The organism is Sandaracinus amylolyticus (assembly GCF_000737325.1).
GTDB classification, from domain to species: Bacteria; Myxococcota_A; Polyangia; order Polyangiales; family Sandaracinaceae; genus Sandaracinus; species Sandaracinus amylolyticus.
The window spans coordinates 2761791-2875027 of the sequence record NZ_CP011125.1 but is presented as its reverse complement, the minus strand read 5'-3'; the positions used below and the strand labels follow the sequence as shown (position 1 = coordinate 2875027).

The window sequence follows — 113237 nt, the reverse complement described above, 5'->3', positions numbered from 1 at the left end:
GCCCGCGAGCACCGATGCGACGATCGCCGCTCCTGCGTACGCCCTCATGCCCAGGGAGCGTACACGGAGCGGCCAGCGGGCTCGCGCGGGTCAGCTCGTCGCGGCCTTCGACTCGCTGCCGCCCGAGCTCGACGACCCCGAGCTCGACGAGCCCCCGGAGTCACCGCCGCTCGATCCCCCACCGGACTCGCCGCTGGACTTCTTCGCGGCGGGCTTGTGGTAGAGGTCCTTGTACCAGCCCTCGCCCTTGAGCATGAAGTTGCCGCCCGAGATCAGGCGCTTCGCCTTCTCCGCGCCGCACTTCGGGCAGACCTTCACCGGGTTCTCGGAGATGCGCTGCTCCATCTCCCAACCGGCGCCACACGCCTCACAGCTGTACTCGTACGTCGGCATGATCCGGCGCGAGGGTAAAGCGCGACGACCGAAAGGCAAGCCCGCGCTCGCCGTCATTCCTGGCAGTCGGCGCCCTCACGTCGCCACGAGGCGCGGCTTCGCGCGACAGACCGCGCCCATCGCCGCGCCCAGCACGCCCCACTGCAGCATCGTGAGGACGAGCAGCACCAACCCCGCCACCGGGAGCCCGACCCAGAGCAGCGCGGCGGGGGCACCGGCCTCCGCCGCAGCGGTCGCGCCGAGCGCCATCGCGAGGACGCCCGCGCCCGCGACGCGCGTGACGAACGCCCACACGGCGAGCACCACGATCAGATGGATCGGCGCGCCGATCACCAGCTTGATCGCGCCGAGCACGTCGAAGTACGCGAGCCGCGAGTGGCGCGTCGCCATGAGCGTCAGCCCGATCGGCACGTGCACCGCGAGCAGCAGGTTCGCGACGACGAGCTGCATCGGGAGCTCGCCCGCGGCGAGCGCGGTCGGATCGGAGCTCGCGCCCGAGAGCAGCAAGCCGACGTTCGGCACGACGAACGCGACGATCACCACGGCGCCGTCGAACACGCGCGCGTAGAGGTCGTCACCGTCGAAGTCGGGCGGCGGATCGGGCCCTTCCTCGCGACCCAGCACGGCCCACAAGCACGCGCGGAACCACGAGAAGAGGTGCCCGATCCAGAACGCGCTGCCCGCGAGCATCCCGAGCACCGACACGCTCAGCCCGGTGTAGCTGCGCATCAGCAAGAGCCCCGTGCCCGCGGTCGCGAGGAGCACGAACCCGATCGCGAGCAACACGGTGCGCAACAGCCAGCGCAGCGCGCCGCCGCGCAGCGGCGTCAGGAGCGTGCGCGGGAGCGACGCGAAGAACGTGACGAGCGACTCGCCCTCGGGCTCCTCGGTCGCGGCCGGCGCGACCGGAGGAGGCGACGAGGCCGGCGGCGCGCTGCGGCGAGGTGCGGGCGCCGCGGGAGGAAGGTCCAGGTCGAGCTCGGGAAGGGGCAGCAAGGGCGCTTCGAGCGCGGCAGGCTCGCTCGGGCTCGCTGACGAGCCCGGCGCCGGCGGCCACGACGACACCGCCGGGGGCGTCGAGGGCGGCGGGTACGGTGAAGGTCGTGACGCAGGCTGGAGCCCGCGATGGCTCGACGGATGACGGCTCGCCGGCTGTAGCCCGTGCGGGCTCGGGTACGAGCCGCGTCGCAGCGGTCGCTTCAGGAGGCGCACGCGCCATCCGGCGCGGCGAAGCGGCGCGAGGAGCTCCTCCGCGGAGCGCTCGTCGACGTCTTCGAGCACCTTCGCCGGCAGCACGTCGAGCGCGCGCTTCGCGCCGCGCGGATCGAGCCCCAGCACCACCCCGGCGGCGTGCACCGCCTGCTCGCGATCGACCCCCTCGTCGATCGCCTGGAGGATCACGTCGTACCGATCCAACACGGCCCCCTCGTCGCGCCGCGCCCTGGCGCTCCGTGCGCGAGCGTGATGCCCGCCGCGATGGGCCGCCATCGGAATCACCGACGCCCGCTGCGCAAACGCGAAGAGCCGCCCGGCACCACCGAGCGGCTCTCTTCGTTCGTCGGGCGATCCCGCGGCTCAGCCCTTCGCCATCTCCTCGCGCTTCTTGAGCTCTTCGAGCGCGGCCTCGAGCTCGGCCATCTCGGCCTCGTCCATCGGCGCTTCCTCCGCCTCGACACGCGCCGGCACCGCCGCCTCGCGCGCCGGCATCAGCCCCATCTCGCGCTTCAGCTCCTCGAGGTCCGCGTCCGCGCCCGCCGTCTGCTCGAGCCGCGCGAACTTGTTCTTCAGCACGTCGCCCGAGTACTCCTCGTGGAGCTCGCCCGCGGCCTCGGCCTCCGCCTCGGCCTGCTCGATCTTCTGCTCCATCCGCGAGAACGCATCGAAGGCGCTGGTGTCCTGGAGGGACCCCATCGTCTTCTGGATCTCCTGCATCGCCTTCGCGCGGTTGTTGCGCGCGATGAGGACGTCCTTCTTGCGCTTCGCCTCACCGATCTTGTTGTTCAGCGCCTGCAGCGCGGCCTTCACCTGGTTGACCGCGATGTTCTGCTTCTTCCACTGATCCTCGAACGCCTTCGCGATTTGCTCGTGCTCCTTCTTCCGCTGGAGCGCTTCCTTCGCGAGGGCGTCGTCACCCGCGCGCACCGCGAGCATCGCCTTTTTGTGCCACTCGTCCGAGACGGCTTTCTCGCTCTGCCATTGGCGGTGCAGTCGCTTCTCGTCGGCGATCGCGATCGCGACCTGCTTCTTCGCCTCGACGAGCTGCGCGTTCATGTCGAGGATGATCTGGTTGAGCATCTTCTCCGGATCTTCCGACTTGGAGATCAGGTCGTTCAGATTGCTCTTGATCAGCGTCGCGAGGCGGCCGAAGAAACCCATCTTCGTGTTGTCTCCCCTCAGGCGTCGGAGTGAGCTCAGCGTCGGGTGAACGAGATCGAGATCAGACGTCGGCGCGGCGATCGTCGTTGCGGCGATACTTCGCGATGCGCTCGTGATGGTTCGCCATCGCGAGGACGAACTCCTCCACGACGCCGGCGAACTCGTTGAAGTCGAGGTTCTCGAGCAGGTGGCTCGCCGTGAGCAACACCATGCCGTCCGATGCGCCGTACGCGCCGTGGACCATCTCGGTCGCGTTGAGACGCAGCAGCTCGAGATAGAAGTCGCCGCACTTCTTCGGATCGATCGCCGCGAGGTCGATGACCTTGAGGCGGAACAGGCAGATGCCGTTCGCCATGCGTACGACGATGTTCTCGCGCGAGCCCGACGCGTCACCGACGAGCCAAGTGTCCTCGGCGAGCTCGCGGTGCGGGTGGTTCGAGCGGAGAAGGTAGGCTTCGATGTCCTCGCGCGTCCTCATCGCCGGCGTTCTCTCCGTGGATGTTCGCTCCTCCCTCGAGAGCGAGCATCGCGGAGAACCGTACCGCCGTTCGCGAGAACGCGCGAGAGCCAACCTTCTTTCCCGACGCGCTCACGCGCGTCGAGATCGCGTCACTCCTCGTCGCCGCCCGGGTTCGCGAGCTTGCGCGTCCAGAGGATCGCGTCCTTGCGCTCCGAGGTGCCCTTCGGACCGCCGCCCGCGATCTGGATCCCGCTCGCGAGCAGGCCCGTCTTGCGGAAGCCCGCCGCGACGTACGCGGTCGCGAGCCCGATGTCGTCGCTCGGCGCGAACCCGAACGCGCTGACGATGCCGCGCTCCTTCAGGTCGTCGCACAGGAAGCGCAGGCCGCCCGTCAGCGCGAGCACGTCGAGGTCGTCCGTCGGCGCGCGCAGCACCTCGACGAGCGAGTGCCCGAAGCAGTCCTGGAACTCCGCCGAGAGCCAGTTCGCGCGGCCCTTCTTCGCCGTCGCCTCGACGAAGTAGCGCGCCGCGTCGCGACCGAACGCGTCGAAGCCCGAGAGCCCCTGGCCCTTGCGCCAGACCTCGTCGCGCGCCTTGAGCGCGTCCTCTTCGTCGCCGATCACCGCGCTCACCATCGGCAGCGTCTCGGGGACCTCGCGCGCGTTCTTCTTGCCCGCGTTGACGGTGCGCTCCGCGAGCTTCTGGCCCTCGTCGCCGACCTCGACCGACGCCGTCTTCTCGCCGATCACGCAGCCCACGAGGTGGCCGTCGCTGCGCTTGTAGAAGCCGGGGATCGTGCCCTCGCGGACGAAGCCGACGCGCGTCCAGCTCGACACCTCGTCCTTCTCGACGAGGAGGATCACCTTCTCGACGCCCTCGCGCCGCGCGACGTTCTGGATGAAGAGGCGCTTCGCCGGCAGCGCGCCCGAGCGGAAGTCGATCACGCGGATGAGCCCGGTGCGCCGGTTCAGGAGGAGGCACAAGAACGCGCTCTCGCTCTTGAAGTGGAGCTCTTCGACGACGGGCTGGTTCTCGGGAGTACGCGCGGCGGCGGCCTTGGCCATGAAGGAAACCTCGCTGGAGCTCAGAGAGCGGCGGTTCGCTAGCGATGCGCCGGGGTGGCAGTCGCCGAAAACCGAGGGAATTCGGGGCCGCAATCCTGGATCTCGGGGCGTGCGACGTCAAATGGACGGCGAAACGGGGTCTGGAGACCCCTGTTTCACGCGCGAATCAGTGCAGGATGCCGTCGTCGTCGTCCTCGTCCTCGTCACGCGCGCGCGCCTTCCGTCGCTCGATGGCGGCGAGCTCGCGGTGCAGCGCGTCGTGGCGCAGCTCGAGGACGCGGCGCCGGCGTCGCGCGAGGAGAAGCGGGAAGAGGGACCACGCCTTCGCGCCGTCGAGCGGAGGGACGGGCACCAGGTTCAGCACGATCAGGAGAAGGTTCGAGACCAGGAGCGCCCGCGCGAGGTCCCCGACGAAGCCGCCGTGGGGCTCGAGCACGCGCACCAGCGCGAACGTCGCGGCGAGGAGCAGCCCCTGCGCGACCACGCCGCCCCACGCGATGATCGCGTGATCCAGCGGAGTGCCCCACCCCGCGGCGTACCGGCACTCGCCGCCCATCCAGTGGAGGTCGATCGAGACCGCGTACAGCCCGCGCTTGCGCACCAGGAATGCATGCCCGAGCTCGTGCGCGAGGAGCAGCACGAAGAACCCGAGCGCGCCGCCGAGCGTGCCGTGACCGAAGAACGCGAGGCCGGGCAAGAGCGACCAGTGCAGTCGCACTGGCGTTGGGAGCTGGCGCGCGGTGACGACGAGGTGCGGCGCGATCCACTGCACGTGCATGGCGCGAGCGTAGCGGGTCAGTGTTTCTTCGTCGCCGGCTTCTTCTTCGCCGGCTTGGGCGGACGGCTCGCCTCGTAACGCGCGATGTAGCCGTCGACCGTGATGCGGCGGACGGTGTCGCGCACCACGTCGAGCGGCAGGTCGGCGAGCGCGCGGAAGCGCAGGCACGACTTGCCCATGTCGAGCTTCTTGCCCGTCGCGCGATACGCCGCCTCGAAGCGCGCGCGCTCGTCCTCGTCGGCGTCTACGCTCATCAGATAGAGCGACATCGTCGTCTTCTGCGACGCGAGCGCGAGCACCGCGAGCGGCTGCCCGTTGTACGTCTCGGGATAGCGCGAGAGCGGGATCGACCACGTGATCATCCCGTGTTGGATGGTCTCGTCGAAGCCCGGCGCGAGGCTCGCGATGATCATCTCGCGCACCGTCGTGATCGCCGCGCGTCGATCGGCGGGGAGCGCAGCGAGGTACTCGGCGACCGTGCTGACCATGCGCGCGAGGCTACGACGGAAACGAAGAGGCCTGCCCACGACGCGCGCGGGCAGGCCTCTTCCGGTCGAGGGAACGCTGGCTCGTCAGGAGCAAGCGGGGATGGGGCCCCGCGCGCAGCGTTCAGGGATGGGGGCCCCGATCCGGCTTCGCCGGTCGGGGGGAAGGGGTCATCCCATGACCCCTTCCGAGAGATCAGCGACGCGCGGGCGCTTCGCGGAGCGCGCGGTCGATCGCCTGCTGGAACGCGGGGAACGGCTGCGCGCCCTGGAGCAGGCGGCCGTTGATGAAGAACGACGGGGTGCCGATCTCCGCGCCCGCGCGACGCACCGCCTCCATGTCCGCCTGCACGGCGGCCTGGTGCGTGTGCTCGTCGAGCGCGCGGCGGAAGCGCGCCATGTCGAGGCCGGGGACCTGCGTCGCGTAGCGCTCGAGATCCTCACGCGAGAGCGCGCGCTGGTTCTCGAACAGCGTGTTGTGGAACTGCCAGAACGCTTCCGAGCCGCGCTGCGCGAACACTTCCATCGCCGCCTCGGCCGCCGGGCCCGCCTGCTGGTGGAAGGGCAGCGGGTAGTTGCGCCAGACGAGGCGCACGCGACCCTCGTACTGCTCCATCACCTGCTCGATCGTCGGACCGACGCGCGAGCAGAAGGGGCACTGGAAGTCGCTGAAGATCTGGATCGTGACCGGCGCGTTCGCCGCACCGCGGGTCGGCGCGTTGCGCGGGACCGCGATGTCGTAGACGCGATCGGCGTCGGGCGCCGCCGCGGCCTCTTCGCCGCCGCCCTCGGGCATCGGCAGCATGACCGGGCTGGTCGCGCCGTTCGCGATCGTCGCCTCGTACACGCCGGCGCGCGGGGTGCCCGCCGACACGCGCTCACGCGCACGCGCGAGCTCGGCGTCGATCACCTGCTGGAACGCCTCGAACGGCTGCGCGCCGCGCAGGTTGCGGCCGTTGATGAAGAACGACGGCGTGCCGCTCGCGCCGAGCTGGCGGGCGAGCGTCTGGTCCGCCTCGATCGTCGCGCGGTGCGTGTGCTCGTCGAGCGCGCGGCGGAAGCGCGCCATGTCGAGGCCGACCTGCTGCGCGTAGCCTTCGAGCTGCTCGCGGCCGAGCGCCTGCTGGTTCTCGAACATCAGGTCGTGGATGCGCCAGAACGCGTCGTTGCCGCGCTGGCGGTACGCCTCGACCGCGGCCTCGGCGGCGGGCATCGCGTTGTCGTGGAAGGGCAGCGGGTTGTGCTTGAACACGAAGCGCACGTCACGCCCGTAGCGCTCCTCGATCTGGTCGAGCGTGGGGCGGACGCGGTTGCAGAACGGGCACTGGAACTCGCTGACGATCACGATCGTGACGAGCGCGTCGTTCGGGCCCTTCGTCGGCGAGTCGCCGACCGGCACGCGGTAGACCGCGTTCGGGTCCGGCTGCGGACGGCGCGGCGGCGCCTTCGCGGCGGCGGCCTCACCCTCGGCCGCGGCGGGCGCGGTGCGCGCGCCACGCATCAGCGCGGCGTAGTAGCCCGCGCGCGGCGTGCCGCCCGAGATCGCGCGGTTCGCGCGCTGGATCTCGTCGCGGATGACGGTCTCGAACTGCTCGTAGGGCTGCGCGCCCATGAGCTGGCGGCCGTTGATGAAGAACGCGGGCGTGCCACGCGCGCCGAGCGAGTTGGCGGCCTGCATGTCCGCCTGGATGCCCGCCTGGTGCGTGTGGTTGTCGAGCGCCGCGCGGAAGCGGGTCATGTCGAGGCCCTGCTGCTGCGCGTACTGCTCGAGGTTCGCGCGCTCGAGGGCGCGCTGGTTCTCGAACAGCGTGTTGTGCATGCGCCAGAAGCCCTCGTCGCCACGCTGCGCGTAGGCCTCCATCGCGGCCTCCGCGGCGGGCATCGCGTTCTGGTGGAACGGCAGCGCGTTGTTGCGCCACACGACGCGCACGTCGTTGCCGAAGGTCTCGATCACGCGGTCGATCGTCGGCTCGACGCGCGAGCAGAACGGGCACTGGAAGTCCGACCACATCACGATCGTGACGAGGGCGTCGTCCGGGCCGCGCTGCGGCGCGTTGTCGGGCGCGAGCGCGCGGAAGCGCTCGACGTCGTCCTGCACGGCCGGGCCCGCGCCCGGCTCACCACCACCGCCGGCGCGATCGCCGGCCGCCATCTCGATCTCCTCGCTGGCGGCGCCGCTCCCGCGGCCGGTGAGGTTGCCGATCATCAGGCCGCCGACGAACGCGATCAGGATCGCGATCACGGCCGACGGCGTGCTGATCGTGCCGGTCGGCTGGACCGGCGGGTTGTTGGTGCTCTTGCTTGCCATGGAAAAAGGGTCCTCTCGTGGCGCACGGCGGCGCGGAGCGAGCCTCCGCACCGGCGAGCGCCGGAACTCGGTGTGTTTCGGATCGAACGATTCGCGAACCGCGCGCGGCGACGACCGCCGCGCGGAGATCGATCCCGGCGCGCGCACGCGCACGTCGGGATCGTCGATGCGACGCGACGAATCGATCAGGCGCGCGGGGGACGATCGAGCCGGAACGCGACGCCGCTCGGGCCGCGCGCGATCGCGCGCGGGAAGCGGACGAGCGTGACGCCTGCGCGCGCGATGCGCGGCGTCGTCAGGATCGTGGCGAGCGGCGCATGGCGGAGCGTCTCGCGGTGCGAGGTCTCTCGCGCGTCGTCGCGCTGACAGCGGGGATCGTCGGCCGACCGGCACCACGCGACCGGCCCGCGCGGCCGCGCCGGCTCGGGCGTCACCTCGGGGTCCGGCGCGGTGCGATCGACGGTCTCGATGGTGTCGTCGGGCGACTCGAGGACGTCCGCGATCTCCACGACCGACGCCGCGGGGAACAGCGTCTCGGGCCCGAGGCACATGCAGTCGTCCGCCGCCGCGCGGCCCCCCGAGAGGGACAGCGTCGCGATCGCGAGCGCGGCGAGGACGTAACGCGGCATGCGTCGGAGCGCGGGAGTCTACCCCTCGAGTGCTCGGTGGCAACCCCGGCCGCCAGCGCTCTAGGGCCCGCCCGTCGTGAGCGGGAGCCCCTGCGGGCCCATCGCGATCCGCATCGCGGCGCGTTGATCGTGCTCCTGCTCGCCGTTAGGCTCGCGCGTCTTTTCGGAGCCCGCCGAGCGAACGAGGCGAGCCCGCTCCGTCGACCAGGGAGACTCGCTGCGATGAGCACGTTCACCGGTACGCTTCCCGCGCTGATCACCCCGTTCCGCGACGGGAAGGTCGACGTCGCGGCGCTGCGCGAGCTCGTCGAGCGCTGCGTCGTGGGAGGCTGCGAGGGGCTCGTCCCGTGCGGCACCACCGGCGAGTCGGTGACGCTCTCCGAGGAAGAGCACGCGCTCGTCGTGCGCACCGTCGTCGAGCAGGCGAAGAAGCGCGTCCCCGTCGTCGCGGGCGCGGGCACCGTCTCCACCTCGCACACGATCCACCTCGCCGAGATCTCGCGCGACGCGGGCGCCGACGGCCTCCTCCTCGTGTGCCCCTACTACAACCGCCCGACCCAGGCGGGCCTCGAGGCGCACTTCCGCGCGGTCGCGAAGGCCGTCCCGCTCCCGACGCTCCTCTACAACATCCCGGTGCGCACCGGCGTCGACCTCGCGCTCGAGACGCTCGAGAAGCTCGCCGACGTGAAGGCGATCGTCGGCATCAAGGAGGCGACCGGGAACGTGCTGCGCAGCCAGCAGATCGTCGCGCGTATGGGCGATCGCTTCGACGTGCTCTCGGGCGACGACGCGCTGACGCTCCCGGTGCTGAGCGTCGGCGGCAAGGGCGTCATCAGCGTCACCGCGAACCTGCTCCCGAAGGAGACCAGCGACGTCGTGCGCCTCTGGAACGCGGGCGACGTCGCGGGCGCGCGCGCGCTGCATCTCCGGCTGAGCGCGGTGCACGAGGCGATGTTCGTCGAGGCGAACCCCGGCCCGGTGAAGGCCGCGATCGCCGACGCCGGGCACATCGCGAAGGAGATGCGCCTGCCGCTCGTGTGGCCCGCCGAGCCCTCGGTCGACAAGGTGCGCGCGGCGCTGCGCGACTTCCGCGGAGCGCGCGCGTGACGTCGCGTGCGCTGCGCGTCGCGATGCACGGCGCGGGCGGGCGCATGGGGCGCGCGATCGTGCGCGCGATCGCCGAGGACGGAAAGCTCGCGCTGGTCGCCGCGATCGATCGCGAGGACGGCGAGGCGATCGGCCAGGACGCGGGCGAGCTCGCGGGCGTGGGCGCGCTCGGGGTGACGGTGTCGGCGGATCGCGCGCTCGCGACGAAGGCCGACGTGGTGATCGACTTCTCCTCGCCGCACGCGACCGCCGCGATGGCGCGCGCCTGCGCCGCGGCGCGCACGCCGATGGTGATCGGCACCACCGGGCTCGACGGCGAGGCGAACGCCGCGATCGGCGCGCTCGCGAAGGAGGCCGCGGTGGTCGTCGCGCCGAACACCGGCATCGGCGTGAACGTGCTCTTCCACCTCGCGGCGGAGGCGGCGCGGCTGCTCGGCCCGGCGTTCGACGCCGAGATCGTCGAGATGCACCACAAGAAGAAGGTCGACGCGCCGAGCGGCACCGCGATCCGGCTCGCCGAGCGGGTCGCGGACGCGAAGGGCCTGGGCCCCGAGTCGTTCGTGCACGGGCGCAGCGGTCAGGTCGGCGCGCGCCCGGAGCGCGAGATCGGCATCGTCGCGCTGCGCGGGGGTGACGTGATCGGCGATCACACGCTGGTGCTCGCGGGGCCCGGCGAGCGCATCGAGCTGACGCACCGCGCCCACGATCGCTCGCTGTTCGCGACGGGCGCGCTGCGCGCGGCGCGGTGGGTCGCGTCGGCGGGGCGCGCCGGGCGGTTCGACATGGGTGACGTGCTCGGGCTGCGGTGACTGCGCGCGAACGGCCGAGCACGCGCAGGTGGCACGTGGACGAGCACGCGGGACGAGCACGTGCACGAGCACGGGCGTCGCTCGGACGGGCCTCGAGGGTCGACGAAACGGGATCCCACGTCGTTCGAGTCACCCGAACGGGTGAGCCGAGCGGGATCGCATGCCGATCGGGCGACCCTCGAGGCTCGGCGGAGCGGGATCCCATGTCGTTCGAGTCACCCGAACGGGTGAGCCGAACGGCACGCGTGCCGTTTGGTCGGGGGTAGCTACCCCCAACCACCGGGATCGATCCCGTTCGTTCGACCCCGAGGGGTGCCCGAGACGGCACGCGTGCCGATCGTTTGGGGGTAGCTACCCCCAATCGACGGGATCGATCCCGTTCGTTCGACCCCTGAGGGGTGCCCGAGGCGGGATCGATGCCGTTCGTTCGACCCTGGAGCGTCGGGCTCACATGTGATCGAGCGTCAGCGTGCAGTCGGGGGGGCACGTGATCGCGAGCGTGCTCGCCGTCGCGTCGTAGGTGCCGGTGCACGCCACCGCCTCCGCGCCCGCCAGCGAGAGCGATGCCGTGACCGCGCCCTCGGCGTCGACGCTCAGCGTGCCCGCGACGGCCGCGTCGGCGACGGTCGCGATCATCCACTCGCAGGCGCTCGCGCCGGCGCGGACGGTGAGCGTCGCGCTCATCGCGACGCCGCAGCCGCCGACCGTCTCGGCGTAGGTGCCGGGGGTGAGCGCGACGCACGCCGGGCCGCTGTCGGGCGTCGACGCGTCGCGCGCGCCGGAGTCGGTCACCGCGGCGTCTCGCGCGCCCGCGTCGCTCGCGCCGGCGTCGGTCTGCGCGCCGATCGCGCGGCAGGTGCGATCGGACGCGCAGCGGTAGCCGAGCTGGCAGTCGGTGTCGATCACGCACTCGGGGCCGTCGTCGCCGCAGGCGGCGAGCGCGAGGACGAGAGCGACTGGGAACAGCGCGCGACGGATCGACATCGCGGCCGAGGTTACTTCATCACGTGGCGGTACACGAAGAGGCCGCTGAGGATCTTCGGCGCGAAGAAGGTGCTCTTCTCCGGCATGACGATGTCGGGGTTCGAGAGGCCCGCGTCGGCGACCGCGACGAGCTCGTCGATCGACACCGGGTGCAGCGCGATCGCGAGGTCGTACTCGCCGCGATCGACGGCCGCCTTCATCTGATCGATCTGCGACTCGGGGTAGTAGTCGAAGTGCTTCGGGTCCTGGATCATCGAGTGCGTCAGGCCGAGCTGCGGGTAGAGCTCGCGCTCGAGGATCGAGCAGTCGAGGCGACCGACGACGTCGGTGGGGATCGACTTCGCGTCGAGCAGGTACGCGCCGTCGCGCGTGTAGAGACAGAACGTGTGCTTCGGCGGCGTGTGCAGCGTGCTCGTGGGGCGAAGCGCGAGCGCGCTCCTGATGTCCGCGAAGCGACGCACGCCGTTGACGACGCGGTCGTAAGCCTGGATGCGCGCTTCCTCGGTGACGTAGACGAGCGCGTGGGTCTGCGGGTTGAGCAGCGCCGCGTGATAGCGGTGGTGGCCGTCGGCGATGTAGAAGGGCTGGGTCGCGAGCGTCTCTTGGATCTCGCGGCCGAGCTCGCTCGCCTGGGTCACGCGCCAGATGCGCGACTCGATGCCGTGCAGGTCGTTGAGCGCCTGGAGGTCGGTCGTGAAGTGGTAGAGCGGCGCGTCGCTCTTGGCCTTCGCGAGGACGGCGCCGATCTTCGCGCGGGTGAGCGCGAAGACGGGACCGAACGTGTGATCGGTGGCGCGCGCGAGAGCGATGCGGCCTTTGACCTTGTCGTCGAAGGTCTTCTCGTGGCGGATGATCTGCTTGGCCGCGTAGGGCGTGACCTCGGCCGCGACGAAGACACCGGTGCGGGATTCGGCACCGAAGCGCTGCTCGTAGACGTAGTAGGCGGGCTCGTCGTCGGCGATCAGCGCGGCCTCGGAGCGGAGGCGCGCGAAGGCCTCGGCGGGGCGCTCGCCGAGCGTGACGTGGTAGAGCGACTGCGAGCGCGCGGCGAGGAGCGCCTCGAGCTCGCTGCCCTTCTTGATGACGTCGTAGGGCGGCGCGGTGACGAGAGCGACCTGCTCGGGCGCGGGGCGCAGACCGGTGAGACCGATGGTGGCGACCATGCGGGCCTCGGTACCAGAGAGGCGCGGCCGCGACAATGAGCCGCGCGTGAGGAACGGCCGTGCACGAGCACGTATGCTGTGCGCGTGCGGCTGGCGGTGATCGGGGACGTGCACCTGCGCTTCGACGCGCGCGACGTGGCGGCGCTCGATGCGGGTGGGTACGACGCGGTGCTCTTCGTCGGGGATCTCGCGGGGTACGCGCAGCGCGGGGGCGTGAAGGTCGCGAAGGTGATCGCGACGCTGCGCACGCCGGCGATCGTCGTGCCGGGGAACCACGACGCGACGAACGCCGCGCAGCTGCTCGCGGAGGTGATGCACAACGAGGCGGCGGCCGCGCTGGTGTCGCGCGGGATGGGGAAGCGGGTCGCGGAGCTGCGCGATGCGCTCGGCGGCGCGACGCTCGGCGGGTACTCGCTGCACGCGGTGCGCGGGGCGGACGGCGAGCGGATCGAGGTGGTGGTCGCGCGGCCTCACTCGTTCGGCGGGCCGCGGCTCTCGTTCCGCGCGTACCTGCGCGAGGCGTTCGGCGTGGAGTCGATCGAGCAGTCGACGGAGCGGCTGTGCGCGGTGATCGATCGGGTCGAGGGCGCGCGTGTGATCGTGCTCGCGCACAACGGGCCGAGCGGGCTCGGGGATCGACGCGATGCGATCTGGGGCGTCGACTTCAAGCCGAGCGAGGGCGATCACGGCGACGTGGATCTGCGCGCGGCGATCGAGCATGCGAGGGCGCGCGGCAAGAAGGTGATCGCGGTGCTCGCGGGGCACATGCACCGGAAGCTGCGCGGCGGGGGCGAGCGCGCGTGGCAGGTGCGCGAAGGCGAGACGCTCTTCGTGAACGCGGCGCGCGTGCCGCGGGTGTGGCGCGAGGGCGAGACGCGGAAGCGGTGCTGGGTCGAGGTGGGGATCGAAGGGGAGCGGGTGGAGGCACGCGAGGTGGTCTCGGGCTGACGGAGCGAGCACGCGCAGGTGGCACGTGGACGAGCACGCGGGACGAGCACGTGCACGAGCACGGGGCTCACGCGGCGAGCAGACGCTCGGATCGCCGACCTCGCTTCCTTCGCTCCGCTCTCTCCTCGGCGGCCCGGTCTTCGTGCGCCCTCGCTCGTTCTTGCTCTCCTCGCGAGGCATCGGGAATGATGGCGCCGTGAGGCGGTCTCTCGATCCGACGCTGCAGCCCGGCGCGACGCTCGACGGACGCTTCCGTCTGATGCGCGAGATCGCGTCGGGCGCGATGGGCGCGGTGTGGGAGGCGATCGACACGACCGGGCGCGCCAGCGATCCGCAGGTCGAGGCGGGCACCGTGGTCGCGCTGAAGGTGCTGCGGCCCGAGCTGCACTCGGAGCCTTCGATCCGCCGGCGCTTCCGGCGCGAGGCGTCGGTGCTGCAGTCGATCTCGCACCCCGCGGTGGTGCGCATCCTCGACCTCGGGACCGATGCGGGCGATCGCTCGTACACGGTGATGGAGCTCTTGAAGGGCGAGACGCTCGAGGCGCGGCTCGCGCGCGACAAGCGGCTCGACGCGCCGACGCTCGCGCCGATGCTCCGCGCGATCGCCGATGGGCTCGGCGCAGTGCACGCGCACGGCGTGATCCACGGGGACCTCAAGCCGTCGAACGTGTTCCTCACCGAGGGCGGCGAGAGCCCGGTGAAGATCGTCGACTTCGGGCTCTCGAAGATCGAGGGGCTCGAGCGGCTCACGCGCACCGGCGAGCTCACGGGGACGCCCGCGTACATGGCGCCCGAGCTGCTGACCGGCGCGAGCGAGCTCGACGCGCGGCTCGATCAGTACGCGCTCGGCGTCGTGCTCTACCAGGCGCTCGCAGGGCGCCTACCGTTCGTGAAGGTGCACCCGGGAGCGCTGATGTTCGAGATCGTGATGGGCCAGGGGACGCCGCTGCGCGAGGCCGCGCCCGACGTGCCCGAGGCGGTGTGCGCGGTGGTCGCGAGGGCGATGGCGCCCAAGCGCGAAGATCGCTTCGCGGACGTGCTCGAGCTCGCGCGCGCGCTCGAGGCGGCGAGCCGATGAGGGCAGCGACGGATCCGAACGCGAAGCTGCGCGGGCGGCTCGAGTCGTTCGTGATCGAGAGCGCGGCGCTGCGCGGGAACGTGCTCGGCGATCCGCATGCGCGCGAGGTGCTCGTGTACCTGCCGCCGTCGTACGACGCGTCGAGCACGCGGCGGTATCCAGTGGTCGTGATCCTCGCGCCGTACGCGGCGACGAACCGATCGATGATCGCGTGGCGCTTGTGGGAGCCGAGCACGTTCGAGCTCTACGAGTCGCTGCTCGCGCGTGGTGAGGCGGACGAGGCGATCCTGGTGTCGCCCGATTGCTGCAATCGGTGGGGAGGGAGCCAGTTCCTCGACTCGCCGGCGAGCGGGCTCTACCAGTCGCACGTCGCGGGCGAGGTGCTGCCCGAGGTCGACGCGCGGTATCGGACGATCGCGGAGAAGGCGGGGCGCGCGGTGGTGGGGCGCAGCTCGGGCGGGTTCGGCGCGCTGCGGCTCGCGCTCGATCGGCCCGAGCTCTTCGCGGCGGTGGGCAGCCACGCGGGCGACGGGCTCTTCGAGGTGAGCATCCGTCCGACGTTCACGAGCATCGCGATCACGATCGATCGCGAGGGCGGCGTCGAGAAGTTCCTCGAGCGCTTCGAGCGCACCGGGCCGAAGGGCGGTGGGGACTTCGACACCATCGCGATGATCGCGACCGCGGCGGCGTACGCGCCGGCACCGGAGTCGCCCTTCCCTCACTGCGAGCTGCCCTTCGACGCGCGCACCGCGCGGCCGATCGACGCGGTGTGGCAGCGCTTCCTCGAGCACGACCCGGTGGTGCGGCTCGAGCGCGACGCGAGCGCGATGCGTGATCTCGCGCTGGTGTTCCTCGACGCCGGGGATCGCGACGAGCACGGGCTGCAGTTCGCGGCGCGCCGGATGGCGGAGCTGCTGCGAGCGCGAGGCGCGAACGTGCGGCACGAGGAGTTCCCGGGCGGGCATCGCGGGACGCACGCGCGGTACGCAGTGTCGCTGCCGGCGCTCGTCGGCGCGCTCGCGAAGGGCTGAGGGTCGATCGCGATCGAGTACGATGCGCGCCGTGGTTCGACGCCATCGCTTCGCGTATGCTCGGCCGCACCGGCGGCGGCACGCGTGAAGGACGACGTGTTGGCTCGTTCGCGGGCTCACCGCCGCGAATGTTTGCTGGTTCGCGGGCTCACCGCCGCGAATGTTTGCTGGTTCGCGGGCTCACCAAGAGACGGCCGAGGCTCGAGCGCATGACCAAGAAGACGGCTTCGAAGAGCTCCCCCAAGCCCGCCGCGCGTGCGCCTCGCACCTCGAGTGGTCAATCGACGGCGCGTCAACCCGCGAAGAGCGCGGCGAGCAAGAGCGCAGCGACGACGAAGCCGAGCGCTGCGAGCAAGAGCGCGGCGACCAAGGCGAGCGCGAAGAAGCCCTCGGCGCGCGCTGCTACCGCGCCGCCGCCGCCGCCGCCCAAGGCTGCGCCGACCGTCGAGGAGAGCACGAGCGCGAGCACGGCCGGAGGGATCTCGTCGACGGGCGGGATCGCAGCGCCGAGCGCGGTCGCAGCGTCCGCTGCAGCGCAGGGCGGGGGTGGCGGCGCGGGTGAGCTCGCGGATCGCATCCTCGAGGCGAGCGACGCGGCGTCGGTGGCGGCGCACGCGGAGCACCTCACGAGCGACAAGCCGACGACCGCGACCGCGGCGGCGCGCATCCTCGACGAGCTGCTCGCGAAGAAGCCCGAGATGCTCGTGCCCACCATCGACAAGCTGGTCGTCGTGATCACGTCGGGGCCGAAGCGCTCGGTGCAGACCGCCGCGGCGGCGCTACCGGTGATGGCGCGGCTCGCGCCGGCGCGCGTGGCGCGTCACCTGCCGACGCTGACCGATCGCTTCGCGGAGGCGTCGGACATCGGCAAGGACGGTCTGGTGTCGACGTTCGCGGCGCTGTGCACGGCATCGGTCGCGTACCAGAAGCGGCTCGAGCCGGTGCTCGAGCTCGCGCTGTCGAGCGCGGATCCCAAGACGCTGCAGCGCTGGACCGAGATCGTGCTGCCGTCGCTCAAGGGCGAGCCGCACGCGCGCGCACGCGCGGTCGTCGAGGATCGCCTGAACCACATCCCGCGCCCGCAGGCGCAGCCGATCGCGACGTTCCTCGGGATCAAGCTGCGCCCCGCCGCGATGCGCTGAGATGACCGACGCGAGCGCGGTCGAGCTCGTCGTGCTCGCGCTGGTCGGGCTCGTCGCGGGCTGGATCAACACGGTCGCGGGCGCGGGCTCGCTGCTGCTGCTCCCGGCGCTGATCTTCACCGGGCTCGACGCGAGCGCGGCGAACGCGACGAACCGGCTCGGGATCCTCGCGACGACGATCGCCGCGGTGGTCGGCTATCGACGCGCCGGGCTCTCGGTCGGGCGCAACGAGCTCGTGCTCACCGGCGCGGCGATGGTGGGCGGCGGGATCGGCTCGTTCATCGCGACGCTGCTCGCGCCGGAGCAGATGCAGATCGCGATCGTGGTCGCGATGGGCGTCATGCTGGTGCTCTCGCTGATCCCGACGAAGAAGAAGCCGGTCGAGGGCGAGGCGCCTCCGGCCGCGGCGAAGCTCCCCGCGCCGACGGCGGGGATGATCGCGGCGTTCGTCGCGATCGGGACCTACGGCGGGTTCCTGCAGGCCGGCGTGGGGATCGTCGCGCTGCTGTACCTCTCGATCGCGCACGGCGTGTCGCTGGTCGCGTCGAACGTCGTGAAGAGCACGGTGACGCTCGCGCTGACGGTGATCGCGATCGCGGTGTTCGCGGCGCGCGGCGAGACCATCGACGTGGTGCGCGGCGGCGTGCTCGCGGTGACCAGCGCGATCGGCGGGCTCGTGGGGGCGCGCGCGACGGTGGCGCTCGGGGATCGCTTCGTGCGCGTCACGGTCGTGATCGCGGTCGTCGCGAGCATGATCAAGCTCGTCCACGACATGATCTGATTCGCGTTGCCCAGCCCGGCACAGCCGCACCGTGAACGGCCGTGCATCTCGCGCAGGGGACGTGGAAAACCATGATTTTGTGCCGCGGCCCACGTTCTGCTACGTGGTCGATCATGCTTCGATCGCGCGCGTCTCTCGTGGCTCTGCTGGCGCTCCTGATCACATCGGCATGCGGTGGCGGCGGGGGCCGCACCGCGACGACCACGACGATCGGCGACGACGACGACGCGCGCACCGGGACGCCCGAGGGGTGGCCGCGCGTGCTCGTGGTCACGCCGGGCTCGGGGCCCGCGCTCTTCCTCGGGCCCGAGGACGACTCGCCGGCGATCGGATACCTGTCGACCGGCACGCGCGTGCGGCTCGACGGTCCGGTGCGCAACGGGCGGGTGCCGGTGACGGTCTCGGGCGGGCTCTCGGCGCGCGGGTGGATGCCGCTCGGGCGCGTGGGCGCGTACACGACGCAGCGCGGGCGCATCGAGGGCACGCCGACGTACGTCGGCATCGGTGATCTCGTCAGCATCGTCGAGAAGACCGAGAACGGGTTCCGCGTGCAGATCGCGCCGTGGCTCGGTCGCGCGGAGAACGATCGGCTCGGGCCGTGGACGGCGGAGCTGCCCGCCGACTGGCTGAGCGACACGCGCCCCGAGGGCGGCGACAGCGGGCTGAACCCCGGCGAGAACCGCATCGTCGCGGCCGGTCAGGAAGTGCCGATCTACGACCGCCCCGACGGGCGCGTGATCGCGTCGCTGCCGATCTCCGACCCGCCGCACGGCGTGGTCGTGCTGCGCGAGCGCGAGGGCTGGGGCGGCGTGCGCGCGGGCGTGGGCCCGTTCGTCGTGGGCTACATCCAGACCGCGCAGCTGCAGCCCGCCGAGGGGCCGCCGAGCGCGACGTACACCGCGCCCGGTCCGAACGATCAGGGCGTGCCGGCGCGCATCGCGAACGAGGAGGGACGCCTCTATCGCGTGGGGGAGGGCACGCGGATCCGCTTCCTCGATCGCGTGATCGCGCGCCTTCGCGGGCAGGGCTGGGCGCGCGAGCTCGGGCCGATCGACGACGAGCGCGTGGACGTGTACGTCGCGGTCGACGACGCGAGCGCGGTGCGCGGCGTGGTGCGCCGCAGCGATCTCACGCCGCTCGACGGAGCTGCGCCTGCGGAGAGCGGTGCGGACGAGGGTGGCTCGGACGAGCTCGGTGACGAATGAGATGAGGCCGCGGCTCGAGACGAAGCGCCTCGTGCTGCGGCTCGCGGAGCCGCTCGAGGCGCACCTCGTGGTCGACTACCTCGATCGCAACCGCGCGCACCTCGCGCGGTGGGAGCCCGATCCTCCGCCCGGCTTCTACACCGAGGCGTACTGGCGCGAGCGCATCCACCAGCTCCGTCGCGAGGAGGACGAGGGGCGCCTCGTGCGTGTGCACATGTTCGAGCGCGGCGCGCGCGATGCGCGGGTGGTGGGCACGATCGGGCTCTCGAACATCGTCCGCGGCGCGTTCCACAACGCGCACCTCGGGTTCGGTCTCGACGGCGCGCTCGAGGGGCACGGCTACATGCGCGAGGCGCTCGAGGCGATGATCGAGTACGCGTTCGGGCCGCTCGAGCTGCACCGGCTCGAAGCGAACCACCAGCCGCACAACCTGCGAAGCGCAGGCCTCCTGCGACGGCTGGGGTTCGTGCCGACCGGATACGCGCGCGACTACCTGCACATCGACGGCACGTGGCGCGACCACGTGCAGACCGCGCTGATCAACGATCGTTGGAGGAAGAGCTCGCGTTCTTCGTGACCGCCGCGGCCTGACGCTTCGCCGCGCCGCGCGTCATGACGAAGTGCGCGATGCCGGGCGCGTGCTGGCCGAGCGCGGCGCCGAGCTTTCCGTGGCCGGTGAAGACGTGCTCGCGCTTGCGGGCGCGGATGGCGCGCAGCATCTCGCGCGCGGCGCGGTCGGCGGGCCACATCAGGTTCTTCGGGCGCTTGTCGACGCGCGCGGGATCGTGGCGGCCCTGGTTGTCGACCTGCGCGATCTCGCTCTCGACGAAGCCGGGGTGCACGAGCGTGCACGAGACGCCGGTGCCGTCGAGCTCGATCGAGAGCGTCTGGCCGATCGCGCGCAGCGCGTACTTCGACGCGGTGTACGCGGCCATGCGCGGCGTCGGGAGCAGCGCGGAGACGCTTCCGACCAGCGCGATGCGGCCCTGGGTGCGCTCGAGGTGCGGGAGCGCGTGGCGCGCGGTCATCGCGGCACCGATGACGTTCGTGTCGAGCTGACGGCGCCAGTCCTCGGCGCTGAGATCGCGCACCGCGCCCGCCACCGAGAAGCCCGCGTTCGCGATCGCGAGATCGAGCCGACCGAGCTCGCGCACGATGCTCGACGACGCGATCACGACGTCGCTCTCTTCCGTCACGTCGCACGGCACCGCGAGCGCGCGACCGCCGGCCGCTTCGACCTCGCGCGCGACCTCCTCGAGCCGTTGCTGCCGCCGGCCCGAGACCGCGACGATCGCGCCTTGCCTGCCGAGCTCGATCGCGAGGGCGCGCCCGATGCCGCTGCCCGCGCCCGTGATCCACGCGACCTGATCCTGCCAGTGCTTCGTCATGCGCCGCCTCGTGTGGTTGGCGCTCACTACCACGATCTCCGGCGCCGCCGAAGCGGCGCTCACTCCGCGAAGATGCGCGCGACCGGCACGATGGTGATGCGCTCGCGCGGGACGCCGATGCGCAGCTCCTGCACCACGCGATCCTGCTCGAGCACCTCGGGCGGCACGGTGCGACCCGGGTACTCGATGGGCGAAGGCTGCTCGCTCGCGATGCGATCCGCGAGCGCCGACGCATCGGGCGCGACGATCGCGATCTGCAGGCGCGCGGGATCGATGTGCCGGCGGATCACGGCGTTCACCTGCTCCGGCGTGAGCTCGGCCCACGCCGCGCGCAGACGCTCGAGCCACGGACGATCGACGCCGTAGAACGCGTCGTCGATCGCGTACCCGAGGCGGCGGCTCTCGGTCTGCAGGAAGAGCGCGTAGTAGCCGTCGAGGTAGCTGCGGATGCGATCGAGCTCGGCCTGATCGAGCCCGTTCTCCACGAAATTGCGGAGCTCCGCGATCGCGAGGCGCATCCCGAAGTGCGCCTGCTCGGGGCGCAGCGGGCGCAGCCAGATCGAGAAGTACTGCTGGCGTCGCGCGATGTTGGGGAGCGGGAAGACGCCCCACCCTTCTTGCTCGAAGTGCTCGGGATACGCGTAGTCGCCGTAGTTCATGCCGCGGCGCTCGCGGATGGACTGCATCAAGCGGCCGACGAACTGGCGGTGCTGGCCCAGCCACGCGACCGCGAGCACGAGCGCGGGATAGTCCTCGTCGTCGCGCTCGACGTCGATCGGCATGCCCATCGAGACCGCGACCGAGCTCGCCTGCGGCTTGTCGACGATCCAGATGCGCGACTCGCTCGCGCGCGGCTCGGGCAGCGCGCTGCGACCGACGCACGCTTCGCTCGTGAGCTGACCGACGTCGCGCGCCAGACGCGCCGCGAAGCCGTCGGGGTATCCACCCGCGACGCCGATCGTCGCGCGACCGCCGCAGAGCACGCGCGCGCGCTGCGCGCGCACGTCGTCGAGCGTGAGGCGGCCGAGCGCGCGCTCGGTGCCGAGCTCGGGGTGCCCGAAGGGATGGCCCTCGTAGAGCATCGCCTGCAGCGTCTCCTTGCCGAGCGCCTCGTCGTCGTTGCCGCGCAGCTCGAGCGTGAGCGCGGAGAGCATCTGCTGCTTCACGCGCTCGAAGTCCTCCGCGCTCATCTGCGGGCGCAGGAGCACGTCGCGGAAGATCTCGTAGAACGCGTCGAGGTGATCGCGGTGCACGCGACCGACGAACACGGTCTGCTCGCGATCGACCTGCGCGCCGAGCTGCGCGGCCATCGGGTAGAGCGCGTCGACGATCTGCGCGTAGCTGCGATCGCCCGCGCCGCCCTCGCTCATCAGCGTCGCGGCGAGCGCGGTCACGCCCTCGCGGCCCGTCGGATCGGCGCCCGAGCCGGCCTCGAACACCACGCGCACCGTGACGATCGGGGACTCGCTGCGCTGCTCCAGCAGCACCGGCGCGTCGCGCAGCGGCTCGGTCGGGAGCTCGGCGACTGTCACGCCCTCGGCCGTCTCGGGCTCGGGCATCGGCGGATATTCCGGCGCCGGGCCGGCGCTGCCGCCGCATCCCGCGAGCGCGGCGATGCACAGCATCGAGATCGTCCTCTTCACTGCGCACCTCCTTCACGCGCCACGATCGCCGCGGGCGAGAGCGTCGCGACGTAGCGGCGCTCCGGCACCAGGTACGTGCGCGCGACGCGCGCGACGTCCTCGGGCGTCACGTGCTCGAGCGCGCGCAGGTAGTCGTCGATCGCCTCGATGCGCCCGCCGACCGCGAGCATGCCCGCAATGAAATTCGCGACCGAGCTCGGCGTCTCGAGGCCCATCGCGAGCGCGTAACGCAGATGCTGCTGGACCGCGCGCACGCGCTCCGCGGGGATCTCGCCCGCCGCGATGCGCGTCATCTCGGCCTGCATCGCGTCGATGATCGGATCGAACGACTGCCCCGGCGTGAGCGACGCCGTCACCACGAAGAGCCCGGGATCCCGCGTGTGCTCGCCCGCCCACGACGCGAGCTCGAGCACGCTCTGGTCCTGCACGACGAGCCGCTGGTAGAGCGGCGACGACTCGTCGAACGCGAGGTCGTGCACGATCTGTAGCGCCGCGGTCTCGCGGAGCGAGGCGTCGCGGCGACGTGCATCCGTCGACTCGAACGCGGGGATGCGCCAGCCCACGAACATGCGCGGCGGCGTCGCGCCGGCCCACGGCAGATCACGACGCGCGCCCTGCGTCGGCTCGGGCTCGGTCGGGATGCGCGGGCGATCACGACGTCCGCGCCACACGCCGTACTGCTCGCGGATCTTCGCCATCAGCGCCGCGCGATCACCGAAGTCGCCGACGATGATCAGCGTCGTGTTGTCGGGGGTGTAGTAGCGCCGGAAGAACTGCCGCGCGTACTCGTAGCGCGTCGGCATCGCCTCGATGTCGCGCAGGTACCCGATCGTCGTGTGCCCGTACGTGTGGCGCGTGAACGCCATCTCGCTGAGTGACTCCCAGAGCGGCTGCGAGGGATTGCTCGACCAGACCTGGTACTCGCCGCGCACCGCGCCCGCCTCGGTGCGGAACACGTTCTCGTCGTACGAGAGGCGCTGGAAGCGATCGGCCTCGAGCTCGATCACCGTGGGCAGCGCGCGCGTGGGCGCGGTGATCGTGTAGCAGGTGTAGTCCTGCGAGGTGAACGCGTTGTTGTCCGCGCCGAAGCCCTGCAGCGTGCGCTCGTACTCGTGCTGCGAGTGACGCTCGGTGCCGCGGAACATCATGTGCTCGAAGAAGTGCGCGAAGCCGCTGTGACCTTCTTCGACCTCGTCGCGCGAGCCGACGCGCACCATCGAGAAGTACGCGACGATCCCCGGGCTCGGCCACTGCACCGTGACGACGCTGAGGCCGTTCGGAAGGCGCTCGACCTCCGGGCGATTCGGGAAGATCGCGTCGCTCGGTCGTGGCGCTTCCGAGGGTGGCGGCGAGCGCCGCGCTGCACGCTCGGGAGAAGCCGGGCGCTCCTGGGCCGCCGCGATCACCGTCGTCAGGGCGATCGCGATCAGCGCGAAGAGAGACATGCGTGCTCGCGTCATCGGTTCACTCGCTCGTGGTGAGGAGGCTCGGGAGGTAATCGGCGGGCGCGGCGAAGCCGAGCAGGTGCAGCACGGTCGCCGCGACGTTCGCGAGGCCGGCGTTCTTCATCGTCTCGTCGAAGCGCAGCTCCGGCGCGCTCGGCGCGTAGAGACAGCACGGCACCGGGTTGAGCGTGTGGCTCGTCTTCGCCTTCGGGCGGCCGTGCTCGTCGCGCTGGATCGCGCCCGTCTTCTTGTCGCGCTCGTACATCTCGTCGGCGTTGCCGTGATCCGCGGTGATCAGCAGCGCGCCCTGCAGCTCCTTGATGACCGGGAGCAATCGACCGATCTGCAGATCGACCGACTCGACCGCGACGATCGCGGGCTCGCGCACGCCGGTGTGACCGACCATGTCGCCGTTCGCCCAGTTCAGGCGCGCGTGGCGATGCTTGCCGGTGCGCAGCTGATCGATGAGCTGGTCGGTGATCTCGGCGGCCTTCATCCACGGCCGCTCCTCGAACGGGCGCGTGTCGCTCGGCACCTCGATCCACGTCTCGCCCGCGAGCGCCTCGCTGCGGTTGCCGTTCCAGAAGTACGTCACGTGGCCGAACTTCTGGGTCTCGCTGATCGCGAGCTGCGTGACGCCGTTCGCCGCGAGGTGCTCGGAGAGCGTGCGCTCGATCTCCGGCGGCGGGACGAGGAAGTGCGCGGGCAGCTTCAGGTCGCCGTCGTACTGCATCATCCCGGCGAAGAAGACGTCGGGCTTCGCGCCGCGATCGAATTTCGTGAACGTCGCTTCCTCGAACGCGCGCGAGATCTCGACCGCGCGATCGCCGCGGAAGTTGAAGAGGATCACCGCCGCGCCGTCCTCGATGCGACCCACGGGCTCGCCGTCGTCGCCGACGATCACGAAGCCGGGCAGGTTTTGATCGATCACGCCGGGCGTCTCGGCGCGCAGTGTCTCGACGGCGTCGCCGAGCGAGCGGAAGCCGCGGCCCTCGCCGCGCACGTGGTGCTTCCAGCCGCGCTCGACCATCGGCCAGTCGGCCTCGTAGCGATCCATCGTGACCTTCATGCGGCCACCGCCGGACGCGACGCGATAGTCCTTGCCGCTCGTGCGGATCTCCGCGAGCACCTTCTCGAGCATCTCGACGTACGTGAGCGCGCTCGTCTCGGGCACGTCGCGCCCGTCGAGCAGCGCGTGCACGCGGACGTTCTGCACGCCCTCCTGCGCGGCGCGACGGATCAGCGCGAAGAGATGCTCGATGTGCGAGTGGACGTTGCCGTCGCTCAGCAGACCCAGGAAGTGCAGCGGCTGTCCCGTCTGCTTCACGCGCGCGATCGCGCTGCGCCACGCGTCGCCCTCGAACAGCTTGCCGCTCTCGATCGCGGCGTTGACGAGCTTCGCGCCCTGATCGAACACGCGCCCCGCGCCGAGCGCGTTGTGCCCGACCTCGCTGTTGCCCATGTCGTCGTCGCTCGGCAGCCCGACCGCGGTGCCGTGCGCGCGCAGCAAACGGAACGGGGCCTCGGCGATGAGCCAGTCGAGGCTCGGCGTGCGCGCGAGGTGCACCGCGTCGCCGTCGTCGCGCGCGCCGATGCCGACGCCGTCCATCACGGCGACGACGACCGGGCCCTTCACACCGGGGAAGTGGGGATGACGCGCGAGCTGGAGGGACTTGGGTGCCGGAGACATGGGCGCGAGATCTAGCGCCTCCGTGCGGCGAGCAAAACCGCCGGTCGCGCGAAAAGACGAAGGGCGCAACGAGCCCCCGACGTTCGGTCGGGGCTCGCTGCGCCCTCGCCCAGGATCAGAAGCCGACTTCGAGCCCGAGCGTCAGGTCGATGTTGAACAGGAACTCGGGCACCTGGAACATGAAGTCGGGGTTCACGAAGATCCCGACGTTCCGCGTGAATCGATACCCGATGTTCGTGCCGACGTGGAAGCCGCCGAGGCCCGACTGCCCGTACGGCGCGCTCGGCCCGTTGTTCGGCACCGCGACCTGGATCTGACCCGCGCTGCCGCCGAGGTGCACCGAGACGCTCGGCCCCGAGTCCTGCCCTTCGTCGAACACGCGGAAGTGGACGCGCGCGCCGACGAGCATGAACGACAGCGTGCCGAGCCCGGAGATCGGCTGGAACCGCGCGAACGCCGACACGCCGAGCCAGTCGAGGAAGTAGTAGCCGACCTCGAGGCGCAGCTGCAGGTTCGCGACGAGCCCGGGGTCGCGCACGAACAGGCACGCCTCGTTGCCGAACCCCTGATCGTCGCGCGAGCCGCCGCACACGGTCTCGGTGCCGCCGGTGCCCGCGGCCACGTCGGGGCGCGAGTCGGGCGTCGACGACTCGAACGATCCCGAGACCGGCACGTAGCCGTTGCCGCCCCAGAACCCGGCGTCGTACGAGTAGTTCGCGTCGCCGTAGCTCGGCCAGTTCTCGATCTCCTGGACCGGCCCGCGCGCGAACTCGATGCAGTCCGCGTCGCCCGGCGCGCACGGCACGCGATCCGCGCGCATGCCCTGCTGCACGTACGACATGCCGAGGCCACCGCCGATGCGCGCGAAGAAGCGCGGCGCGCCGCTGCCTCCGCCACCACCACCGCCGCCACCGCCGCCGTCCGAAGGCGCGCAGAGATCGTCCTCGCAATTGCCGCTCGTGCACTGCGAGTCGCTGGTGCACGAGTCACCGAGCGCGCGACCACCGCTGTCGCAGCCCGCCATGCCGGGCGGGCACTCGCTCTCCTGACACTGCGTCGGCGGCGCGCGACCGGGCAGCGCGGGCGCGGGCTGCGAGCGCGACGCGACGATCGGCACCGTGATCGGCGTCGCCTGCGCGCCCGCGAAGCCCACCGGGCTGCCGTCGGTGCCGAACGCGACGACGTAGTACGCGATCTCCGGCTCGAACACGTCGGTGCACGGGATCTCGTAGCCGTAGCCGCCGGCGACGCGCTGCATATCGACGCGCTGGAACTCGCGCATGCCGTGCGCGCGGTAGTAGAGGTAGACGTGCGCGGGGCGCCCCGGGACCTCGATGTAGACGGGCACCGCGGTCTGCGCGAGCTGCTCGGGCACCGGCGCATGCGTGAGGTTGCCGGGCGCGCCTCCGCCGCCTCCGCCACCGCCTTCGCCGCCGCTCGGATCGGGCGGCGGGACCTCGACCTGTCCGCCACCACCACCGCCGCCCGCGCCGGCGCGCTGCCGCGCGAGGGCGAACGTCGTCTGGATGTCCGGCGTGCTCGTGAGCGGATCGAGCTGGACGTTGGGATCCGCCTGCAGCGCCTGCGTGAAGTAGTTGAGGCCCGCGCCGTTGTCGCCGAGCCCGCCGATCGCGACGACGCCGAGGTTCATGTACGTGCGCGCGAGCGGTGCGCCGGTGACGCGCCCCCGCTGCGCGGCCTGGAGCGCCTGGTTGAGCAGCGTGTTCGCCTGCTCGATCTCCAGGTTGTTGTACGCCTCCATCGCCTGCCGGTTCAGGTCGAGGACCTGCTGCAGCGCGCGCTGCGCGTGGGCTGGAGCGCTGATCGCGAAGACGCTCGCGAGCGCGATCGCGAACGCGATCAGGGGTGAAGGAAGACGAAAAGCTCGCTCGTGCTTCATGGCGTGGTCCATCGAGGCGCAGTGATGATCGCGCAGCGGTCGGCCCTACCCCCGACGCGCGCGGGGAGCATACAGGAAAGTCAAGGTGCCGAACGCGGCCGGGCCCCCGCGTCGGTGCGTCGGAATTCGACGCGTCGGTTCGCCGCGCGACCGTCGGGCGTCGCGTTCGTCTCGATGGGCTGGGTCTCGCCGTAGCCGCGCGCCGTGAGCCGCTCCGCCGCGATTCCCGCGCGGATCAGGTACTCGCGGACCGAGTCCGCGCGCTGCTGCGAGAGCCGCAGGTTGTGCGCGTCGCGACCGCGCGAGTCGGTGTGGCCCTGCACCTCGACGGTGATGTCAGGGAAGTCACGGAGCACCTGCGCGACCGTGTCGAGCAGCGGGAACGAGACCGAGCGGATCACCGCGCGGTTGGTCTCGAAGAAGACCTGCTGGTGGATGACGATGCCTTCGCTCGTGACCTCGACGTCCTGGTAGACGCGCGGACAGCCCTGCTCGGCCTCGATGCCGGGCTCGTTGGGGCAGCGGTCGGTCGCGTCGGGGAAGCGATCGGCGTCGTTGTCGAGATCGGGGCAGCCGTCGGCGTCTTCGAAGCCGTCGTGATCCTCGGGCTCGGTGCGGCAGCGATCGGCGTCGTCGAGGATGCCGTCGAGATCGTCGTCGGGCTCGGGGCAGCCGTCGTCGTCGAGCGTGCCATCGCGATCCTCGGCCTCGAACGGGCAGAGATCGTTCGTGTCGGTGATCGTGTCGCCGTCGGTGTCCTGATCCTCGGGGCAGCCGTCGGCGTCCTCGACGCCGTCGCGATCCTCGGGGTCGTCGGGACACTGATCGTCGGGGTCGAGGATGCCGTCGCCGTCGCGATCGCCGGGCGCGGGCGGCGGCGCTTCTTCCTCGTGCGGCAGGCAGCGCTCGGGCGGGCTCATCCGCAGCGCGGCGCGCGCGTTCGGCTCGGCGAGCGCGAAGTGCTCCTGCGCGCGACCGAGGTTGCCCTGATCGAGCTCGACCTCGGCGAACTCGAGGTGCGCCTGCGCGGTCGCGAGCTCGCGCGGAGCGCAGTTGCGCGCGCCCCGTTGCTCGGCTTGATCGGTGATGTCGCGCGCGCCGCGGATGCGGCCGCGCAGCGCGGCGGTCGCCTGACACGCGGTGAGCGCGGGCAGCGCGACGACGAGCACGAGCGAGGCGAGACGACGCGAGCGGATCACCGAGACGCTTCCTCTCGCGACGCGCGCATGCGGCGCGACGTCTCCTGCTGTGCGAGCTCGCCCATCTCGCGGGCTCGCTCCGCGAACCGGATCGCGTCCTGGTAGTTGCCCTCGTTCGCCTCTTCCGCGGCCTTCTCGAGGTACTCGTGCGCGGTCCAGTACTCGTACGGCGCGTGCTCGGGCGCGCCCGATTGCTCGGCCTGATGCACGGCCGACGACGCCGGCAGGATCTGGAACGTGTAGAGCGACGGCCCGCACGCAGGCAGCAGCGCGCACGCGAGCGCGACGACGAGTGTGCCGGATGCGCGTGGAACGAGTGCGCGTGGACGATCGTCGACTGTGCGCGGCGCGGAAGCAGTCAAAGCGGCAGAACCCCCGAATCCCAGGAGAATTCGGCGCGACGCTACCAAGCGCGGCGACGACGCGTCAACAGCGCCGCGAACGAGACGCGTCAGCCCTGACGGCGCGCGCCGAGCCAGACGCGCGCGAGGAGGAACGCGAGACCGATCGCGACGATCGAGCACATCGCGATCGTGCCGAGGAAGAGCGGCCCCTCGGTGAACGGCACGAGCCCGAAGCTGCCGCGGTACTGCGCGTAGCTGCCGACGACCGCGAGGCGATCGCTCGCGGCGAGCGCGGCGCCGATCCCGAAGAGCAGCGAGAGGCCGATCGTCACGCCCGCGATCGTCTCGCGCTGGGTGCGGACCAGGCCGGCGCCGAGCGCGAACCCGCCCGCGGCGAGCAGCCCCTCGAGCACGAAGCCGACGAGCGCGACCGCGGACGGGATGCGCTGCACGTCGAGCACGTAGAGGAGGAACCAGTCGCCGTGGAACGCGTAGAAGTACGCCGACGCGGGGACCAGCACGAGGAAGTCGAAGATCAGGAACGCCAGCGAGCTGCGCGTGAGCAGCGCGGGGCGAGGACTGATCTTGAGCTCCGTGCGTCCCGCCAGCGCGGCCGCGATCCCGGTCGCGAACGCGAGGAACAGCACCGTCGGCAGCGGCACGCGCCGAGAGTACGGAGAACCCGTCGGAGGGTCAAAGACGAACGTGAGGGGGCTCGGTGGGGAGAGAACGACCGTGCACGAGCACGTGGCACGTGTACGAGTCACGACGTGGTGAGGAGAGTCGCGACCCCCGCGCTCCGCGTCGAGTGCCTCCGCGGAGATCGCGCCTCATCCGCCGCCACGCCGCGTCGTTCGACGTGCACGTGCACGTGTCACGTGCTCGTGCACGGCTGTTCCACCGCTCTCAGATAGGCAACGCCCTCGCCGATCGATACGAAGGGAGCTCACAGCCCCGACAGATCGACCGGGTCCTCGCCCACCGCGCTCACGTGGCGCGACGCCTCGGTCAGCACGTCGATGTCCGCCGCGATGTCCAGCTCGCGACCGCTGATGCTCCCGTGGCATCCGCCGCACAGCTCGTTGAAGCGCGCGCGCGGGATCGACTGGCGGATGCGCTCGCCCGGATAGAACTGCATGTGCTCGCGCTGGTGCATCTCGCCGGTGAAGATCGCGTCCTCGCCGAACACCAGGGGCGCGCCGTCGCGCGACGTCACGCGCAGCTCGATCGACGCACCGCCGCGCACGCGGAAATTCGCCGAGCCGTCCGGCGCGAGATCGACGTGACCGAGCTCGCGCATCGAGCGGTAGAACATGCCGAAGTCGTCGCTGACGACCTCGCCCATGACGTCGCCGAACGCGTCGGCTCCGTCGGGCGGCGCGAGCGCCTCGAGCACGTCGAAGCCGCCGATCTCGCCGGGGATCGGGCGTGACGTCCGACGGTTCGCGAAGAGCAGCGTCGCGAGCATCGGGAAGTCCATCACCGTGATCTCGGCGTCGGTCGCGCCGGGCACGATGCCGGTCGCGCCGTTCACCTCGTCGAGCCGCGAGTGGAAGATCTCGCGCGCCAGGCGCGAGTACACCGCGACCGCCTCGACGTCCGCCGCGCCGGCGCGCCCACCGATCGCGCGCACCGCGCCCGAGTCGGGATCGAGCTCGCAGAGCTCGAAGTCGAAGCCGCCCGCGCGCAGGTCGGTCGCGTCGAGATCACACGACACGAGCACGCGCCCGCTCGGCAGCGGCGCCGGCGAGCGGTACGCGCCGCTTCCACCGTCGAACGCGCCCGGCGCGGGGAAGCGCATCGAGTGGATGTACGCGCGATCGTTCCCGTCGCGGTCGTCCTGATCGGGACCGATCGAGCGGTTCACGATCACGATCGTGCCCGCGCCGTCTGCCGCGTCGATCGGCGCCGCGACCATCGCGAGGTTGCGATCGAGCAGCTCGACGATCTCCGTCGCGCTGCGGAACCCGACGCTCTCGCGCTGCGCGAAGAGCGGGTGGTAGTCGCCGCCGTCGAGGTTCTGGCGTCGCCCCGCGAACTGGTGGAACTCGACCTCGCGCTTCTCGGTCGAGAAGACGAGACGACCGTCGGTCATCAGCGCGGGCTGCAGCTCCTGGTTCAGCAAGAACGTGAGCTGACGGACCGCGCCGCCCCCGTCGACGATGTAGAGGTTCGCGTTGGGTCGCATCGTCGCGGGCGCGCGCGTCGGTCCGGTGCGGCCCGTCGCGCTCGGATCGAGGTTGCCTCGCGTCGACGCGAAGATCAGCCGACCGTCGGCCGCGAACGCGGGATCGAAGTCGTGCACGAGGATCCCGTTCGCCGTCTCGACGCTCGCCGCGACGCCCGGGATCAGCTCGCATCCGCTGCCGTCGACGTTCACCCACCACAGGCGCAGCGGCGTGCTCGCGCTCGTGCGCACCGCGAACGCCACGCGCGTTCCGTCCCACGTCACCGCGGGCCCGCGCACGTCGGCGCTCGCGACCGTGATCCCGCTGCACGAGCCGAGCAGCGATCGCTCCGCGCCGAGCGACACCGCGCCGTCGGCCGCGAACGTCGCGTCGGCCGCCACGAGATCCGCGCCCGGCCGGTACGTGTCGAAGTCGTCGACGCGCCCCACGTCGGTCGGCCGCGAGACCCACACCACCGCGCTCGCGCCGTCGGGCACGATCTCGCCGCGCGTGATGCCGCCCTCGCGCTCGAGCTCCCACCACCGCGCCATCACGCAGTACGCGGGGATCTCGTTCAGATCACCGGCGTCCGCGTCGACGCCCGCGCAGTCGCTCGGGTCCGCGGGGTTCGGCGCGGCTCCGTCGCGACCGAAGTCCTCGAAGAGCGATCCGCCGCGATGGAAGAGGCCCGACGCGCCCGACACCTGCTCCTCGGGGAACAGGTTCTTCGCGACGATGCGGCTCTCGTTCGGCGTGCTCGCCTCGGGCGCGAGCATCTCGCGCGCCATGCGGTAGTTGCGCACCGTCGCGAGCCGACCGAAGTGCCCGCCCGCGCCGCCGCGCAGCCGCAGGTCGTGGAACATCGAGGGCGAGTGGCAATTGAGGAACATGCAGCCCTTGCGCACGAGCACCGGCTGCACGCGGTTCGCGAAGAAGCGGAAGCCCGCCTCGTCGGCGTCCTCGGGGATCCACGGCTGGAGCAGCGCGGGCTGTCGCGTCGCGACCTCCTCGGCCCACGCGCGCAGCGCCTCGTAGCGCGGATCTTCGACCGACCCGAAGACGTTGCCGCCCTCGTGGAACGTGCCGCCGCGCAGCGTCGAGAGCGGACGCCGCAAGAGCTCCGACGTCGACACCGGCGTCGTCACGAACTGGAGCGCGACCCAGTAGTTCCAGCGCAGCTCTTCGTCGTCCTCGCCGCACGAGAGATAGAGATCCGCGACCGTCGTGCCGTGGCAGCTCGAGCCGGCGCACGCCTCGCGCAGCACCGGCTGCACCTCGTCGCGGAAGCGAGCGAACAGCGCGGGATCGACGTCCGCTGCCGCGCGGTCGTAGCCGACCATCTCTCCGGCGCCGTGGCGGCACGGGCCGATGCTCTCGCGGAGCGTCTCGTCGGGCACGCCGCTGCGCTGATGGCCCGACGACGTCCACTGCTGCAGCAGCGCGAAGCCGGTCGTGCCGAGATCGACGGTCGAGCCGCCCGCGTGACGGATGTCGGTCTCGACGCGCACGAAGCGCTCGTCGGGGCGCGCGGGGTCCGGCGGATCGAACGTCTCGACCGAGACCTGCACCGGGTCGCCCGGCTTCATCAGCAGCAGCGGCAGCGGGTACGGCCCGTACGCCGCGAAGAGATCGTCGCGCCGCATCGCCGCGTCGTACGACGTGAGATCGAGGCTGCCCGCGCTGAGGCCCTCGGGCGTGCCGAGGTGGCAGCCGGTGTTCTGTCGCACGCAGCTCGTCGACAAGAGCGGCTGGACGCGCTCGTCGTAGTACGAGCTCTCGGGCAGATCCGGCGGGCCACAGCCGATCGTCGACACGAGCGCCAGGGCGACGACGCACACGGCTGCGTTCTTCGTCCTCATCGAACCTCTCTTGGCTTCGTCGATCTCGCCCGGAGCACGAAGGGCCCGCAGCGCGTCGCGCGGCGAGCCCTTCGTTCGTCGTCTTGCGCTCTCGCGCACGCTCCGAGCCTACACGATCAGCGCATGCGGATGGCGACTTCGATCGCGTCGAGCACCCGCGTCGAGCGCTCGGTGCCCTGCGCCTCGCGCAGCGCCGCGCGCGCGTCCGCGGTGCCGATGCGACCGAGCGCCCATGCCGCCGACTGACGCACCATCTCGTCGGTGTCGCCGCTCACCATCGCGGCGAGCGCGGGCACCGCGGCCTCGACGTCCATCGTGCCGATCACGAGCGCCGCGCGACGACGGATCGATCCTTCCTCGCTCGCGAGCAGCGGCAGCAGCGCCTCGTGGTCGCGGAAGAAGTTCACGTGCAGCACCACGCGCAGCGCCGCGTCCTGCACCTCGACGTTCGCGTCCGCGAGGGCCTGCGAGAGGAACGGCAGCGACGCGGACGAGTTGATGCGCGCGAGGCCACGCACCGCCGCGACGCGCACCCGCACGTCCGCGTCGTTCGTCAGCGCGCGACCGAGGTGCGCGACGCCGTGCGGATCCATGAACTCGCCGATCGCGTCCGCCGCCACCGCGCGGCGCGCGGGATCGGGATCGCTCTCGAGCACCGCGCGCGTCTCCGCCATGATCGCGCCGAACCCGAACGGGCGACGGCGCAGCCACCACGCGGCCATCTCGCGCACCCGCGCGTCCTCGCGCGGATCGAGCATGCGCTGCTCGAGCAGCGGCACGCACTCGTGGCACTCGACGCGCTCGCCGTACTCGAGCAGCGTCTGCAGCGCGACCGGCGAGCTCCTGCGCGCGACGTCGATCGCGTTCATGAGCTGCTCGCGCGTCGGCGCCTGGGTGTGCGGGCTGATCTCGCCCTCACGCGAGTACGGCCTGAAGTCCGGCGAGCCGGTCGCCTGCGCCGAGGCGCTCGCGACGGGGCCCACCAGCATCGCGGCGAGGACGAAGAGCTTGATGATCGTCTTCATGATGTGCCTCTTCTTCCTGCTTCGAGCTCAGTACTCGGTGCCCGCCCAGCTGCCCGCGCCGTCCACGTTCCAGCGCGAGTAGTACTGACCGCCGAGGTCCGCCGCGCGGATCAGCACGAGGCGATCCTCGCGCGACACCGTCACGCCCTGGTCCTCCGGGTGCAGCGGGTGCGCGTCGTCGTTCCACGCGCGCGCGCCGGCCTCGTCCACCGCGTTCATCACCTCGACGAGGCGGCTGCCGCGCGCGTCGCCGGGGACGATCCACTCGGGCGCGACCATGCCCGTCGCCACCGAGTCGCCCATCATCGCGCTCGGGTAGAGCAGCGACACGTACGACGCCGGATAGGTCACGACCTCGCGCTCGTAGTACGTGCTGATCGGGCGGCTCGACAGATCGAGATACGGGATCTCGAACGTCATCATCTCGCCCTCCATCGTCGTGACGTTCACCGTGTACGTCTGACCGGCGAAGGGATCGCTCGCGCCGCCGTCGTGGCAGCCGACGCAGTTGCGATCGAGCACGTCCTGCACGTTCTGCACGCTCGCCGCGCCCGCCCAGGGCAGCTCGACGCGATCGGGGATCGGGCGGAACGTCGACGTATCCGGGCCGACCGACTGCGCGACCGTCGTCGCGCCCATGCGCGGGATGACCTCACCGGCGCGCGAGCTGTGGCAGCCACCGCACTGGCGCGACTCGCCGGGCATCGCCTGGATCCACAGCATCTGGTTGCGGATCGCCAGGCCGAAGCGATCGATCGGCTGCAGGTGGTACGGCAGGTACGCGGGCACCTGGGCGCTCCAGCTGCCGTCCTCGTAGACCGGCGTCTCACCGAGGATCGCCGCGCCCTCGTGCATCGTCAGGCCGAACTGACCGACCGCGCCGATCTCCGAGCTGAAGCCCTCGATGATGCGCACGTGCGTCGCCTCGAGCAGCGCGTCGTGGAGCGACACGCCCTCGCCGAACTGCGCGCCGCGCACGGTCTCGCCGAGCGAGGTCTCCGCGACGTCGATCGAGCCGATCACCGCCGGACGCGCGGGCTCGAACGCACCGCTCACCGTCGACGGGATCACGGCCGGCTCTTCGCGCGGCATCACCGGCATCGCGTACACGTCCCAGAGCTCCGGGTCGTCGTACACGAGCGTGCGGCGGCCGCTCTCGACGTCGTAGAGGTAGATGCCGAACTGCGGCGCGGTGCCCGCGAGCTCGTTGCGATCGTTGACGTCGCCGTCCGACCACGACACCAGCACCTGGCCCTCGAAGCCCGCGATCGCGCGCGGGTGGCGGTAACGACCGACACCGCTCGGCGGGCTCTCGCTCTCGGTCGGGACCAGCGGCGTGAGGTTCTCGAACGTCGCCTGCTGCACGTCGATGCGCAGCGGGTCGCGGCCCTCGCGAGCGCGCGCGTCGATGCGGATCACCGCGCCCGACTGGATGGTGCGGCTGCGGCTCGTGCCGATCGCGAGGTACTGACCGGGCGCGATCTCGGTCGCCTGCACCAGCGAGTTGAAGTCCGCGTTGTCCCCCGCGCCGCGGTTGAACTGGCCCGCGATCGCCTCCATGCCGGAGCAGTCGGGGTTCATGCGGAACAGCTTCACGTCGTTGACGGGGCCGAGGTGCTCCCAGCGCGAGAACCCGATCTGCCCCGCGTTCTCGCCGTCGGTGACGAGGAACGGATCCGCGCTGTGCGACAGGTTGTGCGCGCAGAGCCGGCGATCCGCGTCGCCGCCGTCGATCGACACCGTCGCGATCTGCGTGACGGCGCGGCCGTGGTTGTACTCGTCGGCGCGCGTCCCCATCACCGTGTACGGCTCGTTCGTCACGAACGCGATGCGATCGCCGGGCACGAAGATCGGGCGGATGTCGTCCCAGTCGCCGAACGTCAGCTGACGCACCTCGCCGGTGCCGTCCACGTTCGTCACGTACACGTGGTAGTGGTCGTCGTCCGCGTGGCGCATCGAGAAGACCACGCGACGCGCGTCGAACGACAGGTCGAGGCCGTTGACGTCGACGCCCTCGAAGCCCTCGGTCAGGTTGCGCAGCGTGCCGTCGGGCGTCGGAGGCTCGAGCACCATCACCGCGCCGCCCGGCGTGTAGCGCTGGTAGTCGATGACCTGGCCCGAGCCGCTCGCGACGTCGTGCGAGAGGTCGTCGCGCTCGTACGCGCGCTGCACGAAGACCAGGGCTTGGACGCCGGGGAGCGCGCTGTCGCCGCCGCCCCCGCCGCAGCCCGTCAGCGCGACGAGCACGCCGCTGAGCACCATCGCGCTGCAGAGCGTCCCCGCGCGCGACCACCACCCGTTCCGCATGCCCGCCTCCATGTGCCGCCGGTCCTTCTGGGAGCGCCGCCCCGCCCGGGGTCGGCCGTCGTCGGGCGGGGCAATGTGCAACGCTCGATCCACGGCGCCACGCATCGCGTAAGTACCGATGCTCGCTCGTGATCCCGACCTCGACGGAGAGTGGGCGACACGTGGGGCGGCGACCCCGCGGGGGCGGAGGTCGGGGTCGCGAGCCCCCGTGTGGTCTCGCATCACGTCCTGGTGAGGACGACCGGGTTCCCTATACTCGGCGCGATGTTCGACGTCGCCGCGGAGTTCGAGGCCGCGCTGAGCTCGGGGAACTGGCTCGTCGCCCTTCCCCTCATCTACGTGGTCGGCCTCGGCACGGCGCTCACGCCGTGCGTGTACCCGATGATCGCGATCACCGTCTCGGTGTTCGGCGCCCGCCAAGCGAAGACGAAGGTCGAGGGCGCGATGCTCTCGACGTCGTACGTGCTCGGCATGTGCGCGCTGATGACGCCGCTCGGCGTGTTCAGCGCGGTCTCGGGCGGCTTCTTCGGCGAGTGGCTGAACTACCCCGTCGTGCTGATCGGGTTCGCGGTGCTCTTCGTGGCGCTCGCGCTCGCGATGTTTGGCCTCTACGAGCTCAACCTGCCGCCCGCGCTGCAGAACAGGCTCGCGGGTGTCGGCGGCATCGGCATGAAGGGCGCGTTCGCGCTCGGCTTCGCGATGGCGCTGATCGCGACGCCGTGCACCGGTCCCGCGCTGCTCGCGCTGCTCGCGTGGATCGGCAACACCGGAAACGTCGGGATCGGCGCGGGCGCGATGTTCGTCTACGCGCTCGGCCTCGGCACGCTGTTCTGGGTGGTCGGCACCTTCGCGGTGTCGCTCCCGAAGAGCGGCCGGTGGATGGAGATGGTCAAGAGCGTCTTCGGCATCGTGCTCTGCGTGATGGCGCTCTACTGGATCAAGGACCTGATCCCCGGGCTGATGGACGCGTTCGAGCGCTCGTGGCTGGTGCTGGCGATCGCGCTCGGCGTGGCGGCGATCGGGCTGGCGGTGGGCGCGGTGCACCTCGACTTCCACGAGCCGAGCAACGCGGTGCGCGGGCGCAAGGCGCTCGGCATCGTGCTGACGACGGTGGGCTCGTTCGCGACGCTCGCGTGGGTGCTGACGCCGACGCTGAGCGGCACCGGCGGCGAGGGCCTGACGTGGCGCGAGGACTTCCAGGCGGCGGTCGCGGAAGCGCGCGATCAGGGTCGCCCGTACATCGTCGACTTCGGCGCGTCGTGGTGCCAGGCGTGCGGCGAGCTCGAGCGCAACACGTTCACCGATCCGCGCGTCGTCGAGGAGGGCTCGCGCTTCGTCGCGGTGCACGTCGACCTCTCGCCCGGCCAGGACACGCCCGAGAAGCGCGCGCTGCTGCGCCAGTACGCGCAGCGCGGTCTGCCGCTCGTCGTGCTGCACGCGAGCGACGGCCGCGAGGTGCACCGCGTGACGCAGTTCGTCGAGGCCGAGGAGTTCCTGTCGCTGATGCAGCAGGTGCAGTGAGCGGCGCCGCGTTCGCGCCGTATCTCCGACGCGTTCGCATCCGACCGGATCGCGTTCCCGGCTGGGACGCGTTTCCCTTCGACCTCCCCTTCGTGCCAGCGCTCGACCTCGAGCTGCGCGCGCCTGTGACGTTCTTCGTCGGAGAGAACGGCTCGGGCAAGAGCACGCTGCTCGAAGCGATCGCGGCGCTCCTGCGACTGCCGGTGGCGGGGGGCGGTCGCACCGAGCTCGCCGACGAGCACGCGCCCGACGACGGTGCGCTGCTCGCGACCGCGCTCGTCCCTTCGATGACGCGCTCGCCGCGCGATCTCTATTTCTTCCGCGCCGAGCACGTCGCGCACTTCGCCGAGCTGCTCGAAGCGCGCGAGGACGATCCCGACTTCCGGGGCGATCCGTACGCGAGCTACGGCGGCAAGACGCTGCTGCGACGCTCGCACGGCGAGGCGTTCCTCGCGATGCTGACGAGCCGCCTCGGAGGCGGGCTCTACCTGATGGACGAGCCCGAGTCGGCGCTCTCGCCGCAGCGGCAGCTCGCGCTGCTCGCGCGCATGTGGGACCTCGTCGAAGACGGCTCGACGCAGCTCCTGATCGCGACGCACTCGCCGATCCTGATGACGTTCCCCGGCGCGCAGATCGTGAGCTTCGACGGTGGCTCGCTGCGCGACGTCCGGCTCGAGGACACGTCGCACTACGAGATCACGAGCGGCGTGCTCTCGTCGCCCGAACGCTACTGGAAGCACCTCCGCGACCGCTCGTGACGGCCAGATCACCTGCGGCTGCCCGCACGAGCCGCTGCGCGCGACATCCTCGTGCGGGGCTAGCGCGCACGCGACCGGCGGTGAGAGCGTCCGCGCATGGCCACCCGCAAGAAGACCCCTGACGACTCCATCCAGTACGACGCGAAGCTCGGCGAAGGCGCGTTCGCTTCGCTCGCATCAGCCCGGCGCGCGCTTGGCGAGACCGTCGACGTCGCGCCGCGCCTCGACCTCCGCGAGGTCGCGGTGCTCGCCCTCGGCATCGCGCGCCGCATCGCCGAGCCGCCGATGCGCCAGCGCTTCCGCCACGTCGAGAAGGAGCTGCCCGCCGAGCTCGTCGACCGCCTCGGGCCCGCGGCCTGGGCGCTCTGGCACGCGGCGGTGCAGCGCGAGACCAAGGACGCGACCACGCCCGACGCGATGCTGCCCACCGCGCTCGTCGCCGACGCCACCGCGCTGAAGACCACGATGATCCGCGTCGTCACCTACGTGCTCGCCGACGACGAGACCGCGATGCGCGAGCTCGCCGCGATCGTGAGCGGGGTCGGCTACCTCGACCTCGCGAGCGACCTCGGCCGGCTCGCGACCCTCTACGACGCCCACGCCGACGCGCTCGCCGCCGACACGCTGCGCTACCGCGCCGGCGACGTCGACCGCGCCCGCTCGCTCGCGGCGCGCGTCGTCTCGGCGCTCGGCGTTTCGACCGACCACACCTGGGCCGACGCGGTGAACCGCTCGTACGGGGTGCTGGCGACGACCTACGAGCCGATCCGGCTCTTCGGCATCGCGATGTACCGGAACAGCAAGCCCGACGAGCTCTTCCCCTCGCTCTTCAGCGTGCGCGCCGCCCCGCAGCGGCGCGCGCCGAGCGGCGGAGAGCAGCCGAGCGGCTGACACCGACCTTTCTGACGAGTTCGTCTGGCGGAGGGTGTCGACACCGACCTTTCTGACGATTTCGTCTGGCGGAGGGTGTCGACACCGACCTTTCTGACGATTTCGTCTGGCGGAGGGTGTCGACACCGACCTTTCTGACGATTTCGTCTGGCGGAGGGTGTCGACACCGACCTTTCTGACGATTTCGTCTGGCGGAGGGTGCCGACACCGACCTTTCTGACGATTTCGTCTGGCGGCGCGCCCCCAGCTCAGGGTCACCCGGTGCGGACAGAGCGGGCGAGCGCGCGCTGCCCGAGCGCGAGGCCGATCACCCCGAGCACCACGCCGACGATCGCGCCGCCACGCCCATTGCCGGTGCCGACCGCGCCCGTCGAGGTGGCCAGGTGCAGCGCCGCGAGCGCCATCCCGATCACCGCGAGCACGAGCGCGACGATCGCTCCGTCGCGTGCGTGGCCGCGCGCGAGCCGCCCGTGGGCGCGCGCCGTCGCCCACCCGCCGGTGATCACCGACGCGAGCGCGATCAGCGCGGCGACCGTCGCGCCGGCGCGCCCGGAGCCGGTCGCGATCACGCCCGCGGCAGCCTGTGCCGCGGCAGGCGCCGCATGCCACGCGAGGAGCGCGGCGGAGACGAGCGCGGCGCGCACGAGGACCAAAACCCGGCTCGTCGGAGCCGGACGGTGGAGGGTCTGCATGCGCACCGACGTACCGCCCGCAGCGGCGCGCGGATTGGATGGATTTGAACCCCGCGCGTTGCGGCCTCGGGCGAGCGGGCCCAATGGCTCGGTGCGATGCGCGGCGCGCCCAAGCCGTACGAGATCCACACGCCGGTGGGGCCGCTCGCGCCGCTCGTGGAGTACTTCTGGGCGCTCCCCGACGCGCCGTCCTCGGGGCGCGGGAGCATCCTGCCGAGCGGCACGCTCTCGCTCGTCATCCATCTCGACGAGGACGAGCGCCGCATCTACGACGCCGGCTCCGACGTGTGCCGTCGCTTCTCGGGCGCGGTGGTCTCGGGCGCGCACGGTCGCCCGTTCCTCGCCGAAGGGCGCGAGCACACGTCGGCGGTCGGGATCCACTTCCGGCCCGGCGGCGCGTGGCCCTTCTTCGGGGCCGCGCTCGGGGAGCTCGCCGACCGACACGTCGATCTCGACGCGCTGTGGGGCGCGTCGGCGATCGAGCTGCGCGAGCGGCTGTGCGGCGCGAGGACCGTGCGCGATCGGTTCCGCATCCTCGAAGCCGCGCTGGTACAGCGGCTCGAGCGCGCGCGGCCGGGCCACGGCGCGGTCGCGGTGGCGCTCCGCGCGCTCGAGCGCGGCGACGCGAACATCGGCGCGCTCTCCGCGCAGGTCGGCTTGAGCCGGCGCCGACTGATCGAGGTGTTCACCGCGCAGGTCGGCGTCACGCCCAAGAAGTTCGCGCGGCTGCGTCGGTTCCAGCGCGTGCTCGACGCGACGCGACGCGCGCACGCGCCGAGCTGGTCGCGCGTGGCGGTCGCGTCGGGCTACTTCGATCAGGCGCACCTCATCCGGGACTTCGTGGAGTTCTGCGGGCTCTCCCCGAGCGAGTTCGCGCGGGTGCGCGACCTCGACGCCACGAACCATCACGTGCGGCTGCCCGAGTGGGAGAGCCCGCGGAGCGCGCGATCGAGCGTGTGAGCTCGCCGGTCTCAGCCGGCGAGCACGTTGCGGATCGCGTCCGCGAACTTCCCCGGCTCGCCCATGAAGCCGCCGTGATCGCCGGGGAACTCGACGGGCTGCACGCCGAGGCGCTCCGCGAGCGCGACGGACGTTCGGTACGTCAGCAGGTGGCGCGACGTCTCGCCGATGCCGACGACGATGCGCGCCTCCGACGCGCGCAGCGCGGCGACGTCGGGGACGAAGCGCGTCGTGCCGCGCAGCTCGTGCAGGAAGAAGCGCGCGCTGTTGCGGAAGTCCTGCTCGGTCGGCTCGCCGGGCGGGCCCGCGTGCTCCGAGACGTCGAAGCCCGCGTTCTTCATGAACTGCATCCACGCCGCGCCCACGCCGTCGCGCTGGTAGATCGCGATGTTCTCCTCGGTCATCGCGCGCAGCGCCGACGCGTCGGGGAGCAGCTCGATGCTCGGAGGCTCGTGCGCGATCAGCGTGCGCACGCGACCGGGATGGCGCGCGATCAGCGCGAGGCCGGTGACGGCGCCGCCGCTGCTGCCGAACAGGTCCGCGCTCTTCGCGCCGACGGCCTCGATCAGCGCCGCGACGTCGTCGGCGCGCAGCTCGGGCGTCGAGTCCTGCTCGGGATCGTCGAGCGTGCTGCGCGAGATGCCGCGCGGGTCGTGGGTGACGACGGTGTGATCGCGCGCGAGCGCATCGGCGAGCGGCGCGAACGCGGCCGCGTCCATCGGCGCGCCCATGACGAGCAGCAGCGGGCCCTGGCCGCGCACCTCGTAGTGGATGCGGCCGCCGGGCACGGAGAGCGTGTGGGTCGTGGTCATCTGCGGGCGTCCTTTCCTCGAGCGATGGAGGTAGACGCCAGCGCGCGGCGGGACTCATCGGTCGCTCGCACGGTTTTCGCTCGCGCGCTGCGCGATGGCTCGCTTGCACAGCTCGGCACGGCCGCGTGCGATGATGGGCGCGGTGCGCGCCCTGCTCTCCCTCGCGATCCTGCTCGCCGCGTGCAGCGCGCCGCCGGACGGCTCACCCGACGCGGGGCGCGCGACGGGCACGCTGCTGCTCGGCGAGGGCGAGCTCGCGTTCCGCGCGCTCGAGGACGGCGACACGCTGCTCCTCGCGCGCGGCTGTCAGGGAAGCCAGCACGTGTTCGTCACGCTGCGCAGCGAGGACATGGATCCGCGCGGCATGGTCGTGGAGCTCGACCTGCTGCGCGAAGACAGCCGCGAGCGCGTGAGCGGCGAGCTCCGGCTGCGGCTCTCGTTCACGCCCGACGCGAGCGGCACGCACGCGCAGCTCACCGGGCTGACGCTGCAGGTCCCCGATCCCGAGAGCGCCCTCGACGACGAGCTCGTGCTGCGCGGACGCATCGAGGACCGCGACGGCGTCGAAGCGGAGGCCGAGCGGCGCGTGCGGATCGCGTGGGGCACCCAGGTCTGCGCCGAGCCGCCCGGCTGAGGGAGACGCCCGCGCTGCTGCGCGCACGGGCACGATCCTCGACGTCGATCTCGCACGGCGTTACACCGCGCTCGACGTGCCCCTCGACCTGCTGCTCTACATCCCGTGGTTCCGCGCCGAGCCGTGGATGATCCCGACCCCGTGGGGGACGCCGATCGCGATCCATCCGTTCGGCCTGCTCGTCGCGACCGGCGTCGTGCTCGGCGCGTGGGTCGCGCGATGGAAGGCGCAGCGCGACGGGCTGCACCCCGAGACCGTCATGAACCTCGCGGGCTGGGTGCTGATCCCCGGCTTCATCAGCGCGCACGTGTTCGACGATCTCGCGTACCGACCGCAGCTCGTCGCCGAGCAGCCCTGGCACCTGCTGTTCATCTGGGACGGCATCTCGAGCTTCGGCGGGTTCTTCGGCGCGGTCGCGGGCGCGTTCGTGTGGTCGCGTCGTCGCAAGCTGCCGGGCCTCGCGTTCGCGGATCCGATCGCGTTCGCGTTCCCGCTCGGGTGGCTCTTCGGTCGGACCGGCTGCTTCGTGGTGCACGATCACCCGGGTCGCGTGACGACGTTCTTCCTCGGCGTCGCGGACTACGAGGTCGGGTACCCGCCCTATCAGGTGCGCCACGATCTCGGGCTCTACGAGGTGATCTGGAGCGCGCTCGTCGTCGGGCTGTTCTTCTTCCTCGCGCGCAAGCAGAAGCCGCGCGGGATCTACCTCGCGCTGCTCGCGCTGCTCTACGCGCCGGTGCGCTTCTCGCTCGACTTCCTGCGCGCCACCGACTTCGCGATGGCGGACACGCGCTACTTCGGTCTGACGCCGGGGCACTACGCCGCGATCGTGCTCTTGGTGATCGGGACGCTCACGGCGATCTCCGTGGCGCGTCGCCCCTGGCCGGAGATCCCGCGTTGGGCGCGATGGCCCGAGCCCGGGCCGGAGGTCGTCGACGACGCACCTCCGCGCGCGCCCTGAAGAGATCGGGCACACAGCCGGCACTGTGCGTGCTTCGGCTCCGTCGCGGAGGACGAAGCGATGGAAGCGAGAGCGAAGCTCTTCGGGCACCCGATCCACCAGATGCTGATCCCGATCCCGTTCGGGCTGCTCGCGACGGGTGCCGTGCTCGACATCGTCGCGCAGTTCTTCGACGACCGCGCGATCACGGTCGTCTCGTTCTGGAACATCGCGATCGGCGTCGTCACCGGGCTGCTCGCGGCGGTGTTCGGGCTGATGGACTACACGAAGATCCCGCGCGGCACGCGCGCCAAGCGCGTCGGGCTCGTGCACGGCGTCGGCAACGTGATCGTGCTCGGACTGTTCACGGCGGCGCTCTACCTGCGCGCCGACGAGTACCGCTTCGGCGTCGAGGGCCTCCCGCTGTGGCTCGAGATCGGCGGCCTCGCGCTCGCGGGCATCACCGGATGGCTGGGCGGTGAGCTCGTCGATCGGCTCGCGATCGGCGTCGATCCGGACGCGCATCCCGACGCGCCGAGCTCGCTGTTCGGTCGCCGGAGGCACGTCGCGCGCGTTCGCCGCGAGCCGGTCGTGGAGGGCGAGGAAGTGGTGACGCGCCAGTCGGTCCGCACCGACACCCCGCCGTACGGCAGCCCGACGCGCGCCTGACGAGGAGAGAGCAGGAGCCGACCCTCTGAGGAGAGCAGGAGCTCCGCCGAGGAGAGCAGGAGTTTGTGCCTCTGAGGAGAGCAGGAGTTTGTGCCTCTGAGGAGAGCAGGAAGGACAGGAGAGGAGAGAGCGAAGAAATCGACGCGCTTGCCGCGCCGCCCTTCTCTCCACTCGACCTCGACCTGCTTTGCTCTCTCGTCTGTCTCCCGAGAGGCGCATCGAGCGCATCGAGTGACGCTGATCGCGCTGCGACGTGGTCTTCCTAACCCTCCTGCTCTCCTCAAAAACTCTCCCTCGGAGGCGCATCGCGCAACGCGACGTAGTCCCTCCTGCTCTCCTGAGAGGCTCCCTCACTCCTCCTCGGCGAGCGCCCGCGCTTGCAGGTCCATCGCGCGCGGCGCCGCGACCGACGCGAACGTGCCCGCGATCTCCGTCGACGAGAGCGCGTCGTCGCCTCCCCATTGGCGCAGCGCCGCGGCGACCGCGAGGTCGTCGATGCTGAGCATCCCGACCAGACGGTCCTGGTCGTCGAGCACCGGAAGGCGGCGCACGTGGTGGTCACGCATCGCTGCTTCCGCGTGGCGCAGCGACTCGCTGGTGCGGCAGCAGAAGACGACCGGCGTCATCGCGCTCTCGACGCGCAGCGCGTCGAGCCGCTCCTCCTGGATGAACGCCGCGAGACACACGTCGCGGTCGGTCAGCATGCCGACGACGCGGTTTCCATCGATCACGGCGAGCGCGCCGCAGCCATGCCTCCACATCTCGCGCGTCGCGTCGTGCAGGGTGTCGCCCGGCGCGACGGTCCGCACCGGCGTGCTCATCACCTCTTCGACCCGCATCCGCACACCTCCGCGCGGACGCGGCGTGCATCGCGCGGACCATCACCACGCGGCATCACCAGGAGAGGCGCGTGTAACAGAAGAAGCCGAACAGCACGCTCAGCGCGTTCGCGGCGAGCGCCCAGAGCAACGCGCGGCGCACGCCGAAGCACGCGAGGAACGCAGCCTCCACGAGCACCACGAGCCCCTCGGTGATCGCGACCTGGCCCCAGTACGCGCGCACTCCGAGCTCGCCGAGCACGTCGAGCACCACGAACCACACGAGCGGGTGCGTGATCCCGCTGCACGCGAACGCGATCGCGACGCGCTCGCGCAGTGGACGAGGCGCGTCGTGCGCCTGCACGTAGACGCCCATCTCGACGCACTGCGTGAGCGCGAACGCCGCGAGCCAGCGCAGGATCCAGGTCATCGACCCCAGAGCTCGCCGGAGTTGACCCGGATCGCGACGGAATCGTCGTCGCAGGCAAGGCGCGACGACGAGGAATGCTCGAAGCATTTCGAGGAGGAGCAACGCAGCATGCGGCGGCGAGAACGAGCGAGACGGGTCAACGGAGGCGAGCTCTGGGGTCTGTGCGCAGCGCGCGCCCTTCCACGAGCCACCACGACGCGATCGCGAGCTCGAGATAGCCGTGCGAGATCACGCCGCGCAGGTAGCCCTCGCGCGCGCCCGCGAGATCGACGAGCGCCCACAGCGCGACCGCGACCGAGAGCAGCATCGCGAGCGCCACGACGAGCGTGCCCGAGTCCTGACGCCACGCGCGGAGGCTCGCGGCGAAGGTGCGCGGCGTCTCGCGCGCGCGATCCTCCTCGGGCACGAGGCGGATCCAGATCGTGTAGTGGACCGACTGCGCGAACGCGAAGAGCAGCACGAGCCGCGGGCCCCAGGGATCGTCGAGCCCGGGCGCGATCGACGCGAGGTGGTACCAGGCGCCGGTGCCGCCAGGCGTCGCGGCCCAGCCTTCGCTCGCCATCACGATCGCGTCGAGCGCGCCGCTCGCGATCAGCGCGCACCCGAGCGCGAGCGCCGCGAGCGGGATCAGGTGGAGCCACGTCGCGCGGCGACGCCACGCGAGCCACATCGCGAGCGCGACGAAGTTGTGCGCGTGCGCGGCGAAGAGCGCGGCGCCGTACGTGTGGTCCCACGCGAGCGCGAGCAGCAGCGCGCCGATCGACGCGACCGCGAGGCGTCGCGTCCACGCGCCGCGCCCGGCGAGCGCGCCTCCGACGATCGCGGCGAGGCCCCAGCGGACGTCGACCGTCGCGGTGAGCGCGACGAGCGGCAGCGCGACCATGAGCCAGAAGCGCGGCGAGCGATGCAGCCCCGGGCGCGTGACGAGATACCGAACGTCGCTCGCCGCGTGGGGCACGCCGAGCAGCACCGGCCCGAGCGCGAGCATCCACAGCGGCGCGACCGCGGTGAGCGCCAGCGCGAGCGCGATGCCGATCGACGCCGCGAGCGCGACGCGCAGCTCGCGCGAGCGCATCAGCGCCGGCGCGAGCGGACCGAGCGCCCGCAGCCACGCGAGGCGCCCACGATCGAGCAACGCGATCGGCAGCGCGACGAGCGACCCGACCGAATGGGCGGGGGACCTCGTCGTCGCGGTCGCGGCAGGGATCACGGACATCGAGGATCGCACGGCTCGGGGGCTCCTGAGCGTACGGGCGGGAGCCCTCTTCGGACAACGCGTCCTGCCGCTCGGCTTGGGCCGAGGTGCTTGGCGCTACACACATTTCGGCTAAAGTCGCGCGCCACTCGCCCGCTCGCGGACGGATCGCCGCGAGCCCACCTCTCTCGTGAAGGCAGCACCTCTCGCATGAAGCCCGACCCGCGCGCGTTCTGGACGTTCTTCCGGCAGGGTTTCGCGAAGTGGGATCAGACCGCGAGCTTCGTCCCGAGCCAGCGCTTCCTGGTGGACGCGATGGTGAACGGCGCGGAGCCGGAGCGCGCGCGGCGGATCGTCGAGCTCGGGCCGGGTGTCGGCGTGATGACGAAGCCGCTGCTCTCGCGCATGCGCGCCGACGCGGAGCTCTACACGATCGAGATCGATCCGCCGATCCACGAGCAGCTGGTGCGCGCGGTGGTCGATCCGCGGCTGCATCCGATCTGCGGATCGGCGGAGCACATCCGCGATCTGCTCGCGGAGAAGGGCTGCAACGAGAAGGTCGACGCGGTGGTGTCGTCGCTCGGGATGAGCCTGATCCCGCCGGCGGTGCGCGATCGGATCGTCGAGTCGATCATCGACAGCCTCGCGCCGGGCGGGGTGTACGTGCAGTTCGGCTACATCCACACGCGCTATCTCGTGATCAGCACGGAGCGCGGCTTCGTGCCGTTCGACTACCTCGGGTACCTCGAGTCGCGCTTCGAGCGCGTGCAGCGCACGCCGGTGCCGCTGAACTTCCCGCCCGCGTGGGTGTTCGAGAGCCGGAAGCCGCGCTGAGCCTGCCGCCGACCCTCTGAGGCGCGCGGCGCGCGAACGGCTTTTTTTGAGGAAAGCAGGAGGGTTAGGAAGACCACGTCGGTGGTCGCGACTCGGACCCTGCTCTATCGGGCGACTGCGAGCACAGGCGGGATGACGGAGGGCGCAAGCGACGTGGTCCCTCCTTCTCCTCCTGCTCTCCTCAGAAATTCTCCTTCGGGAATTCGCGCACGGTGAGCAGGTGTCTGGCTGCGCCGAGCGCCGTGGTGGGGAGGCGCGCGAAGTAGCGCATCGCGCCCGGGAGCGTGCCGAACGTCTGCTCGATGCGGCGGAAGTGATCGCTCGCGACGACGTTCTCGCGCACCGGCGCGTGCGCCGCGCGCGGGTCGTCGCGGAACGCGCGCACGTACTCGAGCAGGCGCGCGTGGTAGTCGGGCTCCTCGACGATCGCGCCGATCGAGCGCGCCCTCGGGTGCGTGCCGTCGAGCATCGCGCGGACCTGTCGCTCGAGCGCCTCGAGCCCGTCCTCGTGGCTCTCGAGCAGCTGCAGATCGTACGCCGGGTTCGCGTGCACGACCTGCATCAGGTGCCCGATGATAACGTCGCGATCGACGAGGAACCCGGTGGGATCGACCATCGACGCCGGATCGTCGAGCACGCGCAGCACCTGGTGCAGGCCGAACCCGATGCCCCGCCGCGCGTAGTAGTCGCGCGCCGCGGGCTCGATCCAGAAGCGCAGCATGTCGATCGAGCCCACGACCAGCTGGAGGCGCGTCGGCGCGCGCTCGACGTGGCCCAGCGCCACCAGGCGCGACAAGCGCGCGTCGAGCGCGTCGTGATCCGCGAGCGCGCGCAGCGTCCGCGCCAGGCGCGCGATCTTCGTCGCGAGATCGCGCGGCGAGCCCGCCGTGCGACGCAACAGCTCGAGCGCGGGCAGCGCGAGGCGCGGCGTCCCGGGCTGCGTTCCTCCGATCCTCGACATCGCGGCGATCCTGCACGAGCGCGCACGGTTGCGCTCGGGGTCGCGCTTCACTACGACTCCGCCTCATGCGGATGGTCCAGTGCGTGAAGCTCGGGCGCGAGGCAGAGGGGCTCGATCGCCCTCCGTTCCCGAACGAGCTCGGGAAGCGCGTCTACGAGAACGTCTCGAAAGAGGCGTGGAAGCAGTGGATCGCCCACTCGACGATGCTCATCAACGAGTATCGCCTCGAGCTCTCCTCGAAGCAGGCGACCGAGTTCCTGCTCAAGCAGTGCGAGGAGTTCTTCTTCGGCGCCGGCGGAGCGAAGCCCGAGGGCTACGTCCCTCCCTCCGAGAGCGGCGAGAAGAAGTGAGCCCGGCTCACCTTCGCTGATCGGACGACGATGACCGCGGCGCGCGACGAGCACGCCCGACGCCGCGACTCGTTCGCGCGCGAAGCGGGCATCCAGGACGCGATCGGCGTTCGCATCTCGTTCGTGCGCCTCGCGCTCTTCGGCGCGGCGGTGCTCGAGACGGGCATCGGGCTCTCGCGGGGATCGCAGGCGTGGCTGATCGGCGGCGCGCTGACGTTCCTCGCGTTCGGCCTCGCGGTGATCGCGCACGCGGTGGTGATCCGCAAACGCGATCGCGCGCAGACGCGCCAGCACATCCACGAGCGGCACCTGAAGCGCATCGAAGGGCGCACCCAGGGCTTCCCGCACGGCGGTGATCTGCTCGCCGGCGATCATCCGTACGCGTCGGATCTCGACGTGGTCGGGCCGGGCTCGGTCTACGAGCGCATCTCGGTCACACACACGCGGCGGGGCGCGGAGACGCTCGCGTCGTGGCTCGGCGCCCCCGCGGATCGCGAGACCGTGCTCGCGCGACAAGCGGCGGTGCGCGAGCTCGCGAAGGACGTCGACCTGCGCCAGGAGCTCGAGGCCGCGGTGCTCGACACCGGCAACGACTCGCTCGACGCGCGGCCCTTCCTCGAGCTCACGAGCAAGCCGCCCTTCGTGATCGACAAGCCGTGGCTCGTCGCGCTGACGTACGCGATGCCCATCGCGTTCGTCGCGAGCGTGCTGCTCTCGGGCAACGTCCTGCCGCGGCACTCGTGGGTGCTCCCGCTCGCGGCCCAAGCGATCCTGCTGTGGCGCACGCAGCACGAGGTTGGCGTGCGCTACGGGCTGCTCTCGGCGCGGCGCCGGTTCGTGGAGTCGTTCGCGCAGCTGCTCCGCGTCGTCGAGGACGCGAAGTGGGAGGCGCCTCTGCTCCGCGCGCTCCAGGAGAAGCTGCGCATCGAGGGCAAGACTCCGTCGGCGCAGCTGCGCGACCTCGAGCGCTGGACCTCGCTCTTCGATCTGCGCACCCAGGGCATCGCGCACGTCTTCATCGATCTCTTCCTGCTCTGGGATCTGCACTGCCTCGCGGGCGTCGAGCGCTGGATGAAGCGCGCGGGCGGACGCAGCGCGACGTGGTTCGAGGTGCTCGGGGAGATCGAGGCGCTGGCGTCGCTCGCGACGATGCTCTCGCAGGACCCCGGCGTCGTGATGCCCGAGATCGCCGAGGGCGGCGCGCCGCTGATCGCCGAAGGGCTCGGGCACCCGCTGATCCCCGAGGAGCGTCGGGTGCGGAACGACCTGCGCATCGACGGCGCGGGCTGCGCGCTCGTCGTCACCGGCTCGAACATGGCGGGCAAGAGCACGCTGCTGCGCGCGATCGGCGTCGACGTCGCGCTCGCGCTCGCGGGCGGGCCGGTCTGCGCGACGCGCTTCTCGACGCCTCCGGTGCGGCTGCGCGCGAGCATGCGCATCTCGGACTCGGTGCAGTCGGGCGCGAGCTACTTCCAGGCGGAGCTCATCCGCTTGCGCACGGTGATCGCGGAGGCGGACCAGCCGCCGCCTCTCCTCTTCCTGCTCGACGAGCTGCTGCGCGGGACGAACGCGCGGGCGCGTCACCGCGGGGCACGCGCGGTGGTGAAGCACCTGCTCGCGCGCGGCGCGATGGGGCTCGTCGCGACGCACGACGTCGCGCTCTCCGAGCTCGAGCAGGAGATGGGGTGCGTGAAGAACGTGCACTTCACCGACGTGTTCGACGGCGGCGAGATGACGTTCGACTATCGGCTGCGGCCGGGCGTGGTGAAGACGAGCAACGCGCTGCGTCTGCTGCAGCAGGCGGGCATCGAGGTCGAGGCGGACGACGCGCTCACCGACGAGGCCACCGCGCTCCGTTGATCCGCTGCGTCGTCGATCCGCTGTGCGGAACGATGCGCGTGCGTGCGCGCGTGACCACGTCGCGGCATCGCTCGTAGCGCCGCGAATCAGAGACACTTCCGCGCGCGCGCACGCTATCCTCGCCGCTCGATGCGGGCATCCCGCGAGCATCTCGACGGCCTGGCGCGCCTCCATCGGATCGCCGACGCCGAGGAGCGACGTGCGGTGTTCCGACAGTCGATCGCGACGCTCGCGGCGGCTGCGTCGGACCTGCGCCCCGTGCCGCTCGAAGGGCTCGATCCGATCGCGCTGCGCGACGGGACGCGCATGGCGCTCGCGAGCGGTCTGTTCGAGGACCTCGGATGGCTCAAGCCCGCCGCCGCGGCCGGCGCGCTCTACGAGCTCGGCGCGGCGCTGCCCGCGGGCGACGAGAAGCGCGAGCTCGGCCGCCGCGTGCTGCGCGCGCTGCACGAGGGCAACGCGGCGACGTTCACGCTGCTCGCGACGCTGCTCGCGACCGGCTCACGGCGCGGTCTGAGCGGCAGCGCGATCCGTGCGCGCGTCGCGCTCGCGCTCGACATGCCGATCGGCAGCGGCATCCGCGCCGATCCGCTGGCGCTCGCGCTGATCGCGCGGCGCGATCTCGCCGAGGACTGGCTGATCACGCCGTCGACGGGCTCGTTGCCCTCGCGGCGGCTCGCGGCGCGCCTGCTCGAGCGCGCGGCGCGCGAGGCTGCACGGCGCGCGAAGGCCGGTGACGCGGGCGCGCTCGCGATCTTCGATCGGCCCTCGGTGCAGAGCGCGACGCAGCGACTGCTCTCCGATCGCGAGCCGCTCGTGTGGCGCCACGTCGCGACCGCGCGCGGCCTGCTCGCGCAGGCGATCCCGCGCTTCGGCGTCGAGATCGACGACTCGCTGCACGCGTCGCTCACCCCGACCGAGTGGCGCCGCGCAGCGGCCTCACTCGCGTCGACGATGGCGATCGACGCCGAGCGCGCGCGCCGTCGCTGCGCCGATCTCCTGCAGAGCGATCTCGCGCGCCGCGATCCCGGACTCGCGAGCGCGATGATCCTCGGCCTCGCGCGCGCCGCGGAGGCCGAGCCCGACGCGGCCGAAGAGCTCCTCAACCAGCTGGTGCGCGCGGGCGGTCTCGACGCGATCGAAGCGCTGATCGAGATCCGCGCCGAGCGCGTCGGAGGCGAGCTCGGCGAGTGGGCCGCGCGCCTCGCGCTCGCACGCCTGCGCGAGGACGCGATCGCGCGCGACGAGGGTGACGACGGCCGCGCCGCGCTGCTCCGCGCGATCGACTTCGAGCTGCGCAGCCGCGACGAGCGCGACGGCTCGCTCCCGACGCTGCGCGATCAGCTCGACGACGCGAAGGCCGCGTTCGTCGAGGCCGACGCGCGCACGGCGTACGGCAAGGCGTTCGGCGTGCTGCGCAACGTCGAGGGCATCCTGCGCTTGCTCGAGGAGAGCCGCGACGAGGATCGCGACGCGCGCATCGAGTCGTTCCTGCGGCTGCGCGAGCTCGACAGCGCGCTCCTCGAGAGCAGCTCGCTCGCCGATCTCCTGCAGCTCGGCGACAAGGGCGCGGGCGCCGCGCACCGCGTGCTCGACAACGTCTTCGAGCGGCTCACGACGTACCTCGGCTCGCGCGAGAGCGAGCCCGTGCGCGGCGAGGTCGAGCACATCACGCTCCGTCTGCGGCGCATGCGCACGCTGCTGCACGTCGTCGACGCCGACGGTGGTCACCTCGACGAGCGCACCGCGGAGCTGCGCGATCGCCGCCTGCGCACCGGGCGCTTGCTCGTGAAGCGCGCGCGCGAGGACGAGCCCTCGCCGCTACGCCGCATCGTGGGCGCATCGCTGGCACGCGCGTGCGACGCGATCCTGCGCGAGGAGCTCGGCGAGCTCTCCGACGTGCTGATCGCGGCCGCGAGCCACCTGCACAGCGAGCACGACCTCGGGATCGTCGCGGAAGCGACGATGGTGCCCGAGGCCGCCGACGCGTTCCGCGCGTACGCGTCGCTGATCGAGCGCACCGAGCGGAGCGCGCGGGTGACCGAGGCGCGCGCGCTGACGAGCCTCGACGGGCTCAAGGCGCTGATCCGTCACCTGCCGGGCGCGGGCTCGCCGCGCGTCGAAGCGCTGCGCGTCGCGCTGCTCGCATACGCCGAGGCGATCGAGTCGATCTCGGACGCGGGCTCGCTCGCCGAGCTCGCCGGCCTGCTCGAGGGGACGAGCTCCGCGATCGCCGCGCTGGGCGAGGCATCGAGCGCGCTCGCGCGGCTCGTGGTCGGCGCGCGCCGTCGGCTCGGCGAGTCGATGTCGGGCGACGTGCCGAACGTGGGCGCCGCGCTGCGCGCGGTGGACGTCGCCGTGTTGCAGGCGGCGCGCGCGGGCCAGGACGCGAGCGCCGTGGGCGACGCCGAGGAGCCGTTCGATCTCGGCTCGCTCGCCGATGCGATCGCCGCCGGCATCGACACGCTGCGGGTCGACCTCCCGCTGCACCTCGCGGAGGTCGCCGCGAACGTGCTCGCGCGCATCGTCACGCTGCCCGCGTACGCGCAGCGCCGCTCGCGCCCGCCCCGCGCCACGTCGCGCGCCCGCGAGGCCGCGCTGCCGCCGTGGCTCCCGCCGAGCCGCACGATCGGCGGCTTCTACGTCCTGCGCGCGCTCGGCTCGGGCGCGGTGGGCTCGGTGTTCGTCGCGCGCCGCGCCGAGGAGCGCAGCAACGAGACCGCTCCGCGCTTCGCGCTGAAGGTCCCGGAGTACGCGGGCAGCGCGGCCCGCACGCTCTCGGAGGGCGAGTTCCTCCAGCTCTTCCGCGAGGAAGCGGGCGCGCTCCTCGCCGTGCCGCCCCACCCGAACCTCGCGAAGCTCGTCACGTTCGACGCCGGGGCGCGCCCCAAGCCGATCCTCGTGATGGAGCTGGTCGAGGGCCCGACGCTCGAGCGCATCATCGAGACCGGCGCGCTCGACATGGAGCGCGCGCTGCGCGTCATGTGGGGGATCGCGTCGGGCCTCGGCGCGATGCACGAGGTCGGCGTCGGACACTTGGACCTCAAACCATCCAACGTGATCCTCCGGGACCCCGACGGCCCCGGCCCCGAGCTCGAGACCTCGGTGCTCGTCGACTTCGGGCTCGCGGGGCGCAAGCTCCGCCCGGGCTGCGCGACCGCGAGCTACGGCGCGCCCGAGGTCTGGGGCCTCATGCCGAAGGGGCATTCGCCGCGGCCGATGCCGGCCGACGTCTACGCGCTCGGCTGCGTGATGTACGAGATCCTCACCGGCCAGACGCTCTTCACGGGTCCGACGGATCTCTCGATCGTCACCGCGCACCTGCAGCACGACGGCGACCTCCGCGCGCTCGACGCGCTCGTCGAGCTCGAGCACGACCTGCTCCCGCTCGTCGACGCGATCCGCCACGCGCTGCGCCAGGATCCGCGCCAGCGCGCGACGATCGACGACATCTGCCGCGCGATCGAGACGTGCGCGCCGATGCTCTCGCGCATGCGCTGGCCGCTGCCCGCGCCCGCGATCCTCGCGGCGTGATACGAACCGCGGCGTGACCCCCAGGCTGCCGAGCGACGACGCGCGCGAGTGGCTCCTCGACGAGACCGCGACGCTCGTCGCGCGCGCCGGGTGGGAGCGCTTCGTGCTCGCGCCGCTCGTCGAGCCGAACGACACGTTCTTCCCCGACCGCTACGTGCACGCGCCCGAGGGCGTGCGCACCGTCGCGCGGCGGCTCTTGCGACACGCCGGCATCGACGACCTCGACGTGCGCGTGATCGACGTGCGCCCCGCCGAGCGCGGGCACGGCGGGCTGCTGACGCCGCTCACGTCGGTGTCGTTCGTGGAGATCGACACCCACGCGGCGCCGACCGTCGACCTCGAGCTGCACGAGCTCGGCGACGACGTCGACGTCGTGCCCGCCCTCGCGCACGAGATCGCGCGCGTGTTCCGCGCGCATCGACGCATCGATCGCGGCGCCGCGCACCCGTACCGCGGAGGCGCGCCCGAGGAGGAGATCCACGCCGACCACGATGCGGCGCTCGCGAGCGTCGCCGCGCTGTATCTCGGGCTCGGGATCGTCGCGGCGAACGGCGCGCTTCGGTATCGCGCGAGGAGCGAGCAGATCGGTCGCGACGCTCGCACCGAGTGGGTCCACGACCAGCTCGGCGGGCTCGACGTGGTCGACGTGTGCTTCCTGCTCGCGGTACAGCTCGTGGTGCGCGGCGCCGACGAGACGACGATCGATCGCGTGCGCGCGCAGCTCGGCGCGAACCAGTCGTCGGACGTGGTCGCGTGGATCGACGAGCTCGCGGGAGACGCCGACGCGCTCCGCGAGCGGCTCGGGGTTCCTGCGCCGCGCGCGTGGCCCGCGCCGTGGGCTCCCGACGTCGCGCCGTTGCGCGAGACCGACGCCGGGTCCGCGCGGATCGTCCGACCCTCCGAGCTCCAGCGACGCGACGGGCAGCGACGCAACGAAGGACGCCGCACGTTCCGGGTGCGCGAGACGAAAGCGGCCCCGTGGATGGGCCGCGGCGTCGGCATCGGCATCGTCGCGCTCGCCGCGGGGACCGCCGCGACGGGTCACGCGTGGCCGGTGCTGGCGCTGCCGATCGCGGCGCTCGTCGGATGGATCCTCGGCGGACGAGAGCGCGACGACTTCTGCTCCGATCCCGAGTGCGGCGGCCGTCTGCCGGGGGACGCGACGACCTGCGCGAAGTGCGGCGGATCGATCGCGGGAGAGATCGGGAGCGCGAGCGAGCGGCTCGCCGCGGAAGAGGCGCTCGAGGACGCCGAGCTCACTCACGACGACGAGGACGCCGCACCGCACGACGAGCCCTTCGACGACGACGACGACGACGCGCCGCGTGCGCGAGGAGCGAGGCGATGAGCGCGCGCCGCGGCATGCACCTCTTGCGCTGGCTCGGACCGTGGACCGACGGCGCGCAGGTCCCGCACGCGATCGCGCGTCGCGAGCTCACGGTGCGCGACGGTGCGCGCGCGTTCGCCGCCACGGTGTGGCGCCCCGAGGACGAGCCTCCGACGGGCTCGCTGCTGCTCGTGCCGGGGCTGCACTTCCTCGGGCCGCGCGACCCGCGCTTCGATCGCTTCGCGCGCGTGCTCGCGCGCTCGGGGCTCGTCGTGCTCGCGCCGCACCTGCCGGACTTCACGCAGCTCGTCGTCGGTCGCGATCTCGTGCGCGACACCGAGCGCGCGTGGGACGCGTTGCTCGCGCTGCCCGATCGACCTCGCGGCAAGCCCGGCGTGTTCAGCATCTCGTTCGGCTCGATGCCCGCGCTGCGTCTCGCGAGCGCGCGCGGCGACGAGGTGGGCTCGCTCATCGTGTTCGGCGGGTTCGCCGACTTCCGTCGCACGGTCCACTTCGCGCTCGCGGGTGACGGAACGCGCGCGAACGATCCGCTCAACGCGCCCGTCGTGTTCATCAACCTCGTCGAGCACCTGGGCGTCGCGCCCGAGGATCGCGCGCGGCTGTGCGCGGCGTGGCGCCGTCAGTGCGAGCGCACCTGGGGCAAGGACGAGAGCAAGCGCCCCGAGGTCTACCAGGGCGTCGCGCGCGAGCTCGCGCGCGAGCTGCCCGCGCATCTGCGCGAGCTCTTCCTCGTCGGCGCGCGCACCGCGCCGGGCACCGACTCGATCGGGCTCGCCGCGCTCGAGCGATCACGCGGCGCGTTCGACTGGATCGATCCGCGTCCGCACTTGCACGGGCTGCGCTGCGACGTCGAGCTCGTGCACGGCACCGGCGACGACGTGATCCCGCACGACGAGAGCGCGGCGCTGCTCGCCGCGATGCCCTCGCACGTGCGCGCGCGCCGGCACCTCACGGGCCTCTACGGGCACACCGCCAAGGGCAAGGGGATCGGCGAGCTCGCGCGAGAGGCGCGCGCCGCGATCGACGAGGTGCGCTCGCTCGTCCGCATCCTCGGCGCGATCGCCCGCGCTTCCCGCTGAGCACTGCCCAGTCGGACCGCGAACCGGGCGCTCCGGCGCTCTCGTTCGCCATTTACCGGAATCCGCCATTCGTGTACCACTACACGAACACCGTATTTCGCGAGGTGGCGCGTTGTCCGATCGTTCCCGGTTCCTGCTCCCAACCGTTCTGCTCGCGCTCGCCGTGCTCGGCGCGCCTTCCGTCGCCGGTGCGCAGGCGTCGATCCTGCCGTGCGGCGGCACCGAGACCCTCCTCGACCCGCTGTTCTCGGAGCTCGACGACGGCAGCCGCCAGGTCGATCTCGCGCCGGTCTTCACGGCCGCGCGGCCGGTCACGATCGCCGGTAGCTCGTACACGAGCATGTTCGTCAACGTGAACGGCAACGTCACGTTCGGCGGCGCGCTCAGCACGTACACGCCGACCGCGGTGCCCGGCCTCACGCGCCTCACGCTCGCGCCGTTCTTCGCCGACGTCGACCTGCGCGGCCGCAGCGGCGAGGCGAACCCCGGCGACGTGCGCTACTGCGTCGATCCCGCGGCGAACCGCGTGACGGTCACGTGGGCCAACACCGTCCACTACGACGCGGTCAACGCCGCGACGAGCTACGCGCGCGTCAACACGTTCCAGCTCGTGCTCAGCCCGGCCGAGGTCTGCGGCGAGGCGGGCATCATCGTCGAGTTCCGTTACGCGGCGCTCTCGTGGCACGCCGGCACCGCGAGCGGCGCCGCCGCCGACGGCCGCTGCACCGCGGCGACCGTCATGAGCGGCACCTGCCGCCCCGCGGTCGCCGGCATCGACTACGGCGACACGCGCACCGCCGCGCAGCTCCCCGGCTCGCTCACGCTCGCGGTCACCGAGACGCTGCTCACCCAGAGCAACGTCGGCACGCCCGGCGTGTGGCGCATCCGCGCGAACCCGACCGTGATCCCGAGCTGCGGAAACGGCCGCGTCGAGGGCGGCTGCGAGCAGTGCGACGCCTCCGGCGAGAGCGCGACGTGCGACGTCGACTGCACGCTCGCGGCGTGCGGCGACGGCGTGCGCAACGCGGCCGCCGGCGAGGCGTGCGATACGGGTGGCGCGACGCCGACGTGCGACGCCGACTGCACCGCGGTCGCGTGCGGCGACGGCCGGCTCAACACCGCGGCCGGCGAGGGCTGCGACGACGGCAACACCACCGGCGGCGACGGATGCTCGCCGCTGTGTCAGCTCGAGGAGTGCGGCAACTCGGTCGTCGACGCGGGCGAGACCTGCGACGCCGGCGCGACCACCGCGACGTGCGACGACGACTGCACCGCCGTCGTGTGCGGCGACGGTGAGCTCAACACGGTCGCGGGCGAGACCTGCGATCCCGGCACCGAGACCGCGACGTGCGACGCGAACTGCACCGCGGTCGCGTGCGGCGACGGCCACACCAACGCCACCGCTGGCGAGGGGTGCGACGACGGCAACACCACCGCAGGCGACGGTTGCAGCCCGATCTGCGGCGTCGAGGTCTGCGGCAACACGATCGTCGACTTCGGCGAGGACTGCGACAGCGGCGGCATCGACACCGCGACGTGCGACGCCGACTGCAGCGCCGCGACGTGCGGCGACGGCACCCGCAACACGGTGGCGGGCGAAGGCTGCGACGACGGCGACACCGACGCGGGCGACGGCTGCTCGCCCACGTGTCAGCTCGAGGCGTGCGGCAACTCGGTCGTCGACTTCGGTGAGGACTGCGACGACGGCGCGGAGAGCGCGACGTGCGACGCGGACTGCACCGCGGTCGCGTGCGGCGACGGCACGCGCAACGCGACCGCGAGCGAGGCGTGCGACGACGGCAACACGACGGCGGGCGACGGCTGCTCCGACGCGTGCGCGATCGAGGCGTGCGGCAACTCCGTGATCGACGCGGGTGAGCGCTGCGACGACGGCGCGGAGACCGCGACGTGCAACGCCGACTGCACGACGGCGTCGTGCGGCGACGCGATCCTGAACGTCACCGCGGGCGAGACGTGCGACGACGGAGCCGCGACCACGACGTGCGACGCCGACTGCACCGCGGTCGTGTGCGGCGATGGCGCGCTGAATGACGCGGCGAGCGAGGCCTGCGACGACGGCAACACGTCCGACGGCGACGGCTGCTCGGCGACGTGCACCGTCGAGGTCGTGCCGGACGCCGGCACCGAGAGCGACGCGGGCGTGGGCAGCGATGCGAGCATCGGCGCCGACGCAGGCGTGCCCGACGACGCGGCGATGAGCGGTCGTGACGGCGGCAGCGCGCGCGACGGGGGCTCGGAGGGCGGCGCGTCGGGCGGCGGCTGCAGCTGCCGCACCGGTGGCCGCACGTCGAGCACGGGCGCGTTCGCGATGCTGATCGCGCTGGGCTTCGTGCTCGCGCGCCGTCGTCGCTGAGCGAAGCGCAGAGAACGAGAGGGCCCGGCGCGAGACGGGCCCTCTTTTTCGTTCCGTCAGCTCTCGAGCGAGTACGTCAGCGTGATGCGCGCGCCGCTCTCGTCGTGCGCGTACACCACGTCGCCGCGCAGCCCGCGCAGCTGACCGGTCCCGCTCCCCGCGACGACGCACCCGAACGCGCGCTGCGTCCCGCCGTCGTCGATCCCGCCATGCTGCAGCACGAACGTCCCGCGCCGCCCGTCGAGCGTTCCGTCGACCAGCTCCGACGCGAGATACCCCGCGCCGCCCTCGCCGCGCGCGGTGAGCACGTCCGCGACGCTCGTGGCCTCGAGCGGCCCGGAGAACGTCTTGCGCACCACCACGCGCGCCATCTTCGCCCCGCCCTCGCCGGCCTTCGGCTCGTGCGTGACCGTCTCGTCCCACTGCGTGATCGCGAACGTCGCGACGGTCGTCTTCTTCGGCAGCTCCGTCATGCCCGAGAACCTATTCGCGCGGAGCGATCGCGTATCGGATTTTTGCGACACGGAGCGCAGGAGAGAATTTCTGAGGAGAGCAGGAGGCTTAGGAAGGCCACCGTGCTGTACCCGTCGCGTGACGCGATTCGCGCCGAGCGCTCGACCGAGGTGGGCTCGAGCGAACGACGCGCAATGGGTCAAACGCCACCGCACGCATCGCGCTGACGCGCGCTGCGCGCTCCTCACGTCCATCTCACCCAATACCGCGCGCGAGCGCGCACACGCGCGCAGCGCGGTGCTACACGCGAGCGTCCGAGCCGCGGCGAAGCGCGGATCGGTCGCGAGCCTCCCCACCCGAACCAAGCGAGACGGCAGAACCGCGGTACCGGGCGGGGGGTGGTGCCTCCGCCGCCCTCGTGCGACGGGGGCTCGCAGAGGCCGACCACGGACTGATCGAAGCATCGCGGCAGAGCGCAACGCGCGCGCCGCGATGCGACCACCGCGTCCCGACGCTCACGCCCTTCCGCACAGCAGCCCGCGAGCACCCGGGCGGCGGAGGCACCACCCCCCGCCTCACACCGGCGCCTCCTCAGCTCGACTCTCGAAACTCCAGCGAAGCCGAGTTGATGCAGTACCGAAGTCCCGTAGGCGCCGGCCCGTCGTCGAACACGTGGCCCTGGTGCCCGCCGCAGCGCGCGCAGTGCACCTCGGTGCGCACCATCCCGTGCGACGCGTCGCGCTGCTCCTCCACGCGCCCCGGCTCGAGCGGTCGCGTGAAGCTCGGCCATCCCGTTCCCGAGTCGAACTTGTCGCTCGAGCGGAACAGCGGGTTCCCGCACCCCGCGCAGAAGAACGTGCCCGCGCGGTGCTCCTCCCACAGCGCGCCCGTGAACGCCGGCTCGGTGCCCTGGCGCCGCAGCACCTCGTACTGCGCGCGCGTCAGCCTGCGCCTCCACTCCTCGTCGCTCAGCATCAGCCGATCGCCCACCGCGGGCACCGCGCCCACGTACGACACCGGCTGCACCGGCCCCGGCCAATCGCCCTGCGTCGTCTGCGCGATCGACGAGCCCGAGCACGCGAGCCCGATCGGCGTCGCGAGCAGGATCTGGATCATCGTGCGGCGTCTCATACCCACCGATACGGCGCAGGTGCGATCTCAGTTACCGAGCTCAAGTCTCTAGGTTCCTGGAGGATCGAATGTCCAGCCTTCCCGCGCCCTACAACGAGCACGTCGACACGCACGAGCCGGGCTCGCCCGCACGCGCGCGCCTCGCCGAAGCGCTCGCGACGCTCTCGAAGGAGGTCGCCGAGATCCCCGTCGTCGCCGGGCCCGCCGAGCTCCGCACCGGCTCGATCCTCGAGGTCACGATGCCGCACCGCCGGCGCCACGTGATCGCCCGCGCCCACGAGGCCGGCGCGAAGGAGACCCAGGCCGCGATCGACGCCGCGCTCGCCGTCGCGCCCGCGTGGGCCGAGACGCCCTTCGAGGAGCGCGCCGCGATCTTCCTCCGCGCCGCCGATCTCCTCAGCGGCCCGTGGCGCGCGCGCATCAGCGCCGCGTGCATGCTCGGCCAGAGCAAGACCGCGCACCAGTCGGAGATCGACGCCGTCGCCGAGATGGCCGACTTCTTCCGGTGGAACGTCCACTTCTACGCGGAGCTCCAGAAGCACCAGCCGGTCTCGCCGAAGGGCATGTGGAACCGCCTCGAGATGCGCCCGCTCGAGGGCTTCGTCTTCGCGGTCACGCCGTTCAACTTCCTCGCGATCGCCGCGAACCTCCCGTGCGCGCCGATCCTCGGCGGCAACGTGTGCGTGTGGAAGCCCGCGACCTCGAGCCTGCTCGGCTGCTGGCACGTGCTCGAGATGCTGCGCGAGGCGGGCCTGCCCGACGGCGTGCTCACCCTCGTGCCCGGCCACGGCCCGACGCAGAGCGAGGTCGCGCTCGCGAGCCCGCACCTCGCCGCGATCCACTTCACGGGATCGACCGGCACCTTCAAGCACCTGTGGAAGGGCGTCGCCGCGAACCTCGATCGCTACCGCACCTTCCCGCGCCTCGTCGGCGAGACCGGCGGCAAGGACTTCATCGTCGCGCACCCGAGCGCGGATCCGATCGCGGTCGCGACCGCGATCTCGCGCGGCGGCTACGAGTACCAGGGCCAGAAGTGCAGCGCCGCGTCGCGCATCTACGTCCCGCGCTCGCTGTGGCCGACGGTGCGTGATCGCGTCGTGTCCGACCTCGCCTCGATGAAGATGGGCGACGTCGCCGACTTCTCGAACTTCGTCGGCGCGGTGATCGACGATCGCGCGTTCGCGCGCATCCGCGGCTACCAGGAGCTCGCGCGGCAGAGCGCCACGATCCTCGCGGGCGGCGGCGCGAGCGACGCCGAGGGTTGGTTCGTGCAGCCGACGCTGGTGCAGGTGGAGGATCCGAAGCACCGCCTGATGAGCGAGGAGATCTTCGGCCCCGTGGTCACGTGCTTCGTCTACGACGACGCGAAGTGGAGCGACACGCTCGAGCTCGTCGATGGCACGTCGCCCTACGCGCTCACCGGCGCCGTGTTCGCGCGCGACTCGATCGCGCTCGCCGAGGCCGACGTCGCGCTGCGCAACGCCGCGGGGAACTTCTACGTCAACGACAAGCCGACCGGCGCGGTCGTCGGCCAGCAGCCCTTCGGCGGCGCGCGCGCCAGCGGCACGAACGACAAGGCGGGCTCGATGTTCAACCTGGTCCGGTGGATCAGCCCGCGCACCGTGAAGGAGACGTTCGTCCCGCCGACCGACTGGCGGTACCCGTTCCTCTCCGATCGCCCCTGAGCCCACGCGACCGAGCACGCCGCTCACGCTCACGTGGACGTGGTCGTAGACGTGGTCGTGGTCGTGGTCGGCCGTTTCCCCCCGCGCGAACGACCGACCACGACCACGACCACGACCACGCTCACGCTCACGTGGTGGTGCTCGTGCCCGTTCCCTCATCAGCTCGGACCGGCACACCCCTCGCGATGAACGTCCTCTGCTCACGACGGAGGACATCGCCATGCTGCGTTTCGCCCGCCCTTCCGGCGTCGCGAGATCTCTCGCGACGCTCGCGCTCTGCGCGCTCCCCGCCTGCGACGACGGCGACGGAGAGGCGGGCAGCCTCGCGTTCGCCTACTCGACCCACGAGGGCCCGGTCGACGTCGCCACGCCCATCGCGGTGGGATCCCGCGCGACGCTCGTGCTCGATCCGCGCCCGGGCTTCGCCTTCGGCTCGATCGTCGAAGCGCGCAGCGACACGCCGACCGCGGTCGACGTCGCGATGGTCGATCCCCGCTTCGTCGAGCTCCTCGCGAACGGTCGCGGTGCTGCGCGCATCGACGTGCGCGTCTCGACCGGCGACGACCCCGACGACGAGGTCTTCGACACCGTGATCGTCGAGTCCGACGACGTCGCGCGCGCCGTCGTCTCGAACGCGTGCGCCACCGAGGACGAAGGGTCGTACCTCGCGGGCAGCTCGCGCATCTCGCTCCCGCTCGAGCTCACCGCGGCCGACGGCGTCGCGCTCACCGGCTGGGGCAGCTATCCGTTCGTCGTCGAGCCCGAGAACACGCTGCGGCTCGACACCGAGGCGGGCGCCACCTCGAGCCTCCCGCTGCGCGCAGGCCAGAGCCCTGGCGTCGCGACCATCACGAGCCTGCTCGACGACGCCGACACGCTCGAGGTCGAGCTGGTCCCCGAGGGCGCGATCGACGACGCGATCCTCGTCGGCGGCACCGGCGCGTCGATGCTGCCCGCGCGCACCGTCGGCACCGTGCGCATCGTGCCGGTCGTCGAGGGGCGCCCGCTCTGCCAGGGCCGCCCCGACCGCGCGATCGAGGTCGCGACGCCCGGCGTGTGCCGCGTCGTCGACGACGCGGAGGTCGGCGCGCGCAGCGAGGTCGACCCCGCGAGCATCGTGCGGGTCGAGGGCTTCGATCGCGGCACGTGCCGCTTGATCGTCACCTACTCGAACGCGAACGGCGGAGAGGGCCTCGAGCGCATGTTCGAGATCGCGATCTTCTGAAGAGCCCCGCGCTCGTGCTCGGCCGGTGCGACGCGCGCTCCGCACCCCGTGGTGCGGAGCGCGCCGTCACCTCACGTCGCCGTCACCTCACGTCGCCGGCGCCGGATCGTCGTCGTCGGCGGCCTCGCCGCGCGCGGCGCGGGCCTCGTCGAAGAACACGTCCTGGCGCGGCCGATCGCGCGGGAAGAGCTCCTTGATCGCCGCGGCGACCGCCGCGTACGCGTCGAGGAACGACTCCTTCGCGTCGTCGCGCAGCGCGCGCGCATCCGCGGCCGCCGCGCCCGCGTCGCGCCGCCGCAGCAACGCCGCGTCGTACTCCGCGCGCACCGCCGCGATCCGTGCCCGCTGGGCCTCGCGATCCGCCCACTCGCTCGCCGACGCGATGCGCCCCTCGAGCGTGCGCAGCGCCGCGACCTCGGTCGCCCCGACCGGCTTCACGATCGGCTGCATGCCCGCCGGGAACACGAGCGTGCCCACGCCGGCCTCGTCGGCGGCGCGCTTGACGCTGCGCACCACCGTGTCGGCGTGCAGGTCGACGAGCTTCACCTCGACGCGCGGTCCGATCATCGCGAGCGCCGCGGCTTCGTACGCGGCGCGCTGCGTCGTGAGCGTGGTGGTGGCATCGGCGAGGCTGACGGCCAGCGACTCGAGGCGCGCCCGGACGTCGGGCGTCGCGTCGAACAACGTCGCGTATCGGCGGAGCGCGGCCTGCGCGAACGCGCTGAGCGTCACGCAGCGCGCGATGGGTGTGTCTCTGCTCGGGAGCTGCATCGTGCGGGCCCTCCTGTTCGGCCCGGCGTGATCGCGCACCACGACGCGCGCGCCGTCAACTCCCCGCGTCGCGAGCCCGTCCCGATCGTGCGGGCGTGCCCCGACGCGTGTCCGCACGCTCCCTGCGATTCGCAGGAAGCCCCACGACGCGTGTCGGCGCGCACCCTGCGATGCGCAGGACCGCACCCGACGTGTGTCCGCCCACTTCCTGCGATCTGCAGGAGCCCACCGGACACGCGTCCGGGCGCTTCCTGCGGCGCCCAGTGGCCCGCAAGACACGTGTCCGCACCGGTCCTGCGATTCGCAGGAACCCACCGGACGCGTGTCCGCCCACTCCCTGCGATGCGCAGGAACGCCCCCGCCACGTGTCCGGCCCGCTGCGTGCGAACCGCGCGACCGTAGGGACACTGTCCGGCCCGCTCCGCGCGAATCGCGCGACCGCGCCGCACGCGTGTCGCGCGATTCGCGACGGCTCGCCGCGACCGTCGCGACACACCGCGCGCCCCGTGCACGTGCTCGTCCCGCGTGCTCGTCCACGTGCCACCTGCGCGTGCTCGGCCTACTGCGCCCCGATCGCCGACGCGTAGAACCGCACCAGATCGCTCCGCATCCGCGCTCGCGACGCCGCGTGCAGGTACATCATGTGCCCCGCTTCGTAGAACGCCTCGGTCACGTTCGCGCGCACGTGCGCTTCACCGCCGAGATGACTCGCCGCGTGCTCCGCCGCGAAGAACGGCGTCGCGAGGTCGTAGTAGCCGTTCGCGAAGAACACCTTGAGGTGCGGGTTGTCGAGCATCGCGCCGCGCAGCGGGCCCACGACGTTGAGGTACCCGCCGCTCCTGCCCTTCGGGATCTCCCACTTCCAGCTCTCGTTCACCTTGAGGCTGAGGATCTCGTACGCGCGCTCCTGCTCGACCCCGAGCACGCGGCGCACGTAGTCGTTCATCAGCGCGGCGTAGGGGCCGTGCGGCGCGCTGTAGCTCGGGTCGCGCCCCATGCTCTCGGTGCCGCGGTCCGCGTCGTGGCCGGTGAACCGGCTGTCGAGCCGTCCCACCAGCAGCCCGCGATCACGCAGGAGCTCCTTGCAGAAGCGCGCGATGTCGATGCGCAGATCGTTGCGCTCGATCCACGCCGGCGCGAGCCCGGTGAAGCGCGCGAGCCGATCGACGATGCGCGCGCGCTCGTCGCTGCGCACCCGCGAGCCCATGAGCAGCGCGGGCGCGTACTCGCGCATCGCGAAGTCGCGCACGTCGCCGAGCCAGCCCTCGCGATCGACCGGAACGTCCGCGAGCGCGCCGTGATAGAGCGCGGTGATCGCGTAGCTCGGCAGGTAGAGCACGCTCGGCAGATCGTTCTCGGGCCCGAACTCGAGCGCCGCGAGATCGAGCGCCGGCGAGATCAGCAGCACGCCGTTGAGGAACATGCCGCGCTCCTGGAGGTGGCTCGCCATCGCGGCGACGCGCGTGCCGCCGTAGCTCTCGCCCGCGAGCAGCTTCGGCGAGTTCCACCGGCGATTGCGCGTCACCCAGGCGCGCACGAACTCGCTGACCGACTCGACGTCGGGCGTCGGTCCGTAGAACTCCTCGGGCTTCGCCTCGCCCTCGATGCGCGAGAACCCGGTCCCCACCGGATCGACGAACACGAGGTCGGTGAGATCGAGGATCGACGCGTCGTTGTCCTCGAGGCGATAGGGCGGCGGCGGCGGATGCTGGGGATCGGGGAACGCCGCGCGCTTCGGGCCGAACGCGCCGAGGTGCAGCCACACCGACGACGAGCCCGGCCCGCCGTTGAAGCAGAACGTGACGGGGCGCTGCTCGGGCGAGGCGTCGTCGAGCGTGTACGCGACGTGGAAGATGCTCGCGCGGGCTTCGTCCTTCGGGCCGCGCAGCACGATGGTGCCGGTCGTCGCGGTGTACGCGAGGCGCCGCCCCGCGAGCGTCGTCTCGTGCTTGGTGATCGACGCGATCTCGGTGGGCTCGGCGTGCACCGGTCGCAGCGCGTCGACGCTCTTCTTCGCGTCGTCTTGCTTGGTCTCGCTCATGACGCTGTGGACCTTCGCACGGGCCCTCCATCGACGTGAAGCGCCCTGCCCTGCGACGATGCGCGGCGATGCAGCGGCGTGTCGTGGTGGCGTTCGTGGTGTGGGTCTCGCTCGCGGGCTGCGAGGATCGATGTGCGAACGTCGAGTGCGCGGTCGCGGGCGCGGTGTGCTCACCGGACGACGGGCTCTGTCACTGCGGCGCGCCGAGCGGCGAGCTGTGTGGTGCGGATCAGTTCTGCGACGCCGAGGCGTGCACCGATCTGCCGCCGCCGATCTGCGGCGCGGGGAACCGCTGGGAGCCCGGTGAGCCCGCGTTCCGCGAGGCGACGAGCGAGTGGGGCCTCGACGGGGTCGAGGGCGTGCGCATCGAGGCGATCGACTACGACGGCGACGAGTGGACCGACCTCGTGGTGCGGCGGATCCCCGCAGGCGTCGACGACTTCGCGCCCGGCGGCGCGCGCCACACGTGGCTGCTGCGCAACACGCGCGACGGGCGCTTCGAGGACGTGACCGAGCGCTCGGGCTTCCTCACGCGGCGCGCGGGCAGCGGCGGTCGCGCGGTCGACGTGATCGCGTGGGGCGACGTCGACGGCGACGGGGATCTCGATGCGTACCTCGGCGTGAGCTCGCTCGACGGCGAGGGCGCGCCCCGCGAGGACCAGAGCGACATCCTCGTGCAGCAGGGCGGCGTGTTCACGGTCGGCGCCGCGGTGCGCTTCGACGTCGGCCTCGACGCGCCCGCGGGCGCGTCGTTCGTCGATCACGATCTCGACGGCGATCTCGATCTCTTCGTCGGGCACCACAACGTCACGTCGCCCGCGACCGGTCAGCTCGTGTTCCTGCAGGACGTGCTGTGGCGCAACGACGGCGCCGGGCGCTTCGAGGACGCGACGAGCGCGGCGGGGCTCGAGACGCGCGACTGGGTCTCCCTCGACGATCTCGACGCGGCGCGCGCCCACAGCCGCGCGTGGTCGACCGCGGCGTGCGATCTGAACGACGACGGTCTGTCCGAGCTGCTCGTCGCCTCGTACGGCCGCGCGCCGAACCACCTGTGGCGCGCGCGACGCGACGAGAACGGCGTCGTCTACGACAACGCGTCGATCGAGTCGGGCTACGCGTTCGACGACGATCGGTCGTGGGAGGACAACCAGTTCGCGCGCTGCTTCTGCCAGGCGAACCGCGCCGCCGAGGGATGCGCGGAGGTGCCCGCGCCGGCGGTCTCGTGCGCCGACAATTGGAGCCACGACAGCGACCGCCGCCCGTTCCGGCTCGGCGGCAACAGCGGCGCGACGATCTGCGGCGACGTCGACAACGACGGCGACGTCGATCTGCTGACGACCGAGATCCGCCACTGGTGGGCGGGCGCCGGCGCCGATGGGGCGGAGCTGCTGCTCAACACCGGCGACCCGGCGGTGCGGTTCGAGCGACCGGGGCGCGATGCGACGGGGCTCGTGATCCCGCACGCAGACCCTGCGTCGTGGGACGAGGGGATCATCACCGCGGCGTTCTTCGACTTCGATCTCGACGGGTGGATGGACGTGTGGCTCGGCGGCAGCGAGTACCCGGGCAACCACGGGCTCCTCTACCAACAAGACACACCGGGGCACTTCCGCGAGGTGCCGATCGCCGACGGGATCGATCACCACCGCGCGCAGGGCGTGGCGGTCGCCGACTTCGATCGCGACGGCGACCTCGACGTGGTGCTCGGGCACTCGCGCATGCGCTGCGGCCCGCCCGACGAGTGTTATCCGACGGCGCAGGTGCGCCTGTTCGAGAGCCTCGCGAGCGACGGCGGCGAGGCGAGCTGGGTGCAGCTGCGCCTCGAGGGCGGCGGGACCGTCAACCGCTCGGCGATCGGCGCGCGCGTCACGGTGCGCACGCCCGGCGTGGCGCAGACGCGCGAGATCGAGGGGGGCCACGGCCACTACGGCGATCAGGGCGATCTCGCGCTGACGTTCGGCCTCGGCGCCGCATGCGAGGCGGAAGTCGACGTGCGATGGCCCGACTCCGCGGGCACCAGGGAGACGTTCCGCGTGACGGCAGGGCACCGCTTCGTGGTGCAGCGAGGCGCGGGCGCCACGCTGGTCACCCGCTGAGCGCGGCGCCCGGCTCCGCGTGGTCGCGCGCATCGCGAGGTGGCGCTCCGCATGCACTGCGGAGCGCGCATGGACACCTCGGTCGTCATCCCGACGTTCCGCCGCAATCGATCCCTCCAGCGCGCGGTGCGCAGCTGCTTCGAGCATCCACACGCGCGAGCGCGGCACGAGATCGTCGTGGTCGACAACTCGCCGGACGCCGGCGCGCACGACACGGTGCGCGCGCTCATGGACGAGTCACCGGTGCCGCTGCGCTACGAGCACGAGCCGCGCGCCGGGATCTCCTACGCGCGCAACCGCGGCGTCGCGGCGTCGCGCGGCGAGCGCATCGCGTTCCTCGACGACGACGAGCAAGCGGAGCCCGGTTGGCTCGAGGAGCTCGAGCACGCGCAGGAGCGTCACCGCGCGGCCGCGGTGTTCGGCGCGGTGATCTTCGTGTGCGAGGGCGAGATCCCCGACGGCATGGAGTGGGCGCTCGAGTGGCTGACGCGCGACTTCGACGACGTGACCGGCGCGCTCGATCCGCGTCGCGTCGCGTACGTGGGCACCGGCAACTCGATGTTCCTGCGCGAGGCGCTGGGCAGCGACGCGCCGTTCGAGATCGCGCTCGGGCTCGTGGGCGGCGAGGACACGAAGCTGATCCGCGCGATGCACGAGCGCGGCGATCGCCTGGTGTGGTGCCGCGAGGCGCGCGTGCTCGAGCACGTTCCGCCGCAGCGCCTCGAGCTGACGACGACGCTGAAGTACCGCTTCTCGTGCGGCCAGATGCGCACGTACTCGTGCATCGCGCGCGAGAACCCGTCGCTCGCCGAGGCGGCGGCGTGGATGCTCGCGGGCGCGATGCAGGCGGTCGGCAACACGGCGCTCGCGCCGGCGAGCGGAGTGCTGCTCGGGCGCGGCGGCACGAACGCGCGGCTCGCGGCGGCGGCGGCGGGGCTGGGGAAGGTGCTCTGGATGGAGCCGTTCCTGATGAACCGCTACAAGCGCCCCGCGGCGTGATCGGAAGCGCTCGACGGGGGCCGTGCGCGGCGCAAAGACAGCGCGCATGAGCGACGACTACCGCGAGGAGCGCACGTACACGATCGAGCTCCGGCTCTCGGCCTCGTTCCCCGACGACTACGAGGGCGAGGAGGACGGATACGAGTGGCACGCGCGCTTCGATCGCGTGGTGCGCCCGCGGATCGCGCGCGCGGTGATCGAAGCGCTGATGCGCGATCCGGGCTGGAAGGTGACGCCGACGACGCGCGGCGAGAGCGAGTCGGAGCGCCTCGAGCTGCGCGTCGAGCGCGTCGTGACGCGCGAGTGAGCGTCAGGCGCTCGCGACGACCGCGGTGACGCGCAGCGCGCCCTTGTCGCTCGTGAGCTCGGTGCCCGCGCTCGCGTGCGCGCGCTTCACGAAGCCGAGCGCGAGGGTGCGCGCGCGCTCGGGATCGCGCACCGCGCTGGTGATCTCGCCGAGCTTGGCGCCGCTCGCGTCGGTGATGCCGACGCCGGGCGCGAGCTCGGCGTCGCTCTCGAGGGCGACGAGGCGGCGGTTGAGCTGCCCGCGGTTCTCGAGCATGCACACGACCTCCTGGCCGAGGTAGCAGCCCTTCTGGAACGAGACGGCGCCCTGCTCGAGGCCGGCCTCCTGCGGGTACGTGTGCTCGCCGAAGTCGGCGAAGAGCGCGGGACGCGCCGCGCGCAGGCGCGCGAGCTCCCAGCCCTCCTCCGAGATCGCGCCGCCGCCGATCGCCGCGGCGCGCTGGGTGAGCGCGGCGAGCACCTCGTCGCGCTGCGCGCTCGGCGCGAGCACGTCGACGCCGCCGCGCCCGAGGCGATCGCACGCGTAGGTCTCGAGGCCGTCGGTCTCGACGTCCTTCGCGCGCGGGCCCTGCACCGTGACGAGCGCGACGCTCTCGTCGGTGACGAGCTCGACGTCCTCCATGATGACGTAGCGCTCGAAGTGCTCGAGCAGCGCCGCGAGGTTGCGCCGCGGGAGCGTCATCGCGAGGCCGCGCTCGCCGCGATCGAGCACGAACAGGTCGGCGAGCACGCGACCTTTGACGTGGATCGCGAGCGCGTACACCGCGTCGCCGGCGCGCGTGGTGCGGACGTCGTTGGTGATCTGCCCGTTCAGCCAGGTGCGCGCGTCGTCGCCACGCACCGACACGAGCACGCGATCCTCGAGGGCGCGCACGCCCGCCGTCGACTCCAGCCAGCCCGCCTCTCGCACCTGCGCGTCGCTCGTCATGCGGGCAGCTGTGCAGCGCTGATGGTGCAGCCGCAAGGGCGTGGTGCGTGAACGGGCGTCCACGCGATCCCCTGGCACGATCGGCGTCGTGGCGCGCTCCGAGGGCGGGCATGTGTCTGCTTTTCCGAGGCAATCGCCCCCTCCAGAGGCACGGCGTCACGTGGCGTGGGGATTGCTCGGGCCGGTGCACGTCTCCACACTGGAGAGAAACGCCATGCATCGAGCGCAGTCCGGTCTGGCCCTGTTCACCCTCGTCGCGCTGGCGACGATCACCGCGCCGGTCGCCGCGCAGACGCGCGACGCCGCGGGCGAGCAGGCGATGCTGGACGCGATCAACGCGCGCCGCACCGCCGCCGGCCTGGCGCCGCTCGCGCGGGACGCGCACCTGGAGGCGGCGGCGCTGGTGCACAGCGTCGAGATGTCCGATCGCGACGTGCTCGAGCACGTGAGCGAGCAGAGCGGGACCCCAGCCGATCGTGTGCACGCGGCGGGGCTGGGCATCGACGAGCTCGCCGAGAACGTCGCGATGCACCACACGTCGTCGGACGCGCAGCAGTCGCTCGAGGCGAGCGAGCCGCACCTCGCGAACATGCTGAACCCGCGGTTCACGCACGTGGGCATCGCGTCGGTGCACGACGATCGCGGGCTCTACGTGACGCAGGTGTTCGGGCGCATCGAGCCCGCGGGCGAGGCGCCGGCGGTGGTCGACGCGAGCGAGCCGCAGGTGGTCGAGGCCGCGCCGGGCGAGGCGACGGTCACGGTGGTCGAGCCGGAGATCGCAGCGCCGCAGGTGGTCGCGCCGCAGGTGGTCGAGCCGCAGATCGTCGCGCCGCAGGCGAGCGGGTTCGTCACGCAGGTGCCGCAGGGCACGCGGCCGACCGTGGTGGTGCCGGGGCCGACCGGGCGCGCGGTGTCGGGCTACTGGGTCTGCTCGCAGAGCCGCTGGTGGTACTACCCGATGCCGGCGGGGGCGCAGCCGGGGCAGCAGCTCGCGCCGGATCTCTCGGTGACCGGCGCGCCCGCGGGGTACGACGCGACGGGCTGCGTCGCGGGCACGACCGTGCAGCCGGTGCAGCCGCAGATCGTCGCGCCGCCGCCGCCGGTCTACACGCCGCCGCCGGTCTACGCGCCGCCGCCGGTCTACGCGCCGCCGCCGGTCTACGCGCCGCGCGTGTACTACCCGCCCCCGCCGCCGCCGCGCATCTACTACCCGCCCCCGCCGCGTCGCCGCGTGATCGTCACGCCGCCGCCCGGCACCGTGATCGCGCCCTACGCGCCGGTCTATCGCGGCGGCGTGCACGTGCAGGTGCCCGGCTTCCGCGTCGAGGGTCGCTGGGGCCGGCGTCGCTGACGTCGTCGTGAGCGACGGGCGCGGAGCTCAGCCGCGCTCGTCGGTCATCTCGCCGCGCAGCGGCGTGACCAGGCGACGGCGCACTTCGTCGCGCGAGAGGTCGCGCTTGCCGAGCAGCCAGCAGAGCTTGGTGAGCGCAGCCTCGGGCGTGAGATCGCCGCCGGGCAGCACGCCGGCCTCGGCGAGCGCGCGACCCGCCTGGTACGACGCGCTCACGGTGCCGTGCAGGCACTGGGTGACGTTGAGCACGATGACGCCGCGGCGCGTCGCGGCCTCGATCACGTCGAGCAACGAGCGCCGCTCGGGCGCGTTGCCGGTGCCGTAGGTCTCGAGCACCAGGCCCTCGAGCGGCGGGCGCAGGAAGTTCTCGAGGATGCTCTCGGTGATGCCGGGATAGAGCCGCAGCGCGGCGACGTGCGGCGAGAGCGACGCGTCGACGTGGAACGGCGTGGTGGGCATCGGGAGCGCGAGCTCGCGGTGGACGCGCAGCGCGATGCCCGCCTCGGCGAGCGGCGCGAGGTTGGGCGAGGCGAACGCGGCGAGCTCGGTCGCGTCGACCTTCGTCGCGCGGTTGCCGCGGAACACCTTGTGGTGGAACGCGAGCATCACCTCGGGCAGGCGCGAGCGCGCCGCGATCCACAGCGCCGTCAGCAGGTTGTCCATGCCGTCGCTGCGCACGCGCGAGAGCGGGATCTGCGAGCCCGTGAGCACGACCGGCTTGCCGAGCCCGTCGAGCAGGAACGAGAGCGCGCTCGCGGTGTAGGCCATCGTGTCGGTGCCGTGGAGCACGACGAAGCCGTCGTAGTCGTCGTAGCGCGCGCCGATGTCGGCGGCGAAGCGCGCCCAGTGCGAGAGATCGAGGTTCGCGGAGTCGAGCAGCGGGTCGTAGTCGACGACGTCGTAGCGGACGCGCGTCCCGTCCTCGAAGCGCGCGGTGGTGAAGCGCGGCTCGCTGGGATCACAGAGCATCGGTCGGCGCGCGACCTCTTCTTCGAGGGCGCCCGGCACCGGCGCGAAGCCACGCGGGCCTTCGCGCATGCCGATCGTGCCGCCCGTGTGCAGGACCAGGACCCGCGCGACGTCGTGCATGAGAGGCGCGCATGGTAGCAAGGGGTCTCGATGACGACGTTGCGAGAACTCCCGACGCCGTGCCTCGTGCTCGAGCGCGACGTGCTGGAGCGGAGCTGTGCGCGGATGAAGGCGCGCGCGGCGGCGCTCGGGGTGTCGCTGCGGCCGCACCTCAAGACGGCGAAGTCGATCGAGGTCGCGCGGCGCGCGGCGGACGGCGCGATCACGGTGTCGACGCTGCGCGAGGCGTCGTACTTCCTCGAGCACGGCGTGCGCGATCTGACGTACGCGGTCGGGCTCGATCCGGCGAAGATCGACGCGTGCGAGGCGCTCGTCGCGCGCGGCGCGAGGCTGACGGTGATCACCGACGACGTCGACGTCGCGCGCGCGCTCGCGGAGCGTGATCCCGCGGTGCGCGTGCTGATCGAGATCGACGTCGGACAGCACCGCGGCGGGATCGACGCGGAGAGCGACGAGCTGCTCGCGATCGCCGGCGTGCTCGCGCGAGGCCGCCGCATGCGGCTCGCGGGCGTGCTCGCGCACGCGGGTCACTCGTACGGCGCCGCGAGCATCGCGGAGATCACGTCGATCGCCGAGGACGAGCGAGCGCGCACGGTGCGCGCGGCGACGCGGCTGCGCGAGGCGGGGCACGACGTCGAGACGGTGAGCGTCGGGTCCACGCCGACCGCGGTGCACGCGGCGCACCTCGGGGGCGTGACCGAGCTGCGCGCGGGCGTGTACACGTTCTTCGATCGGTTCCAGCACGCGATCGGCTCGTGCGGCGAGGACGATCTCGCGCTGACCGTGCTCGCGTCGGTGATCGGGGTTCGGCGTGGCGAGGGCGTGGTGCTGATCGACGCAGGCTCGCTCGCGCTCTCGGCGGACCGGAGCATGGAGCGCTTCGGCGGCGGCTACGGCGAGGTGCGCGATCTCCGCGATGCGCCCCTCGGCGCGCGCGTGACGTCGGTCAACCAGGAGCACGGGATGATCGCGGGCGCGCCCTCGTCGCTGCGCATCGGGGATCGCGTGCGCATCCGGCCGAACCACGCGTGCATCACCGCCGCGATGCACGCGGAGTACGCCGTGGTCGCGGGCGACGAGCGCGTCATCGCGCGCTGGGATCGCGTGAACGGCTGGTGATTGACCCCGCGCCCCGAGGCACCCAGGTTTCCCGGCCCCGATGTCCGACGACACCAAGAGAGACGAGGGCGGCAAGCACCTCGGCCCCGCGTCCACGTCGCCCTACCCGATGTCGCGTCTCGCGCCGACCCACGATCTCGTCGACGTGGCGAAGCGCATCGCCGACGCCGACGCGATGATCGGCGCGACCGCGAGCGCGAAGCTGCGCGTCATCGCCGATCAGATCCAGGCGCTCCAGGAAGAAGCGCGGCGCATCCTCGAGGACACGCGGAAGGATCTCGACCTGCACCGGGCGCGCTGCAACTTCGTGCGGCGGCCCGGGCAGATCTATCACCTCTATCGGCGCGCCGACGGCGAGCTCTGGTTCTCGATGATCGGCCCCGTGGAGTGGGCGGGACGCAACGCGAGCGAGTTCGTCGGGAGCTACCGGCTCGAGCTCGATCAGTCGTGGACGCGCGTCGATCAGGGCGACGACACGAAAGACACTGGAGCGCCCGCCCCGCAGGAGCTCGTGCGCCGTCTGCTCGGCCAGTAGCTCACCCTTCGTCGTAGCTCGCGAGCAGGCGATCCATCTCGGCGCGCGGCACGTCGCGCAACGGCTTGCTCAGGATCCACAGGTGCCCGAAGGGATCCTCGACGCGGCCCTCGCGCGCGCCGTAGGGCTGATCGGCGATCGGGAAGATCACGCGCGCACCGCGACCGAGCGCGCGCTCGGCGACCGCATCGGGATCGTCGACGCGGAGACGCAGCACCACCGACGAGCCGCCGAGCGCGCGCGGCGCGACGTTGCGCCACTCGCGGTGCTCCTCGGCGAGCGTGAAGCGCGCACCGGCGATCTCGAGCGCGGCGTGGATCACGCGGCCGCTCGGGGTGGCGAAGCGCTCGATCTCGCGCGCGCCGAGCGCGCCCACGTAGAAGTCGATCGCCGCGGGCGCGCCCTCGACGATGAGGTGCGGGACCAGGGAGTGGTTCGTCGTCATGCAGGGATCGTGGCGCGCGCGGCGCGCTCGCGATTGGAAGAAAACGCCGCGCGATCACCCGAGGACGACGTGGTTCGGCTCTTCCGGGAGGCGCGGCACGTACGCCGACGGCGTGAGCCCCGAGAGCTCGCGGAACTCGTGCACCAGGTGCGATTGATCGTAGTACCCGCACTCCGCCGCGATGCGCGCCCACTCCACGCGCTCGAGCTCGGCCACGCGCGCGAGCACGCGCTGGAACCGGAGCACGCGCGCGTAGCGCTTCGGGGTCACGCCGACGCGCGCCACGAACGCCCGCACGAAGCGCTTCTCGCTGCTGCCGAGCGCGTCGGTGAGCGCGCGCACCGTCATGCCGTCGTGCAGCGCGCGCACGGCGCCGTGCACGTCGAGGTCGCGCCCGAGACGATCGATCGAGAGCCGCGCGAGGAGCACGCGCTCGAGCTCGCGCAGCACCTCGCCGCGCGCGTACGCCTCGAGCAAGCGCTCGCGCAACGTCGCGCCGTCCCGTGCCCACAGCGCGTCGAGCGGCACGTGATCGCGCGCCAGCGCGCTCGCGGGCACGCCGCAGAACGCCCACGCGCCGCCGGGCGCGAAGCTCACGCCGGCGATCGCGCGCTGCTCGATCGTGTCGATCGCGAACGGGCGATCGTAGATGCCCTGCATCCCCGCGCCGTGCATCCGGTGCGCGCGATCGAGCCCTGCGCCGTCCCACCAGCGCAGCTCGTCCTCGTGGAGGTTCACGAGGAGCTGCATCCCGCCGGTGGGCACGATGCGCTCGCGCGTGTGCGTGAGCGCGCCGGACTCGTAGCACCAGAGCCGAGCGACGTAGGGCGCGAGCGCGGGCGAGGGCTTGCGGGCGACGAAGCGCACCCCGCGAGCTTGCCGCATCAGGCGCGCGGCTGCTCGCGGCGCTCGTCCTTCGCGCGGCGGTGCGGGCCTTCCGCGATCTCTTCGATCAGCTTCGCGCAGAACGCGGCGAGGTCGTCCGGCTTGCGGCTCGTCACGAGGCCGCGATCGACGACGACCTGCTCGTCGACCCACTTCGCGCCGGCGTTCATCAGGTCGGTGCGCAGGCTCGGATACGACGTGACGCGCCGGCCCTCGACGACGTCCGCCTCGATCAGCGTCCACGGACCGTGGCAGATCGCCGCGATGGGCTTGCCCACCGCGTTCGCCTCGCGCACCAAGCGCACCGCGTCGGGGTCCATGCGCAGCTTGTCGGGATTCATCACGCCGCCCGGCAACACCAGCGCGTCGAAGTCGTCGACGATGGTCTCGCTGGTCGTCGCGTCGACCGCGACGTCGTCGGCCCAGTCGTGATGCTCCATCGCGCGGATCGCGCCCTCGTGCGGCGCGATGATGCGCACCTTCGCGCCTGCCTCCTCGAGCGCCTTCTTCGGCTCGTGGAGCTCGGATCGCTCGAACCCGTCCGTCGCGAGGATCGCGACCTTCTTCCCGCTGAGATCGTGCGTGGCCATGCGCCCACACGACGCAGCGCGCGTGCCATCTCGCGCTACTTCAGCCAGCGATATGCGTCGCGCAGGATCTCGCGGCCGCTCGCCTCGATGAGGTCGCCGTGCGAGAGCACGATGCGATCGAAGTCGCGCTCGAGCAGCTCGTCGAAGCTGCGCCGCGCCGCGCGTCGATCGCGGTAGAGCAGGCGCAGCGCGTACGCGAGGCCGGGCTTCTTCCAGATGCCCATCGTCTGGAAGTAGATGCGCGAGGGCAGGTGGTCAGCCTTCGAGAACTGCTCGACGAGATCGCAGCTCACGAGCGTGCCCGTGCTCGGGTGCACGAGCACCGTCTCCTCGAGCATCGAGCCCTTCATCACGACCGGCTCGAGCGTGCCCTCCCAGTCGGCGTGCGGCGCGGATCCGAGCGGCGCGTCGATGCGCAGATCCGAGCGCTTCGACGCGAGACGCGCGGGCGCGTGGAGGATCGCCTCGGGCCACGCCTTCTGGTGCTCGGCCGCGTAGAGGTGGTGGTAGAGGTTCGGCGCGACGATGTGCTCGACGCGCCCGAGCCGATCGATCTCGGCGCGCAGCGCGGGCGAGAGCGCGATCGGCGAGTGCACGAGCAGGCCGCCGCTGCGCAGTCGCACGACGGTCATGCGCGTGCCGAGGTGCAAGCCGAGGAACGTCAGCGGGCTCGAGACGGTCCAGATGCCGTCGGCGAACGGAACGAGGTGAGTGGTCATCGTGCTCGTGGGCTCAGGGCGCGGTGATCGCGGCCGCGGGCATGCGCAGGGTACCGCTCGTCCACATGCGCAGCGCGAGCCCCGCGCCGGTCGCGACGATCGTCACCGCGACGAGCGCGAGGCCGAAGAGGAGCCAGCCGCCACCGCGCGAGCGCGGCGCCGCGGGCTTCGGGCGCGGCGCAGGCGGTCGCGGTGCGGACGATGGCTGGCTCGGTCGCGTGAATTCGGGCGCCGACGTACGCGCAGCAGGTGGCGCGAGCATCGCGGGCGGCGGCGGCGCGACGTCCTCGAGGTGCATGCGCGTCGCGGGGATCGCGCTCTCGCGGCGCGGCGCGATCGTCGCGAGCAGCGGGTGTCGCGACAGCTCGCCGTCGTGCACGTCGGCGGCGAGCGCGGCCGGGCGCTCCGACTCGGGGCGCGTCGCGATCGGGTGCGACGCGCCGAACGGATCGACGAGCGGTGCCGCGCCGTCGGCATGGTGCGGCGCGGGTGTCGCGAGCTCGGGCGCCGGCATGTCGAGCTGTGAGCGCCCGGATCGCACACCGATCGCGTTCGCGTACGCCTCGGCGATCGCGCCCGCGGTCTGGAAGCGCTGCGCGCGCTCGCGCGCCATCGCGCGCTCGATCACCGCGCCGATCGCGGGCGCGAGATCCGGCCGTCGATGCGCGAGCGGCACGACGCGCCCTTCGAGCACGCACCCGAGCAGCTGGCCCATGTCTTCCGCGGGGTACGGCGAGACGCCGGTGAGCATCTCGTAGAGGAGCACTCCGACCGCGAACACGTCGACGCGCGGATCACTGTCGCGCGCCGACTTGATCTGCTCGGGCGCCATGTAGCGCGGCGTGCCGAGGATCGAGCCGGTGTGCGTGAGCGTCTTCGCGGCCGTGAAGCTCGACAGACCGAAGTCGACGATCTTGCAGGGCGGGCGTCCGCCCGCGACGAGCAGCACGTTCTCGGGCTTCAGATCGCGATGCACCACGCCGCGCAGGTGCGCCGCCGCGAGCGCGTCGCAGAGCGTGTTGAGCACCGGCACGATCTCGTGCGGGTGCATCGGGCCGCGACGCAGCCGCTGCTTCAGCGTCTCGCCGTGCAGCAGCTCGAGCGCGAGCCAGGGCATCGCGAACGCCTCGCCCATCGCGAGAACACGCACGATCGCGGGATGCCCGATCGACTCGAGGATCGCGGCCTCGCGTCGAAAGCGCTCGAGCGTCTCGGCGTCGCGCGCGCGCTCGCGGTGCAGCACCTTCAGCGCGACGTCGTGGCCGGACACGAGATCGTGGGCCTGCACCACGCGCCCCATCGCGCCCGCGCCGAGCGGTGGGCCGACGCGGAACCGATCGGCGAAGAAGGAGCCCGCCGCGAGCACCTCCACCATCACCGTCGATTCGTGGTCGTCCTCGGCCTCGACGCCGAGACCGAGTCGTGTGCTGCTCATCTCGGTCAGCATACGCGACGCATCGAGCGGCGCGAGCGCGGATCCGCTCAGCGCGTCGGCGCTTTCGCCGGAAGCTCGACGCGCGCGATGGTGCCGCGCCCACCGGGCGCGGGCGCGATGTCGATCGCGCCGCGCGCGCCGCGGACGATCGCGAGCACGGTGGGCAAGCCGAGCCCGCGGCCTGCGCTCTTCGTCGAGAAGTACGGCTCGAACAGGTGCGGCATCACCCCGGGACCGATGCCGGTGCCGTCGTCCTCGATCTCGATCGCGACACGACCGGGCGCGACCACGAGCGTGCGCACCTCGATGCGTCCGCCGGCGCGCGTCGCGTCGCACGCGTTCGCGACGAGGTTCAGCAGCACTTGCTCGAGGCGCACCATCGAGAGCGGCACGATCCATCCGGGCGCGTCGGGGATGATCGCGAGCCGCCGCTCGCTCGCGATCCCGCGCAACGACGGCACCGCGTCGTGGAGCGCCTCGTCGAGCTCGCAGTCTCCGCGATCGGTGGACGCGGCGCGGCCGACCTCGAGCAGATCACGAACCAGACGCGCGGCGCTGTTCGCGGCCTCCTCGATCACCTCTGCTTCCGCAGGCGGCGCGTCCCCGCGCGCGTTGCGGCGCAGCAGCGCCGCCGCCGACACGACCACCGCGAGCAGGTTGTTCACGTCGTGCGCGACGCCGCGCGCGAGCCGTGCGATCGCCTCGTCGCGCATCGCGTCGTGCATCGCGACTTCCTGCCGGCGCAGCGCCTCGTGCGCCTCGCGCAGATCGGCGGTCGCGAGCTCGAGCGCGACGACCTCCGCGACCGACACCGCGAAGTCCGCTTCCTCCGCGGTCCACGTGCGCGCCGGCCCGCGGTGCTCGTGACAGACCACGCCGACCACGACCCCGTCGCGGTAGATGGGCGCCTCGACGGTCGCCGAGATCTCGAGCGGCGCGAAGTAGCCGTCGACGAGGTGATGGGTCGCGTCGTCCTCGCGCACGCGATGCGCGGCGATCACCCGTCGATCGCACAGCATGCGCGCGTACGCGCCGAGGCTCTGCGCGGAGATCCAGCGGATGTCGTCCTCGGGCGCGCGCGGGTCGAAGATCTCGAGCGCGCGGAGCCCGCCTCCGTGCTCGCTCGAGAACATCCAGATGCTCACCCGCTCGACGGCGAGGCAACGCGCCGCGATGCGCGCGATGCGCGCGAGCTTCGCGGCGAGGGAGCTCGCGCCCTCGGCGTCGAGGTGCACGAGCCGCAGCCGCGCCTCGTCGAGACGGCGCGAAGCTTCGCTGGTCGTCTCCGGCCCCGCGTGCGTCGCCGGCTCCTCCACAGCTCAGTGTGTGAGCCCCGACGACGCGGATTCCAAGTCCAGGCGACCCGTCCTAAAGGACGCCCCAGATGTCCTTGGCGTACCCGCGGATCGTGTTGTCGCTCGAGAAGCGGCCCATGCGCGCGACGTTGAGCAGCGACATGCGCGTCCAACGCGGCACGTCGCGGAAGAGCTGCTCCGCGCGCTGCTGCGTCTCGACGTACGACGCGAAGTCGCCGAGCAGCAGGAAGCGATCGTTGTCGAGCAGCGACTGCGCGACCGGCCGGAAGCGGCCGGGCTCGTCGCGCGAGAACGCGCCGTGCGAGATGCCGTCGATCACCGCGCGAAGGCGCGTGTCGCTCTCGTAGAGCTGCCACGGCTGGTAGCCGGCACGCACGCGCTGGATCACCTGCTCCGCGGTCATGCCGAAGATCAGGATGTTGTCCTCGCCGACCGCGTCGGCGATCTCGATGTTCGCGCCGTCGAGCGTGCCGATCGTGACCGCGCCGTTCATCGCGAACTTCATGTTGCCGGTGCCCGACGCCTCCCATCCGGCGGTCGAGATCTGCTCGCTCAGATCGGCCGCGGGGATGAGCCGCTCCGCGTACGAGACGCGGTAGTTCGGCACGAAGAACACGCGCAGGTGCTCGCGCGCCTCGGGGTCCTCGTTGATCGTCTTCGCGACGTGGTTGATCAGGTGGATGATCCGCTTCGCCATGTCGTAGGCGCTCGCGGCCTTGCCACCGAAGATCACCGTGCGCGGCGCCTCGGGCTTCTCGCCCGCCTTGATGCGCTGGTAGCGGTGGATGACGTGCAGCACGTTGAGGAGCTGCCGCTTGTACTCGTGGATGCGCTTGATCTGGATGTCGAAGATCGAGCTCGGATCGCAGCGGAAGCCGTGCTCCTTCTCGAGGAACGCGGCGAGCTTCGCCTTGTTGTCGCGCTTGATCGCGCGGAAGCGCTCGAGGAACGCCGAGTCACCCGCGTGCTTCTCGAGCTCGCGCAGCTTCTCGAGGTCGGTCACCCACGCGTCGCTCCCGACCACCTCGGTGATCAGCTTCGCGAGCTCGGGGTTGCACTGCTGGATCCACCGGCGCGGCGTGACGCCGTTCGTCTCGTTCTTGAACTTGCCGGGGAAGAACTTGTCGAGCTCGGGGAACATGCGCTCGCGCAGCAGCTGCGTGTGGAGCGCGCTCACGCCGTTGACGCTGAAGCTGCCGACGATCGACAGGTTCGCCATGCGCACGTTGGGCTGCGGGCCGCGCTCGATGATCGCCATGCGCGCCTGGGCCTGCTCGTCGTGGCCCTGCGCGATCTCGATGCCGAGGCGGCGATCGATCTCGCGGATGATGTCGAGCTGACGCGGCAGCAGCCGATCGAGCATGTGGACCGGCCACGTCTCGAGCGCCTCGGGCATCAGCGTGTGGTTCGTGTACGCGAACGCGCGCTTCGTGATCGACCACGCGCGCTCCCACGTGAAGAGGTGCTCGTCCATGAGCAGCCGCATCATCTCGGCGACGGCGAGCGCCGGGTGCGTGTCGTTCAGCTGGAACACGCACTTCTCGGGCAGGTCGTCGAGCGAGCCCCAGCGCGCGAGGTGGCGCGTGACCGCGTCCTGCAGCGACGCGCTCACGAAGAAGTACTCCTGGCGGAGGCGCAGCTCCTTTCCCGGCGGGCCCGAGTCGTTCGGGTAGAGCACGCGCGAGATGTTCTCGGCGACGTTGCGCTTGTGCACCGAGCCGAAGTGATCGCCGGCGTTGAAGAGCGCGAGATCGAACTCCTGCACCGGGCGCGGCGACCATAGACGGAGCGTATTGACCACGCCGTTTCGATAACCGGGCACCGGGATGTCGTGCGCCTCGGCGATCACGTCCTGGGTGTCGACCCACGCGTAGAACGTGCGGCCGGTGGGGTCGACGCGCGGCTCGACGCGGCCTTCGTAACGCACCGTGTACGTCGTCTCGGTGCGCGACGTCTCCCACGGCGATCCGTGCAGCAGCCAGGTGTCGGGCTCCTCGACCTGCGCGCCGCCGACGATCGCCTGGCGGAACATGCCGTAGTCGTAGCGGATGCCGTAGCCCGTGCCCGCGATGCCGAGCGTCGCCATCGAGTCGAGGAAGCACGACGCGAGGCGACCGAGACCGCCGTTGCCGAGGCCGGGATCCGCTTCGGTCTCGAGCACGTCGTCGTACGAGAGGCCGAGCTCCGTGAGCGCGCCGCGCACTTCGCTCTCGATGCCGAGGTTGAGCACCGCGTCGCGCAGGAGGCGCCCCGGCAGGTACTCCATCGACAGGTAGTAGACGCGCTTCTTGCCGTCGTCCCACTGCGACTTCGTGCTGCCGAGCCACCGATCCGCGATGCGATCGCGCACCGCGCGCGCGACCGCGTGGAAGACGTCCGACGCGCTCGCGCGGTACTGGTCGCGCATGCGCGTGTGCGCGAGGTGGTGGACGATCGACTGCTTGATCGAGGGCTGGTCGACGGGGAGCGGCGCTCCCGGGATCGGCTCGCGGATCTTCATGCCGGCGCAGTGTCGGATCGATGCGTCACGCAGGCAAGCGTCGCGCATCCGTTCAGGTCATTCGGGGGATCGCCGCCCCGATTGGATCCTCGCGTCGAGGTCGCGCGGACGCCTCGTTTCTGCAATGACTCGCGCGTTGCGTGTACGTCGCCCGCTGCGGAGCTCGGAGGCGATCTCGCTCGGCGCGGTCGTCGTCGCGGGCGCGTTCTTCTTCGTGTTGCTGTCGGGGCACGCGCAGGGGCTGAACGGGCCGAGCTACTGGCAGTGGCCGTGGCTGCCCGAGACGCCGTTCGACGCGCGCGAGGCGCTCGCGCTGTACGCGCCGCCGATCGTGTGCTTCGTCGTCGCGCAGCAGCTCGCGCGCAAGCACCGCGCGCTCGCGCTCGGCGCGCTGATGGCGTGCGCGACGCTGCTCATGTTCGCGGCGCAGGAGGTCGTGACGCCGGACGCGACGTGGCTCGAGCGCGGCGGACAGATCGTCGACAGCCTCGGCGCGCACAGCTACTACGACGAGGCGCAGGTCGTGGCGCAGGAGCCCGAGTGGCTCGCGCGCTTCCCCGAGCTGATGCCGCGCCTGCGCTGCCACGCGCCGACGAAGCCACCGGCGATCCTGCTGCTCTACACGTGGCTGTTCCGCGCGTCGTCGCCCTCGGCGCAGACCGCGCGCTTCGTCGCGCTCGCGCTCGCGCTGCTCGCGTCGTGCGCGGTGCCGATGATCTACGCGCTCGCGCGCACGCTGCGACAGCGACCCGCGGCGGCGTTCGCGGCGGCGAGCCTCTTCTCGCTCGTGCCCGCGCTCGGCGCGTTCTGGCCTTCGTTCGACGCGGTGTACGCGGTGATGACGTGCGCGCAGGTGATCACGTGGCACCGCGCGCTCGTCACCGGTCACGCGCGATGGGCGATCGCGTTCGGGCTGCTCGTCGCGATCGCGTGGTTCGTCGCCTACAACTTCCTGATCCTCGGCGCGTTCCTCTTGCTGCACGCGCTCGTCGAGAGCTGGCGCCGTCGCGATCGCCGCGTCGCGCTGCCCTACCTGCGTGCGCTCGCGCGTCCCGCGCTGCTCGCCGCGATCGTCGTCGCGACGATCGTGCTCTTCTACGCCGGGCTGCGCGCGCTGACGGGGTTCGACGCGATCGCGACGTTCCGCACCGCGATCGGCATCCAGGATCACCTCGCGACCGGCCTGGACCGACCGTGGGAGCGCACGATCGTCTACGACCTCACCGACTACGCGCTCGGGATGGCGTGGCTGCCGGTCGTGCCCGCGATCGTCGGCGCGTGCGATGCGTGGCGGGATCGACGCCGGACGTTCGTGCTCGCGATGACGTGCTTCGCGCAGCCCCTGATCGTCGCCGCGATCGGGATCATGCCGACCGAGACCGCGCGCACGTGGATCCTCATGATGCCGTTCGTGCTCGTGCCCGCGGGGATCGAGATCGCGCGCTGGAGACGCTCGAGCCGTGCCGTGCTCTACGCGCTGACGATGCTCCTCTCGATCGCCATCACGCGCGCGATGCTGTTCACTGCGCCCTAGGTCGCGCGAAGACGAGCCAGAGCACGAACGGCACTTCGCCGATCAGCGCCGCGACGCCGACGATCACCGCGTACACCGGCGCGCCGCTCGGCGCGACGAGATGACCGATCCCGTTCAGCGAGTAGCCGAACGACGCGATCACCAAGAGCGCGCCGAGCACCTTCGGCGCCCATCCCGCACGCATCACGAGCACGCCGAGCGCGAGGCAGTGGAGCCCGAAGAGCGGCTCCCAGACGTGCACGCCCGACGCGTGGAGCTCGAAGAGCGCGAGCGCGTCGCCCGGTCGCTGCAGCGCCGCGAGCAGCGGGAGCAGGTTGACCGCCTGCACGACCGTCATCGCGAGGCGCGCGAACGTGGCGGTCACCGCGATGTCGAGGCTCACGCGCCGGAACAGCGTGAAGAGCACGGCGGTGAGCGCGATCTCGGAGAGCACGATCGCGACGTGACCGAGCAGCCCGGCGCGCAGCAGCGCCTCCGACGCGATCAGCTGCGCGGTCGTCGCCTCGGCGTCGCCGGGCACGACGATCGCGGAGGGGACGAACATCATGCTGAACGGGCCGCAGAACGTGGGGACGAGGTAGAGCAACCCCGCGATCCGAGCGCGCGTCCGCAGCGATGTGGCCTCGTCCGTCATCCTCGCACCTCCTGCGTGTCAAGAATATTTGACACCGCTGGATGTAACGGCGCTTTGACATCACGTCAAACATCTTTGACATCGCGCTTCAGCGGCGCGCGACGAATGCGATGCCGACCGAAGGCGCGTGCGGGCCCGCGATGCGCGCGTCGAGCTCGTTGAGCGCCTCGGTGACGCGCGCGAGCGCGGGGACGCGATGCGAGCGCGGCTTGATCGCGACGCGGCGCGCCGGTGCGCGGCCGTCGTTCGTCGCGTTGGCCTTGAGCACCCGCTGGAGGATCCCTGGCCAATAGCACTCGAGGCTCGCGGCCAAGGCGAAGGTGATGCGAGCGGCTGGCTCGACCTCGAGCCCCGCGCTCGCGAGCCAAGCGCGCATCTGGCGCTCACCGATCAGCTTGTCGTGCCCGTACGCGTACGCGCCGACGCCGGCGAGGCGCTTGTCGGGCGAGAGCGCGCGGTGCAGCGGATCGTACGTCCACGGGAAGTCGACGTTCGGCACCGTGATCACCGCGAACCCGCCGGGGCGCAGCACGCGCGCGAGCTCTCGCAGCATGCGCGGCGGATCGGCGACGTGCTCGAGCACGTCGACCGAGACGACGGCGTCGAACGTCGCGTCGTCGAACTCGAGCGCGTGACCGTCCTGCACGGAGTAGCGCAGGCCCTCGACCATCGCGTTGCGGCTGCGCGCGAACGCGACGTCGTCGGGATTGATGTCGATCGCGTGCACTTCCTCGGCGAAGCGCGCGAGCATCGGATCGTAGTCGCCCTCCCCCGTGCCGAGGTGCAGGAGCCGGCGCACCGATGTGCCGCCGGTGCGGCTCGCGAGCGTGCGCTCGACCCAGCGGTAGCGCGCGAGGTAGGTCGGGAAGAGAAGCTTGAAGCTCATGGTGCCCCGCGCAGGTGTGGCACGAGGCGCCCGCGGCCGGTACCGAGCGCGGGCCACGACCATGAAGTAGGCTCGCCCGTCCCATGGCTCACACGATCGCGATCATCGGAAGCGGACCGGCCGGTTTCTACGCGGCCGAGGGCGTCGTGAAGGCGCGTCCGGACGCGCAGGTCGACATCTTCGATCGACTGCCCACGCCGTACGGCCTCGTGCGGAGCGGCGTCGCGCCCGACCACCAGGGCACGAAGAACGTGTGGCGCGTGTTCCAGCGCACGGCGCAGCGGCCGCAGGTGCGCTTCCTCGGCAACGTCGAGATGGGGCGCGACGTGTCGCTGCAGGAGCTGCGCGACGCGTACGACGCGGTGGTGCTCGCGATCGGGGCGCCGATCGATCGGGAGCTCGGCGTGCCCGGCGAGCACCAGCGCGGCGTGATCGGATCGCACCCGTTCACGAGCTGGTACAACGGGCACCCCGACTGGAGCGGGTTCGATCCCGATCTCGACGCGTCGCACATCGCGATCATCGGGAACGGCAACGTCGCGGTCGACGTCGCGCGCGTGCTCGGCCGCACGCCGCCCGAGATGGTGAAGACGGATCTGCCGGCGTACGCGAGCGAGCGCATCGCGCGCGCGCCGCTCACCGACATCTACATGATCGGCCGTCGTGGCCCCGGCGAGGCGAGCTTCACGCCGGTCGAGCTGCGCGAGCTCGGCGACCTCGCGAACACGGTCGCGGTCGTCGACGGATCGCAGCTGCCCGCGAGCATCTCCGCGAAGGATCCGAAAGACCAGAAGCTCAAGGACAAGATCCTCGAGATCCTGCGCGGCTACTCGCAGAACGATCCGCAGAGCAAGCCGGTGCGCTTGCACATCATGTTCTACGCGGCGCCGCACGAGGTGCTCGGCGACGGCGACAAGGTCACGGGCCTGCGCCTGATGAAGACGAAGGTCGAGAACGGGCGCGCGGTCACGACCGGCGAGACGTTCGATCTGCCGGTGGGCGTGATCGTCAAAGCGATCGGGTACTACTGCCGGCCGATCGAGGGGCTGCCGATGCCGGAGTGCTCGACGTGTTATCCGAACACCGACGGGCACGTGGACGGCAACGTGTGGGCAGTCGGCTGGGCGAAGCGTGGTCCGAGCGGCGTGATCGCGACGAACCGCGGCGACAGCCTCGAGGTCGTCGATCGACTGCTGAAGACGCTCCCCGAGGGGACCGCGAAGACCGGTGGGAGAGAGCGGATCGACGGGCTCCTGAAGGAGCGCGGCGTGCACGTGGTGACGTTCGCCGACTGGGAGAAGATCGAGAAGCACGAGCACGAGACGGCGAAGGAAGGCGCGCCGCGCGTGAAGCTGACGGAGTGGGAGCACCTGCTCGACAAGGCGCGCCGGACGTGAGCGTGGCGGAGAGAACGAGCGCGCGACTCGCGCGCTCGTGGCCAATCGGGCTCGTCGTGTTGCTCGTGATCGCGGGGTGCAATCCCGATCACATCGATCTCGATCTCGCGCCGATCGACGCCGGGGGGAACGTGCCCGAGCCGACGCGCGACGCCGGGCGTCGCGACGCGCGCGCCGATGCCGGTCGCGATGCCGACGACGCGGGCGCAGGCGATGGCGGCCGGACGTGCGGGACCATCGGCGGCTGCCATCCGCTCTACGACGCGAGCTGCCGCTGCGGGTTCGACGATCTCACGGCCGAGTGGTCGTGCGGTCGCTCGGGCACGCGGCGCGAGGGCGAGGACTGCGAGTCTGCGGAGGACTGCGGGCCCGGATTGCTCTGCACGCGCTCGTACGTGGTCGGCGGCGGACAGTGCCGACGACTGTGCGACCAGGACTCGGACTGCGGGACGGGCCAGGGATGCGCGGAGCTCGGACGCATCGCGAGCTGCACGGGTTGGTGCATCGCGCTCGCCGAGTGCGACCTCGTCGGCCAGACCTGCGGCGCGGGCCGGGGCTGCTACTGGATGCGCGACCAGGACGCGGCGCGCGATCACGTGTTCTGCCATCGCGCGGGCACGGAGCAGGAGACGCGCTCGTGCCTGCGCGATCCGACGCGGTGCGAGCCCGGGCTTCTCTGCGTCTCGCGCACCGACGGAGTGGGCTCGACCACGCGATGTCAGCCGTTGTGCACGACGAGCGACGACTGTCCGGTCGGATCGTCATGCGGCGGAAGGACCGCCGCGGGCGTGCAGTTCTGCCGCTGAACGTTCTCGACGGTGTCGGACGAGCCGCCTATCCTCGCGGCCGCGTGACCAGCAGCATCGGTGCGACGCGAGCGGGTTTGGCGGTGTGCGTGGTGGTCGTCGCGATCACGACCGGGTGCAATCCCGATCACGTCGATCTCGATCTCCCACCGCCACCACCGGTCGACAGCGGGACTTGGACGCCGGTCGACGCGTTCGTGCCGAGGCCGCCGGACGCGGGGCGTGATGCGGGCGTCGATGCAGCGGTCGACGCAGGGCGCGACGCGGGCTCGGCGCCGGTCTGTCGCGTGGTCGGCGGGTGTGATCCGTTCGAGCGGGACCCCTGCGGCGCGAACCGCACGTGCATCTCCGACGCGACGATGGGCACGCGCTGCGTCTCGTCGGCGTTCACGCTGCGCGGCGAGGGCGAGAGCTGCACCGTCGACAACCAGTGCGCGGAGCGGCTCGAGTGCCGGGGGCTCTTCAGCGACGCGTTCGAGTGCGTGAGGCAGTGTCGGATCGGGAGCGTCGGTGAGTGCGGCGCGGCGGGACGTTGCCTGATGCAAGCGCGCACCGGCGAGACGTGCCTGGGGCTCTGCGTGCCGGTGAACGACTGCGACCTCCTCACGCAGGACTGCCCGGGCGGGCGCGCGTGCGTGCTGCTCGGAGATCCGGAGAGCGAGGATGAGATCGCGACGTGTCTGCCGCCGGGCGCGGCCGCGGTCGGGCAGTCGTGCGCGTGGGCGGACTCGTGCGTGCGGGGCGCCGCGTGCATCGGCGGGACGTGCCGGCAGCTGTGTGGCGACAGCCTCGATTGCACGACGGGCACTTGCAGCGGGAGGACGGTCAGTGGCGTCGGATATTGTCGTTGAGCGACGGCTCGCCGCGATCGTGATCGCGCTCGTGATGCTCGTCGCGTCGAGCGCGAGCGCGCAGGGCGCGGACACGGTGTTCCTGCGCAACGGCGGGCGACTGCGCGGCACCGTCGAGGTGTTCGAGCCCGGCGTGCGCGTGGTGATCCTGTTGCCCGACGGATCGCGGAGGACGATCGAGGCGAGCGAGCTCGATCGCGTGCAGTTCGCGGACGCACCGAGCGCGCCGACGCCCGCGGCGCCGCCGGTGACGACGGAGCCCGCGACGCCGCCCCCGGCAGAGCCCGCGCCGAGCGAGCCCGTGACCGAGCCGCCGCCGGCGATCGAGCACGCCGAGCCGTCGACCGCGGACGCGCTGAGCGGCGCCGATCTCGATCGACTGCAGACCGCGACCACGCCCGGTGCGGTCGGGGAGTACGGCGACGGGCACGCGCGGGATGTGGCGTGGAACGGAGTCGATCCGCGCACACAGCTCGTGATGCGGCCCGAGGGGATGCTGCATTTCGTCGTGGAGGGTCGCGTCGCGTTCGCGCTGTCGTTCGGCGATCCGTACTACGGCATGCAGGGCCGCTTCGGCGGTGACCTCGCGATCGGTGCGGACCTGCGTGTCCCGGAGACGATCCTGCACGTCCGTGCTGCGATGGTGCTCGGACTACAGAGCCATCAATCGTCTTCCAACGAATATGCATACGACAGGACGCACGTGCTGCACGCGACGGGGTTCGGCTACGTCGCACTGCGCGGTCTCGTGGGAGTCGACGTGACGTCGTGGCTGTCGCTGCGAGCCGGCGGTGAGTATGGATTCGAGGTGCTACCCGTCTTCGACGTGGTGCGCAGCTATGGCGGTCCCGAGCTCGGCGTGGTGTTCCGTGCGCTCGACGATCGCCGGCTCGAGCTGGGGCTCGCGCTCGCGGTCCAGGATCGCAGTCACGCGCACGTCGAGATCGTCAACGACGTCGCCGTGACGGAGAACTACGCGGGGACGTCCTGGGTCCCGCGCATCGCGCTCACGATCGGCGGGGTGTTCCTGTGAATCGCGCTCTGATTCTCGCGCTCGTGCTCGTCGCCGGTTGTGCCGAGGCCAGCCGCGTCGGGTATTTCGACGATCAGGCGTTCTACACGGTGCGACAGCACTATCGGATTCGCTATCTGCCCGACGCGCGCGCGTCTCGCGCGCTGCTCGGTAGCGAGTGGCGTCCGCTGAATCTCGAATTCGAGAATGGCGTGCCCACACAGGGCCGATGGACGCGCGAAGATCAGACGCGCATCTGGCTCGATCACGACGGTGACGGGCGTGGCGATCTCCACACGACCGGCGAGCGCTTCGATCTGCGCTTCGAGCACCGACAGAACGGCGCGAGCCTCCTCGTGCGCACGTCGCCGATCGCCGAGTCGCTCGGAGAGCGCAGCGTCGACGTGCTGGTGCACGACATCCTCGACCGCGTCGCGGGCGGCACCCAGCAGAGCGGCTCGGTCGAGGTCGTCCGCATCGTGCACGAAGGGCCGGTGCGCGTCGGAGGTGCCGATGCGTACCAGGCGGTGTTCGAGGGCGCCGCGCTCGGCCCGACCGGCGACGTGATCGCGACGTCGACCGATCGCGCGCAGGTCGTGTTCGTCCGCCCGCGCACGCGCTGGCGCGACGGCGGGCGCAGCGCGCCGATGGTGGTGAGCTTCTGGCTCGTCGCGCGGCGCGAGCACTTCGACGGTCTGATGCCCGCGCTCAGCTCGCTGCTCGATCGCACCGACTTCCGCGATCACCTCGACACGGCGCGCTGACGCGCGTCAGTTGAGACGCTCGGGCGGGCGCGTGGGCTCGGACGGGGGCTCCGGCGCGACCTCGACCTCGGGCTCCGGCTCCGGCGTCGGACGACGCCCCGATCGGCCGCGCACGTGCTCGAAGTGCTGATCGAGCACGACGATCTCGTCGCGGTCGCCGACGGTGAACGCGCGCACCGGATCGACGGGGCGCAGTCGCTCGTCGCCCTCGGTGCCGAGCGTGACGCGGAACGCGCTGCCGGGCGCCATCGCGAGCACCACCTGCGCGGCGCCTGCGGCGTCGGTCCTCGCGACCTCGCGGCCCGCGACGCGCACCGGGAGATCGGCCTCGCCACCCGTGCGCACGAGCAGCGCGACGCGGCGCTCGGTGGGCGCGCAGCGGATCGGATAGTGGAGCCGCGGCTCCTCGCGGCGCAGTGACTCGACCGCGCGCACGACGATCTCGTCGGCGACCTCCGCGCTGCGATGTCCCGCCGGACATTCCGCGGCGATGGCGAGCCGAGCGCCCTCGGCCTCGTCGATTATCACGCGCAGGGTTCCGTCCTCGCCGGTCACGCCGCGATCTTCACCGGCGACGTGCACGCGCACGCCGGCGAGGGGCTCGCCGGGATCACGCTCGGCGGCGAACACCACCGGGAGCGCGACGCGCACCCGCGACGGAGCCGGCGCACCACACGCGCTGCAGAGACCCAGCGCGACCAGGACGATCATCAGGGCTGCGCGCACGACGCACCTCCTCCGCTCGCGGCGCACGCCGCCTCGAGACGACGCCGGAGCATCCGCGCGATGACGCGGTACTCGCCGTCGTCGGGATGCTCGGTCGCGAGCACCTCGTACTCGCGCGCTGCGTCCGCCCATCGACCCGCGGCGACGAGATCGATCGCGCGAGAGAGCGCAGTACGGCCCTCCGCGTCGACGACGGCAGTCGCGGGAGCAGCGGAGTCCGTCGCGGGAGCAGCGGAGTCCGTCGCGGCAGCAGCGGAGTCCGTCGCGGCAGCAGCGGAGTCCGTCGCGGGAGCAGCGGAGTCCGTCGCGGGAGCAGCGGAGTCCGTCCCCGCCGCGCTCGTGGCGTCGAGATCGGTGTCGGCGACCGTGAGCTCCGCCTGCTCGCGCGCCATCGCGCGGGCGCGCGCCTGTCGCGTGTGGTTGACGCCGATCGCGACGGCCGAGAGCGCCACGAACGCGGCCGCGAGCGCGAGCGTGCGCGGCGGGATCCCGCGGCGCTTCGGAGGCTCCGAGAACCCCGCTTCGTCGCTCGACGACCCGCTCACCGCCGCGACGACCGGCGCAGGCTCGCTCGCCGGTTGCGCAGCGATCTCCACCTGTCCGAGGTGCGGGCGCATCGCTGCCGGCAGCGGGCCCGACGGTACTTCGAGGGACATGACGGTCGCCTGCGACACCGCTTTGCTCACCACGGTCACGTCGCCGAAGCCTTGGACCGGCGAGATCATCGCGTGGCCCATCGCGGGCGCCTGCGCGACCAACGGGGCGTGCCCGCTCGCGACCGCGGGGAGCGCGGGCAGCGAGGGGGGCACCGGGAGCGCGGGCGGTGCCATCGACACGCGGCCCGCGGCGTCGCTTCCGAGCGCGTCGACCGGGATCGTCGGGCGACCATCGTCGAGCGAAGGCATCTCCATCGCGGGCCCGCCGAGCATCGTGCGCTTGGGATCGAAGCGACGCGCGGAGCGCGCGGTGGTCGTGATCTCCAGCGCGGCCCACCCGAGCTCGATCACGTGACGGCCCTCGAGCCGAACCGCGCTCGCAATCGGCGTGCTGTCGACCAGCACGGGCGCGTACGGCACGACCCACATCGCCTCGCCGTCCCACACGAGGTCGAGGTGGCGCGGCGCGACGCCGTTCGCGTCGATCCGCCACCCCACCGGCCCGCTGCCGATGCCGACCTCGGTGCGCGCGGCGCCGGGCGGGATCTCCCAGACGTACGTGGTCGACCAACCGCGCAGCACGGTGACGCGACCCTGCGGCGCTTCGACGCGCGGTGCGGCGCTCTGCGGTGCGCTCTGAGCAGTGGACATCATCGGATCTCCTCGCTGTGCATGGGCTTCATCGCGCGTCGTCGTCGTCGAGCAGCAGACCGAGATCGAGCTGGAGCTCGCGCTCGAGCTCGGCGAGATGCGCCGTGTAGTCGTCGCGCCGGTGGTGCGTCAGCTCGCGCAGCTCGCGCAGCGTCGCGAGCGCGGTCGCGTCGTCGCCACGGTCGAGCGACTGCTGGAGCGAGAGGCGCAGGCGGCGATACGTGCCCTCGATCTCCTCGCGCATCGCGTGCCCCTCGCGCTGTGCGCGCTCCGCCGCGGGCACCGCGCCCGCCGCGAGGAAGCACTGCTCGGCGCGCGAGTACGCCGATACCGCGGCGATTCCGTCCTGGTAGTCGTAGCGGAACCGCTCTCCGCGCGCGCGCGCGACCCGCAGCGACTCCGCCCCTTCGTCGCGCGCGTCGGCCGCATCCGCGCAATCTCCGGCTGCGTCGAAGAGCCCGGAGGGCTCGAGCGATCCGTCGCGCAGCGACTCCGCACGTGCGCTCCGATTGCGCACCACCGCGACCGCCAGCAGCGCCGCGATCCCGACCACCATCGCGAGCAGCAGAGTCCGGACTCGACTGCCCTCTCCCGCGCCGGCCGCGACACCGATCTCGAGCGTCGCGCCGCCCATCACGAGACGTGCGCCCCAGGGCAGGAGTGCGTCCTGGAGCACGATTCCGTCGCGCAGCACCGGAGTCCGCGCATTTCGAGCGACGGAGATCCAACAGCCATCTTGTCGCGGGACGAGCAACAAATGCTCTCCCTCGATGTCGAGATCGGCGGGCAGTCGGACTCCCGCGCTCGCGCTGGTGCCGACCGTGGTCCGAGCGACGAGCGCGGCCTCGAGCTCCGAGCCGTCGGGGAGCGTGATCCGGAGCTTAGACATTGCCGATCTCCATGACGGTGATCGCGACCGGCCCGAGCACGAGCAGCATGATCGCGACGAAGATCAGGACGAGCGGGATCATCAGCTGCATCGCCGCGCGCGCGGCCGCTTCCTCGGCGAGCACGCTGCGGCGCATGCGCAGGACGCGCGCCTGGATCTTGAGGATCTCCGCGAGCGGCGTGCCCTTCTCCTCGGCCTGCACGATCGCGCCGACGAAGTCGCGCACCGGGCGCGTGGGGACGCGATCCGCGAAGCCGATCAGCGCCTTGGCGCGGGTGTGGCCGAGCTCCAGCTCGTCGAGGATGCGGCCGAGCTCGTCGGCCGTCGGCGTGCCCTTGGGCAGTCCGTCGAGGAGCAGTCGGCGCAGCGAAGAGGGGAAGTCGAGGCCGGCGCCCATGCACAGGCTCAAGAGGTCGACGGCCTCCGGCAATCGGCGCTCGATCTCCTTCTGTCGTCGCGCCGTCGCGTCGCGCAGCTGCGAGAACGGATGTGCCGCGCCGATCGCGACGAAGAGCACCGGAACGAGCGGCGACCACCCGAACCGCGCGGTGAGCCACGTGCCCGCCACTCCGAGCCCGACCGCGTAGAGCACCGACATCGCCGCGACCTCGTCGGCAGTCAGTCCGAGCCAATACCCGGAGCGCAGGAGATCGGCCTCCACGCGAGCACGCCAATCGGCGGGCGGCAGCAGCGCGAACCATCCTGCGACCACTCGCACCATCGGCTCGAGCGCGCCGAACGGGCCTTCGCTCTTCGCACGCTGGCGCTGAGCGCCGCGGGGACCGAGCGACGGGCTCGCGACCGCGGGGACGAGCGAGACGACCAGCGTCGCGCCGAAGAGCCCGACGCCGAGCATCGCGAGCGCGGCCCAGGGAAGCCAGGGAGCTGCAGCAATCTCCGACATGGTCGACTGGCCTCCTCCTCACACGTCGATCTCGAGGATCTTCTTCGCGCTGAACACCGCGATCGCCCACAGCGCGGTCGAGATCGCGATCACGATCCATCCCGTGACCGAGAGCAGCAGCGGCTCGAAGAAGTCGTGATCGACCGCCTGGATCGCAGCGAGCAATCCGAACGGCATCAGCGCGAGCACCCACGCTTGGGAGCGACCTTCGGCGGTCTTGGTGCGGATGACTCCGTCGAGGCGCGCCATCTCGCGCAGCTGCGCCGCGGACGTCTCGAGGATCTCGGGCAGGCTTCCGCCGGTCGTACGACCGACGACGAGCGTCGACAGCACCGCGCCGATCGCGCGGCTCCCGATGCGCGCGCCGGTGTTGCGGAGCGCGTCGTCCAGCGGCACGCCGAGAGAGCGCTCCTTGAGCAGGAAGTCGAACTCGTCCGCGAGCGGTGCGCCGACGATCTTCGACGAGTAGTCGATCGCCTCGCCGAGCGCGGGGGTCGCGCGCAGCGTGTTCGCGAGGCCCATCATCCAGCCGTCGAGCTGGTCCTCCATCGACGCGACGCGCTTGTCGCGCGCGCGACGCAGGAACGCGAGCGGCGCGCCGAACACGAGCGGCGCGAGGAATACCGGCATCGGATTGCGCAGCACCAGCGCGAGGAAGAACAGCGCGACCGAGATCGCGAGCTGGATCTGCGCGAATCGCAGCGCGGCGATCTCGAGGCGAAGGAACGAGACGTCGCGATCGAGCAGCACGACGTAGCGCTCCCACGCGCGCTTCGTGCGGCTGTCGTCGCGCCCGAGCTGGCTCCAGGCCGCGCCGAGCAGCCCGAAGCCGGTGAGCGCGAGCGCCGCGATCGCCGTCCATCCCATGCTGAGCACCGAGTCCACGATTCGACTCCTCCTCTCGAGCGTGCCAGTCGTCGATTCCGAAGCGCGTCAGTCCGCGCGCACGTCGCCGGGGGCGGTGACGGCCGCGAGCGGGTCCGCGCCGACGGGCGACTGCAGGCGCCTCAGGCGCTCGGCATCGCGGAGATCGCCGTCGGTCGTCGTGTCGAGCGAGTCCGCGATCGCGATGTCGGTCGGGTTGCGCAGCGCGAGGCCGATCGAGCCCGACGCGTCGGCGTGCAGCAGCACCTGGCTCTGCTCGGCCGTCGCCGCGAGCGTCACGTGCTGGCTGCTCCCACCGCCGCACTCGTGCTCGCTGCCGCGCCCGACGTTCCCGCGAACCGCCATCACGAGGACGTTCTGCAGCAGCGGAGTCGTGACCGGTCCCTCTCCGTCGCGGGTCGTGTGGTGGAACACGTCGACGCGATCACCCGCTCGCAGGAGCCCGTCGAACCCCGACGGCCCGTCGACGTTCAGCGTCACCGCGCGCACGCCGCTGCGCACGAGTCGCGAGAGCTCGCGCGCGCCCTCCTCGCCCGTCTCGACGTCGCTCCACACCAGCGACTCGTTCGTCTCGACGCGCGAGCGGACCCGCAGGCCGAGGATGATGTGCACGTCGGCGGGCCTCACGTGCCGCCGCTCGACGTACGACTCCGGCATCGACCGCACGCCGAGCGCGTCCTCGGTGAGCACGGTCCCCGGCGCGAGATCGCGCGTCACGATCACGACCTGCACCGGCGCGCCGCCGCTGGTGCGCGCCTGGTACTGCTGCATCGACACGAACATCGCGCCCACACCGAGGAGCGCCACGATCATCGATGCCACGAATGCTCCGATCTTCATCGCTCACTCCTGCGTTCGAAACGCGTCCACGGACGCTTCGAGCACTTCGACGGTCGGCCCCGCGTCGGGGTCGTCCACCATCACGACGGTCACCATCCGTCCGTCGCGCTCCGCGACGAATCCGAGCGCGCCGTCCGACTCGTACGCTCGACCCTCGAGCGCCTCGGGCTCGAGCAGTCGGAATCCCTCGCTCGACAGCGCGTCGCGATAGAAGCGCTCGAGCCCGTCGACTCCCACGCTCGCGCCGGTGAAGACGGTCAGAGAATAGGGCTCGTCGCCTGCGCGCGCCGAGAGCACGCGCCGCGATCCCGGCGGGCGCGCCACGCCGTCGACGTCGCGTCCGGGCGCATCTCCCTCGCTCGGGAACATCGCCGAGATCGGGAAGCTGCCTTCGGTCCAGTACGCGACGAAGTGCGTCCCGTGCGCGGCGCGCTCGGCGAACACGTACCGGAGCTCACCGATCGCCGCGAGATCGCCGGTGTCGACGAAGCGCTGGACGCGCTCGAGCAGCGCCGAGGGCTCGACGTCGTCGGGCCCGAGGTCGAGACACGCGACGTACCCACGGTCCTCGTCGTCCTCGCGCAGCGTTCCGTCGAGCCACCCGCCCGCTGCGAGCTCGGTCTCCCCCGCGCGCTCGAGCTGCGCGTGGAGGTGTCCGTCCGACGCGCGACACCGCGCTTCGAAGACGTCGAGCACCGCATCGAGCGCGCGATCGTCCATGCCCGACGAGACGAAGAGCTCCGCGCCGTTGATCGAGAGCGCGGTGGGCGCGCTCTGCTGTCGCGCCTCCGCGAGGTGCATCGTCTCGGCGCCGAAGCCGAGCATCACCTCGTCGAGATCGGCGCGCGCTGCGCGCACCGCGAAGAGCGTCGCCGCGATCCACACGAGGGAGAGGAACCCCGCCGCGCGACCGAAGCCCGCAGCGCGCTCCCGCCACTTCGCGCGCGCTCGTCCAGCGCGCCTGCTTCCGACGTTCAACATCCGAGCGCGCCTCCCACGCCGATGTCGTTGGCCTTGTTGCAGAACGCCTCGCGGATGAGCCCGCCCAGCGTCTGCTCGCGCTCGTTGCACACGACCGTGTAGCCGCAGCGCGCGTCGCGGCTGCCGCCACCGACCCAGTCGGGCATCGGCACCGACTCCGATCCTCGCGCCGTCGTCGAGCTCCCGAGGATGGCCTCGTAGATGCGACGGCTCGCCGACAGCGGCATGTCGCGATCCATCTGCTCGACACCGGCGCGCGCATCCGCGATTCCGCTGTTCACCTCGGGGCGCGAGGTGCGCGACTCCGCACCTCCGCTCGAGCCTCCGACGACTCCCTCGCATCCGGCGGGAACGTCGTCACAGCCGCCGTTCGCGTACGCCCACGCGCATCGGCGTGCCTCTGCCGCCGCGTCCATGCGCGCCGTGTAGAACTGGTGGAAGAAGCCGATTCCCGCGAACAGCGAGATGAACACCGGCATCATCAGCACGACCTCCACATACGCTGCACCGCGGGTGTCGCGGAGCAGCGAGCGAGTCGTTCGGCTCTCGTGCGTCGTCATCGCTCGTCTCCTCAGTGCACGATCGCGTCCTGCATCATCCCGACGAATCCCGACGTCTGGGCGCAGCTGCCGCCGCTCCCACTCCCGCCCATCTCGCGGCACGACGAGCCGCCGTCGTCGCCGAACGGCGGGACGAACCGCCGCATGCGCGCGCGCCAGCGCATGTTCCACATCCACTCTTCGCGATCGCGCAGGTCGGTGGACGGATAGAAGAACTCGGCCTGCGCGACGGAGTACTCGCCGAAGTTGCGCAGCAGCGCGAGCGTGCCGCCCTGCGACGCGACGTCGCGGCCCCAATTGGCGAGCTCGACACCCCGCTCCATGTGCGCGCCGGGCTCGCGGCCCGTCACGATCATGCGCACCTGGAACGAGTCCTCGCCGAGCTCGATCGGCGTGCCGTCGCGCTCCCGTGCGCGCATGCGTTGAGGGCGCATGTCGCTCGTGTTCGAGGGAACGCCACTGCCACCTTCGACCTGCAGCGTCTGATCGCGCTGCTCGTGGCACGCGAAGAGACGACGGATGATTCGATATCGATAGGACACCGCGCGATCGCGCCCGATCGGCAATACCGCGCCCGGGAGCATGTAGTCGGGGTGCATCGTCGGCGGATTGCGACCGCACAGATCGGTGTGATCCTCGGTGCTCCACGTCCACGACCAGCCGTCGGCGCCCGGGAATCCGACCGCGCCGAAGCACGGATTGCCCTCCGTCATCCGCCGCGTGGCTCCGTCGAGGCGGTCCTGCATCCGCTCGTCCTCGGCGTCGGCGAGCGAGTCACCGGTGTGGCGATCGCGGTACTGCGGCGGGTCGCTGCCGGGGATCTGCTCGCGCCAGTACCAGCGCGTCATCTGCGCGTCTTGGTAGACGTAGTTGAATTTCCGCGCTCCCGATCCCGGCCGACACTGCAGCCGCGCCTGCTCCGCGCGCTGCGTGCACATGGGCTCTTCGGTGCCGTCGCCGCGAGTGGGGCAGTCGTACGGATTGGCATCCTCCGCCGGCTGCGACGACTGCTGCTCCTGCTCGGAGCGCTGGCAGATCGCGTCGCAGCCGTCGCCCTGACACTCGCGACACTCGCGCGCGGCGGGCGTGTCGACCTCGGGGATCGCGAACTCGATGGGATACGAGTAGTTGGGCGGTCCGCCCGAGCCGCTGCAGAACCACTCGGAGAACGTCGCGGCCAGCCCTCCCGTCGCGCGGCTCACCCAGCTCGCGATGCGGCTGTGGATGCGGCGGAACGGGAGCGCGACGACCTCACCGACGGCCTCACCGCCCTTGCGGCAGAGCACGCGGAAGTCACCGTCCTCCGTGGGCAGCGAGCGCCCGATTCCGATCGGCCAGGTGAACGCGAACGTCGGAGACGGCGCGTACACGTCGTCCATCGCGACGTCGTAGGCCCGCACCGTCGCAGCCGGCGGGATCGCGACGCGCACGATGCGAGCAGTCCGGTTTCCGATGCGCAAGAGCGGGAACACGACTCGCTGCGTCGCCCGGTGCACGTTGCTCACCGCGGTGCGCGCGACGTTGAGCGGCGGGATCGCGGCGAGCGTCGCGCCGAACGTCACGAACGCGAGCGCCGCGCACACCGCGATCGCGCCGATGATCAGCGTCTCGATCAGCTTCAGCGCGATCAGCACCGCGAGGAGCGCGGCCATGATCAGGTTGATCAGCACGAGGACGTTCATCCCTCGCGCGTGCACCACCGCGGCGGAGAACGCGCCTGCGTCGGCCGCGTCCTGCATCGTCTCGCGATAGACGATCGTCTCGCCGATGCCGATGAGGTAATAGAGGAACCCCGACAGCATCACGGCGAAGAAGAGGCCGATCACGATCATCGCGCCTCGCTCGTCGTGTCGAATCGATCGAGCCATCAGCGCACCTCGCTCTGGTACGGATACGGCGCCGAGTGGAGCGGCAGAGTCGCTTCGGCGGTGAGCAGTCGGAACCGCGTGCCCGTCGCGACCGTCGTCCAGAGGAGCCCTGCGAGCTCGGCCTCGTCGAGGTCGCGCAGCGGGTCGCGCGAGTCGCGCAGTCGATCGCGCTGGGCGCGCACGCGGCGCTGCGCCGCCATGATCTCGCGGATGTCGTCGGGCCCCGCGACGCCGCCGCGCAGTCGATCGAGCAGATCGCGCGACGTCGTGATCGGAATGCCGCTCTGGAGCTCCAGCCAGTTGTCGCACAGGAGCCGCGACGCGAGCGGGACGAGGCACGGATACGCGTGGGTCACGCGCACCGTCACGTCGTCGCCTTGTGCGTAGCGCGTCGTGCGGCCGCGCTCGCCGACGATCACGCCGCTCGCGCCGAGCACGTAGAGCATCCCGAAGCCGGCGCGAGAGAGATCCCCGGTCCCCACGGCACGCTGGATCGACTGGCGCTGACTGCTCGAGAAGATCTGGCTCCGCGCCGGCGAGATCGCGAGCAGCGGGACGTACGCCGCGAGCCGGATGTCGCGGGTGCGCGCGTCGCCGCGGCGCGAGATCCCGGTGGCGCCGATCATCCGCAGCAGACCGTTGGAGCCACCGCCGCCGCGCGCGCGCGGGTCGAGCTCGCGCCGCGGCTGCTCCCCGTATCGCGCCGGATCGTCGTCGACGACGACCACCGCCGAGCGCACCGCCGCGTTCGCCGCGTGCCGCACCGCGAGGTGCGCCTGGCCGAGCAGCGCGAGCTGCGTGAGCCCGAGCACCAGCGCGAAGAACGGCATGAACGCGATGAGGAACTCGGTGTACGCGACACCGCGCGTGTCCCGGGCGAGGCGCATCGCTCATCCTCCGAAGAAGGGCGAGAACGCGAGCGTCCTCGAGAGCACGCAGAAGATCGTCGCGGCGAGCGCGGGCATGCCGAGCCGGACTGCATCCGTCATCTCGGGATCGAGCTCGCGCGTCTCGGGCAGCGGCGCGCGGCGCACGTTCGCGACTGCCACTCTCGCAGTGCGGCCCAGCGTGGCAGTCAGTCGCCCGTGGAATGCCATCTTCGTCATCACCCAGATCGCGGCGACGACGAAGGTGGCCAGTTGGATCTCGATGCCGGCGCGCACGCCCGCGAGAGCGCCGATCGCCGCGAGCAGCTTCACGTCACCGCCGCCCATCGCGTCGCGCCGGAACAGCAGGTACGGCACGATCGCGCAGGCGCACACGGCCGCGACGGAGACGACGAGCCCGGGCACGCCCTCGGTGACGAGGTGCAGCACCACGCCCAGGGCGAGCGCCGGGAGCGTGATCCAGTTCGGAATGTGCCCCGTGCGTGCGTCGCTGATCGCGGCGAGCGCGACCACGACGATCAGCACGGCATACCCGAGCTCGACGGTCTCCATCGCAGCCTCCGGCTCACTCGCGACGGCCGCCGTTGGCCACGTCGGTCATCGTGTTGCCCTGGCCTTCGATCGCGCTGTCGATGGCCTCGCCGAACGTCGACCACGCCACGATGCCGGCGATGACGATCAGGCCGATCATCAGGATGTACTCGGTGAAGCTCGCGCCGACGGTGTTGCGCAGCAGCGAGCGCTTGCGCGCGCGCGTCGTCTCGAGGTGGGTCGACTGTTCCACTGTTCTCTCCTTGGTTCTCGATGGTTCGATTCACGTGCTCTCCGCCCTGCCGACGACTCCCGCGCTCACGGGAACGGAAGGACGAGGAACGTCTGTGCGAACTGGAAGGACTGGACGAGCGGCACGCCGATCGCGGCCGCCGCAGCGGCCACCACGAGCCCCACCGTCGCGGTGATGACGATGTACTCGGCCATCACGGCGCCTCTCGTGTCGGCCACGAGCGCGCGCCGTCCCCCCACGCTTGTCATGCGCGCTCTCCATCGCAGCGCGCGTGCCACTCGGATCGCCGCGATTCCCGAGCAATTCGCTCGTGCGTGCGGCGCGGACGGTCGTGCGGCGCGCGGGCACGCGCGCGTGCCGCCCACATGTGGACTCCCGCGCTTGGCGCTCGCGCGAACGCGTGACACCCTCGCCGCCCCATATGGCGACCGACCTCCAGCCGATCGGCCTCTGGTCCTCTCAGGGCGCGAGCGCGCCCGCGTACTCAGCGAGCGACATCGAGGCCGCGTGCCATCGCGTGCGCGAGCCGGTGCACGTCGTGCGCGACGCGAAGAGCGGCAAGCTCGGCGTCGCGTTCGCGGGCGAGCCGCGCGCGGGCAAGACGGTGAATGGCGCGCCGAGCGAGCTGTGGATGGCCACGCTCCCCGCGCTCTATCCCGAGTGGCTCGGGGATCGTTCGTTCCAAGAGGTGCACGGAGTCCGTTTTCCGTACTGCACCGGCGCGATGGCGAACGGGATCGCGACGACGCGCCTCGTCATCGCGATGGCGCGCGCGCGGATGCTCGGGTTCTTCGGCGCGGCGGGGCTCGAGAAGCCGCGCGTCGAAGCGGCCGTCGACGAGCTGGTGCGCGAGCTCGGCGGCTCGCCGGAGCTCGCGTGGGGCGTGAACCTGATCCACTCGCCGCAGGAGCCGGAGCTCGAGGCAGCGGTCGCCGACCTCTTGATCCAGCGCGGCGTGCGCCGCGTCGAGGCGTCGGCGTTCATGGCGCTCACGCCTGCGATCGTGCGCTACGCGGTCGTCGGCCTGCGCGAGCGCCCCGACGGTACGATCGAGCGGCGCCACCACGTGTTCGCGAAGATCTCGCGCCCCGAGGTCGCGCGTCCGTTCCTCATGCCCGCGCCGCAGGCGATCCTCGACGCGCTGCTCTCGAGGGGCCTCATCACGAGCGACGAAGCGCGCCTCGCGCGGCGCGTGCCGATCGCCGAGGACGTCACGGTCGAGTCGGACAGCGGTGGTCACACCGACAATCGCCCGCTTGGCGCGGTGTTCCCGATCATCATGGCGCTGCGCGACGAGATCGCGCGCGAGCAGGGCTACACGCGTCCGATCCGCGTCGGCGCGGCGGGCGGTCTCGGTACGCCGTCGAGCGTCGCGTCGGCGTTCGCGCTGGGCGCGTCGTACGTGCTCACCGGCTCGGTGAACCAGGCGGCGATCGAGAGCGGGCTCAGCGAGGCGGGCCGCGTGATGCTCGCGCAGGCGGGGCTCGCGGACGTGATCATGGCGCCCGCCGCCGACATGTTCGAGATGGGCGTGAAGGTGCAGGTGCTGCGTCGCGGCACGATGTTCGGCACGCGCGGCCTGCGCCTGTACGAGGTCTATCACTCGAACGACTCGCTCGAGTCGCTCGCGCCGGCCGCGCGCGCGAAGCTCGAGAAGGAAGTGCTCGGCACGAGCGTCGACGAGGTGTGGGCCGCGACGCAGTCGTTCTGGCGCGAGCGCGATCCGCGCGAGCTCGAGAAGGCCGCGGCGAATCCGAAGCACAAGATGGCGCTGTGCTTCCGCTGGTACCTCGGGCTCTCGAGCCGGTGGGCGATCACCGGCGAGCCGTCGCGCCGCCTCGACTACCAGATCTGGTGCGGCCCCGCGATGGGCGCGTTCAACGACTGGGCGAAGGGCTCGTTCCTCGAGAAGCCCGAGGCGCGCACCGCGGTGCAGATCGCGCGCAACCTGCTCGAGGGCGCGGCGGTCGTGACGCGCGCGCAGCAGCTGCGCACGTACGGCGTGCCGGTGCCGACCGCCGCGTTCCGGTTCGCGCCGCGCCCGCTCGAGTAGTCGCGGTCCACGATCGAGAGAGAGCGCGAGCGCGTGCTCAGCGGCGCGCGCGACCTTCGCCGCGCTTCGCGCGGTCCGCAGCGCGCGGGCGAAGGTCGTCGCCGCGCTGCCACGCGACCTCGAGCGTCATCGCGACGATCTCGAGGCCTCCGTCGCGGTCGCGCAGCAGGTGGTCGTAGCGCCCGCCGATCTCCCAGATCGCCGGCTGCGCGCCGCCGCCGATGCGATGCCACGCCATCACCTGCGAGCGCACGTGCCAGAGCTCGCCTCGTCGCGTCACCAGCGGCCACGCGATCAGGTGCTCGGTCGCGTCGAAGCCCGGGAGCATCGCGCTCCACGCGCCGATCAGATCCTCGCGTGCGAGCTCGACGGGATCGCCGCCGTCGAGCGACGTGTAGTCGATGCGCGCGCGCTCCGCGAAGAGCGGGCGCACCGCGTCCCAGTCGAGCTGGTCGACTCCGTGAGCGAGCCGCTGCAGCAGCTCCGCGACGCGCAGCGTGATCTCCATCAGCGAGCTCCTCCTTCCACCAGCGTCTCACGGAAGAACGCCGCAGCATCCGACGCCGCGGCGCGCACGGTGGGCTCGTCGTCGTAGAACGCGAACTGATCTCCGTCACGCCAGATCACGCGCGGCGTGGGCTCGCGCATCGTCGCGAGCATGCGCTCGAGCCCCATCGGCGTCGCCGCGGCGCGCGAGTGGACGTGCAGCGAGGGGACGTGGACGCGCGCGCCGAGCGCGATCGGATCGAACGAGAGCCAGTCGTGCCACGAGCGCGTCGTCATCTCGTTGCGCCACGCGGGGATCGCGGCGCGCGACGGGCTCAGGTAGTAGTCGAACGGGCCGAACATCGCAGCGCGCGGATCGGTCGCGCTCGCCGCGGGGATGGTCTCGTCCGCGCTCGCGCGCGCAGCCGCCGCGAGCCGCCCGGCGACGCCATCTTCCCCGCCGTAGAACGCGCGCACGATCGACGCGTCGTGCAGCCACGCCGCGACGGTCACGAGGGACGCGACCGGAAGCGCGTGCTCCGCGATCGCCTTCACCAGGTAGCCCGCGCTCGCGCACACGCCGAGCGCGCCGACGCGCGACACCTCCGGACGCGCTGCGAGGAACCGCGCGGCCGCGACGAAGTCCGCTGCCTTCTTCGCGGGAGACTCGTGCTGTCGCGGCGCGCCCTCGCTCTCGCCGAACCCACGAAAATCGAAAGTCAGCGCGGCGATCCCGTCGCTCGCGAGACGCTCCGCGTACCGCGCGGCCATCTGCTCCTTCACCGTGAGCCACGAGCCACCGATCACCACCGCGGGCAGCGGGCTCGTCGCGCTCGCGCCCTGCGGTAGATGGAGACGACCCACGAGCTTGCACCCTTCGCTCTCGAGCACTACGCGTTCGATCATGTCGTTCGCTCCTCGTCGCACGGCGAATATCGAGGTCGCGCGATCGAGCTCTAGAACGTTCTTGTGCGCGGGGGACGATTGAGCGCGACACGCGCGCTCGAGGGCTGCCGCGTGGTGCACGCGGAAGGCATCGAGATCGTCGAGGCGCCGCGTGCGCGACGCGCATTCCCCGAGCGCGTGAGCACGAGCCTCGGCGTGTGCCTGAAGCGCGGCGCAGCGCATCGTGTGATCAGCGATGGAGCGCGACGTGACTATCCCGCGGACGCGATCTGCGTGCGCGCGCCCGGGTGCGTGTGGGCGTCGGACGAGGCCGACGTCGCGTTCGTGTCGATCGACGTGAGCACGGATCGTATGGGGGCGATCGAGTACGCGCCGATGACGTTCCTCGACGCGCTCCCCGAGATGCACGACGCGATCGCGCGCCTCTCCGCGGGCCCTCACGAGCCCGCGCTGCGCGACGAGTCCCTCGCACTCCTGCTCGAAGGGCTCCGCGCGCGCGGCGCGCTGCGCTTCGGTCGCGCCCGGCGCACCCACGACGACGCCGTGGCACGCGCGGTCGCGCACCTCGACGCGACGCTCGATCGCAACGTCGCGCTCGACGAGCTCGCGCACGTCGCGCGCGCCGACAAGTTCGTGCTGGTGCGGCGCTTCCGGCGCGAGATCGGCACCACGCCGCACGCGTACCACCTGCGGGTGCGCGTCGAGCGGGCGCGCGCGGCGCTCGCATCGGGCGAAGCTGCGCTCGAGGTCGCGATGTCGCTCGGGTTCGCCGATCAGAGCCATTTCGGACGACACTTCCGGCGCGTCGTCGGCGTCACGCCGGCGGCGTACGCGAGGACGACGAAGCGATGACGTGGACCACACGCGCGACGGACGAAGGGACGAGCACCGTGATCGCGAGCGTGCTCGACGCGGATGATCGCGCGCTGTCGTGCGCCGAGGTGCTCGCGCTGCTGCGCGACAGCGCGCCGTTCCGCGCGTTCTTCGCGCGCGACCTGGCGCAGTCGCGGTACGACGCGTTCTTCTGGGAGACGCCGCCGCTCACGACGAGCACGCTCGCCACGACCTACGAGCACGCGGTGATCGACGCGCCCGCGCTCGCGCGCATCACCGCGGACCCGAGCGACTTCGCGGAGCGCTTCGAGAGCAAGCCGAGCGACGACGTGCTCGTCTTCCCGAACCTCGGTCGCGACGCGACGTTGGTCGTGCCCGCGCCGCGCGCCGCAGACGCGAGCTATGCGCACCTCGCGGCGTTCGTGCGCGGTGCGCCGTCGGCGCAGGTCGACGCGCTCTTCGCGAAGCTCGCGCGCGCGATCCTCGCGCGCATCGGTGACGCGCCGCTCTGGGTGAGCACCGCGGGGCTCGGCGTGTCGTGGCTCCATCTGCGCCTCGATGCGCGGCCGAAGTACTATCGCCGCGACGCGTATCGCCGCGCGCGCTCGTGATCGAGCGCGCGCCGACGCGCCGACGAGAAAGGCCTTCGATGCGTTCGTTCGTGTGCACGCCGTGGCTCGCGCTCCTCCTCGTCGCGTGTGGATCCCCCGACGATCCACAGCCGCCCGACGCGGGCTCCGATCCCGTCGACGCGTCGTCGCCGATCGACGCGGCGCGCATCGATGCCGCGCTCGCCGACGCCGCGATCGCCGACGCCGCGATCGCCGATGGCGCGATCTTCGATGCCGCGTCGGCCGACGCCGGGCGCGACGCCGCGGGCTCCGACGCGGGCCCCACGCTGCCACCGATCGAGCGTTGCGACGTCGCGCCCGCGACGCCTTTCGCGCATCACGCCGACGCGTGGGGCTACGAGCTCGTGCCCTCGGTGATCGCGCCGCACGAGGCGTTCTACGTCGAGGTCACGACGCCGCCCGGCACGGTCACCTCGGTCACGCTCGACTCACCCAGCGCGAGGCTGCGCAGCGACGACGGCTTCATCTTCCGCGACGACGGCGTCGAGCCCGACCGCGCGGCCGGCGACGGCATCTCCGTGCTCGGCCCGCTGTGGTTCGAGGGCGATCCGTCGGTCGTCCTGCTCGAGCCGCTCGACGACGTCGGCTTCGTCGACATCGGGCGCATCACCGCGCACCTGCCCGGCGGCACCCAGCGCCAGCCGCTGATCGGACCGATGCTCGGCGTGCTGCTCTCCGATCTGCGCCGCGACGCCGAGGTGACGAGCGATCACCACGCCGCGACCGATCACGTCCTCGAGACGTGCACGTCGGGGTGGAAGGTCCAGATGGCGCTTCGCTCGTTCGCGTACGGCATGCTCGAGAGCGTCGTCGCGCCCGCGTACGCGCTCGTCGAGGACGACGTCGATCACTGGGTGTTCCTGTCGACGCAGCACCTCGAGGCGACCGACGCGGCGAGCACGATCCAGAACTACGCGGCGGGCCGGCACCTGCTCGTGTGGAACGAAGCGACGGGCACGGCGATGGGGCGCGTCGACGGACGCAGCGAGTGGGGCAGCACCGCGCTGCGCTCGGTCTCGGTGATCGATCACGGCACGCGCGGCATCTACGCGGGCAACGTCACGCACGAGATCGTCCACACGTGGAGCGCGTTCGTGGACACGTCGCTCGGGCTCTCGGACGGCGCGCACTACTCGCCGCGATCGAGCGTCGGCAGCCTCGTCGGCGGGTTCGCGTGGGACCCGGCGCCCGGAGGTGGCTTCACGCGCAACTGCGACGAGGGCCGCAACGGCGCGACGCGCGCGTCACCGCTCGATCTCTACTTCATGGGCCTGCTGCCCGCGTCGAGCGTGCCGACGATGCGCATCATGCCGTCCGACGTGCCGCTGCCCGGCTGCGACGCGCCGATCCCGACGCCACACCGCGAGGTCACGGTCGGACAGATCATCGCGGCGCACGGCCCGGTGACCCCCGGTCCCGGCGCGGCGCCCACGCACTATCGCGTCGGCTTCGCGGTCGAGGTCGCGGGACGACGGCTCACGCCCGTCGAGCGCGCCTTCTATCACCGGCTCGCCGAGGCCTACACCGCGCCGGTCACGGGCGATCCGCCGCTCGTCGGCTTCAACTGGTCGAGCATCGCGCGGTTCTTCCCGGGCAGCGAGTGGACGAGCGCGCTCTCACTGCGCTGACGAAGGACGCAGCAGCACCGCGCTCACGCCGACCCAGATCGCGAGCGCGAGCACCGGCACGAGCAGCGCGACCGAGTCGAGCGTCTGCTTGGTCTCGGTGCTCGCGTGCTCGACGACGACGAGCGCGATCCCGCCCACGATCGTCGCGAGCAGCGGGCCCACGAACGCGCCGAGCACGTGACGCTTCGCGGCGCCCTTCCCTCGGCGCGCGAGCAGCACGAAGAGCGGCTGCAGCGCGAGCCCGAGCCCGCACACGCCCGTGGTGACCAGCGCGACGAGGGCCCACACGAACCCGTGGAGTGCGATGTCGGACACGACTCGCAACATGCGCGCAGGGCCGCGCCGGCCGCAACTCCGGCGCTGGACGTCGCCGCGCGCGCGCTCCAGACATCGCGCGATGAGCGACTCTCCGCTGCCGCCCTGTGGTCTCTACGTCACGCGCGCGCCGATCGGCTCGGTGCCCGCGGGGCGCCTCGTGTACTTCCACGATCACGGCGACCCCGGCCCGGGCGTGTACCTGCCGACGCGCTGGGTCGCGAACAAGGCGCGCTTCGACGCGCCGGGCACGCTCCTCCCGAGCCGCGAGCACGCGGTGCACCTCGAGCCGCTCCCGCACGAAGGGTTCTATCGCGTCGCGGACGCGTTCTTCTGCTGCGAGAAGCGCTGTCGTCGGTTCGAGAACGATCTGCTGGTGCAGCTCGGATACGACGGCGCAGGCACCCCGATCCTGTTCGTGCCCGAGATGTCCGACGGCGCGATCGGCGTCCCGGACCGCGGCACGAAGATCGATCGTGATCGCATCGCGCACCTCGCGCCGCTGCGCGTGCAGGTCGCGAGCGCCCCGCGCGACCGCACGTTCCACTGAGCGACGGCTCAGCGCCGACCGAGAAGCTCGCGGACGTGCTCCGGAATCGGCGCTCGATGCGCTCGGACCGAGCACGCACCGTCGGTGCACGGGCCGTCCGCACGTCGTCCGCGCACTCGCGCGATCACGGTCTCGACGAGCCCGAGGGTCCAGCACATCGGGCACCCACGCAGGGCGATCAGCGCGACTCCCACGAGCACGATCGCGCTCCACGCCTCGCGCACGATCATCGCCGCGGTCAGCGCGCCGATCCCGATCGCGCCGCGCGCCAGGTGCGCGCTCACGCTTCGGCTCCCGAACGTCATCGCGCGTCCTCCAGCAGTGCCTCGCGCACCAGCGATCGCGCGCGGTGCAGGCGGCTCTTCATCGCCGCCTCGCTGATCCCGAGCGTCGCCGCGACCTCGTCGCCCGAGCATCCCTCGAGGTCGCGCAGGATCAGCACCTCGCGATACGTCGGCGCGAGCGTCGCGATCGCGCGGTGCACGCGCTGCACGAGCTCGAAGCGCTCCATCGCCGCATCGGGCGTGATCGTCTCGCTCGCCACCCCGTCGACGTCGTCGACACGCTCGCCGAGCCGCGCGCGCGCACGCGCGAACGGGCGCAACAAGCGCAGGCACGCGTTGCGCACCACCGACATCAGCCACGAGAGCGCGCCCGCGTCGCGCTGCACGTCGGGCCGCAGCGCGAGCTTCGCGAACGCCTCCTGCACCGCGTCGTCCGCGTCGAACCGATCGCGGCACGCGCGCAGCCCGAAGCGATACACGCGATCGTGATAGGCGCGCACCAGCGCTTCGAGCGCGTCGCCTTCACCCGCGATCGCCGCGCGGAGCGTCTCGTCGTGGCTCATCGCACCGGGCACGTGCTCTTCCCCATCAGACGATATCCGAGGCACGTCCCGACCAGCGCCGTCCCTGCGACGTAGAGCGCGACGACCGCGAGCGCCACGCGCGCGCCCAGCGGCATCGGCGCGAGCCCCGCGCACACCATCATCGCCAGCGCGCCCGCCGCGCGCGCCGCACGATCCCAACCACCCACGTTTCGTCTCACGAGGCCTCCTGACACCGGTAGAAGCCCGCGCGCGACGAAAAGGATTCACCGTCCCCCACGCGTCCGTGGTCGTGGCATCCTCCGCGCCTTTCGGAAGATGCGGATCGCCCTCGTCGCCCAAGGCTCGCGCGGAGACGTGCAGCCGTTCGTCGCGCTGGCTCGCGCGCTCGCGATGCGCGGCGCCGACGTCGAGCTCGCGGCGCCCGAGAACTTCGCGCCGTTCGTGATGAGCGCCGGCGTGCGCTTCGTCGCGCTGCCCGGCGACGTCCAGGCGCTCATGCAGTCGGAGCGCGGCCGTCGCGTGCTCGCGCGCGGCGATCGCCTCACCTGGGCGCGCGAGATGTGGTCGTTCCTCGAGCCGCGCTGGGACGGCATCGCGGATCGCGTCGACGAGCTCGCGGAGCGCGCGGACGCGATGATCGTGCACGCGCTCTCGGTCCCGTTCGCGCTCGCCGCGATCGATCTCGCGCGCATGCCGTTCGGGATCGGGCTCATGATCCCGGCGGGCGCGCCGACGCGCGCGTATCCGTCGCCGATGATCGCATCGCGCTCGCTCGGTCCGCTCAACGCCGCGACGCACCTCGCCGCCGAGCGCGCGATGTGGGCGCTCCACGCGGATCGCGTCGACGCGCGACGCCGTCGCGCCGGCCTGAGCGCGCTTCGTCGCGACGGGTACGCCGAGGCACGCCGCGCGCGCGTGCCGGTGCTGCACGCGTGGGACGACGCGCTGCTCCCGCATCCCTCGGACCTTCCTCCCCACGTGCTGTCGACGGGCGAATGGACGCTCGACGTCTCGCTCGATCCGCCGCTCGATCACGCGCTCGACGCGTGGATCGACGAAGGCGACGCGCCGGTCTACGTCGGCTTCGGGTCGCTCCCGATGGTCGACCCGCGCAAGACGCTCGCGATGGTCGAGCGCGTCACGGCGCGGCTCGGCGTGCGCGCGCTGATCGCCGCCGGATGGACGGCGTCCTCGCTCCACACCGACGCGCCGCACGTGCGCATCTCGGGCGAGGTCGATCACGCGTACGTGCTGCCGCGATGCCGCGCCGCGGTGCACCACGGCGGGGCGGGCACCGTGCACGCGACGCTGCGCGCGGGGCTGCCCAGCGTGATCGCCTCGGTCTACGCCGATCAGCCGTTCTGGGGACGTCGCATCGAGGCGATGGAGCTCGGCGCCACGTTCCCGGTGCAGCGCCTCGACGCGCGACGGCTCGAGCGCGCGCTCGAGATCGCGCTGCGCCACGACGTCCGCGCCCGCGCCCTCGCGGTCGGTACGCGCATGCGCGACGACGGCGCGGACGTCGCCGCGCGCTTCGTCGTCGAGAAGCTCGCGCACGTCACGCACTGACACGCTGCGTCACCGATTCCTGTGCGAGATCGCGCCTGACCGTGCGCAAAGCACGCTTCTGGCCTTGCCCCCAATGACGGAACCGTGACACACGCGACCTCCCGGTCGCGCTATCCACCTACACCCCGGCCGTGCGGCCGAAACGCCCCGCTCGATCTCCATGTCGTGCGGGGCTCGGTTTTCGGGTGAGAACGCACGGCACCGAGCCAGTCGCTGCGCACCAACCGAGTCGAGGGTCAACGAGAGATGAAGCAGCACCACGAACCGATCGCGATCGTCGGAGTCAGCGCGCTCTTTCCTGGCTCGGTCGATCACACCGGCTTCTGGCACGACATCCTCGCGGGGCGCGATCTCCTGCGCGACATCCCGGCGAGCCACTGGCTCATCGAGGACTACTACGACCCCGACCCGAGCAAACCCGACAAGACGTACGCGAAGCGCGGCGCGTTCCTCGACGACGTCGACTTCGATCCGCTCGAGTGGGGCATCCCGCCGTCGATCGTCCCGCAGACCGACACCACGCAGCTGCTCGGTCTGATCGTCGCGCAGAAGGTGCTCGACGACGCGTGCCAGGGTCAGTTCTCGCGCATCGATCGCAGCAAGGTCAGCTGCATCCTCGGCGTCACGTCGGGCCAGGAGCTGATGGGCTCGATGGTCTCGCGCCTGCAGCGCCCGGTGTGGACGAAGGCGCTGCGCGAGTCGGGCATCCCGGAGTCACAGGTCACCGCGATCTGCGATCGCATCTCAAGCAGCTACACGAAGTGGGAAGAATCGAACTTCCCGGGTCTGCTCGGCAACGTCGTCGCGGGGCGCATCGCGAACCGCCTCGACATCGGCGGCACGAACTGCGTGACCGACGCGGCGTGCGCGTCGACGTTCAGCGCGCTCTCGATGGCGGTGAACGAGCTCAGCGTGGGGCAGTCGGACCTCGTGATCGCAGGTGGCTGCGACACGATGAACGACATCTTCATGTACATGTGCTTCAGCAAGACGCCGGCGCTGAGCGCGAGCGGCGACTGCCGCCCGTTCAGCGACAAGGCGGACGGCACGATGCTGGGCGAAGGGCTCGGCATGCTCGCGCTGAAGCGACTGAGCGACGCCGAGGCCGCGGGTGATCGCATCTACGCCGTGATCCAGGGCGTGGGCAGCTCGAGCGACGGTCGCGCGAAGAGCGTGTACGCGCCGGTGCCCGCCGGTCAGGCCAAGGCCCTGCGCCGCGCGTACGAGGTCGCGGGCTACGCGCCGACGACGGTCGAGCTCGTCGAGGCGCACGGCACCGGGACGCGCGCCGGTGACGCGGCGGAGTTCGAGGGCCTTCGCACCGTGTTCAGCGAGGCGGACGGCGCGACCAAGCAGTGGTGCGCGCTCGGCTCGGTGAAGTCGCAGATCGGCCACACGAAGAGCGCGGCGGGCGCGGCGGGCCTCATCAAGGCGGTGCTCGCACTGCACCACAAGGTGCTGCCGCCGACGATCAAGATCGATCGCCCCGACCCGAAGCTGAAGGTCGAGGAGAGCCCGTTCTATCTGAACACCGAGGCGCGCCCGTGGGTGCGCACGAGCGATCACCCGCGGCGCGCGAGCGTGAGCTCGTTCGGCTTCGGCGGCTCGAACTTCCACATCGCGGTCGAGGAGTACGTCGGTCCCGGTGAGCGCGCGTGGCGCTCGCGCACCAGCGACACCGAGCTCGTGCTGCTGCGCGCGCCCGACGCGAAGGCGCTCGCGAGCGATGCGCGCGCGATGGCGAAGGACGTCGAGCAGACGATCGCCGAGAACCGCCCGGGCATGCTCGTGTACCTCGCGCGCACCACGCAGGAGTCGTTCGTCGCGACGACGGGCGCGCGCCTCGCGATCGTCGCGAGCGACGAGGCGGACCTCGCGGCGAAGCTCAAGACGGCGGCGGAGAAGCTGGAGGGGTCTTCCACTTCGTCGTTCTCGCTGCCGAACGGCGTGCACTTCGAGCAGGGCTCGCACGAGGGCAAGGTCGCGTTCCTCTTCCCCGGCCAGGGCTCGCAGTACCTGCGCATGGGGCTCGGCCTCGCGACGACGTGGGACGCGGCGCGCGCGCCATGGGACGAGGCCGCGGAGCTCGGGCTCTCGCTGCACGACGTCGTGTACCCGAAGGCCGCGTTCGACGACGCGACGCGTACGAAGCAGCGCGCGACGCTGACCGCGACGGAGAACGCGCAGCCGGCGATCGGCGCGGCGAGCCTCTCGGCGCTGCGCCTGCTGGCGAGCGTCGGGCTGCTGCCGGCGGCGGTCGCGGGGCACAGCTTCGGCGAGGTGATCGCGCTGCACGCGGCGGGCGCGATCTCGAGCGCGGACGCGCTGCGCATCGCGAAGGCGCGCGGCGAGCGCATGGCCGAGGCGGCGCGCACGACCGAGGGCGCGATGAGCGCGGTGATCGCGAGCGCCGACGCGGTGCGCGCGGCGATCGCGAAGCACGGCCTCGACGTCGTGATCGCGAACCACAACGCGCCCGACCAGTCGGTCATCAGCGGCACGACGAGCGCGATCGAGCGCGCGGAAGGCGCGCTGCGCGCCGAGGGCCTGACCGTGAAGCGGCTCGAGGTCGCGACGGCGTTCCACTCGCCGGTGGTCGCGGCGGCAGCGGCGCCGTTCGCCTCGTGGCTCGAGGGCGTGAGCGTGAAGGCGCCGAGCATCGCGGTGTACGCGGACGCCACGGCCGCGCCGTACGGCGCGAGCGAGCGCGCGGTGCGCGAGACGCTCGGCGCGCAGCTCGCGGCGCCGGTGCGCTTCGTCGAGATCGTCGAGGCGATGTACGCGGACGGCGTGCGCACGTTCGTCGAGGTCGGGCCGGGCTCGGTGCTCACCGGGCTCGTGTCGAAGATCCTCGCGGGGCGCCCGCACCGCGCGATCGCGACCGATCGCAAGGGCGAGACGGGCATCGCGAGCTGGCACCACGCGCTCGGCA

Annotated in this window: 107 protein-coding genes and 1 pseudogene (2 of these 108 cut by a window edge); 45 read left to right on the top strand and 63 right to left on the bottom strand. The window is 71.9% G+C overall.

Translation table 11 applies throughout. The features are described from left to right. The 10 genes from DB32_RS12025 to DB32_RS11980 form a co-directional block, all read right to left on the bottom strand. Positions 1-48, bottom strand: partial view of a hypothetical protein gene (locus DB32_RS12025; RefSeq protein WP_053232570.1) — the start only. Its footprint begins 762 nt before the window's first position; 48 of the gene's 810 nt are visible here — the first part of the coding sequence; its start codon is at positions 46-48; its stop codon lies off the left edge, out of view. 42 nt (positions 49-90) lie between these two features. Continuing rightward, on the bottom strand, positions 91-393 hold the full coding sequence (locus DB32_RS12020) for an FmdB family zinc ribbon protein (RefSeq protein WP_053232569.1): 303 nt from the start codon (positions 391-393) through the stop codon (positions 91-93). A 75-nt stretch (positions 394-468) separates the two neighbouring features. Continuing rightward, positions 469-1809 carry a hypothetical protein gene (locus DB32_RS12015; protein WP_169791422.1) on the bottom strand — a complete coding sequence of 447 codons (1341 nt, stop codon included), beginning with the start codon at positions 1807-1809 and terminating at the stop codon, positions 469-471. Positions 1810-1968: 159 nt separating this feature from the next. After that, a complete protein-coding gene (locus DB32_RS12010; RefSeq protein ID WP_053232567.1) occupies positions 1969-2769 on the bottom strand; it encodes a PspA/IM30 family protein in 801 nt (266 codons plus the stop codon). Between the two features lie 61 nt (positions 2770-2830). Next, positions 2831-3247 (bottom strand): type III secretion system chaperone family protein, encoded by a 417-nt coding sequence (locus DB32_RS12005; RefSeq protein ID WP_053232566.1) that lies wholly within the window; start codon positions 3245-3247, stop codon positions 2831-2833. 131 nt (positions 3248-3378) lie between these two features. Beyond that, the gene (locus DB32_RS12000) at positions 3379-4293 is read right to left on the bottom strand and encodes a hypothetical protein (RefSeq protein ID WP_053232565.1); all 915 of its coding nucleotides are present in this window, start codon (positions 4291-4293) and stop codon (positions 3379-3381) included. 166 nt (positions 4294-4459) lie between these two features. Next, entirely contained in the window at positions 4460-5071 is a 612-nt protein-coding gene (locus DB32_RS11995) for a zinc metalloprotease (RefSeq protein WP_053232564.1), read from the bottom strand. 17 nt (positions 5072-5088) lie between these two features. Beyond that, a complete protein-coding gene (locus DB32_RS11990) occupies positions 5089-5559 on the bottom strand; it encodes a DUF1801 domain-containing protein (protein ID WP_053232563.1) in 471 nt (156 codons plus the stop codon). A gap of 193 nt (positions 5560-5752) precedes the next feature. Continuing rightward, positions 5753-7864: a DsbA family protein gene (locus tag DB32_RS11985; RefSeq protein WP_053232562.1), complete on the bottom strand. Its 2112-nt coding sequence runs from the start codon at positions 7862-7864 to the stop codon at positions 5753-5755. A gap of 185 nt (positions 7865-8049) precedes the next feature. Then, positions 8050-8493 carry a hypothetical protein gene (locus DB32_RS11980; RefSeq protein WP_053232561.1) on the bottom strand — a complete coding sequence of 148 codons (444 nt, stop codon included), beginning with the start codon at positions 8491-8493 and terminating at the stop codon, positions 8050-8052. A 222-nt stretch (positions 8494-8715) separates the two neighbouring features. Between DB32_RS11980 and dapA the strand changes: the two genes are divergently transcribed. Both dapA and dapB read left to right on the top strand, forming a co-directional pair. Continuing rightward, complete coding sequence (gene dapA / locus DB32_RS11975) at positions 8716-9600, top strand: 4-hydroxy-tetrahydrodipicolinate synthase (protein ID WP_053232560.1); 885 nt, start codon at positions 8716-8718, stop codon at positions 9598-9600. A 23-nt stretch (positions 9601-9623) separates the two neighbouring features. Continuing rightward, positions 9624-10409 carry a 4-hydroxy-tetrahydrodipicolinate reductase gene (gene dapB, locus DB32_RS11970; RefSeq protein WP_053238776.1) on the top strand — a complete coding sequence of 262 codons (786 nt, stop codon included), beginning with the start codon at positions 9624-9626 and terminating at the stop codon, positions 10407-10409. A gap of 447 nt (positions 10410-10856) precedes the next feature. On the opposite strand, the gene DB32_RS11965 is transcribed toward dapB, so the two are convergent. Both DB32_RS11965 and DB32_RS11960 read right to left on the bottom strand, forming a co-directional pair. Next, the gene (locus tag DB32_RS11965) at positions 10857-11393 is read right to left on the bottom strand and encodes a hypothetical protein (protein WP_053232559.1); all 537 of its coding nucleotides are present in this window, start codon (positions 11391-11393) and stop codon (positions 10857-10859) included. Between the two features lie 11 nt (positions 11394-11404). Further along, on the bottom strand, positions 11405-12556 hold the full coding sequence (locus DB32_RS11960) for a DUF1015 family protein (protein WP_053232558.1): 1152 nt from the start codon (positions 12554-12556) through the stop codon (positions 11405-11407). Between the two features lie 84 nt (positions 12557-12640). Between DB32_RS11960 and DB32_RS11955 the strand changes: the two genes are divergently transcribed. The 7 genes from DB32_RS11955 to DB32_RS11920 all read left to right on the top strand — a co-directional run bounded on the left by DB32_RS11955 (position 12641) and on the right by DB32_RS11920 (position 19318). After that, the gene (locus tag DB32_RS11955) at positions 12641-13504 is read left to right on the top strand and encodes a metallophosphoesterase (protein WP_169791421.1); all 864 of its coding nucleotides are present in this window, start codon (positions 12641-12643) and stop codon (positions 13502-13504) included. A gap of 196 nt (positions 13505-13700) precedes the next feature. Further along, complete coding sequence (locus DB32_RS11950; RefSeq protein WP_157068980.1) at positions 13701-14582, top strand: serine/threonine-protein kinase; 882 nt, start codon at positions 13701-13703, stop codon at positions 14580-14582. Continuing rightward, positions 14579-15613: an alpha/beta hydrolase gene (locus tag DB32_RS11945; RefSeq protein ID WP_053232555.1), complete on the top strand. Its 1035-nt coding sequence runs from the start codon at positions 14579-14581 to the stop codon at positions 15611-15613. The genes DB32_RS11950 and DB32_RS11945 overlap by 4 nt, the downstream gene beginning before the upstream one ends. Before the next feature lie 209 nt (positions 15614-15822). Next, positions 15823-16755, top strand: coding sequence for a hypothetical protein (locus DB32_RS46640; RefSeq protein ID WP_157068979.1), 933 nt, complete (start codon positions 15823-15825; stop codon positions 16753-16755). Between the two features lies 1 nt (position 16756). Continuing rightward, positions 16757-17536 carry a sulfite exporter TauE/SafE family protein gene (locus tag DB32_RS11930; RefSeq protein WP_053232552.1) on the top strand — a complete coding sequence of 260 codons (780 nt, stop codon included), beginning with the start codon at positions 16757-16759 and terminating at the stop codon, positions 17534-17536. Positions 17537-17673: 137 nt separating this feature from the next. Continuing rightward, positions 17674-18741 carry a hypothetical protein gene (locus DB32_RS11925; RefSeq protein WP_157068978.1) on the top strand — a complete coding sequence of 356 codons (1068 nt, stop codon included), beginning with the start codon at positions 17674-17676 and terminating at the stop codon, positions 18739-18741. Position 18742: 1 nt separating this feature from the next. Further along, positions 18743-19318, top strand: a complete 576-nt coding sequence (locus DB32_RS11920; protein WP_053232550.1) for a GNAT family N-acetyltransferase — start codon at positions 18743-18745, stop codon at positions 19316-19318. Here DB32_RS11920 and DB32_RS11915 read toward each other — a convergent pair. From DB32_RS11915 to DB32_RS11865, 11 genes are all read right to left on the bottom strand, one after another. Further along, positions 19281-20129, bottom strand: coding sequence for an SDR family NAD(P)-dependent oxidoreductase (locus DB32_RS11915; RefSeq protein ID WP_053232549.1), 849 nt, complete (start codon positions 20127-20129; stop codon positions 19281-19283). The genes DB32_RS11920 and DB32_RS11915 overlap by 38 nt on opposite strands. Before the next feature lie 59 nt (positions 20130-20188). Further along, positions 20189-21772, bottom strand: coding sequence for a M16 family metallopeptidase (locus DB32_RS11910; RefSeq protein WP_053232548.1), 1584 nt, complete (start codon positions 21770-21772; stop codon positions 20189-20191). Continuing rightward, on the bottom strand, positions 21769-23217 hold the full coding sequence (locus DB32_RS11905; RefSeq protein ID WP_053232547.1) for a M16 family metallopeptidase: 1449 nt from the start codon (positions 23215-23217) through the stop codon (positions 21769-21771). The genes DB32_RS11910 and DB32_RS11905 overlap by 4 nt, the downstream gene beginning before the upstream one ends. A gap of 19 nt (positions 23218-23236) precedes the next feature. Continuing rightward, positions 23237-24907, bottom strand: a complete 1671-nt coding sequence (gpmI, locus tag DB32_RS11900) for a 2,3-bisphosphoglycerate-independent phosphoglycerate mutase (RefSeq protein WP_053232546.1) — start codon at positions 24905-24907, stop codon at positions 23237-23239. Positions 24908-25022: 115 nt separating this feature from the next. Then, complete coding sequence (locus tag DB32_RS11895; protein ID WP_157068977.1) at positions 25023-26819, bottom strand: hypothetical protein; 1797 nt, start codon at positions 26817-26819, stop codon at positions 25023-25025. Positions 26820-26887: 68 nt separating this feature from the next. Further along, positions 26888-28006, bottom strand: a complete 1119-nt coding sequence (locus tag DB32_RS11890) for an OmpA family protein (RefSeq protein WP_053232544.1) — start codon at positions 28004-28006, stop codon at positions 26888-26890. Further along, complete coding sequence (locus DB32_RS46635) at positions 28003-28368, bottom strand: DUF4398 domain-containing protein (protein WP_053232543.1); 366 nt, start codon at positions 28366-28368, stop codon at positions 28003-28005. The genes DB32_RS11890 and DB32_RS46635 overlap by 4 nt, the downstream gene beginning before the upstream one ends. A gap of 89 nt (positions 28369-28457) precedes the next feature. Next, positions 28458-29012, bottom strand: coding sequence for a hypothetical protein (locus tag DB32_RS46630; RefSeq protein WP_053232542.1), 555 nt, complete (start codon positions 29010-29012; stop codon positions 28458-28460). Positions 29013-29296: 284 nt separating this feature from the next. Further along, on the bottom strand, positions 29297-32377 hold the full coding sequence (locus tag DB32_RS11875) for a TolB family protein (RefSeq protein WP_157068976.1): 3081 nt from the start codon (positions 32375-32377) through the stop codon (positions 29297-29299). 116 nt (positions 32378-32493) lie between these two features. Then, positions 32494-33402: a HEAT repeat domain-containing protein gene (locus DB32_RS11870; protein ID WP_053232540.1), complete on the bottom strand. Its 909-nt coding sequence runs from the start codon at positions 33400-33402 to the stop codon at positions 32494-32496. A gap of 27 nt (positions 33403-33429) precedes the next feature. Beyond that, positions 33430-35709: an HzsA-related protein gene (locus DB32_RS11865; RefSeq protein ID WP_157068975.1), complete on the bottom strand. Its 2280-nt coding sequence runs from the start codon at positions 35707-35709 to the stop codon at positions 33430-33432. A gap of 264 nt (positions 35710-35973) precedes the next feature. On the opposite strand from DB32_RS11865, the gene DB32_RS11860 reads away from it, so the two are divergent. The 4 genes and pseudogenes from DB32_RS11860 (at position 35974) to DB32_RS11850 (ending at position 38879) form a co-directional block, all read left to right on the top strand. Continuing rightward, positions 35974-37230, top strand: coding sequence for a protein-disulfide reductase DsbD family protein (locus tag DB32_RS11860; RefSeq protein WP_053232538.1), 1257 nt, complete (start codon positions 35974-35976; stop codon positions 37228-37230). Between the two features lie 92 nt (positions 37231-37322). Continuing rightward, positions 37323-37505: pseudogene (locus DB32_RS50250) on the top strand (AAA family ATPase); the annotation flags it as partial. 12 nt (positions 37506-37517) lie between these two features. Next, entirely contained in the window at positions 37518-37988 is a 471-nt protein-coding gene (locus tag DB32_RS11855) for an AAA family ATPase (RefSeq protein ID WP_420820938.1), read from the top strand. 96 nt (positions 37989-38084) lie between these two features. Further along, a complete protein-coding gene (locus tag DB32_RS11850; protein WP_053232536.1) occupies positions 38085-38879 on the top strand; it encodes a hypothetical protein in 795 nt (264 codons plus the stop codon). Positions 38880-39133: 254 nt separating this feature from the next. Here DB32_RS11850 and DB32_RS11845 read toward each other — a convergent pair whose 3' ends face one another. Then, complete coding sequence (locus DB32_RS11845) at positions 39134-39655, bottom strand: DUF6223 family protein (protein ID WP_205627045.1); 522 nt, start codon at positions 39653-39655, stop codon at positions 39134-39136. Positions 39656-39667: 12 nt separating this feature from the next. On the opposite strand from DB32_RS11845, the gene DB32_RS11840 reads away from it, so the two are divergent. Then, the gene (locus DB32_RS11840; protein ID WP_053232535.1) at positions 39668-40531 is read left to right on the top strand and encodes a helix-turn-helix domain-containing protein; all 864 of its coding nucleotides are present in this window, start codon (positions 39668-39670) and stop codon (positions 40529-40531) included. Positions 40532-40542: 11 nt separating this feature from the next. Here the strand turns inward: DB32_RS11840 and DB32_RS11835 are convergent, their stop codons facing one another. Then, entirely contained in the window at positions 40543-41343 is an 801-nt protein-coding gene (locus DB32_RS11835; RefSeq protein WP_053232534.1) for an alpha/beta fold hydrolase, read from the bottom strand. A gap of 142 nt (positions 41344-41485) precedes the next feature. Here DB32_RS11835 and DB32_RS11830 point away from each other — a divergent pair, with 142 nt between their 5' ends. The 3 genes from DB32_RS11830 to DB32_RS11820 all read left to right on the top strand — a co-directional run bounded on the left by DB32_RS11830 (position 41486) and on the right by DB32_RS11820 (position 43586). Beyond that, positions 41486-41977 carry a hypothetical protein gene (locus tag DB32_RS11830; protein WP_157068974.1) on the top strand — a complete coding sequence of 164 codons (492 nt, stop codon included), beginning with the start codon at positions 41486-41488 and terminating at the stop codon, positions 41975-41977. Between the two features lie 76 nt (positions 41978-42053). Then, the gene (locus DB32_RS11825; RefSeq protein WP_053232532.1) at positions 42054-42938 is read left to right on the top strand and encodes a prolipoprotein diacylglyceryl transferase; all 885 of its coding nucleotides are present in this window, start codon (positions 42054-42056) and stop codon (positions 42936-42938) included. Positions 42939-42998: 60 nt separating this feature from the next. After that, the gene (locus DB32_RS11820; protein ID WP_075097509.1) at positions 42999-43586 is read left to right on the top strand and encodes a DUF2231 domain-containing protein; all 588 of its coding nucleotides are present in this window, start codon (positions 42999-43001) and stop codon (positions 43584-43586) included. Between the two features lie 350 nt (positions 43587-43936). Here the strand turns inward: DB32_RS11820 and DB32_RS11815 are convergent, their stop codons facing one another. The 3 genes from DB32_RS11815 to DB32_RS11805 form a co-directional block, all read right to left on the bottom strand. Then, on the bottom strand, positions 43937-44425 hold the full coding sequence (locus tag DB32_RS11815) for a CBS domain-containing protein (RefSeq protein WP_053232531.1): 489 nt from the start codon (positions 44423-44425) through the stop codon (positions 43937-43939). A gap of 55 nt (positions 44426-44480) precedes the next feature. Beyond that, positions 44481-44834 (bottom strand): hypothetical protein, encoded by a 354-nt coding sequence (locus tag DB32_RS11810; RefSeq protein WP_053232530.1) that lies wholly within the window; start codon positions 44832-44834, stop codon positions 44481-44483. Positions 44835-44970: 136 nt separating this feature from the next. Further along, the gene (locus DB32_RS11805) at positions 44971-46050 is read right to left on the bottom strand and encodes a hypothetical protein (protein WP_053232529.1); all 1080 of its coding nucleotides are present in this window, start codon (positions 46048-46050) and stop codon (positions 44971-44973) included. Positions 46051-46239: 189 nt separating this feature from the next. Between DB32_RS11805 and DB32_RS48130 the strand changes: the two genes are divergently transcribed. After that, positions 46240-46863, top strand: coding sequence for a class I SAM-dependent methyltransferase (locus DB32_RS48130; RefSeq protein WP_053232528.1), 624 nt, complete (start codon positions 46240-46242; stop codon positions 46861-46863). Positions 46864-47044: 181 nt separating this feature from the next. On the opposite strand, the gene DB32_RS11795 is transcribed toward DB32_RS48130, so the two are convergent. Then, complete coding sequence (locus tag DB32_RS11795) at positions 47045-47824, bottom strand: hypothetical protein (protein ID WP_157068971.1); 780 nt, start codon at positions 47822-47824, stop codon at positions 47045-47047. Between the two features lie 65 nt (positions 47825-47889). On the opposite strand from DB32_RS11795, the gene DB32_RS11790 reads away from it, so the two are divergent. From DB32_RS11790 to DB32_RS11765, 6 genes are all read left to right on the top strand, one after another. After that, entirely contained in the window at positions 47890-48174 is a 285-nt protein-coding gene (locus DB32_RS11790) for an oxidative damage protection protein (RefSeq protein ID WP_053232526.1), read from the top strand. Positions 48175-48204: 30 nt separating this feature from the next. Further along, positions 48205-50034 carry a MutS-related protein gene (locus DB32_RS11785; RefSeq protein ID WP_053232525.1) on the top strand — a complete coding sequence of 610 codons (1830 nt, stop codon included), beginning with the start codon at positions 48205-48207 and terminating at the stop codon, positions 50032-50034. Positions 50035-50163: 129 nt separating this feature from the next. Beyond that, positions 50164-53568: a protein kinase domain-containing protein gene (locus DB32_RS11780; RefSeq protein ID WP_053232524.1), complete on the top strand. Its 3405-nt coding sequence runs from the start codon at positions 50164-50166 to the stop codon at positions 53566-53568. A 13-nt stretch (positions 53569-53581) separates the two neighbouring features. Then, positions 53582-54916, top strand: a complete 1335-nt coding sequence (locus DB32_RS11775; RefSeq protein ID WP_053232523.1) for a hypothetical protein — start codon at positions 53582-53584, stop codon at positions 54914-54916. Continuing rightward, positions 54913-55995 (top strand): alpha/beta hydrolase, encoded by a 1083-nt coding sequence (locus DB32_RS46620; RefSeq protein ID WP_053232522.1) that lies wholly within the window; start codon positions 54913-54915, stop codon positions 55993-55995. Before DB32_RS11775 ends, DB32_RS46620 begins: the two co-directional genes overlap by 4 nt. A gap of 112 nt (positions 55996-56107) precedes the next feature. Further along, on the top strand, positions 56108-58369 hold the full coding sequence (locus DB32_RS11765) for a nidogen-like domain-containing protein (RefSeq protein ID WP_157068970.1): 2262 nt from the start codon (positions 56108-56110) through the stop codon (positions 58367-58369). A gap of 56 nt (positions 58370-58425) precedes the next feature. On the opposite strand, the gene DB32_RS11760 is transcribed toward DB32_RS11765, so the two are convergent. Together DB32_RS11760 and msrB are read right to left on the bottom strand one after the other, a co-directional pair. Then, positions 58426-58842, bottom strand: coding sequence for a DUF3224 domain-containing protein (locus DB32_RS11760; RefSeq protein WP_053232520.1), 417 nt, complete (start codon positions 58840-58842; stop codon positions 58426-58428). A 571-nt stretch (positions 58843-59413) separates the two neighbouring features. Beyond that, positions 59414-59797, bottom strand: coding sequence for a peptide-methionine (R)-S-oxide reductase MsrB (gene msrB / locus DB32_RS11755; RefSeq protein WP_240481348.1), 384 nt, complete (start codon positions 59795-59797; stop codon positions 59414-59416). Between the two features lie 224 nt (positions 59798-60021). Between msrB and pruA the strand changes: the two genes are divergently transcribed. Both pruA and DB32_RS11745 read left to right on the top strand, forming a co-directional pair. Beyond that, positions 60022-61638, top strand: coding sequence for an L-glutamate gamma-semialdehyde dehydrogenase (gene pruA, locus DB32_RS11750; protein WP_053232519.1), 1617 nt, complete (start codon positions 60022-60024; stop codon positions 61636-61638). A 220-nt stretch (positions 61639-61858) separates the two neighbouring features. Beyond that, positions 61859-62863, top strand: a complete 1005-nt coding sequence (locus tag DB32_RS11745; protein ID WP_053232518.1) for a hypothetical protein — start codon at positions 61859-61861, stop codon at positions 62861-62863. A gap of 87 nt (positions 62864-62950) precedes the next feature. Here the strand turns inward: DB32_RS11745 and DB32_RS11740 are convergent, their stop codons facing one another. Together DB32_RS11740 and DB32_RS11735 are read right to left on the bottom strand one after the other, a co-directional pair. Continuing rightward, the gene (locus DB32_RS11740) at positions 62951-63634 is read right to left on the bottom strand and encodes a hypothetical protein (protein ID WP_157068968.1); all 684 of its coding nucleotides are present in this window, start codon (positions 63632-63634) and stop codon (positions 62951-62953) included. A 559-nt stretch (positions 63635-64193) separates the two neighbouring features. Next, positions 64194-65675 carry a S10 family peptidase gene (locus DB32_RS11735; protein ID WP_053232516.1) on the bottom strand — a complete coding sequence of 494 codons (1482 nt, stop codon included), beginning with the start codon at positions 65673-65675 and terminating at the stop codon, positions 64194-64196. A gap of 68 nt (positions 65676-65743) precedes the next feature. On the opposite strand from DB32_RS11735, the gene DB32_RS11730 reads away from it, so the two are divergent. The 3 genes from DB32_RS11730 to DB32_RS11720 all read left to right on the top strand — a co-directional run bounded on the left by DB32_RS11730 (position 65744) and on the right by DB32_RS11720 (position 69077). Beyond that, positions 65744-67771, top strand: coding sequence for a CRTAC1 family protein (locus DB32_RS11730; RefSeq protein ID WP_053232515.1), 2028 nt, complete (start codon positions 65744-65746; stop codon positions 67769-67771). A 69-nt stretch (positions 67772-67840) separates the two neighbouring features. Then, entirely contained in the window at positions 67841-68770 is a 930-nt protein-coding gene (locus DB32_RS11725; protein ID WP_169791420.1) for a glycosyltransferase family 2 protein, read from the top strand. 46 nt (positions 68771-68816) lie between these two features. Continuing rightward, positions 68817-69077, top strand: a complete 261-nt coding sequence (locus DB32_RS11720) for a hypothetical protein (RefSeq protein ID WP_053232513.1) — start codon at positions 68817-68819, stop codon at positions 69075-69077. 3 nt (positions 69078-69080) lie between these two features. Here DB32_RS11720 and ygfZ read toward each other — a convergent pair whose 3' ends face one another. Beyond that, positions 69081-70004, bottom strand: a complete 924-nt coding sequence (gene ygfZ, locus DB32_RS11715; RefSeq protein ID WP_053232512.1) for a CAF17-like 4Fe-4S cluster assembly/insertion protein YgfZ — start codon at positions 70002-70004, stop codon at positions 69081-69083. A gap of 214 nt (positions 70005-70218) precedes the next feature. Between ygfZ and DB32_RS11710 the strand changes: the two genes are divergently transcribed. Continuing rightward, on the top strand, positions 70219-71355 hold the full coding sequence (locus DB32_RS11710) for a CAP domain-containing protein (protein ID WP_053232511.1): 1137 nt from the start codon (positions 70219-70221) through the stop codon (positions 71353-71355). A 27-nt stretch (positions 71356-71382) separates the two neighbouring features. Here the strand turns inward: DB32_RS11710 and DB32_RS11705 are convergent, their stop codons facing one another. Continuing rightward, positions 71383-72444, bottom strand: a complete 1062-nt coding sequence (locus DB32_RS11705; RefSeq protein ID WP_053232510.1) for a type I asparaginase — start codon at positions 72442-72444, stop codon at positions 71383-71385. Positions 72445-72474: 30 nt separating this feature from the next. Between DB32_RS11705 and DB32_RS11700 the strand changes: the two genes are divergently transcribed. Together DB32_RS11700 and DB32_RS11695 are read left to right on the top strand one after the other, a co-directional pair. Then, complete coding sequence (locus DB32_RS11700; RefSeq protein ID WP_053232509.1) at positions 72475-73563, top strand: alanine racemase; 1089 nt, start codon at positions 72475-72477, stop codon at positions 73561-73563. Between the two features lie 40 nt (positions 73564-73603). Next, positions 73604-74098 carry a DUF2452 domain-containing protein gene (locus tag DB32_RS11695; protein WP_053232508.1) on the top strand — a complete coding sequence of 165 codons (495 nt, stop codon included), beginning with the start codon at positions 73604-73606 and terminating at the stop codon, positions 74096-74098. A 1-nt stretch (position 74099) separates the two neighbouring features. Here DB32_RS11695 and DB32_RS11690 read toward each other — a convergent pair whose 3' ends face one another. Genes DB32_RS11690 through DB32_RS11660 form a run of 7 tightly spaced genes read right to left on the bottom strand, consistent with a single transcriptional unit; the run spans position 74100 to position 81988 of the window. Continuing rightward, complete coding sequence (locus DB32_RS11690; RefSeq protein ID WP_053232507.1) at positions 74100-74543, bottom strand: VOC family protein; 444 nt, start codon at positions 74541-74543, stop codon at positions 74100-74102. A gap of 54 nt (positions 74544-74597) precedes the next feature. Next, complete coding sequence (locus DB32_RS11685) at positions 74598-75428, bottom strand: helix-turn-helix transcriptional regulator (protein ID WP_075097508.1); 831 nt, start codon at positions 75426-75428, stop codon at positions 74598-74600. Then, on the bottom strand, positions 75428-76018 hold the full coding sequence (locus DB32_RS11680) for a type 1 glutamine amidotransferase domain-containing protein (protein ID WP_053232505.1): 591 nt from the start codon (positions 76016-76018) through the stop codon (positions 75428-75430). The genes DB32_RS11685 and DB32_RS11680 overlap by 1 nt, the downstream gene beginning before the upstream one ends. 35 nt (positions 76019-76053) lie before the next feature. Next, positions 76054-76737 (bottom strand): DUF4336 domain-containing protein, encoded by a 684-nt coding sequence (locus DB32_RS11675; RefSeq protein WP_053232504.1) that lies wholly within the window; start codon positions 76735-76737, stop codon positions 76054-76056. 13 nt (positions 76738-76750) lie between these two features. Continuing rightward, entirely contained in the window at positions 76751-78172 is a 1422-nt protein-coding gene (locus tag DB32_RS11670) for a serine/threonine-protein kinase (RefSeq protein ID WP_169791419.1), read from the bottom strand. 47 nt (positions 78173-78219) lie between these two features. Further along, on the bottom strand, positions 78220-79488 hold the full coding sequence (locus tag DB32_RS11665) for a sensor histidine kinase (protein ID WP_053232502.1): 1269 nt from the start codon (positions 79486-79488) through the stop codon (positions 78220-78222). 52 nt (positions 79489-79540) lie between these two features. Next, positions 79541-81988: a glycogen/starch/alpha-glucan phosphorylase gene (locus DB32_RS11660; RefSeq protein WP_053232501.1), complete on the bottom strand. Its 2448-nt coding sequence runs from the start codon at positions 81986-81988 to the stop codon at positions 79541-79543. 136 nt (positions 81989-82124) lie between these two features. Between DB32_RS11660 and DB32_RS11655 the strand changes: the two genes are divergently transcribed. Further along, a complete protein-coding gene (locus DB32_RS11655; RefSeq protein WP_157068967.1) occupies positions 82125-83522 on the top strand; it encodes a hypothetical protein in 1398 nt (465 codons plus the stop codon). Here the strand turns inward: DB32_RS11655 and DB32_RS11650 are convergent. Together DB32_RS11650 and DB32_RS11645 are read right to left on the bottom strand one after the other, a co-directional pair. Then, the gene (locus DB32_RS11650) at positions 83509-84156 is read right to left on the bottom strand and encodes a DUF4386 domain-containing protein (RefSeq protein WP_053232499.1); all 648 of its coding nucleotides are present in this window, start codon (positions 84154-84156) and stop codon (positions 83509-83511) included. The genes DB32_RS11655 and DB32_RS11650 overlap by 14 nt on opposite strands. A gap of 88 nt (positions 84157-84244) precedes the next feature. Then, positions 84245-85042 carry a class I SAM-dependent methyltransferase gene (locus DB32_RS11645; protein ID WP_053232498.1) on the bottom strand — a complete coding sequence of 266 codons (798 nt, stop codon included), beginning with the start codon at positions 85040-85042 and terminating at the stop codon, positions 84245-84247. 83 nt (positions 85043-85125) lie between these two features. On the opposite strand from DB32_RS11645, the gene DB32_RS11640 reads away from it, so the two are divergent. The 5 genes from DB32_RS11640 to DB32_RS11620 are packed head-to-tail and all read left to right on the top strand — an operon-like array spanning position 85126 to position 89872. Next, complete coding sequence (locus DB32_RS11640) at positions 85126-86439, top strand: FAD-dependent oxidoreductase (protein WP_053232497.1); 1314 nt, start codon at positions 85126-85128, stop codon at positions 86437-86439. A 56-nt stretch (positions 86440-86495) separates the two neighbouring features. Beyond that, positions 86496-87245: a hypothetical protein gene (locus DB32_RS11635; protein WP_157068966.1), complete on the top strand. Its 750-nt coding sequence runs from the start codon at positions 86496-86498 to the stop codon at positions 87243-87245. A 44-nt stretch (positions 87246-87289) separates the two neighbouring features. Continuing rightward, positions 87290-88096, top strand: a complete 807-nt coding sequence (locus tag DB32_RS11630; protein WP_157068965.1) for a hypothetical protein — start codon at positions 87290-87292, stop codon at positions 88094-88096. Next, complete coding sequence (locus tag DB32_RS11625) at positions 88023-89129, top strand: hypothetical protein (protein ID WP_157068964.1); 1107 nt, start codon at positions 88023-88025, stop codon at positions 89127-89129. The genes DB32_RS11630 and DB32_RS11625 overlap by 74 nt, the downstream gene beginning before the upstream one ends. Next, positions 89126-89872: a hypothetical protein gene (locus DB32_RS11620; RefSeq protein WP_053232493.1), complete on the top strand. Its 747-nt coding sequence runs from the start codon at positions 89126-89128 to the stop codon at positions 89870-89872. The genes DB32_RS11625 and DB32_RS11620 overlap by 4 nt, the downstream gene beginning before the upstream one ends. Before the next feature lie 6 nt (positions 89873-89878). On the opposite strand, the gene DB32_RS11615 is transcribed toward DB32_RS11620, so the two are convergent. From DB32_RS11615 to DB32_RS49935, 13 genes are all read right to left on the bottom strand, one after another. Next, positions 89879-90598, bottom strand: a complete 720-nt coding sequence (locus DB32_RS11615; RefSeq protein ID WP_157068963.1) for a hypothetical protein — start codon at positions 90596-90598, stop codon at positions 89879-89881. Continuing rightward, complete coding sequence (locus tag DB32_RS11610; protein ID WP_053232491.1) at positions 90583-91908, bottom strand: FHA domain-containing protein; 1326 nt, start codon at positions 91906-91908, stop codon at positions 90583-90585. Before DB32_RS11610 ends, DB32_RS11615 begins: the two co-directional genes overlap by 16 nt. A 25-nt stretch (positions 91909-91933) precedes the next feature. Next, complete coding sequence (locus tag DB32_RS11605; protein ID WP_157068962.1) at positions 91934-92794, bottom strand: hypothetical protein; 861 nt, start codon at positions 92792-92794, stop codon at positions 91934-91936. Then, positions 92787-93698: a type II secretion system F family protein gene (locus DB32_RS11600; protein ID WP_083457320.1), complete on the bottom strand. Its 912-nt coding sequence runs from the start codon at positions 93696-93698 to the stop codon at positions 92787-92789. The genes DB32_RS11605 and DB32_RS11600 overlap by 8 nt, the downstream gene beginning before the upstream one ends. Positions 93699-93716: 18 nt before the next feature. Beyond that, positions 93717-94583 (bottom strand): type II secretion system F family protein, encoded by an 867-nt coding sequence (locus DB32_RS11595; protein WP_053232488.1) that lies wholly within the window; start codon positions 94581-94583, stop codon positions 93717-93719. A 48-nt stretch (positions 94584-94631) separates the two neighbouring features. Then, the gene (cpaB, locus tag DB32_RS11590) at positions 94632-95423 is read right to left on the bottom strand and encodes a Flp pilus assembly protein CpaB (RefSeq protein ID WP_053232487.1); all 792 of its coding nucleotides are present in this window, start codon (positions 95421-95423) and stop codon (positions 94632-94634) included. Between the two features lie 3 nt (positions 95424-95426). Continuing rightward, on the bottom strand, positions 95427-96404 hold the full coding sequence (locus DB32_RS11585; RefSeq protein WP_157068961.1) for a hypothetical protein: 978 nt from the start codon (positions 96402-96404) through the stop codon (positions 95427-95429). After that, positions 96398-96964, bottom strand: a complete 567-nt coding sequence (locus DB32_RS11580; RefSeq protein WP_053232485.1) for a TadE/TadG family type IV pilus assembly protein — start codon at positions 96962-96964, stop codon at positions 96398-96400. Before DB32_RS11580 ends, DB32_RS11585 begins: the two co-directional genes overlap by 7 nt. A gap of 11 nt (positions 96965-96975) precedes the next feature. Next, positions 96976-98832 (bottom strand): hypothetical protein, encoded by a 1857-nt coding sequence (locus DB32_RS11575; protein WP_157068960.1) that lies wholly within the window; start codon positions 98830-98832, stop codon positions 96976-96978. Next, on the bottom strand, positions 98832-99719 hold the full coding sequence (locus tag DB32_RS46615; RefSeq protein ID WP_053232483.1) for a hypothetical protein: 888 nt from the start codon (positions 99717-99719) through the stop codon (positions 98832-98834). The genes DB32_RS11575 and DB32_RS46615 overlap by 1 nt, the downstream gene beginning before the upstream one ends. A 3-nt stretch (positions 99720-99722) precedes the next feature. Continuing rightward, positions 99723-100271 carry an A24 family peptidase gene (locus tag DB32_RS11565; RefSeq protein ID WP_053232482.1) on the bottom strand — a complete coding sequence of 183 codons (549 nt, stop codon included), beginning with the start codon at positions 100269-100271 and terminating at the stop codon, positions 99723-99725. Positions 100272-100284: 13 nt separating this feature from the next. Then, the gene (locus tag DB32_RS11560; protein WP_053232481.1) at positions 100285-100503 is read right to left on the bottom strand and encodes a Flp family type IVb pilin; all 219 of its coding nucleotides are present in this window, start codon (positions 100501-100503) and stop codon (positions 100285-100287) included. Between the two features lie 65 nt (positions 100504-100568). Next, positions 100569-100697: a hypothetical protein gene (locus DB32_RS49935; protein WP_268921242.1), complete on the bottom strand. Its 129-nt coding sequence runs from the start codon at positions 100695-100697 to the stop codon at positions 100569-100571. Between the two features lie 227 nt (positions 100698-100924). Between DB32_RS49935 and DB32_RS11550 the strand changes: the two genes are divergently transcribed. Next, positions 100925-102556: a PfaD family polyunsaturated fatty acid/polyketide biosynthesis protein gene (locus DB32_RS11550; RefSeq protein WP_053232479.1), complete on the top strand. Its 1632-nt coding sequence runs from the start codon at positions 100925-100927 to the stop codon at positions 102554-102556. A gap of 37 nt (positions 102557-102593) precedes the next feature. Here the strand turns inward: DB32_RS11550 and DB32_RS11545 are convergent, their stop codons facing one another. Continuing rightward, complete coding sequence (locus DB32_RS11545) at positions 102594-103064, bottom strand: nuclear transport factor 2 family protein (RefSeq protein ID WP_053232478.1); 471 nt, start codon at positions 103062-103064, stop codon at positions 102594-102596. Further along, the gene (locus tag DB32_RS11540) at positions 103064-103948 is read right to left on the bottom strand and encodes an alpha/beta hydrolase (protein WP_053232477.1); all 885 of its coding nucleotides are present in this window, start codon (positions 103946-103948) and stop codon (positions 103064-103066) included. The genes DB32_RS11545 and DB32_RS11540 overlap by 1 nt, the downstream gene beginning before the upstream one ends. 78 nt (positions 103949-104026) lie before the next feature. Between DB32_RS11540 and DB32_RS11535 the strand changes: the two genes are divergently transcribed. The 3 genes from DB32_RS11535 to DB32_RS11525 are packed head-to-tail and all read left to right on the top strand — an operon-like array spanning position 104027 to position 107042. Further along, the gene (locus DB32_RS11535; protein WP_053232476.1) at positions 104027-104800 is read left to right on the top strand and encodes a helix-turn-helix domain-containing protein; all 774 of its coding nucleotides are present in this window, start codon (positions 104027-104029) and stop codon (positions 104798-104800) included. Further along, positions 104797-105393, top strand: a complete 597-nt coding sequence (locus DB32_RS11530; RefSeq protein ID WP_053232475.1) for a DUF6940 family protein — start codon at positions 104797-104799, stop codon at positions 105391-105393. The genes DB32_RS11535 and DB32_RS11530 overlap by 4 nt, the downstream gene beginning before the upstream one ends. 38 nt (positions 105394-105431) lie before the next feature. Further along, a complete protein-coding gene (locus tag DB32_RS11525) occupies positions 105432-107042 on the top strand; it encodes a hypothetical protein (RefSeq protein ID WP_053232474.1) in 1611 nt (536 codons plus the stop codon). Here DB32_RS11525 and DB32_RS11520 read toward each other — a convergent pair. Beyond that, entirely contained in the window at positions 107031-107357 is a 327-nt protein-coding gene (locus tag DB32_RS11520) for a hypothetical protein (RefSeq protein WP_053232473.1), read from the bottom strand. The genes DB32_RS11525 and DB32_RS11520 overlap by 12 nt on opposite strands. An 82-nt stretch (positions 107358-107439) precedes the next feature. On the opposite strand from DB32_RS11520, the gene DB32_RS11515 reads away from it, so the two are divergent. Further along, positions 107440-107907: a hypothetical protein gene (locus DB32_RS11515; RefSeq protein ID WP_053232472.1), complete on the top strand. Its 468-nt coding sequence runs from the start codon at positions 107440-107442 to the stop codon at positions 107905-107907. An 8-nt stretch (positions 107908-107915) separates the two neighbouring features. Here DB32_RS11515 and DB32_RS11510 read toward each other — a convergent pair whose 3' ends face one another. From DB32_RS11510 to DB32_RS11500, 3 genes are read right to left on the bottom strand one after another with little or no spacing between them, the layout of a single operon-like run. Then, positions 107916-108212 carry a hypothetical protein gene (locus DB32_RS11510; RefSeq protein ID WP_053232471.1) on the bottom strand — a complete coding sequence of 99 codons (297 nt, stop codon included), beginning with the start codon at positions 108210-108212 and terminating at the stop codon, positions 107916-107918. Continuing rightward, the gene (locus DB32_RS11505; protein WP_053238773.1) at positions 108209-108754 is read right to left on the bottom strand and encodes an RNA polymerase sigma factor; all 546 of its coding nucleotides are present in this window, start codon (positions 108752-108754) and stop codon (positions 108209-108211) included. Before DB32_RS11505 ends, DB32_RS11510 begins: the two co-directional genes overlap by 4 nt. Then, positions 108751-108954, bottom strand: coding sequence for a YgaP family membrane protein (locus DB32_RS11500; RefSeq protein ID WP_053232470.1), 204 nt, complete (start codon positions 108952-108954; stop codon positions 108751-108753). The genes DB32_RS11505 and DB32_RS11500 overlap by 4 nt, the downstream gene beginning before the upstream one ends. Positions 108955-109051: 97 nt before the next feature. Here DB32_RS11500 and DB32_RS11495 point away from each other — a divergent pair, with 97 nt between their 5' ends. Next, entirely contained in the window at positions 109052-110305 is a 1254-nt protein-coding gene (locus DB32_RS11495; protein WP_053232469.1) for a glycosyltransferase, read from the top strand. 246 nt (positions 110306-110551) lie between these two features. Then, positions 110552-113237, top strand: partial view of a type I polyketide synthase gene (locus DB32_RS11490; RefSeq protein WP_053232468.1) — the start only. 3971 nt of this gene lie beyond the right edge of the window; the window shows 2686 of its 6657 coding nt (coding positions 1-2686); its start codon is at positions 110552-110554; the stop codon falls past the right edge of the window.

What these genes read in the sequence shown, in the direction of transcription:
- DB32_RS11670 (WP_169791419.1), bottom strand. Translation starts at nt 78,172, where the DNA reads ATGAGCAGCACACGACTCGGTCTCGGCGTCGAGGCCGAGGACGACCAC.
- DB32_RS11565 (WP_053232482.1), bottom strand. Translation starts at nt 100,271, where the DNA reads ATGGAGACCGTCGAGCTCGGGTATGCCGTGCTGATCGTCGTGGTCGCG.
- DB32_RS11920 (WP_053232550.1), top strand. Translation starts at nt 18,743, where the DNA reads ATGAGGCCGCGGCTCGAGACGAAGCGCCTCGTGCTGCGGCTCGCGGAG.
- DB32_RS48130 (WP_053232528.1), top strand. Translation starts at nt 46,240, where the DNA reads ATGAAGCCCGACCCGCGCGCGTTCTGGACGTTCTTCCGGCAGGGTTTC.
- DB32_RS11930 (WP_053232552.1), top strand. Translation starts at nt 16,757, where the DNA reads ATGACCGACGCGAGCGCGGTCGAGCTCGTCGTGCTCGCGCTGGTCGGG.
- DB32_RS11540 (WP_053232477.1), bottom strand. Translation starts at nt 103,948, where the DNA reads ATGATCGAACGCGTAGTGCTCGAGAGCGAAGGGTGCAAGCTCGTGGGT.
- ygfZ (WP_053232512.1), bottom strand. Translation starts at nt 70,004, where the DNA reads ATGACGAGCGACGCGCAGGTGCGAGAGGCGGGCTGGCTGGAGTCGACG.
- DB32_RS11725 (WP_169791420.1), top strand. Translation starts at nt 67,841, where the DNA reads ATGGACACCTCGGTCGTCATCCCGACGTTCCGCCGCAATCGATCCCTC.
- DB32_RS11545 (WP_053232478.1), bottom strand. Translation starts at nt 103,064, where the DNA reads ATGGAGATCACGCTGCGCGTCGCGGAGCTGCTGCAGCGGCTCGCTCAC.
- DB32_RS11780 (WP_053232524.1), top strand. Translation starts at nt 50,164, where the DNA reads ATGCGGGCATCCCGCGAGCATCTCGACGGCCTGGCGCGCCTCCATCGG.
- DB32_RS11735 (WP_053232516.1), bottom strand. Translation starts at nt 65,675, where the DNA reads ATGAGCGAGACCAAGCAAGACGACGCGAAGAAGAGCGTCGACGCGCTG.
- DB32_RS11505 (WP_053238773.1), bottom strand. Translation starts at nt 108,754, where the DNA reads ATGAGCCACGACGAGACGCTCCGCGCGGCGATCGCGGGTGAAGGCGAC.
- DB32_RS11660 (WP_053232501.1), bottom strand. Translation starts at nt 81,988, where the DNA reads ATGAAGATCCGCGAGCCGATCCCGGGAGCGCCGCTCCCCGTCGACCAG.
- DB32_RS11525 (WP_053232474.1), top strand. Translation starts at nt 105,432, where the DNA reads ATGCGTTCGTTCGTGTGCACGCCGTGGCTCGCGCTCCTCCTCGTCGCG.
- DB32_RS11675 (WP_053232504.1), bottom strand. Translation starts at nt 76,737, where the DNA reads ATGACCACTCACCTCGTTCCGTTCGCCGACGGCATCTGGACCGTCTCG.
- DB32_RS11575 (WP_157068960.1), bottom strand. Translation starts at nt 98,832, where the DNA reads ATGGCTCGATCGATTCGACACGACGAGCGAGGCGCGATGATCGTGATC.
- DB32_RS11680 (WP_053232505.1), bottom strand. Translation starts at nt 76,018, where the DNA reads ATGGCCACGCACGATCTCAGCGGGAAGAAGGTCGCGATCCTCGCGACG.
- DB32_RS46620 (WP_053232522.1), top strand. Translation starts at nt 54,913, where the DNA reads ATGAGCGCGCGCCGCGGCATGCACCTCTTGCGCTGGCTCGGACCGTGG.
- DB32_RS11585 (WP_157068961.1), bottom strand. Translation starts at nt 96,404, where the DNA reads ATGTTGAACGTCGGAAGCAGGCGCGCTGGACGAGCGCGCGCGAAGTGG.
- DB32_RS11645 (WP_053232498.1), bottom strand. Translation starts at nt 85,042, where the DNA reads ATGAGCTTCAAGCTTCTCTTCCCGACCTACCTCGCGCGCTACCGCTGG.
- DB32_RS11790 (WP_053232526.1), top strand. Translation starts at nt 47,890, where the DNA reads ATGCGGATGGTCCAGTGCGTGAAGCTCGGGCGCGAGGCAGAGGGGCTC.
- DB32_RS11870 (WP_053232540.1), bottom strand. Translation starts at nt 33,402, where the DNA reads ATGAAGACGATCATCAAGCTCTTCGTCCTCGCCGCGATGCTGGTGGGC.
- DB32_RS11980 (WP_053232561.1), bottom strand. Translation starts at nt 8,493, where the DNA reads ATGCCGCGTTACGTCCTCGCCGCGCTCGCGATCGCGACGCTGTCCCTC.
- DB32_RS11820 (WP_075097509.1), top strand. Translation starts at nt 42,999, where the DNA reads ATGGAAGCGAGAGCGAAGCTCTTCGGGCACCCGATCCACCAGATGCTG.
- msrB (WP_240481348.1), bottom strand. Translation starts at nt 59,797, where the DNA reads ATGCTGAGCGACGAGGAGTGGAGGCGCAGGCTGACGCGCGCGCAGTAC.
- DB32_RS11855 (WP_420820938.1), top strand. Translation starts at nt 37,518, where the DNA reads ATGACGCGCTCGCCGCGCGATCTCTATTTCTTCCGCGCCGAGCACGTC.
- DB32_RS11895 (WP_157068977.1), bottom strand. Translation starts at nt 26,819, where the DNA reads ATGGACCACGCCATGAAGCACGAGCGAGCTTTTCGTCTTCCTTCACCC.
- DB32_RS11915 (WP_053232549.1), bottom strand. Translation starts at nt 20,129, where the DNA reads ATGACGAAGCACTGGCAGGATCAGGTCGCGTGGATCACGGGCGCGGGC.
- DB32_RS12020 (WP_053232569.1), bottom strand. Translation starts at nt 393, where the DNA reads ATGCCGACGTACGAGTACAGCTGTGAGGCGTGTGGCGCCGGTTGGGAG.
- DB32_RS11650 (WP_053232499.1), bottom strand. Translation starts at nt 84,156, where the DNA reads ATGACGGACGAGGCCACATCGCTGCGGACGCGCGCTCGGATCGCGGGG.
- DB32_RS11990 (WP_053232563.1), bottom strand. Translation starts at nt 5,559, where the DNA reads ATGGTCAGCACGGTCGCCGAGTACCTCGCTGCGCTCCCCGCCGATCGA.
- DB32_RS11995 (WP_053232564.1), bottom strand. Translation starts at nt 5,071, where the DNA reads ATGCACGTGCAGTGGATCGCGCCGCACCTCGTCGTCACCGCGCGCCAG.
- DB32_RS11690 (WP_053232507.1), bottom strand. Translation starts at nt 74,543, where the DNA reads ATGACGACGAACCACTCCCTGGTCCCGCACCTCATCGTCGAGGGCGCG.
- DB32_RS46615 (WP_053232483.1), bottom strand. Translation starts at nt 99,719, where the DNA reads ATGCGCCTCGCCCGGGACACGCGCGGTGTCGCGTACACCGAGTTCCTC.
- pruA (WP_053232519.1), top strand. Translation starts at nt 60,022, where the DNA reads ATGTCCAGCCTTCCCGCGCCCTACAACGAGCACGTCGACACGCACGAG.
- DB32_RS11530 (WP_053232475.1), top strand. Translation starts at nt 104,797, where the DNA reads ATGACGTGGACCACACGCGCGACGGACGAAGGGACGAGCACCGTGATC.
- DB32_RS11905 (WP_053232547.1), bottom strand. Translation starts at nt 23,217, where the DNA reads ATGTCTCTCTTCGCGCTGATCGCGATCGCCCTGACGACGGTGATCGCG.
- DB32_RS49935 (WP_268921242.1), bottom strand. Translation starts at nt 100,697, where the DNA reads ATGGCCGAGTACATCGTCATCACCGCGACGGTGGGGCTCGTGGTGGCC.
- DB32_RS11810 (WP_053232530.1), bottom strand. Translation starts at nt 44,834, where the DNA reads ATGACCTGGATCCTGCGCTGGCTCGCGGCGTTCGCGCTCACGCAGTGC.
- DB32_RS11695 (WP_053232508.1), top strand. Translation starts at nt 73,604, where the DNA reads ATGTCCGACGACACCAAGAGAGACGAGGGCGGCAAGCACCTCGGCCCC.
- DB32_RS11795 (WP_157068971.1), bottom strand. Translation starts at nt 47,824, where the DNA reads ATGTCGAGGATCGGAGGAACGCAGCCCGGGACGCCGCGCCTCGCGCTG.
- DB32_RS11710 (WP_053232511.1), top strand. Translation starts at nt 70,219, where the DNA reads ATGCATCGAGCGCAGTCCGGTCTGGCCCTGTTCACCCTCGTCGCGCTG.
- DB32_RS11740 (WP_157068968.1), bottom strand. Translation starts at nt 63,634, where the DNA reads ATGCAGCTCCCGAGCAGAGACACACCCATCGCGCGCTGCGTGACGCTC.
- DB32_RS12010 (WP_053232567.1), bottom strand. Translation starts at nt 2,769, where the DNA reads ATGGGTTTCTTCGGCCGCCTCGCGACGCTGATCAAGAGCAATCTGAAC.
- DB32_RS11515 (WP_053232472.1), top strand. Translation starts at nt 107,440, where the DNA reads ATGAGCGACTCTCCGCTGCCGCCCTGTGGTCTCTACGTCACGCGCGCG.
- DB32_RS12005 (WP_053232566.1), bottom strand. Translation starts at nt 3,247, where the DNA reads ATGAGGACGCGCGAGGACATCGAAGCCTACCTTCTCCGCTCGAACCAC.
- DB32_RS11745 (WP_053232518.1), top strand. Translation starts at nt 61,859, where the DNA reads ATGCTGCGTTTCGCCCGCCCTTCCGGCGTCGCGAGATCTCTCGCGACG.
- DB32_RS11850 (WP_053232536.1), top strand. Translation starts at nt 38,085, where the DNA reads ATGGCCACCCGCAAGAAGACCCCTGACGACTCCATCCAGTACGACGCG.
- cpaB (WP_053232487.1), bottom strand. Translation starts at nt 95,423, where the DNA reads ATGAAGATCGGAGCATTCGTGGCATCGATGATCGTGGCGCTCCTCGGT.
- DB32_RS11550 (WP_053232479.1), top strand. Translation starts at nt 100,925, where the DNA reads ATGGCGACCGACCTCCAGCCGATCGGCCTCTGGTCCTCTCAGGGCGCG.
- DB32_RS11495 (WP_053232469.1), top strand. Translation starts at nt 109,052, where the DNA reads ATGCGGATCGCCCTCGTCGCCCAAGGCTCGCGCGGAGACGTGCAGCCG.
- DB32_RS11985 (WP_053232562.1), bottom strand. Translation starts at nt 7,864, where the DNA reads ATGGCAAGCAAGAGCACCAACAACCCGCCGGTCCAGCCGACCGGCACG.
- DB32_RS11805 (WP_053232529.1), bottom strand. Translation starts at nt 46,050, where the DNA reads ATGTCCGTGATCCCTGCCGCGACCGCGACGACGAGGTCCCCCGCCCAT.
- DB32_RS46640 (WP_157068979.1), top strand. Translation starts at nt 15,823, where the DNA reads ATGACCAAGAAGACGGCTTCGAAGAGCTCCCCCAAGCCCGCCGCGCGT.
- DB32_RS11600 (WP_083457320.1), bottom strand. Translation starts at nt 93,698, where the DNA reads ATGTCGGAGATTGCTGCAGCTCCCTGGCTTCCCTGGGCCGCGCTCGCG.
- DB32_RS11815 (WP_053232531.1), bottom strand. Translation starts at nt 44,425, where the DNA reads ATGCGGGTCGAAGAGGTGATGAGCACGCCGGTGCGGACCGTCGCGCCG.
- DB32_RS11875 (WP_157068976.1), bottom strand. Translation starts at nt 32,377, where the DNA reads ATGAGGACGAAGAACGCAGCCGTGTGCGTCGTCGCCCTGGCGCTCGTG.
- DB32_RS11640 (WP_053232497.1), top strand. Translation starts at nt 85,126, where the DNA reads ATGGCTCACACGATCGCGATCATCGGAAGCGGACCGGCCGGTTTCTAC.
- gpmI (WP_053232546.1), bottom strand. Translation starts at nt 24,907, where the DNA reads ATGTCTCCGGCACCCAAGTCCCTCCAGCTCGCGCGTCATCCCCACTTC.
- DB32_RS11730 (WP_053232515.1), top strand. Translation starts at nt 65,744, where the DNA reads ATGCAGCGGCGTGTCGTGGTGGCGTTCGTGGTGTGGGTCTCGCTCGCG.
- DB32_RS11580 (WP_053232485.1), bottom strand. Translation starts at nt 96,964, where the DNA reads ATGACGACGCACGAGAGCCGAACGACTCGCTCGCTGCTCCGCGACACC.
- DB32_RS11720 (WP_053232513.1), top strand. Translation starts at nt 68,817, where the DNA reads ATGAGCGACGACTACCGCGAGGAGCGCACGTACACGATCGAGCTCCGG.
- DB32_RS11865 (WP_157068975.1), bottom strand. Translation starts at nt 35,709, where the DNA reads ATGCGGAACGGGTGGTGGTCGCGCGCGGGGACGCTCTGCAGCGCGATG.
- DB32_RS11510 (WP_053232471.1), bottom strand. Translation starts at nt 108,212, where the DNA reads ATGACGTTCGGGAGCCGAAGCGTGAGCGCGCACCTGGCGCGCGGCGCG.
- DB32_RS12000 (WP_053232565.1), bottom strand. Translation starts at nt 4,293, where the DNA reads ATGGCCAAGGCCGCCGCCGCGCGTACTCCCGAGAACCAGCCCGTCGTC.
- DB32_RS11605 (WP_157068962.1), bottom strand. Translation starts at nt 92,794, where the DNA reads ATGTCTAAGCTCCGGATCACGCTCCCCGACGGCTCGGAGCTCGAGGCC.
- DB32_RS11840 (WP_053232535.1), top strand. Translation starts at nt 39,668, where the DNA reads ATGCGCGGCGCGCCCAAGCCGTACGAGATCCACACGCCGGTGGGGCCG.
- DB32_RS11700 (WP_053232509.1), top strand. Translation starts at nt 72,475, where the DNA reads ATGACGACGTTGCGAGAACTCCCGACGCCGTGCCTCGTGCTCGAGCGC.
- DB32_RS11945 (WP_053232555.1), top strand. Translation starts at nt 14,579, where the DNA reads ATGAGGGCAGCGACGGATCCGAACGCGAAGCTGCGCGGGCGGCTCGAG.
- DB32_RS11760 (WP_053232520.1), bottom strand. Translation starts at nt 58,842, where the DNA reads ATGACGGAGCTGCCGAAGAAGACGACCGTCGCGACGTTCGCGATCACG.
- DB32_RS11705 (WP_053232510.1), bottom strand. Translation starts at nt 72,444, where the DNA reads ATGCACGACGTCGCGCGGGTCCTGGTCCTGCACACGGGCGGCACGATC.
- dapB (WP_053238776.1), top strand. Translation starts at nt 9,624, where the DNA reads ATGCACGGCGCGGGCGGGCGCATGGGGCGCGCGATCGTGCGCGCGATC.
- DB32_RS11610 (WP_053232491.1), bottom strand. Translation starts at nt 91,908, where the DNA reads ATGATGTCCACTGCTCAGAGCGCACCGCAGAGCGCCGCACCGCGCGTC.
- DB32_RS11965 (WP_053232559.1), bottom strand. Translation starts at nt 11,393, where the DNA reads ATGTCGATCCGTCGCGCGCTGTTCCCAGTCGCTCTCGTCCTCGCGCTC.
- DB32_RS11860 (WP_053232538.1), top strand. Translation starts at nt 35,974, where the DNA reads ATGTTCGACGTCGCCGCGGAGTTCGAGGCCGCGCTGAGCTCGGGGAAC.
- dapA (WP_053232560.1), top strand. Translation starts at nt 8,716, where the DNA reads ATGAGCACGTTCACCGGTACGCTTCCCGCGCTGATCACCCCGTTCCGC.
- DB32_RS11685 (WP_075097508.1), bottom strand. Translation starts at nt 75,428, where the DNA reads ATGCGGCAAGCTCGCGGGGTGCGCTTCGTCGCCCGCAAGCCCTCGCCC.
- DB32_RS11835 (WP_053232534.1), bottom strand. Translation starts at nt 41,343, where the DNA reads ATGACCACGACCCACACGCTCTCCGTGCCCGGCGGCCGCATCCACTAC.
- DB32_RS11785 (WP_053232525.1), top strand. Translation starts at nt 48,205, where the DNA reads ATGACCGCGGCGCGCGACGAGCACGCCCGACGCCGCGACTCGTTCGCG.
- DB32_RS11960 (WP_053232558.1), bottom strand. Translation starts at nt 12,556, where the DNA reads ATGGTCGCCACCATCGGTCTCACCGGTCTGCGCCCCGCGCCCGAGCAG.